Source organism: Pseudoalteromonas sp. Z1A2, from assembly GCF_011378755.1.
GTDB lineage: Bacteria > Pseudomonadota > Gammaproteobacteria > Enterobacterales > Alteromonadaceae > Pseudoalteromonas > Pseudoalteromonas distincta.
On sequence record NZ_WTKX01000009.1, the window covers coordinates 1 to 115,343 of the forward strand.

Consider the following 115,343-nt stretch of genomic DNA (forward strand, 5'->3'; position numbering starts at 1 on the left):
TTACCCGTGAGGCTTAACCATACAACGCCAAACGCGTTTTATGCGACAGTTTAGACAGAAGTTAATATAACTAAAGTAGATATTACTTAGAAAGACTTAAAAAATATTATCAGATATTTTCCAAATTCAGTTAATGCGTAGAGATACGAATTAACGCCCAAATTTGCTTGGTGACAATAGCGTTTTGGACCCACCTGATTCCATGCCGAACTCAGTAGTGAAACGAAACAGCGCCGATGATAGTGTAGCATTTGCTATGTGAAAGTAGGACATTACCAGGCTTCAAATTGTAGAGAGCCCGACTAGAAATAGTCGGGCTTTTTTACGTCTGAAGAAAAGTAAAATACGCGCAATTAACACACACTCACATCAACACCCATCACGTAGGTCGGTCGAGCGTAGCGACTCACGACGTTAAAATCACAGCAAAATCCCTCAATATCTCAGTGGGCCAATCCAGTAGCATTTGCTATGTGACTCTCCACCGCTGTGGGCACTACGACATCCTACTGCGTAGCGCACCGACTTCAAATTGTAGAGAGCCCGACTAGAAATAGTCGGGCTTTTTTACGTCTGCAGAAAAGTGATTCATGGATTCCTCTAGAGCGAAGGACTTCTTAGTAAATCATTTATATCAATCAGCAATAATATTTAATCCATTTGAGAGGTTAAATCTGACCCTAACTGCGTTAAAAACCTCAAATATGAAACAACTGAATAACGAATTTTTGCCCTTCTTTTATCGACTCTGCTTAGCTATTGCTCTAATCTCAATTTATGGTCTGTTCCATTATTTCGTTTATAAAATGTGACAGAGTTCGTTTAGGTAAAATTAGAATAATAAGGGCTTACTCATGAGTAAAGTTGAAAACCATCCGCATGGTATTTTTTGTTGGTCAGAGCTTTGTACACACAATTGGAAAGACGGTAAGGCGTTTTATACATCTTTATTTGATTGGGGGTATGACGATCAACCTATTGGAGAGAACATATACTACACCATGCTACAAAAACAAGGTGATGATATCGCTGCAATGTACGAAATGCCTAAAGAGCAAATTAGTGCAGGTATCCCAAGTCATTGGTTGGCTTACATTGCCGTCGATAATGTTAATGATTGTGCGCTAAAAGCAAAAGAACTGGGTGCTGAAGTTATTGCCGGCCCTCATGATGTTATGAATGCAGGTCGCATGCTTATGCTAAAAGATCCAGTAGGCGCAACTGTTGCACTATGGCAGGGGAATGAGCATACAGGTTGTAAGCACTTAGGTGAATTAAATACGCCTTATTGGCATGAGTTAGCAACAAGAGATAGTAAAGTAAGTCGAGACTTTTACTGTGCTTTACTAGGCTGGGAAAGCGAAATAAAGCCTATGGAAGGGGTGGACTACATTTTATTTTTAGTCGATGGACAACCAATTGCCGGTATGCTTGAAATGACAAGTGAATGGCCTGATGATACCCCTGCTCATTGGATGATTTATTTTGCAGTAGAGAGTTGCGATGTAATTGTTAGTAAAGCCGCTAGCTTAGGTGGACAAGTATGTGTTCCTGCAACAGATATCCCAGATGTTGGTCGTTTTAGTGTTATATGCGACCCTCAAGGTGCTGTATTTTCGGTGATCGAATCTGTTATGGATGACGTTTAAACACAGTTACATTAGCTTTAGCGTTAATTTGCTCGCTAGTTTGATATAATACTCGTCAATTAAATCGTCAGAAAGTGCAGAGAACGCAATGGAATTTGAACAAGATAGTAATTTAACCCTCCCTTTATTTCTATTAGATGAATCATTAAGTAATAGAGACTTAGAGCAGCCTGATTTTGAAATATCAATTGGACTTGATGATGAGTTACTTGCTCAAATTTGCCAGAACCCAAGTGAAGATAGCAGTGTCGCTATTACTGTTAGCGGTTATGAGTTGCTTATAACTAATCCTCTGTACTTAGCTATATTAGATCAAGAGCACGATGCGCAGATAACATTAACGCATGGCCCTCTTTTAAGTATTGTTTTGAATACTGAAGGTCAGAATACATTCGTTTCTCCTCAAATGGATATGATGCCCACCTTTGATTTAGGTGATGAGGACGACGAATGAGAAAAATACTAATAAGTACGATAGTACTCATTATTTTAAGTGGTTGTGCATATTTGGGAAATGCTCACTACGATGATCTTTTTGGACCTGAACAAACACAAGAGAGAATGGTGCCTCATACAACAGGTGCTGGTGCTGATTTTTTACAAAATGTAAAACCTGTACTCGATACCCGCTGCGTAGTTTGTCATGGTTGTTACGATGCACCATGTCAACTGAAGCTCTCATCCCCTGAAGGTATTGACCGGGGGTTGAGTAAAGAGCTTGTTTACGATGGAACTCGTTTATTGGCAACGACCCCAAGCCGTTTATTATTTGATGCAACTAATACTCAGCAATGGCGAGAAAAAAACTTTACGCCAGTGCTAAATGAGCGCATACAAAGTGAAGAAGCTAACTTAGCGGGCAGTGTGTTATTTAATAGCTTAGTGTTAAAGCAAAGCCATGAATTGCCAGTAAACGAAGTGTTAGGTGATGAGTTTGACTTTTCGTTAGCGCGTTCGCAAACCTGCGCAACAATGGGTGAGTTCGATCGATTGGCAAGTGATCAACCTCATGGCGGCATGCCTTATGGTTTACCTGGTGTTTCGCGTGAAGAGTTTAATCATTTACAGAACTGGCTTAAAGGTGGTGGTAAAATGTCACATATTCAGCCACCAAGTAAATATGATCAGAATAAAATAGCGGGCTGGGAAGCATTTTTAAATCAAGATAGCTTAAAGTATCAGTTATCAGCACGGTATATTTATGAGCATTGGTTTTTAGCACATATTTATTTTACTTCAGAAAACCCACAAAGCTTTTTCAAACTAGTTCGCTCAAGTACGCCTCCTGGAGAGGAAATAAAGTTAATTAACACGCGTCGCCCATACGATGACCCTAAAGTTAGCCGTGTTTATTATCGTTTTATGCAAGAGCGTACAACCATACTTTCTAAAACACATTTACCTCTTGAGCTTAATGAAGCTAAATTACTGCGTTTATATGAGCAGTTTATTGCGCCAGATTATACGGTTACGAAAATGCCTAGTTATGAGGCTAAGGCAGCATCTAACCCTTTTAAAACTTTCGAAGTTATTCCAATTAATTCTAAGTATCAATTTATGCTTGATGAGGCAGAGTTAATTATTATGGGCTTTATAAAAGGGCCTGTTTGTCGTGGTCAGATTGCTTTGAATGTTATAAACGATCACTTTTGGGTGGCGTTTGCTGATCCTGATAAGGTTGCGACCCCTGCTGTAGGGGAAATGCTAATGCAACATGAAGAAGCGCTAGAACTTCCTGCTGCAGAGGAAAGTAATGCGTTACCTATTTCTAGCTGGGTTAAATACTCAGTTCGTGAGAAAAAATATTTACAGGCAAAAGTTGAGCTTGCTAACGAAATGTTTAAAGGTGGTGAGCACCTCACAACTGACTTACTTTGGAAAGGTGATGGGCATAATAAAAATGCGGCACTAACTATTTTCCGCCATTTTGATAGTGCAACTGTAGTTAAAGGTTTTATTGGTCAAGAGCCTAAAACCACCTGGATATTAGATTATGCTTTGTTTGAGCGTATTCACTATTTGCTTGTAGCAGGCTTTGATGTGTACGGAAATATAGGCCATCAATTAGTGACACGCCTATATATGGATTTTTTACGTTTAGAGGGAGAGCAAAACTTTTTAGCATTGTTACCTGAGGCTAAACGTAATCAAATCAAAAAGCAGTGGTATCGTAACTCACCACCTGACTTATCTAAGTTCTTTAAAAATAACCGAGAATTTAGTCAGCCAAGTGGTATTAACTATAAAACTGATGATCCACAGCATGAGCTATATACTTTGATGAAAGAAGCCTTAGCGCCAGTTTTAAGTGAAAAATACAACTACACTGAAGTGCCAAAGCCGTTAAATGTTGTAAGTAACATGCCAGCAAAAGCGGTAAACTTGTTACCTCAGCTTTCTTTTGTACTTGTAAAGCAAGAAGATAATAGCCATAAGGGCTACACTATTATTCATCATAATGCGCACTACAATATATCTAGTTTATTAAACGAAGATGGCCAACGTGCTTATGATGAAGATACCGCGACTATTGTTCCTGGGTTTATCGGAGATTACCCAGCAGCTATTTGGTATTTAAATAACGAGCAGCAAGTAAATGCTTTTGCCGAGCAATTGCCTATGATGCAAATAGAAGCCGATTATGGTGCTTTGAAATCTAAGTTTGGTATTCGACGTACTCATCCACAGTTTTGGCAATACAGCGATATATTGCACGATACAGCTAAAAAGTATCGTGGGATAGAATATGGAATGTTCGATTATAATCGATTAGAGAATCGCTAATATAATTTTACTACTATGGCCCAGCTTGATGCTGGGCTTTTTTATTGGGTATTAATAATTCGCTTAATTATTTTGACTGATTCTTCGTTTTAAAAAATTAGTCTACACTTATATAAAAAAACTGGTTTATACATGTTCAATATTATTAAAAGCGTGAGAACACGTTATCGATGGGCACTAATTGCAATAGCGCTATTAATAAGTGGCTCTGCTTTATTAATGCAGCATAGTTTTTCTGTTCAAAAGTTTGATGCAAAAATTATTAACATCGCTGGTAGCCAGCGTATGCTCTCACAGAAAATTGCTTGGCACAGTAATGCTATACTTAACATCAGTAATTACTCGCCAGCTCATACTGAGTCACTTGAGAAGTCCCTCAATACATTTAAAGAGTCCCATCAAACATTATTAACTAAAAACTCTGATGACGAATACATTTACTTAAATCCAGCGTTAGTAGACTTATATTTTGGTGAAACGATAGGGTTAGATAAAGCGGTATTTGACTATATAGAACAAACAGAGCGGCTTTTGTATCAGCAAGGAGAGATAAACCACTCAGTATTTTCTATAAAGTATGTTGAAACGTTATTAACAAAGCTTGATAAGGCAGTGAGCTTATTTGAATCTCAAGCTGTTAAAAAAGTAAATTGGGTCGCCAACCTAGAGATACTATGCTGGTTATTGGCAATGACATTATTACTTATTGAGTTAAGATTTGTTTTTATACCAATGGAAAAAGAGGTTTCAGACACGCTTTTAGAGCTACAAAAACAAAAAGATTTTGTTTATCAAACAAGTCAAAATAAAGAACATTTTATTGCCAGAGCTAGTCACGAATTTAGAACACCTTTGCAGGGACTTATTACGTCTATTGAGGAGCTAGAGGTTTCTGATAAACAGCAAAGCGTTAAAACCCAAGCTAACTATTGCGCGCTTAGGTTAATAGCCATATTAGATGAATTACAAGACTTGCAGGCTTTAAGTGCAGGTAAATGGGTACCGCATTTAAATGACGAAAACCTTTTAGAGTCGTGTAATAAAGTAGTAATAGCGTACAAGCATGCGTGTAAGCAAAAAGGCCTAAAACTAGTTAGATCTTTAGATGAATCGTTAAATTGTGTATGTAAATTGGATCATCAACGTTTGCAGCACACACTTACAGAATTAATTAGTAATGCAATTAAGTTTACACAAAAAGGTGAAATTACTGTTTCAGCTAAGCTTTTAAATGATGAATTTCATTTAACAGTGAGTGACACTGGCAGTGGCTTTTCGAAGAAGATTACCAGTCTTGAATTTGACTCATTTAAACAAACCAATCACTTTCAAGGGTTGAGAACAGGCCTAACCCGGGTTCAATACGTTGTAAAAGCACTGCATGGTGAAATTACTTTTACAAATAATAAAACTCATGGTGCTTTGGTGTCTTTGTATTTACCAGTGACAATAAGTAAAGCCCTCCCAACACCTCTTAAAGTAAACAACAAGCTAACGTGCTTAGTCGTTGAAGATAACCCATTAAACACTATGTTATTAACCCGCATACTTAGCTTATTAGGTTTAAGCTATGATTGCGCAGAAAATGGTAAAGTCGCGTGTGAGATGGTGAGTGAAAATCAGTACGATATTGTTTTTATGGACTTAAACATGCCAGTAATGGATGGGTTTGAGGCTATTAAAAAAATACGTTCCGATCTTAATAAAGTAATGCCAATTATTGTTATAACAGCAAATACCTCACAAAATGATATAGAGCGAGTTTATGAATACGGAGCTAACCTCCATATTCATAAGCCAATAAGCCAGCAAGCAATTAAAGACGCATTAAATAGTATTAGCGTTGTTAGTGAAATAAATTAATTTTGCAGATTACAAGCTTGCTAAGCTCTTTTAATATGCGTTAACTTGCTGTTTTAAGGTTTATTAGGAAAAGTTAGTGCAGTCAATTACGCTTGAGCAATTTAATGGTTACTTACAAGGGCAAGGTAAAAGCCGTTACGATATATGCAACCTAGATTGGCAAGTAAACCTAGGAGAACATTGGTTACTTTTAGGTGCTAATGGAGCTGGTAAATCTGCACTGACAGCTGCGTTAATCGGTGAGGCTAAGTGCGAAAGTGGTAAGCGTATAAGTAGTAGTATTAATAAGCTTATGCTCGTGTCTTCAGATTCGCATAAACAGTTACTAGCTCAAGAATTAGAGCATGAAAAGCACTCCCTCGTTAAAGACCTTGTTTTTACAGGGCATAGTAATAATGATGAGTTATTAGCGCAGCTAATAGAGTTATTTAAATTTAGCTCATTACTAAATAGGCATTTTAGAGACCTTTCAACGGGTGAAACTCGTAAACTCCTACTTATAAAAGCACTCAGCTCCCATAGTGAGTTAGTCGTGCTTGATGAGCCATTTCATGGACTCGACGTACAATCTTGCCAGCAGCTCAATAAAATACTCATAGAACTTAGCCAAACTATTACTTTTGTTTTTGTACTAAACCGCCTAGACGAAATCCCTTCATTCATTACTCACTATGGCTATGTAAGCCAAGGTTGCTTGTTACATAGTTTAGCAAAGCCAGACAGAGAGCAATTGAGTGATTTACTAAAACTACTTCATTTAGAACATACCTCATTGGATGTGCCATCACCTGATACCGAACAAGAGAAAAAGGCATTCACCGGTAATACCTTAGTTAAATTGAGTAATGCTAAAGTTAGTTACAGTGATGTAAGCATATTCAAAAATCTCAATTGGACTATAGAAAAGCATCAGCATTGGCAGCTCAGTGGAGCGAACGGTTCAGGCAAAACATGCTTATTAAATTTAATAACAGGTGATAACCCACAGTGTTATAACAATGACATTGAAGTGTTCGGTTTTAAACGTGGGACAGGGGAGAGTATTTGGGATATAAAACAGCATATTGGTTTTATATCTAACGCGCTACATATGGATTACCGCGTAAGTATATCGGCTTTAAATACTGTTATTTCAGGATTTTACGATAGCATAGGTTTATATCAAAAACCGAGCGACGCACAAATTAATATTGCTAAGCAGTGGCTGGCATTTATTGGTTTAAGTGATAAGCAAAATACCTCATTCACCCAGCTATCGTACGGCGATCAGCGTATGTTGTTAATTGTGCGGGCTATGGTAAAACATCCAACGTTACTTATTTTAGATGAACCTTGCTTAGGCTTAGATGAAGCAAACAGGCAACGTGTACTGCTACTAATAGAGAAAATTTGTGCTGCCAATACAAGTACTGTGATTTATGTAAATCATCATGCGGCAGACAAAATTAAAGGAATAGAGAATTACTTAAAAATGGAAGACTTTCATTAAAAGCTCAGAGAAAGGTTGAGTGGGAATTCACTCAACCCATTTTTATTTTAAAGACGAGTAACGCTAAAGCCTTTATCTCGAAGTTGTTTAAGTAACCCGTGTTTTTCAGGTAAATGCAAAGCGCCTACAGCAATAAATAGCTGCTCGTTTGCTAAACGCGGTGTGAGTTGTTTAACCCAATTATTATTACGGTTAGTTAGCATTACTTGCTCGCTAATTTCACCGTAATTACTGTCATCAAAACTCATATTGTAGTAATCGGTTAGTGTGTCCATGTCACCGCTTTTCCACGCATTAACTAACTTGATAAAGTAAGTATTAATATCGGCTAGTTGCTCAAAGGTTTCTTCAATCATTTCATTGCTTAGTAGCGCCATACCATCAAACATTTGTAGTTGTTGCTCTAGGGTTTCAAGCTCGCCAATTTTAATATTATGCTCTTTAGCATAATTAAGCACTTGCTTGTCTATACCGGTTTTATCTGAATATCCTGCATTTTGAAATTCAATTTGCATCATAGTCACCATAACAGCCCAAGGCTTTAAGCCATTAAACATAGCAATATCAATCGACTTTTTAGCAAAGTAATCTTTTAGCTTGGTATAATTTTGCTTTGAAAGCTCAGTTTGCAGTGTTTTACCGTCACTTAGCATCATAAATGGCATTGAGCGCTGTTGCATTTCAAGTGGTGTAAGTTTGCTTATATCAACTTCAACAATCACTTCTTTGCTTGCGCTAATCGCATCGGTTACATTTTTAGGTAAGCCTTTCATGCTGGCATCACCAACGTGTACGGTGCCAAATAAGTAAGAGCTGACGCCATTTTTTTCTATTTTATATAAGGCAGGTGCTGCATAGCTGTTAAAGCTAAATGTTATAAGTAATGCCACAATAAAAAAGTGGCTAACACGGGTAAGAGCATTCATGGTTTGTCCTTAAAATCTCGAAGGTTAGTAGTGTAAATACTAACCTAAATTTACTTCAGAGGTAACGTTAATATAAACGTTAGCGTATTGTTTTCGGTATTACTGGCCGTAATAGTAAAGCCATTTAAGTTACATAAGCTCTGTACAATTGATAATCCTAAACCATGGCGCTGATTATTAGTTCTAGATGAATCTAGCTGATAGAGCGGGTCAAAAATAGCAATTAGCTGTTCATTACTTAGTGGTTTAGTTACTTTGTTACTAACAGAGATAGTCATGTTTGTGCTGTTATTTACGGCAGTTAATTTAATTGGCGCCTCAGGAAGTCCATAAAATAGTGCGTTATCGATTAAGTTACACAAAATGGTATTTAAACTAAATTCGTCAGCATTAAGCGTAAGTTCGCCACTTATTTCGTTATTTAAACGCGTTTTAATAGTTGGGTGCTTAAAGGTCAGCTCATCAATAATTTGATTTACTAAGTTATTTAGAATGATATTTTGTGCATTCAATTGCATAGCACTACTACTTGAGCGCTGCAATAATAAGAGGTTGCTAACAATTGTTTTCATACGCTGTGAAATATTAAGCACATCACTGGTATAGGTGTCGCTAATGCGTTTATCGTCAGGGTAGCGAATAGCCACCTCTGAGAGGCTTATTAGTTCAGCTATAGGGGTTTTAAGCTCGTGTGCAATGTCGCTTGTTAGGCGTTTTTCATTACTATAGAGTTGCTGATTAACGGTAATAAACTTATTTAGCTCGTTACGTATAGGTTCTATTTCTTCTACTTTAAAGTCGCTTTCTATTGTTTGCGCAACACCGGTAATATCGAGTAACTTAATTTGGTCGTTTAAGTTGTGTAGTGGGTGCAGGCCTTTATTTACAATACGTGTCACTAAATAGCGCACACCAAACACGCCAAGTACACAGGTTAAAATAAAGACCACATCAATAATAATCAGTACTTTATTAAGTTCGGCTGTCGGCGCTGCGATTGCAAGTGTCATGGTATTAAAAACAGCAGAGTGAGTGGGGTTTCTATCATCTTTTTGGGCTACAAAGTGACTTATAAGTGCGCGACCATCACGTCCGTTAGGAAGCTCGTAATCTATAATTTTAGATTCGTTAATCGGCATTTCTAAAAAAGGCAGGTTAGCATTTTCATAAAGCGCTAATGAGTCCGAGCGCTCAAACACATCACGGCCATGCCATAATTGGTAAAACTCCGTGGCATCGGCTGCTTCATACTCCGACATAAACTCACCAGCAAAATCAAATTCAACCACGTTGTTGTCATCTTCAACTAAGGTTTTTAAGTAGTTAGCTTTATTAGTTAAAGACTGATTAAACTGATCTTCCACCCAAGTATCAACACTTAAATCAACGGTTAAAAATATGGTGAATAAAATAACTGAGATCACGGCGCTAATATTATTAACGAGTTTACGTTTTATTGAGTGATTTTTATTTTGTTGTTGCGACATAACCAAATCCACGTTTATTTTTTATCGGGAGCTCGCCATCAAACTGTCTTACTTTTTTACGTATGGTTGAGATGTGTGCTTCAAGCGCATTTTTAGAGAGCATATCAAACTGACCTACCACCGCTTCACTTATAAGCTCAAGCCCCAATACTCGCTCTGGGGCGTTAAATAAGCATTCTATTATTTTATATTCATTACGCGTGAGCTCAATGGCATGTTGCTTGTAGTGAAGAGTTTTAAGCGAGAGATCTAATACGCAATCACCTACGGTAAGGGTATTTTGTTGATTTTGCAGTGAACCACGACGAAGTAATGCAAGGACACGAGCATGGAGTTCTTCAAACGAAAATGGCTTAGTTAAATAATCGTCAGCGCCTTTCATAAGGCCGTTAATTTTATCTTGAGGCTCACTTCGTGCCGATAAAATTAGCACACGGCTTTGGCTATTACTGCTGCGCAGTGCTTGTAAAATACTCATGCCATCAACGCTCGGTAGCATTAAATCAAGTACGAGGAGGTCGTAGTTTCCACTTAGTGCCATACTCAGCCCTTCTGAGCCATCACCAGTTTCATCTACGGTAAAACCAAGGTTGCTAAGGCCAACTTGCAAGCTGCGTCTTAATGCTTCTGAGTCTTCAATAACGAGGATTTTCATGTTTACTCGGTTTATAAAAATAGCCTTGTTACTTTAACAAGGCTTTATTATCAAGTCACTTGGTTAATGATACCAACCATTTGTGTAGGCTAAATTACCTAAGTTCGCATGGGCTAGGGCTTTTTTTACTAGTTGCTCATCGTTTTCACATGGCACAAGCTGGTTATTGCTATACGTATAGGTGGTTGCTGGTTTTTGTGGTTGTAACACCACCACTTTATTATCGTGCATGTAGGCAAAGTTTTTGTCGTATTGCATCATTGCGCGTTGTTTGTTGTCGCTAATTGGCTTTGATAAATCATGACCTATCATAGGGTGCTTACCACTTGCGCCAATTAAAGACAGTAGAGTAACAGGGATATCGAGCTGGCTGGCTAGTTGGTTATCTCGTTTATGGGTAATACCTTTTCCAAAAATAACGGCCGGAATTTTAAAGTGATCAACCGGTACTAAGTTTGAACCCGATACGCGCGAGTCGTGATCGGCAATAACTATAAATACAGTATCATCCCAGTAGCTCGATTTTTTAGCTTTTTCGATAAAGGTGCCTAGTGCGTAATCGGCATACTTGGCAGCATTATTACGGGTTTGTTTTTGTTTATCGTACAGCGTTATTTTATCGTCAGGAAAGTCATACGGGCTATGATTAGAGCTTGAAAATATAAGGCTAAAAAATGGTTTGTTTTGATTTTTAAGCTTAGTAAGTTCTATATCGGCTTGGTCGTACAAGTCTTCGTCTGATGCGCCCCACGAGCCATTAAAGTCTATTTTTTTAAAGTTATTTGTATCTACGATACTTTTAAAACCGTTGCCTAAAAAGAAGCTGCGCATGTTATCAAAATGGCTTTCGCCACCATAAATGAACTGCGTGTTGTAATTTTGCTTCGCTAAAAAATCAGCAATGGTAAAAAAGTCGCGTTGTGATTTATCAAGCTTAACAACTGCACGCGAAGGCGTTGGTGTAAACCCTGTAATTACTGCCTCAATTCCACGTACTGAACGTGTGCCCGTGGCGTATAAATTATCAAACCCCCAGCCTTGTTTATAAAGGGCGTCTATATTAGGTGTAAGCGGTAAACCGCCAAGCGTGCCTACATAACGAGCACCTAAACTTTCTTGTAAAATAATGACTAAATTTTTGGGTTTACCTGTATTACTTGCGCGATGAAACGTTTTTGTAGGGGCGGTTACATCACTAAATGTGCCTTGCGTATTTTGCATGTTACTACGCACAATACTAAGTAATTCATCGGTGGGCATTTTACCGTAATAGTCTTGGCTCGATTGCTCATTAGAAAGTTGCTTAACTGCAAACGCGACGCTATAAAGTGAGTTAAGGGTTAAGTCGTTAAGTAAGTGATCAGTAGAAAACGAGACCATGGCGGGGTTAAGTGGTCTGTGTCCTAATGAGTTGCGGGCGCCAAAAATAGTTAAGCATACTAAAATAAGCGCTAAAATTGATTGATTTAAACCTGTTAGTGATGACTTGCTTTGCCATTGATTGCTAAATATTTTACTTGCAAATTTACAGCTTAAAATAAGTGCTATAACAGCAATAAATACTTCTAACTTATAGCCTGAAAAAATCATTTTTGAGACTTCTTTAGGGTAAATTAAATATTCTATAAATAAGCGGTTTGGGCGTAAATCGTACTCGTTTATAAACGTAGGCGTAATCACTTCAAAAAAAACAAGTAAAGCAGACATCGTCACTAAATAAATTTTAATGAGGCCGCGTACTTTATTTTGCCAACCTACGCTTTGCATCAGTAAAGTAAGTAGTAATGCGGGCATAATAATGTAGCTTAGAGTGGCTATATCAACTCTTAAACCACCTATAAATATAGATAACCACGCATGCGATCCAAATACACGCTCCCCTTGCCATACACTTAATCCAAAGCGAGCAAGTGTTAAAAAGCTAAGTGCCAAAACAGCAAATACAACAAAAATCCATACAGGGCCAAGTGTATTTTGTATTTTAGGTATAAAAGTTAGCTTTATGCCCATAACACAGCCCACCAAATAAGAGCGGCAATTAGCATAGCTATAAACACGCTTGCAGAGGCTATATCTTTAGCTAGCCCCGAAAGCTCATGGTATTCACTGCCAATTCTATCAACTACAACTTCAACTGCCGTATTTACCAGCTCAGCAAACAATACAAAAAGCAGGCTAGCTATAAGCAGTAATTTATCCCTTAGTGCAATTTCTTGTAGCCACACAAACACACCGAGTAATGAAAACAGTGCTAGCTCTTGTTGAAACGCCGCTTCAAATCGACTCATCCATTTTAAGCCGTTAAAAGAATGGCTTAAGGTAAAAATAAGGCGCATTAAGCCTTGGCGTTTTATAACGGTTTTATTACTCATAGTTTTATTTCGCTTGGTGTTGTTTGGCAGTTAGCAAGTAAATCAAGTGATGCCTGATACGTTTTGCTTTTAATGCCAATTAAATTTAAAAGGGTGTGAAAAATATTGTTGTGTGAGCGTGCAGCGCGGGTGTCTAGATTAGCTAAACAGGTATTAGTAATGCGCTGATTATGCTCATCAGCCCATATATAAAGAGGAACGTGCGTTTGTGTGCTAGGTGCAAAGCTATACGGAAAACCATGTAAATAAGCACCGGCTTCGCCAAGTGATTCACCATGATCAGAGACATATAAAAACTGCTTATCTATGTTGTTTGGCAGCGCTTTTAATTGCTCAATTACCTGGGCGTTAACAAAGTCGCTGTACGCAATTGTGTTGTCGTAGGTATTAACTAATTCATCGAGTGAGCAGTTTTGAATGTCGCTTCTGTCGCACGTGGGCGTAAATTGCTTAAATTTTTCTGGGTAGCGTTTAAAGTAGGTTGGTCCGTGTGAGCCCATCATGTGTAGGACGATAACGGTATTAGCTTGGCTTAAATTAGCGAGTTTGCGCTTAAGTGGAGCAAGAAGTGCTTCATCAAAACAATATTTTCCATCGCAAAGCGCTGATGGGGTGGTTGGGATATCAATGTTAACAACACGGGTGCATACGTTTTTACAGCCGCTGTTGTTATCAACCCACAGTACGTCGCTGCCAGCTTGTTGTGCTAAGTCAACCAGGTTTTGTTGGTTGTCGGCTGCTAATCGATCAAAGTTATCTCGTGTTTGCAGTGAAAACATACACGGCACAGACACAGCAGTAGCGGTGCCACAAGACGCCACATTATTAAAATACGTCACATTATACTTTTGTGTATAAGGGTTGGTGTTGCGCTTATAACCTTGATAAGAAAAGTTTTCTGCTCGTGCGGTTTCGCCAACAACCATAACTGTTACGCTGGTGTTGTTAGGCGTAATGAGAGTGGGTGTTGCATCTATATTTTTAAATTCCATATTGGTATACAGCAGCTGATCGCGCATATATTTATAACCGCTAGAGAGATACTGAAATGGGATGAGTTCTTTTTTCAAAATGCGGTTATTGCGGCCAGTGGCTGCGTAATCGGCGTAAAAGTTTACGACCACTAAAGCAATTAGTGAGCAGCACGCTACAATAAGTTTTATACGACTAATTGCTTCTTGGTGAGGGCGGGTAAAGTGTATTTTTACTTTGCTTAATATAAAAACAGGTAGCGCACAAAACAGTAGTAGAAAGCCTATGAGCTGCGGATTTAAATAGCTCAGTGCTTCGCTTGAATCTGTTTCGAACGTGTTTTGAATCATTGAATAGTCAAACACGACGCCGTAATTTAATGAGCCGTAAAGTACGGCACTCGAAATTATCAGTAAAAGGTAGTTAATTGGTTTTAGTAACCACCTAACCGACACTATTGAAAAGAAAATAATTAAAAGGCATAACAACAGCAGTGGCACTGAAAGTAAAAATAGCCATGAAAAAGATGCAAGGGAGGTGATGGCGCTAAACGAACCTTGAATAAAAGGAATGTTTATAACTAAACAGTAATAACAGGCAATCATCACTACAAAGGCATTTGCACTACAGTGAATGTAAAACCGCTTACTACGATTTGGCTTTTTTTGTGCTGGTGTTTGGCTAGTTATGTTCATATTTAGGCTCGTTTAAAATAACAACGCCATGCTATGCAACAACACTTAAGAGTCGCTTAAGAGAACCTACGCATTACCTGAAGGTGATAAATAATTTTATTTATAAAAATATTCTCAAAAATTAATCAAACCTTAAATAAGGGATATAAGAATAGTGAATTTCTGAGATTAAAATTAGAGCATAAAAAAACCACTACTAGCTTGTATAATGAATTTTAAAACCTGATAAATTGCCTTTTAGTCTTTTTGTTAGATTAACTTTGGTGTTGACTTGAAGGGCCTAGCGCGGTACTAATATAAAAAGAGAGCGAAGGAATAACCTTCGCGATAATTGAACAAAATTTGGTATTAATTACATGCTTACAAACGCACTTAACCTAGTCCTGATTATTATCGTGGTGATTATTCCCGCGAGGGCTTCGTAGTGCTTTAAAAACTTAAGCATTAAAAAAGCCCTCCGCACTTAACCGTTCGGAGGGCTTTTTAGTTTTAAGGGTAAAATTTGTAATTGGGTTGTCACTGAGGAATGAGGGTTTATTAATGACAGGCGCAGAACTAACAATCGACTTATTGGCCAAACACGGCGTAAATGAAGTATTTGGCTACCCAGGCGGAGCTATTATGCCAATTTACGATGCGCTGTATGGCGCGCCAGTCAAACACTACCTAACTCGCCATGAGCAAGGTGCAGGGTTTGCAGCTGTTGGTTATGCTCGTAGCACACGTAAATTAGGCGTATGTTTTGCAACATCGGGCCCAGGTGCAACTAATTTAATAACCGCTCTTGCTGATGCGATGATGGACTCAGTACCATTATTGGCGATCACCGGCCAAGTGCCTACTGCAGCGATTGGTTCAGATGCGTTTCAAGAAATAGATGTACTAGGTATGTCGCTTTCGTGTACTAAGCACAGCTACATGGTAGAACGAGCTGAAGACTTAGCAGAGATATTACAAGAAGCAATTCATTTAGCGCAAAGCGGCCGCCCAGGTCCTGTACTTGTCGATATCCCAAAAGATATTCAAATGGCGCAAGTCCCTTTTAAACCTTGGCTAGCAGCTGATGAATACTTACCAGAGTTAGATTTAAAGCAAGTTGCTATTGCTAATCAATTGTTGAGTGAGGCTAAACAGCCTGTAGCGTATGTAGGTGGTGGTGTACAAGCCGCTGATGCGCAAGACGAACTAATGCAATTTTTAAATAAAACTCAGATGCCAGCTGTATCAACACTTAAAGCGCTAGGCAGTGTATTACCAGATTACGAACATTACTTAGGTATGTTGGGTATGCATGGTGGTCAAGCTGCTAATATCGCAGTGCAAGAATGTGATGTACTTGTATGTATAGGGGCACGCTTTGATGACCGCGTAACAGGCAACTTAGCTAAATTTGCAGCTAAAGCTAAAGTAATCCATTTAGATATAGATGCTGCTGAAGTTGGTAAGCGAAAACCTGCTAAGGCTTCATTAATTGCCGATTTAAAAACGTCGTTACCCGCACTTGAGTGCTTTGTAACACCTAAAGCTTGGTGTGACACAAATAAAGAAATGAATATTAAGCATGCGTGGCGTTACGACTACCCAGGTGAGAAGGTTTTTGCACCGTACTTATTAAACCAACTAAGCCAACGCATGCCAAAAACAGGGGTTGTGTGCTGCGATGTTGGTCAGCACCAAATGTGGGTAGCACAACACATGAAGTTTACTCATTCGAGTAATCATTTAAGCAGTGGTGGTGCAGGCACAATGGGCTTTGGTCTACCTGCGTCTATTGGCGCGCAAGTAGCACGCCCTGATGACTTTGTTATCACTGTATCGGGCGATGGTTCTATAATGATGAATATTCAAGAGCTGGCCACTATTCGTCGTAACAATTTACCTGTAAAAATATTAATTTTAGATAACCAGCGTTTAGGGATGGTTCGCCAATGGCAAGAACTATTTTTTGAAGGGCGTTATTCTGAAACTAATCTGTCGGATAACCCAGACTTTGTGCAATTAGCTGCTGTATTTGGTATCCCAGGGCAAACAATTACTCACGCTAACCAAGTTGATGATGCGATAACTGCATTAGTTAACAGTAAAGGTCCGTACATAGTACATGCCTGTATTGATGATAAAGAAAATGTTTGGCCGCTTGTACCACCTGGGGCTGCTAACGACGAAATGATGACGGAGAAAGCAAAATGAAACATAGCCTAACTATTGCATTAAAAAGTCAAAGTATAGCGGTAGAGCGCTTTTTACGAGTGGTGCGTCATCGTGGTTTTGACCTTACGCATTTTCAGCTCAATATGGACGATGGTTTTTATAATGTAGACATGACGGTAGATAGTGATAAACCAATTCACCTTTTAACCAGCCAGTTAAATAAGCTGGTGGATGTAAAAGAAGTCACTTTACAAAATTTACAGCAACAACAGGCTGTGTAATTACGAACTGGAAAACAATTTACGAGTAACTGAATCACTCGGTTACTCACCAATTTTAGAATGAGGAATGCCCGCTTATTCTGCGGCAAAAACTGAGGTAACTATGGCTAAATTAAGAAGTGCAACAACAACTGAAGGGCGTAAACGCGCAGGCGCTCGTGCATTATGGCGCGCAACAGGTATGACCGACACCGATTTTGGTAAGCCGATTATTGCCGTAGTTAACTCGTTTACACAATTTGTACCAGGGCATGTTCACCTTAATCAGTTAAGTGAACTTATGGCTGAAACCATTACACAAGCCGGTGGCGTCCCTAAAGAATTTAATACTATTGCGATTGATGATGGTATTGCAATGGGTCACGGCGGCATGCTTTATTCGCTGCCTTCGCGCGACTTAATTGCTGACTCGGTTGAGTATATGGTAAATGGTCATTGTGCTGATGCGATGATTTGTATTTCAAACTGCGACAAAATTACTCCAGGAATGATGCTTGCAGCACTACGCTTAAATATTCCGGTAATATTTGTATCAGGCGGTCCAATGGAAGCAGGTAAAACTAAGCTTGCTAACATCGATATTAAACTTGATTTAGTAGATGCCATGGTTAAAGGCGCTGATGAATCGGTAAGTGATGCAGATTCAGAGCAAGTAGAGCGCTCTGCGTGTCCAACATGTGGCTCGTGTTCAGGCATGTTTACTGCAAACTCAATGAACTGTTTGCTAGAAGCGATTGGTTTAGCATTGCCAGGTAACGGCACGACGCTTGCGACTCATAAAGACCGTAAACAACTTTATGTTGAAGCGGGGGCTCGTATTGTTGATTTATGTCGTGAGTATTATCAAAAAGACAATCAAGATGTATTGCCACGTGCTATTGCTAACAAAACAGCCTTTATGAATGCAATGGTTGTTGATATTGCAATGGGTGGCTCGTCAAATACGGTATTGCATTTACTTGCTGCAGCGCAAGAAGCGGGCGTTGATTTTGATATGTCGCACATTGATGCGCTCTCTCGTAAAACACCATTTTTATGTAAAGTTGCACCAGCGACACCTGAATATCACATTGAAGATGTGCACCGCGCAGGCGGCATGATGGCAATCGTACGTGAACTTGGCAAAGCAGGCTTAGTTGATATGTCAGTTAATCATGTTGCTGGGTCAACTATGGCTGAGCTCGTTAAAAAATGGGATGCAACAGATCCTACTAACGAAGCGGCGCGCAAATTTTACCGTGCTGGCCCTGCGGGCATTCGTACCACTAAAGCAATGAGCCAAGAGTGTCGTTGGGACGAGGGTGATAACGACCGTGTTAATGGGTGTATCCGAAGTGTCGAACACGCTTTTCGTCAAGATGGTGGCTTAGCTGTACTTTCGGGTAATTTAGCAGTTGATGGCTGTATTGTTAAAAGCGCTGGCGTTGTTGATGAAATGCTACATTTTGAAGGTACTGCAGTCGTGTACGAATCACAAGATGATTCTGTAGAAGGTATTTTAAACGATGAAGTAAAAGCCGGCGATATCGTGGTTATTCGTTACGAAGGCCCTAGAGGCGGCCCAGGTATGCAAGAAATGCTATACCCAACTAGCTACTTGAAATCAAAAGGCCTAGCTGAAAAATGTGCACTTATTACTGATGGTCGCTTTTCGGGTGGTACTTCAGGTTTATCAATTGGTCATGTGTCGCCAGAGGCGGCAAGTGGTGGTGCAATTGCTTATGTTGAAAATGGCGACAAAATCATTATTGATATCGCAACTCGTGAAATCACATTAGCGTTAAGTGATGAAGAGCTTGAAGCACGTAAACAAAAACAATTAGCACGCGGAAAACTGGCGTACAAACCAGTTGATCGTGAGCGCTATGTATCGTCTGCTTTAAAGGCTTATGCATTACTTGCAACAAGTGCTGATAAAGGCGCAGTGCGTGACTTAGCTAAATTGGAGGCGCTTAGTTAATTATGGTCTCTCAAGAGCTCGATTATTTTCGCGCTATTATTCAAGCAAACATGGAGCCTTTGGCTAAAGTTACCGAGGTCAGCGAAATGGCTGAGCTTGGTGCTAAATTAGGTAACCATGTTTGGTTAAAGCGTGAAGACCAACAGCCCGTGTATTCATTTAAATTACGCGGTGCGTATAACAAATTAAATAAATTACCTAAAGGCTCAGTGGTTATAACTGCTTCAGCGGGTAATCATGCTCAAGGCGTTGCACTAAGTGCTTCTCACTTAGGGCATCAAGCCACAATTGTAATGCCAGTAACAACGCCTGAAATAAAAGTAAGTGCGGTACGTGCGCTTGGCGGTGAAGTTGTGCTACATGGGCATCATTTTGATGCCGCAAAAGCACATGCGCTTGAGCTTACAGAGCAACGAAACGGTATATTTGTTCCACCATTTGATGACCCAGACGTCATTGTTGGTCAAGGTACTGTAGCACGTGAGCTTATGCAGCAATTAAACGAGCTTGATGCGGTGTTTATTCCTGTTGGCGGCGGCGGTTTACTTGCTGGGATGGCGGTTTATATTAAATCGCTGCGTCCAGATATAAAAGTAATTGGTGTAGAAGCCGACGAAAGTGCATGTTTACAAGCGGCACTTAAAGCAGGCAAACCGGTAGAGCTTGAACGCGTTGGTAGTTTTGCTGATGGCGTAGCGGTTAAAATTATTGGCACTGAAACATTTCGCTTAGCGCAAAAGTTTTGTGATGAAGTTATAACCGTTACCAGCGACGAAATATGTGCTGCTATGCAGGATATTTTTGTATCTACCCGTGCAATAGCAGAACCTTCAGGTGCACTTGCAACGGCAGGGCTTAAAAAGTGGAGCCAGCAGTCTGGTTTAAAAGGGTTACATTTAGCGGCTGTTTTATCCGGTGCTAATTTAAACTTTGATCGCCTGCGTTATGTTGCAGAGCGCACTGCGCTGGGTGAAAAAAACGAAGCGTTATTAGCGGTTACTATTAAAGAAGAAAAAGGCAGCTTTAAACAGTTTTGTGCTTCTTTAGGTGGTCGTGCTATTACTGAGTTTAACTACCGTTATGCAGGACCTGGTGAAGCACAAATATTTGTAGGTATTGCCCTGCGCCAAGGCGAGCAAGAGCTTAATGAGCTAAAGCAAGACTTAACAAATAATGACTACCAATTTTGCGATCTGTCGGATAACGAACTCGCTAAATTACATGTGCGCTATATGGTTGGCGGAAAAGCACCCGAGCAATTACATGAGCGCTTACTTCGCTTTGAATTTCCAGAGTATCCAGGTGCGCTTGCACGCTTTTTAGATACTTTAGGTAGTAATTGGAACATTACCTTATTTCATTATCGTAATCACGGTGGTTCAATGGGGAATGTACTGGCAGGTTTTGCTATTGAGCCGAGTCAGTATGAGGTGTTTAACGAGCACTTAAACCGTTTAGGTTATAGTGTACAAGATGAAACACAAAATCCGTGCTTTAGCCAATTCTTAACATCAAAGCCCCAAGCAGAAAAAGCCGAAAAACTCGCCTCAGTATAATCCTCCTTTAAAGGCAGGCATCTAACTAGAGTGCTTGCTTTATTACACGTTTTACATATAGTTACAGGTAATCGTCATACTTTTTGAGGACACCTAGTTGCTATTTAAAGGATTAATCATTGGATTGTGCTTTTTTTGTAGCCATATCGCGGCGCAAGAATCAGTCACATTACAGCTAAAATGGACACATCAGTTTCAGTTTGCTGGCTACTATATAGCAAAGCAAAAAGGCTTTTATAATGAAGCGGGCCTTGATGTAACCATTAAACAAGCTAATCCAATGAAACCTGATACCTTTGCTCCTGTCGCCAGTGGCGAAGCACAATTTGGTGTAGGGCACTCTGGTATTTTACAGCAACGTATAAATGGCCAGCCTCTTGTTGCTATGGCTGCCTTATTGCAATTTTCACCTTACTGCTGGATGGTTAAAGACACGTCTGATATTTTTCATCCACGTGACTTTGTTAATAAACGTATCACTGCGGTAAGCAAAAATGATGGCACTGAACTACTTATTATGCTTAAACGCAGTGGCGTTGATGTGGATAAACTCAAAGTTTACGATGGCGAAAATCCAGGCCAGGCTTGGATTGAAAACAAGCTAGATGCTATGCAAGTGTATGTTACTACAGAGCCTTATTATATGACTCAACAAGGCGTAGCTCATCGACTTGTTTGCCCACAGCGTTATGGTATGGACGTATATAGCGACATTTTATTTACCAGCGAAAACATGCTGAAGAAAAATCCTCAAACGGTCGAAAAATTCTACCAAGCGAGCCTAAAAGGGTGGCGTTATGCAATGATGAACATGGATGAAGCCATTGCAGTCACTCAGCAAAACTATGCACCGGGTAAAAGCTTTTATCAGCTCGCCTTTGAGGCTGAAGTACTAAAAAGTTATATAACCCCACCCACCACCAGTTTAGGGCATATGTCGATAGCAAAGTGGCGCTTAATTGCGGACTTATATGGCATACAGCAAAACGAATTTGACGAAGTAAAATCTCACTTTATTTATAAATACCAAGAACCTGAAAAGATGCAGTTATCGTGGATGCTCATGGCAGCTATTTTGGTAAGTATTATTTCAATACCTTTGTATTTACGGCTGATTTTTAGTAAAAATTAACTGCTTAGGTAATTCACGAAACTGATATAATTAATCGTCTTTTTTATTTTTTAAGCTGTTATGACTTTAGCTGAGCAATTTTTAGCACTTGATTCACTTTTAATGCGTCATCGTCAGTATTGGCAGTGCACTGCATTTGATTTTGACACTATACCTTGGCCAGAGCTACAAGGCATACTTAGCGAACTAACTGATGATCAGGTAAGCGTTCTTGATAACGATCAAAACCAGCTATACCAATTTTTTAGCCAACATATAAGCCAACTTGATGAACTTGCAAAGTTATGCGAGTTACCTAACTCAGCCTACTCTCAAGCTGATTATCCATTTTGGATAAGTAACGGCATTAAAGGTCGTAAGTTTGCACAGTTACAAGATTTTGTATCTGCACTACCTAATACCAAGCAACCTGTTTTAGAGTGGTGTGCGGGTAAAGGGCACTTAGGTCGAATGCTTGCGTTTAATGGCGCAAGTAATGTGCATAGTATTGAACTGCAACAAAGCTTATGTGAGCAAGGACAAAAAAGTGCACAGCAACAAGGCTTAGCAATGCACTTTAGCCAAGCCGATGTATTAAAAGACGATATCACTCAATTTTTTAATACAGATATGCATGCTGTAGCACTTCACGCATGCGGTGGCTTACACCAAGCATTTATGCGCCAAGCAAGTTTAGCGAAAGTACAGCAAATTAGCTTTTCACCTTGTTGCTACCATTTATTCACGGCTAATGAGTACCGTGCAATGAGTGAGGATGCAAATAAAAGTGAGCTTAATCTAACGCATCGTGATTTAAAGCTCGCATTACAAGAAACTGTGACAGCGCCTTCTCGTCTGGAAAAAGTACGTAAAACAGAGCTTGAGTGGCGACTTGGTTTTGATGCACTAAGAAAGTCGATCACTGGCGAGCAATATTACGTAAGCGTACCTTCGGTCAACAAAGCTATATTCTCAGATTCGTTTAAATCGTTTTGTGCATGGGCTGCAGATAAAAAGGCAATGAAACTACCTCAAGGTACTGATTATATTAAATATTTAGAAGTTGGGGGGGCTCGGAAAAAAATCACTGACCGAGTTGAACTGGTTCGACATGTGTTCAGAAGGGCAATTGAAGTTTGGCTTGTGCTCGATCGTGCTTTATATTTGCAACAGCAAGGTTATCAAGTAAGCGTTAAAACGTTTTGTGAAAAGCAGTTAACGCCTCGTAATATTTTGATTCTTGCTAATGTCCATTAAATTTCCGTCCTCGACTTAATAAGAGATGCAATGAGAAAGTTAAAAAATTTATTCGATAACAACAAACGTTGGGCTGCTCGTACAAGTGAAGCAGACCCTGAGTTTTTTAAAATTTTATCTATGCAACAAAATCCAGAGTATTTATGGATTGGTTGTTCAGACTCTCGTGTACCTGCAAATCAAATAGTTGATTTATTACCAGGCGAATTATTTGTACATCGTAACGTTGCTAACGTGGTTGTACACACTGACCATAACTGCTTATCGGTTATGCAGTACGCTGTAGAGGTTTTAAAAGTAAAACATATAATGGTAGTCGGTCACTATGGTTGTGGTGGCGTACAAGCCGTTTTAAACAATGCTAAATTTGGCTTTATTGATAATTGGCTACGCCATGTAGGAGATGTAAAAGAAAAGCATCTTGAACAACTTGACGCAATGCCAGAAAGCGAACGCTTAAGCCGCCTTATTGAGCTAAATGTAATTGAGCAAGTACGTAATGTGTGTCGTACTAACATTGTGCAAGATGCCTGGGAGCGCGGCCAAGAACTAAGCGTTCATGGTTGGGTTTATGGTTTAGAAAACGGCCATCTTCATGATTTAGAATCTGTAGTAACGTGCGCGAGTGAAGAAACGCAAAGCTACAAAAAAGCAGTGCAACACGTATTTAAAAAAGTGGGTGAAAATAAATAAATCCATGACTAAAACGGCGGTGTTGATAGGTGCTACAGGCTTGGTCGGTAATGAGTTGCTCCATAAGTTACTTAATAGCGATCGTTATACAAAAGTAGTTACGTTAAGCCGTCGAGTTCTGCCTGTCACACATGCAAAGCTAGTTAATCACGTTATTGATTTTGAAAAATTAACTCAATATGTTGAGCTTTTTAAAGGTGATGTATTGTTTTCGTGTTTGGGCACAACCCGTAAACGAGCGGGCTCGATACACGCTCAGCGTAAAGTAGATTTTGATTATCAGTTTATAGCGGCGCAGTTAGCGGCATGTAATGGCGTTACGCATTATTGCTTAGTGTCATCAAGCGGGGCGAATACGCACAGTAATAGTGCTTATTTGAAAATGAAGGGAGAGCTTGAGCAACATATTAAAGCACTCCCTTTTGATAAAATAAGTATTTTACAGCCATCTTTATTATTAGGTGATCGTGAGCAATTTAGAGTGGCAGAAAAGATAGGCAGTATTATTTTTCCTGTTATTACACGATTTGCGTTTTTAAAGCGTTATAAACCAATAACTGGCGAACAAGTTGCGCAAAAAATGCTGAGTGTGAGTTTAGCTCAGCAGGCTAAGTTGTCTTATTATGTACTTGATGAGCTATTTGAATAAACTGAGTAAAACGCAAAAGGCAGCCTAAGCTGCCTTTTTTGTACATTAAATTAATACCAATTTTATTAAAAAATGATCATTTTAGCGTATTAAATAACTCACTAACTACGTTAAAAATTATTTATATAGAACAACTATGTACGATAATTTTAGCCTTGTTATTGAGCTATTTTCTTATCGCTATAATAGAACACTAATTTAATGCAATTGGTATAATTATTCAGCGTCAGTTTTAGCGCTAAGTTGTTGCTCAAGCAATGAAACTTTAGCTTCAAGTTCGGTTAACTTTTCGCGAGTACGAATAAGTACTTGGCTTTGCACATCAAATTCTTCACGGCTCACAAAGTCCATCTCAGCAAGCTTGTTTTGTAGAACTTGCTTTGTTTTACCTTCGAGTGTGTCTGCTAGGTTTTTTACGCCTTGTGGCATATTGCTAGTAATTTGCTTAGCAATTTCTTCAAGTTTTGCTGGGTTGATCATATTTGTCCCTTCGGCATTGCCTAAATGATAATAACTAATATTACCTTATACCCGCGGTATTTAACACATGATCATCTTTACCTTAATTAATTAAGGCAATTGCTATGCTCGCTGTAATGGTTACGTTAAAATTGCGAGTCTTTTAAATTTCTTTGGTCGTTATGAAACTCAATCCTAAACAAGATGAAGCCGTAAAATATATTAGTGGTCCCTGCTTAGTACTCGCGGGCGCAGGCTCTGGTAAAACCCGTGTTATTACGAATAAAATCGCTTATTTAGTGAAAAAATGTGAGTACAAAGCGCGAAATATAGCCGCTGTTACTTTTACCAATAAAGCAGCCAAAGAAATGCGTGAGCGAGTACTGCAAACACTCGGTAAGCAAGACGCTAAAGGTTTATGGGTATCAACGTTTCACACACTCGGTTTAGAAATAATAAAAAAAGAATTGAGTACATTAGGGTTTAAACCCGGCTTTTCGTTATTTGATGATCAAGATACCAATCAGCTTCTTAGTGAACTCACCGAAGATGAGCTCAAAAAAGACAAGGACTTACTCAAACTACTTAAAATGGAAATTGGTAGTTGGAAAAACGAATTAGTACTGCCAGAGCAAGCAATACGCGAAGCGCGTGATCCGCAAAAAGCATTGTTCGCGCAGTTATATGGGCGCTATCAAAACCAGCTGCGTGCTTATAATGCACTGGATTTTGATGATTTAATTATGATCCCTACTTTGTTACTTACTAATAACGCCACATCTCGTGAGCGCTGGCAGCAACGCTTTAAATACTTGCTGGTGGATGAGTATCAAGATACCAACACAAGCCAATATCAACTTGTTAAATTGCTAGTAGGCGAGCGTGCCCGTTTTACTGTGGTAGGTGATGACGATCAATCAATTTACTCATGGCGTGGTGCTCGCCCGCAAAACTTAGTGTTATTAGGTAAAGACTACCCAGGGCTTAGACTTATAAAGCTTGAACAAAACTATCGAAGTGCAGGGCGAATACTAAAAGCGGCTAACATTTTAATTGCCAATAACCCACATGATATAGAGAAAAAGTTATTTAGTGAACTAGGTTACGGTGAGCCGATTAAAGTAATAGGGTGCCGCGATGAAGAGCATGAATCTGAGCGTGTGGTTGCTGAAATAATTTCACATAAGTTTATGAAGCGAACCAGCTATAAAGATTACGCGATTTTATATCGTGGTAATCATCAAGCACGTGGCTTTGAAAAATCACTAATGAGTAACCGTATCCCTTATAAAATTAGTGGCGGTATGTCGTTTTTCGCTCGCTCAGAAATTAAAGATATTATGGCGTATTTACGTTTGCTAGTTAATCAAGATGATGACAATGCATTTTTACGTATCGTAAATACACCGCGACGCGAAATAGGCACGGTTACCCTTGAAAAGCTTGGTACGCTTGCTAATGAAAAGCACGCGAGCTTGTTTGCTACCTGTTTTGATAACGATTTAGGCTACAGACTAAAAGGGCGTGGCTTTAATGCGCTTGCTGGGTTTGCACGCTGGGTTGTTGAGCTATCTGATAACGCAGTACGCGGTGATACGCTCGAAGCTGTTAAAGACTTAGTGCGTAATATTAATTACGAGGCATATTTGTACGAGTCGTCACCGAGTGCAAAAGCGGCTGAAATGCGTATGAAAAACGTATCAGAGCTGTATCGTTGGATAACAGATATGTTGACCGGTGATGCCGACAACGAACCAATGACATTAGCCGAGGTTGTTAGCAAGCTAACCCTTCGCGATATGCTTGAGCGTAACGAAGAAGAAGATGAAACCGATGCAGTGCACTTATCAACACTACATGCATCAAAGGGCTTAGAGTACCCGTACGTATTTATGGTGGGTATGGAAGAGGGTTTACTTCCGCATCAGGTAAGTATTGATGAGGACAACGTAGATGAAGAACGTCGCTTAGCTTATGTTGGTATTACTCGCGCACAGCAGGAGTTAACACTTACTTATGCAAAGATACGTCGTCAATTTGGTGAAACCTCGCAAACTGAATTAAGCCGATTTGTACAAGAGTTACCGCAGGACGATCTTGCGTTCGAAAACAAAAAGGCGCCAAATACCCAAGCAGAGCGCATGGAAAAAGGCCAAGCAAGAGTCGCTAACTTACGAGCGATGTTTAAAAAGCCTGAGTAATACCTCAGGCTAACTTTATAAAGACTGGGTTGCTTGCACTTCAGGTAACTCAGAGCATACTAAAGCGTGTTGTTTACCTACAAAAAATGCCAAACCGTGTTTATCTAATAAAGCTCTAAAATTAAGTATTGATGGGCCTTTAGCAATGACCTTCATTGCTTTGAGCTTTGTAATTGCAAGCACGCCCTGTAGCTGAAAATCGTAACTTTCTTGTTGTAAAACACGTTTACTAAAGGTCGAGCTAAGTAGTAAATAATCAAAATTAATATCGGTTAGTAAATTAAGTTCGCACCTGTCTTTAGCAAAATTGTTTAAACCAATTGAATAACCAAGTTGTGATAGCGTTTTGAGGTTTTTTATTTGCGTTGCACATGCGTGGCGAATTTCTTGTTCATCAAATAATAAACAGAGTTGGCTTTGTCCTTGTTGTTTATTTAGCGTATCTGTAAATAAAACAAATTCGTGTTCCTCAAGTAGCAAACCAGAGCAAGGAATCAATGCCATAGCTACATTTGCAGTAATTGCTTGTGCATAGGCGCGTTGTAATAGTTGTAACTCTACTTGCAGATGCTGCTCTTTATCTGATGCAAACTTTTTCAAAATATCAAAGCTAGTAAAGCCAAGTATTGGGTGTTCACCAAATGCTTCAAATAAAGATTCAGACTGTTGTTGCTCATCAAGCGTAATTATTTCTGAGCTTCTAAAACTCATAGGTAATATATCAAGGTGATGTTGTGCTTTTAGGGTCTGCGCAGGTATTGATTGCGTTAATAGCGGATGAAATAACTCGTAACGATTTTTTCCTGAGTTTTTGGCGTGATACATGGCGGCATCGGCATCACGAATAATTTCATCTGTATGCGTATAGCTTTTCTTTGAGTAGGTTATCCCTATACTTGCGCCACTTTGTAAAGACTCACCTTTGAGATAAAAGGGTTTTTTCATTAAATCTATAATACGATTTGCAACATCTTCTGCTTGTTGAGGCTCAGTTAAATGGGTTAATAAAATAACAAATTCATCCCCGCCTAAGCGTGCTAGTAAATCATGCTCGCGTATACATTGGGAAAATAACTCACTTACGTTAATTAAAAATTGATCGCCGGCATGGTGGCCAAGCTGATCGTTAATATCTTTAAATTTATCTAAATCAATAAACAAAACAGCAAAGTGATGTTCAGGAAAACGTTGATAATGTTGTAGCGTTTTTTCGAGCTGAGTTAAAAATAGACTGCGATTAGGTAAGCTCGTAAGCGAATCGTGATGTGCATCATGATAAAGCTGCTGCTCTATTTTTTTTCGCTCATCTATTTGCATCTGTAAGTGCAGATTAGTTTGACGCAATTCTTTGGTTTTTTCGTTTACTCTAAATTCGAGTTCTTGATGGCTTTTTGCAATAGCTTGATTGACCAGCTTTGTTTGTAAAACAGCTGCAATTTGATGTGATACAAAGGTAATTAACTCGCAATCATCTCGGCTGAAAATATGTTTGTTATCGTAGGCTTGGCAAACAATAAGGCCGATAACACCTTGAGCTGTTTTAAGTGGAGCGCCTAACCAGCTAGTGGCCATTTGCTCTTTTGGTACAGGTGCTGAACGTTGTACCACACCGCTTTCTATTAATTCTTTTGCTCTACATGGGTGTATTAGTTGTGTTTCTTCGGTGCTTATTACCAGTTCGCTATAACCTTTAGCAAAGCGTCTTGGCTGTGTATTTTCTTTAAATTCATCTACACAATATGGAAAACTAATCCACCCTGTTTCTTTATCATAAAGTGCAATATATAAGTTTTCTGCGTAGGTAATTGTTTTTATTATTTCGTGTATTTTAAAATAAGCGTCATCAAGGTTTTTAGCTTGTGTTGCTATCTCAGATATTTTAAATAGAATTTGCTGGCGTTGAAGTGCGTGTTTACGCTGCTCTATTTCAAGGTTTAGTGCCTCGTTACTTTGAGTGAGTGCGCGGGTGCGAATTTTAACTTCTGACTCAAGGAGTTCTCGTTTTTTTACACGCTCTATTGCTGTTGCCAAATAAAGCGACATAAACTCGAGTAATTGTATTTGCTGTGAGCTATAGCCTTGTTTTGTATCGTAACTTTGAGCTGCTAATACACCGATAATATTGTGTTCTTGGTAAACAGGTACGCCTACCCAGTGTTCGGCAGGAGTGCCTAATGCTTTAAATAAACCTTCTGCTGCAGCATCTTGCATTTGCTGCTTGGTAAAACATGTGGTTTTACCCTGTTTAAATACATAACCCGTGGCGCCTTCATCAAAGCTATTTGATTGGTTAAGGGCGACGGCAATACCATCTTTTTCATCTGAAAAGTAAGAAAGTTCTAGTGATTGACTGTATTGATTTAGCAGCACCACATAAAAACTTTTACTCGGTACGTACTTTTGTAAAATGTCATGGATGGCGGGGTATAGCAGGGTTAGCTCGGCCACAGTACTTGCCTGCTCTGATAATTGGATCAGGGCATTTTGTAAGTGATGTGATTGTTTGTATTTTTCGAGAAGCGCTCTAAGGCGTTTATTTTGATACGCCAATTTACTCGATACTGATAGTTTATCTTCCAATGATCTAACCGGCTATCTTTATTGTATAGTTATTAGCCTTATACTTTCACTTTTAGTGCTTATCGTCAAGTTGATATTCCTACTAAAGCAGTAGCTAGATACACTATTTTAGGCATTAAAAAAGGCTTACAGAAGTAAACCTTTTTTGTATATTTCAATCGAGCTTATTTCGATGTCATAAAGTCGATAGCAGCACTAATCTCATCATCAGAACAATCCATACACGTGCCTTTTGGAGGCATAGCATTAAAGCCATTTAGCGCATGCTCAAGTAAAGTATCTTTACCTTTAGCAATACGTGGAGCCCAATCGTCAGCCGATTTAGGCGCGCCTAGTGCACCAGTGCCGTGACATGCAAAACATGCACCTTGATATACTTGCTCACCAGAACGTGGACCTGTAGGCGCCGCTGCAACTGCAGCTTTATCGCCTTCAAGGTATACAGCACCAACCGGCGCGAGACGTGCTTTAATTGCATCTTCAGTCATAGAGTTATCATATGGCTGTGCGTATGCAGTGGTTGCTAGCAATAATAATGCTGCAGCTGTTAATTTTTTCATTTTGCCTTGCTCACTTCGATTTGAACGTGATCAATCACGATTAAAGATGACGGAAATTAAACCGATTATAACTCTCTGAGCCAATTTATAAAATGCTAAGAGCCGTTTTTATTAATAAAACTGACTACTTTTTGCGTTAACGCAATAAAATTTAATTATTTACTGTTTTTTGTTAAGCAATTTAATAAGCGCAATCAGTCATTCAATTAACTTTTTAGATCCTAAGATCAAAATCAATTTATTGATAATACGCTACTAACTAGTTTTGCGATCCCTGCGTCGGCTTCAAGAATCGATTCTGCCAACATGTAAGCAGGGGTGGTAACTAGCTTATTTGGTTCATCGATAACTACACCGTCAACCACACAATCTATATGTTTAGCGCCTAATGTGCTTAGCGCTTGTGCTGTCTCTACATCGTTACCAATAGTAAGTGCGGCGTTATCATAAATAAATGGGATCAATGCGGGTGCAATACACATATAACCTGCAGGCTTATTTGCTTTTGCAAATGATTTACAAGCATTAAGGACGTCCTGATTGATATTTGCTTTTGCGCCTTTAATTGCAAAATCGCATAAGTTTTTTGCAGCACCGAAACCGCCAGGTACAATTAATGCGTCAAACTGAGTCACGTCTAGTTCAATCAGCGATTTAATGTCACCTCGTGCAATGCGAGCAGCTTCTGTTAATACATTGCGTTTATCAGGCATTACTTCACCTGTTAAATGGTTAATGGTATGAAGTTGCTCAATATCTGGTGCAAAACACTGATACGTTGCGCCATTTTTGGCTATATGTAATAAAGTTAAAATTGCTTCATTAATTTCACTACCATCGTACACACCAGACCCTGCTAATATTACTGCTACGTTTTTCATGCTTTTGTGCCCCTAAAGTCTTTTTTATAAGTCGATCGGATGAAGTTTAACATGCTCAAAATTTCTCGCGAAAATAAATTTTTAGTACAAAAATCATTCGCAGTGCAAGTCGTTTTGCGGTTTATGCCATTTGCGATCACTTTGCCTTTAAAAAAATTATAAAGGATCGCTATGATCTTCGATCCATTGTGCTAGAATACTCCTCCGGTTATTTAAATGGACGCGAATAATCAAAGTGAATAACAACAGAAGCAGTCGTTAGAAAACCTTTTTCCACATTGGTTTAAAATAATAAAAAAAGAACCTCGTATTATCTTTTTTAAATTAAAACATACAGTTAAAGTATTTTCTAGGCATTTTATAATGCTTTGGAAGAATAGCTCGTGGCTGTTATCTACACACTTATCCACAGCTTGCTCTAGTTTTAATAACACGATAAACAGCAATTCACAGTCGTTTTATTTACTACCTTATGGCATGCTTATAATTACCTTAATTTTTTGCATTTAGGATCCAAATTCACCATGGCTCAGATCCCCGAAAACCCACTTATTTTAGTTGATGGCTCGTCATATTTATTTCGTGCTTATCATTCTCCGCCGCATTTAACTAATTCTAAAGGTGAGGCTACGGGCGCTATTTATGGCGTGATCAACATGCTTAAAAGCTTGATCAGACAATATGATCCCTCACACATGGTGGTTATATTTGACGCTAAAGGCAAAACGTTCCGTAACGATATGTATAGCGAATATAAGGCAAATCGCCCGCCGATGCCGGATGACTTACGTACGCAAATAGCACCAATACATAGCATTATTAAAGCGATGGGTTTTCCGCTAATTAGTATCGAAGGCGTTGAAGCTGATGATGTTATTGGCACATTTGCACGCATTGCAACTGAGCAAAAACGGCATGTCCTTGTCTCCACTGGCGATAAAGATATGGCGCAACTTGTAAATGAACACGTTACATTAATAAACACGATGACCGACAGTATTTCAGACCCTGTTACCGTAGTTGAAAAGTTTGGTGTAGGCCCCGAACTTATTATCGATTACTTGGCACTAATGGGCGATAAGGTCGATAATATCCCAGGTGTTGAAGGTTGTGGTCCAAAAACGGCCGTTAAGTGGTTAGAGAAATATGGCTCGTTGCAAGGTGTAATGGATCACGCAAGTGAGATTAAGGGTAAAATAGGTGAAAAGTTAGCTGCAGCTCTCGATCATCTGCCTTTAAGCTACGAGCTTGCAACAATTAAGTGCGATGTTGAAGTTGAATCTGATCTTGATACGTTCAAATTACAAGAGCCAAATAAAGACGAATTAATTGCACTATATGGTGAGTGCGAATTTCGTCGTTGGTTAGCTGAGTTACTAGATAACCCCAAAGATGCAGAAACACATTTAGCTGTACCTACCGAAGCCACTGAATTACCAAAAGTAGAAGATGCTCATTACGAAACTATTTTAACGCAAGCGCAATTTGATACGTTAATAGAGCAATTAAATAGTGCCGAGTTATTTGCATTTGATACAGAAACTACCAGCCTTGATTATATGAAAGCGCAATTAGTGGGTATGAGTTTTGCCGTAAAAGCGGGTGAAGCTGTGTATTTACCTCTAGCGCATGACTACCCGGGTGCGCCTGAGCAATTAAGTCTGGAATTTGTAATGCAAAAGCTAGGTCCAATTTTGGCCGATGAAAACAAAGCTAAAGTAGGGCAAAACCTTAAATACGACAAAAGTGTATTAGCGAATGCAGGTTTTGCGCTAAACGGTATTAAGTTTGACACCATGCTTGAGTCATACGTATTTAATAGTGTGGGTACACGCCACGATATGGACTCGCTAGCACTTAAATATCTAGGTCATAAAAATATTAGCTTTGAAGATATTGCTGGCAAAGGTAAAAAGCAACTTACCTTCAACCAAATTGAACTTGAAAAAGCTGCGCCTTACGCTGCAGAAGATGCCGATATTACTTTGCGCCTACATGAAGTGCTTTGGCCAAAAATAGCGGCTGATGAAAAGCTAAAATCTGTATTCGAAGATATAGAAATGCCACTTGTTAGTGTGATTTCTGATATTGAACGAACCGGCGTTGCAATAGATAGCAATATGCTTGCAGCACACAGTATGCGTTTAGGCGAGCGTTTAATTGAGCTTGAAAAAGAAGCATTTGAAATAGCAGGCGAACCATTTAATTTAAGCTCTCCTAAGCAACTACAAGTACTGTTGTTTGAAAAGCTTGGGCTGCCTATTATCAAAAAAACACCTAAAGGTGCACCTTCTACCGCAGAAGAAGTATTGCAAGAGCTTGCTCATGATTATCCACTACCTAAAGTAATTATAGAGCATCGTGGTTTATCAAAGCTTAAATCAACTTATACCGATAAATTACCATTAATGGTGAATGAGAAAACCCAGCGTGTACATACGTCTTATCATCAGGCAATTACAGCAACGGGGCGCTTGAGTTCAACCGATCCTAATTTACAAAATATTCCTATTCGTTCAGAAGAAGGGCGTCGAATTCGTGAAGCGTTTATAGCTGCAGATGGTTATAAAATTGTCGCTGCCGATTACAGCCAAATTGAGCTGCGTATTATGGCGCACCTTTCACAAGACAAAGGTCTATTAAATGCATTTGCTAACGGCTTAGATGTACACAGTGCAACTGCCGCTGAAGTATTTGGTGTCGAGCTTGATGATGTAACTACCGATATGCGCCGCAAGGCGAAAGCAGTAAACTTTGGCTTAATTTACGGTATGTCTGCATTTGGTTTAGCACGTCAACTAGATGTGCCGCGCCACGAAGCGCAGCATTACATAGATAAGTACTTTGAGCGTTTTCCAGGTGTATTAGAGTACATGGAAACAACACGTGAAAAAGCGGCTGAAAATGGCTATGTTGAAACAATATTTGGTCGCCGCCTACATTTGCCAGAAATAAACGCACGTAATGGGGCGCGCAGAAAAGGAGCCGAACGTGCTGCTATTAATGCGCCAATGCAAGGTACTGCTGCTGATATTATTAAAAAGGCAATGCTGAGCGTTAACCGCTGGGTACACGAACAAGCGCCAAATACGATTAAGTTACTTATGCAAGTACACGATGAATTGGTATTTGAAATTAAAACAGACTGCGCACCTGAATATACAAAACATATTTGTGAGCTGATGTCGCAAGCTGCAGCGCTTGATGTGCCGCTTATTGTTGAAGCCGACGAAGGTGACAACTGGGAACAAGCCCATTAATGCAATTTGAGCATTTTAATTAAAGCGCTTTTGGCGCTTTTTTTATGCTTAATAAAAATGGCGAATAACAGCTATTTAATTAGCTATATGCAAGCTTTAGTTAAAATAAGGTTAATTTAAGCAACTATTTGTATTAAATAGTTATATGTTCGTCAATTCGAGCTATTTTACAGGAATATGATTGTATTTTAATGCGTGCTTTTGTTAAAGTCCCGCCTGTCCTATCCTGTAGGACATCCTGTTGATGATGCATCTGAAAGGGTGCAACAAATTGATAGCTTCTCCCCAGTTTGCTATACCGGCCTACCAACTTGTTTGGTGGGCCGTTTTTTGTTTTATGCCTAAAAATCCTATCTAATTAATTCTTTTTTGCGCTATACCAATTGTATTGTTCATTCGTCACTTCGAGGTGGTTTGGGTACATCGCAGGTGATACCATCGAAGTGCTATCATTTTTATTCTTTTCATTTTATTACTAAGGAGTGCGTTATGTTTAAAGCATTAGCTATTGCAGGTTTTTCTTTATCAAGTTTAGTTATTTCTAATGTTGCTCAGGCCAATTGGCAGCTAGTGAATGATAAAAGCCAACTAAGCTTTGTTTCAATTAAAAAAGATTCGATTGCTGAAGCTCACCATTTTACTAACCTTGAAGGTATGCTTTCTGATAAAGGTGAGTTTAGCGTTAATGTTGATTTAACATCAGCCGAAACTCTAATCCCTATTCGTAATGAGCGTTTAGCTACATTTTTATTCGAAGCGGCTAAATTCCCTAATGCTGTTTTAACTGCAAATTTAGCTAAAGAGCTAAGTAATATCAAAAAGCCTGGTCAATATGTATTGAAGGGTATTAAAGCTGAGCTTGATTTTCATGGTAATAAAAAACCATTGGCAATTGATGTACTCGTTAACAGCACGCAAAGTGGTGATTTAACGGTATCATCATTAACACCTATTATTATTAATAGTGATGATTTTGGTGTAACCGAAGGCGTTAAAAAGCTGCAAGAGCTAGCGGGTTTACCTTCAATTGCAACAGCAGTACCTGTTACATTTGCAATAACACTTAAAAAACAGTGATTTCTTTAAGTGAGCTTAGCAAGCGATTAAGCGAGCCAAGCAAACCTTTTGATAGTTGGCAGCCTAACCATTGTGGGGAGCTGCCAATTGTTATTAATAATGAAGGGAAATGGTTTTACGATGGCAGCGAAATAACACGCCCAGCCATGGTGAAGCTGTTTGCTTCTGTATTGTGTAAAGAAGACGAGCAATTTTATTTAAAAACCCCTGTCGAAAAAATAACAATAACGGTTGAAGATGCGCCGTTTATTATTGTTGATTGGCGTTTTGAAAATACAGCGCAAGGGCAAGTGTTGTGTTGTATTGATAATTTAGCTAGGCAGTGGCTAGTGAGCGCTCAGCAGCCTTTGTATATAAAAGACTACAATGGTTCAAAGGTGCCTTATTTAAAGCTACCGTATGGTTGTAGTGCGCGAGTTTCACGCAGTGTATTTTATCAGTGGGCTGAAAAAGCCGAGTCTGATAAGCTCGGCTATTTTATTAAATCTGCAGGAAAGCAGTTTTATTTATCGTAACGCCAGCGTTTAAGCCTCTGGGTTGGTTTCGTCTGTGATTGTTTCATCGGTAGGTGGTACAGCAATAATAGGACCTAAAAACCATTCATCTAGCTTTTTAGCTACTTCTGGTAAACCGGTGCCCTTTAATGATGAAAACGCATGAACTGTAATATCCCCATCAAGCGTGCTTAATTCACGGCGAACTTGCAGTACTTGTGATTTACGAGGGCCTTGCTTTAGTTTGTCGGCTTTAGTTAATAGTGCCAATACTGGTATTTCACTTCCAATTGCCCAGTTAATTAAATCACGGTCTAAATCTTTTAATGGATGACGAATATCCATTAAAATAACAATACCTTTTAAGCTTTGACGCTTTTGCAGATATTCACCTAACGACTTTTGCCATTTCTTTTTCATTTCGATTGGTACTTTAGCAAAGCCATAGCCCGGTAAATCGATAAGGCGCATATCGTCAACATCCGCTAAATCGAATGTGTTGATTAGCTGAGTACGCCCAGGTGTTTTACTTGTACGTGCTAGCTTCTGATCTGTTAATGCATTTAATGCACTCGACTTGCCTGCATTGGAGCGACCGGCAAACGCAACTTCAATTCCCGTATCAGCAGGTAATTTAGTAATGTCGGGAGCGCTTGTTACGAAAGACGCAGTATTATATTTGATACGAGATTTGAGCACAGGCTCTCCTAAAACTTAAATAAATAACATTGAGTAAACCAAATTCACTCAGGGCGCGTATTTTATACTATAAAGGATGTATTAAAAAGCGTATTTAACCACCTAAAAACAGCACCTATGGTACATTTAAAACATGTTAAAGCTTAATCTAAGTCAAAACCCTGTAAATTATAAGCTTAATATGTGTAGAAAACGTGCCAGAGAATTTATTATCGTGTAGAATATATGTATTACAACATCACGATTGTAGATGATACAGGGTCGGAAACAGAGAATTCACCATGAAAAAAATAGCACTATCTTTAACAATATTGCTTGGTGCGTTGTCAGCAAGCAACGCAACAGCATTTGATGGCGATGTAAACGCAGGTAAAGAAAAATCAGCAACGTGTGCGGCTTGTCACGGCCCAGACGGTAATGCGCCGGTTAATATTTACCCTAAAATTGCAGGTCAACATCCAGATTATATCCTTAAGCAACTTCAGGATTTAAAATTAGGTATGACGTCAGGCGGCAAAGAAGGGCGTATGGATCCAGTAATGAGCGCTATGGCTATGCCACTTAGCGAGCAAGACATGAAGGATCTAGCTGCTTATTTTTCTTCAATGAACATGACTGAAGGTGCTACACCTAAAGATGTTGTTGAAGTTGGCGAAATGCTCTTTAAAGCAGGCGATGCGGAGCGTGGAATTCCATCATGTGCAGCATGTCATGGTCCACGTGGTAATGGCTCGTCACTTGCTAAGTTTCCAAAAATTTCTTTTCAGCATCCTGGATATATCAAGTCTCAACTTGAAAAATTCCGTGATGGAACTCGTCACAATGACTTAAATGGCATGATGGGCGATATAGCGAAGAAATTAACAGATAAAGATATTGAAGTACTTTCTCAGTACTTAGGTGGTTTACACTAAAGTCGTATTTATTTAGCAATTAATAATAAATATACTACAATGTTTTACAAAAAGCAGCCTTGGCTGCTTTTTTTGTGCGTAAAATTAACGATATCACCCGTTTAAATGTAAGACATTGACCATGCTAGAGTGTGAGAAAAGTCTTCTTTTTATTTTTTATGCATCATTAACCTATTGTATTTTATTGTTTATTTGATTTTGAAATGTAATAAGTATAATAAAAGTTATATAAACCAGTTGTAACAAAATCATTAACGAGTAAATTAACCACTGTCGCAAAAGAACAATAACAAAATGGAAACAGCTATAAGGAAAGTGGCGCGGCATGACTACATAGCACAAGATTGGTGCTACTAAAGGAAATAATAAAAAAGTGTCAGGATGACCGAAAATAATAAAAAACTCATGGAAGTTTAATAATAAAAACAAAATGGAATGTAACAAGGAACGTAAAATAATAACAATACGGACTGATAATAATAAAAATAATAAAGACTAAAAAAAGTCGAAGGGAGAAGTGTCCAGATAATGGCGCTCAGATTAGCAGGCGGTAGAGATGTTTTCTCTACCGCCTTTTTATTTGTCCTGTTACAATACCCACCGTTTAAAATTAGCGATTAATTAGCTAAGGCGCTTTTAAATGAGAAACCCAACCTCTATAGCGCAAACTGAATTCTTCTGGCTAGGCCAGCACTGCGATGCCCATTAATTTGCGCTTCGCTCAAAACCTCTTAAGTGAGATGATCAAGATATGAGTAGAACTAAAAAGTCACGCAAAAGCCCAGCAAACGGACCTGTTCGTTTAAGCCAAGATAAGCTTAAAGAAATGCGCGCATTAAAAGAGCAGCGAGTTAAAAAAACCAAAGGCGCAAAGCCCGGTTCTCGTAATGCGCCAGATTTACTAGATAGCGAAAGCCAAAATAGTAATCAGGCGCCTAAAGATAAGCGTGTAGGCAGTAAAAAGCCTGTGCCGTTAATCGCAACCGCGCCAGAGCCTAAAGTTGAAATGAAACGCAACTTAAAGCCAACTATTGAGCTGAAAAAAGTAATCGAGCCTGAATTTACACCTGAACAAGAGCTAGAAGCACTTGAGAATGATGAACGTTTACTTAAATTAGTAGAGCGTCATGAAAAAGGTGAAATGCTAACAGGTAAAGATGCTAAGTACTTTAATAGTCGCATTGCCCGTCATCAGGCGTTATGTGAAATTCTTGGTATTGAAGATGAGGACGAAGACGAGTTTGAAGATGACCTTGAAAGCCAAGGCAATTCTGATTTCGATCAATACTTATCTGATGATTTAGCCAACGAATGGTTAGATGAAGACGACAAATAGTAAGGAAAAATAATGAGTACCTCGGTAATTTTAGCCTTACTTTTAGGCGCTGCTATTATAGCTGGTTTGGCATTTTATGCGGGTCAGTTGCTGTATAAGTTAAATGCGCAAAAAAAGTTAATTGCTAAAACGCAGGCTGAACAAAAGCAAAAGCTTGAAAAGTCGCGTTTAAAGCGAAACGCAAAACTAGCCGATAGTATTCATTTAATCGCACGTGCAATGAATGAAGAGCAGTGTGAGTTTTCTGAAGGCTGTTTACGCATCTGGGTACTTATGTCTCAGTATGCCTTTGAAAGCGAGCGTGATTTAACGACGCAGTATCCTGGTATTTATAAAATGTATCAGGTAGTTAAAGAAATGCCGACGCACGATGCACGCAAAAAATACTCTAAAAAAGAGATTTTTAAGCTAGATAAGGCTCGCTGGCAAGCTGAAAAAACACTTAAAGATGAAGTTAAAGCGGATTGCGCTAAAATTATCATCGAGTTTAAAGCCGCTCCAGGTAGCGATAAAGTCGTTTTTAATTAAAGCTACAACTTAAATACAAAAAGCAGACCTAGGTCTGCTTTTTTTGTGCCGATGTATTTATTACCCAGAGTTCAGGCTAAATCACCCTTGAAAAGCGCGTTGCGTTAATTTGTTTTTGTAAGTGAGCATCGAAGCACATACAAATAATACGAATGAATAAGTTCCCGCGTGGTGTTACGCTAATTTTATTATCAATTATAGTGACTAGTTCATCTTTTATAAGTGGCGCCAGCGCTACTAATGCATCCTCAAAGTAGTCATTAAATATAAGCGCGTGTTTTTCACTAAAGCCTTGTATATCTAATTCAAATTGGCAAATGAGCTGTTTAATTGCATCAGCACGAGTTACATCATCATGTGTTAAGTGCATTCCTTTATTAAGAGCACTGCCGCTTTGTGTTTCTACGCTGTGGTAATAATGTTTTAATTCTTTTTGATTTTGTAAAATGGCGGTGCCAATTTGTGAAATTGATGACACGCCTAAACCTAATAAATCACAATTTCCATGGGTTGTATAACCTTGAAAGTTACGATGTAACTTGCCTTCATTTTGCGCAACAGCTAGTTCATTATCAGTTTTTGCAAAATGGTCCATACCAATAAATTGATAGCCTGCTTGCGTCATCTGCTCCAGCGTATTTTTAAACATGGTGAGCTTATTATGAGTACTGGGTAAATCTGCATCTTTAATCTTACGCTGTGCAGCAAAGCGCTCTGGTAAATGCGCGTAGTTAAACACTGATACTCTGTCAGGGCTTAGCTCAATGAGTTGCTCTATAGTTTGTTTAAAGCTTTGTGGTGTTTGCAGAGGAAGCCCGTAAATCATATCTGCATTAATAGATTGAAATCCCAGCTCGCGAGCTTGTGTAATTAATTGCTTAACGGTATCTGCATTTTGCGGGCGATTAACAGCAAGTTGCACGTCATCGTTAAAGTCTTGAATCCCAAACGAGACGCGGTTAAAGCCAAGCATCCTTAAATCAACAAGCATATTATCGGCAAGTGAGCGTGGGTCTATTTCAATGCCGCGCTCTGTCGTGCGTGTAAAATTAAAGTGTTGTTCTAAAAGCTTAATTAAACGGGTCATTTGTTTTGCGGTTAAAAAGGTGGGAGTACCGCCACCTAAATGTAATTGCTCAACCGTGTAGCTTTTAAATAAAGGCGCTTGGGCAGTAATTTCTTTTGCTAAAAAGTCGAGATACGTATCTGCCTTAGATTGATGACGGGTAATTATTTTATTACAGCCACAGTAGTAGCAAAGCTGACTACAAAACGGGATGTGAATATATAAAGAAAGAGAGCGACTTGTTGACGATTCTATAGCGCTTAGTAGGTCTTGTTGCTGATATCCGTCACGCAGTGATAAAGCCGTGGGATAAGAGGTATAACGCGGACCAGACACATTATATTTGTTTATTAGGGTTTCATCCCATTGTGGAAGTTTAATCATCACGCGCACCTAAGTATTTATTTAGGAGGGATTATAAAAAAGTACTCAGGAAGGCGGTTTGATCTATAACAAAAAAGGTGCCGAAGCACCTTTTTTAATAAAATATAACTTAAGACAACCTAATTAATACGTAATAGTATGAGCATCTTTAAGGTATTGAAATAATTCTTTATAACCTTTACCTGGCTTTTCAGCTTTCGCTTCTTTTGCCGCATTTCGAACTAATTGGCGCATTTGTTGACGATCAAGAGACGGAAACTGCTCAATAGTCTCATTGATAAGGTCATCACCTTGCTCAATTAAATCTGAACGTAATTGCTCAATTTTTTTTACCAATACTTCAGCTTGGTTATTTTTATTAAGCATCACATCGATAATCGCTTTAATATCATCAATGTTTTCTACAGTACGCAGTGTTTTAGCGATGTAATTTAAGTGGCGGCGGTACGCGTCGCTTTTGTTACTTATTTTATCAGCAACAACCATCGCTTCTTTTAAATCGTCATTTAATGGCAGGCGTTCGCGCTGTTTTTTACCCATTTTGGCAATTTCAGTACCTAACTGATGAAACTCTTGCGCTTCGCGTTTAAGCTCCGTTCTTGATACATATTCAATTTCTTCTTCAATTTCAGCAGGCTTGCCTTTTTTCTTTGCCATGGGGTGCTCTTAAATAAAAATAACTTTTGCCATTATACATGAATATGATACTTAGGAATATTAGCTGATGTGATGCATTGAGTGTGTTAGCATTTAAATATAAGAAATGCGTGCATTATGCCTCTAAGGCTCAGGACTTAATTTATGAAAAGCCAACAAAACGATCCAATTTATTCTCAAATATCGCAAGTTAAAGATGCGGTAGCAGAAGTACTCGAACATGCTAAAAAATTAGGCGCTACAGCTGCAGAAGCTGCGATGTCTAGCACGTCTGGTTTATCGGTTAGTACACGAATGGGTGAAGTAGAAACCATTGAGTTCAACCAAGACGGCGGCTTAGGCATTAGTGTATATGTTGGTAATAATAAAGGCTCGGCGTCAACGGCTGATTTAAATCCAAAAACATTGCGCACGGTAGTCGAAAAAGCGATTGATATAGCCAAATTTACATCTGATGATCCATTTAACGGCGTTGCTGATAAAGAGTTACTTGAATTTAATCCTAAAGATTTAGATTTATATCATCCTTGGGATGTAAGTCCTGAGGAAGGCATTGAGCTTTGTCATGCTGCTGAGCAAGCTGCATTAAATGCGGACGAGCGTATTGTTAACTCTGATGGTGCGAGTTTTTCATCGCATCAGGGATTACGTGTTTATGGTAACAGCCACGGTTTAATTGCAGGTTTTCCGCGCACTCGTCATAGTATTAGTACTATGGTAATAGGTAAAGATGGCGAACACATGCAGCGCGACTCTGCTTATACAGTTGCTCGCGATCAGGCTGGTTTAAATGATGCTGCGGCAGTGGGTCTTGAAGCGGCAGCTGAAACCTTAGCTAAATTAAACAGCCAAAAGTTAGGCACAATGAAAGTGCCTGTTATTTTTAGAGCAGATATTGCAAATTCATTGTTTGGTCACTTGGTGTCGGCAATTGGTGGTGGCGCGCTTTATCGTAAATCAAGTTTTTTACTTGATAGCTTAGGCACTCAGGTATTTAGTAATTGTGTGAATATTGCTGAGCGCCCACATATTTTAAAAGGGTTGGCATCGTCACCGTTTGATAGCGAAGGTGTTAAAACATTCGATAGAGAAATAATTCAAGGCGGCGAGTTACAAACTTATTTATTAGCAAGTTATGCTGCGCGTAAAATGAACATGATGCCAACAGGACATGCTGGCGGTATACATAACTGGCTCGTTGAGCAAACTCATAACGATTTAACTGCACTATTAAAAACCATGGGTACTGGCTTATTAGTTACAGAGCTAATGGGGCAGGGTGTAAATACCGTAACGGGTGACTACTCTCGTGGTGCTGCAGGTTTTTGGGTTGAGAATGGTGAAATTCAATATCCGGTAAGTGAAATTACTATTGCTGGTAATTTAAAAGACATGTTTAAAGGTATTTCCGCCATTGGTGGTGATATAGAACGCCGTGGTGGTATTCAAACTGGCTCAGTACTAATAGAGCAAATGCAAATAGCCGGCGCGTAGTATTAATATGCAGTGTATACTTAGACCCAGAGTATTATCTCTGGGTCTAAGTGAGTTTTTACGAGGTGTAAAATGGCTAAAGATAGATATGCACCAAAACCGCTAACCGATATTATGGCGGGGTTAAATAATCGTTTATCGGCTTATGCAGGCAAAAGCCAAGCACTTGATACACAGCAAACCTTATTAAAAGATTTTTTAGGCCCTAAATTGGGTGATAAATGCCGAGTTAGTAATTACCGAGACGGCACGCTAATGATAGAGGCGGTATCTGCGCCTATCGCGCTTAGGCTTAATTATTTAAAAATGGATATGCTTTCACACTTTAGAGCTGCTGGAATGGCAGAGCTTGGACAAATAAAAATAACTGCAAATCCTCAAGCAACTCAGCGATTAAGTACCGCGAATAAATCGGGCAGCCCTACAGTTACCAACTCTCGGAAAATGAGTGAGCAAACCGCTAATTACTTAAATGCGATAGCGGCTTCTGCCCCCCCTTCATTAAAAGAAAAACTAGAGCGTTTAGCGCTCCACGGGAAGAATAAAAGTTAGCCTTAGCCACCCACTATATTGTTATTGGTAGGGCTATTTTTGCAGCTCACCGCATTCAAAATACTTTGTTACATATTCCATTTTATTGTTGGTCTAATGAGGTTTATGATACTGCGTGGTGTGCTTTATTATTTAAAGCTCCCTTGATACCCATTCCATTAAGTAAAAGCGTACAGGCAGTGCTATTTTTACTCCTGCTATATTCAAGAATTTAATGGAGTTGGTATGTGATACCAACCTGCATAAATCTTTGATCAATTTAACGAATTAAATTGCACTATAACGTCGTTAAAAATTTTTTATTTAGAACAACTAGATACAAAAACTTTTGCCTAGTTCTAGCGTAATTTTCTTAACGTTAATTAGACCCCATACATAAGCAGATTGGTATGATTTAATTCTAACTAACAAACGGAATCATTATGAATAAAGTAACAATGGCCGCTGCGAGCATAGCGCTTGCACTTGGTCTAGTAGGTTGTGGTGAAAAACAACAAGAAGCTAAAGTAACCGATACTCCTGTAGTAACAGCACCCGCTGAAAAGCCACTAGAGCTTGGTATTGAACTAGCGAATATGGATAGTTCAGTACGCGCACAAGACGATTTTTATTATCATGTAAATGGACAGTGGTTAGCAAAAACTGAAATACCAGGTGATAAGTCTAACTACGGTTCTTTTTCGCAGTTATATGATGAGTCGCAAAAAGCGATGAAAATAGCCCTTGAAAGTGCAGCCGCAAACAAAGCCGCTAAAAAAGGCAGTGATGAGTACAAAATTGGTGCATTTTATAAAAGCTATATGAATAAAGATGCGCGTAATGAGCTAGGTATTACGCCATTACAACCGTCATTAGATACAATTGATAGCGTTAAATCTAAAGCTGATTTAGTGGGTTTAATGGCTAAAATTCAAAAACAAGGTGGTACTTTACCGTTTGGTTGGTTTGTAAATAACGATGCTAAAAATTCAAGCGAGTATGCATTGTATTTATCTCAGTCGGGTCTTGGTTTACCAGATCGTGATTATTACTCAAACGATGACGAAAAATCCACTAAAATTCGCGCTTCTTACGAGCAATACATCACAGATGTTTTAGCTAAGTCAGGCGTTAAGAATGCAGCAGAAGCTGCTAAGAGCGTACTTGCATTTGAAAAAACACTAGCTGATGCACAGTGGAGCCGCGTGCAAAGCCGTGACGCAACTAAATCTTATAACAAGATGACAGTAGCAGACGCAAGCAAGTTGATGGGCGACCTTGATTTAGCTGCATTCTTTAAAGATGCAGGTGTGAGTGCAAGTGACATTATTGTACGTCAACCAAGCTACTTAGAAGCACTAGCTACTATTTACAAAGACACTGATTTAGCGACGTGGAAAAACTACTTAAAATTTCATTTTGTAAGTGGTTATGCAGAGCTACTTAGTGAAGATTTAGTTAACCTTAACTTTGACTTTTACAGCACAACACTTCGTGGCGTAGAAGAACAAGCACCTCTTTGGAAGCAAGCGGTTGATGCATCTAACAGTGTACTTGGTGAAATTTTAGGTAAGGTATACGTTAAAGATAACTTCCCGCCAGAAGCTAAAGCACGCATGGAAGAGTTAGTTGATAACGTAATTAAAGGTTATGGCGTTGCTATCGAAAATCTTGAGTGGATGAGCCCTGAAACAAAGCTTGCAGCGAAAGAAAAACTAGACAAATTTACGCCTAAAATTGGTTACCCAGATACGTGGAAAGATTACTCTGAGCTAGAGATTAACTCAGACGAGCTAGTAGGCAATTACATTCGTTATAGCGAATGGGCATACGCAGACATGATTGCTAAATTGGGTAAACCAGTTGATCGCTCTGAGTGGCACATGACTCCGCAAACAGTAAATGCGTATTACAACCCAGTAAACAATGAAATTGTATTCCCTGCTGCTATTTTACAACCGCCATTCTTTAATTTAGAAGCGGATGATGCTGTAAACTACGGCGCAATTGGCGCAGTAATTGGGCATGAGCTTGGTCATGGTTTTGACGACCAAGGTGCTAAATATGACGGTGACGGTAACTTACGTAACTGGTGGAGTGAGACTGACCTTAAGCAATTTGAAGAGCGTACAGCGGCTTTAGTTGCACAGTATAACGAATATAAACCATTTGAAGATGCAAGTGTTAATGGCGAGCTAACGCTTGGCGAAAACATTGGTGACTTAGGTGGCTTAACGGTTGCGCATAAAGCGTATATGCTATCTTTAGGTGATAAAAAAGCACCTGTGGTTGATGGTTACACAGGCGATCAACGTTTCTTTATGGGTTGGTCACAAATTTGGCGTCGTAACTATCGCGATGAAGAGTTACGTAATCGTTTATTAACAGACCCTCATTCACCAAGTCACTACCGTGTAATCGGTATCCTGTCGAATATGCCTGAGTTTTACGAAGCGTTTGACGTAAAAGAAGGTGATAAAATGTATATCAAACCAGAAGACCGCGTAAAAATCTGGTAATTACATTGTATGTAAATAATAAAAACCAGTAAGTTTTTAGCTTACTGGTTTTTTTGTATCTTGAATTTGTTCATCGACTAAGCATGCGTGCATCCATTCTTCGTTACTCAGTATGTTTTTATAAAGCGCGAGTTGGTTTTGTACGCGCTCTAAATTGTGCTCTGCATGAGCCACTTTAAAGTACACATCGTTATTTAAGTAATCAGTTAAAAAGCGCACACTTAACATGAGCGGCATTATTTTAGCGCCTAGCAGCAGGCTTTCTTGTTCTTGTTTACTCATGCTACTTTTTAATGGCGTTACATAGCCTTTAACAATGGCTGAAAATATATCTTTTCGAATAACAACGTTGCGTAAGTTTGTTGAATCCTCGGCTTCGGGGGAGCAGAAAGTGCGTACCATGTCACCAAAATCATAAAGCCGAAATCCCGCCATGCAGGTATCTAAATCAATCACTGCTTTTGCTTTGTGAGTTGCACTACAAAACAGCATATTATTTATTTTTGTATCGTTATGACACACTCTTAGTGGTATCTGCTTAGCTATACTACTAAGCTCAGTAATTAAATGCTGCTGCGATAAGCAATATTCTATTTCGTCAGCGCAGTGCTTTACTCTATTTACAGAGTTATTTGTGATTGCGGTATTTAATTGCTCAAAGCGCATCGCTAAGTTATGAAAATCAGGAATTACAGTATGTAGTTGTTGTGCATCAAAGTCTTGCAAGGCATGCGTAAATACACCAAAAGCGTAAGCCGCTTGCTCGCTCTGTTGCGTGTTTTTAACAACGTCTTCGCTGTAGCTGTCACTAATGTAATTAAGTACACGATAGTGTTCGTTATCTATTTCTATTAAGTATTCATTGTTCTGCGTAGCTATATGCTTAACTGTTTCAAGGGGGTAGTTGCTTTGTAGTTGTTTGGTATTTAAATGCTGCTCAATTAGTTTTGCATTACTTACTAACTGAGCAGGGTATTTAAATACCTCAGTATTAAGTTTTTGCACAATAAACTGTTTATCAATACATCTAAGTAGCCATGTACTATTTATATGGCCGCTACCAATCACACTAACTTGAGTTAACTCAGGATTTAATGCTAATTGTTCGCTTAGCTTATTTTGTATTGAGATGTTCATTGCGCTCACTTGTACCTAGTTTGTTATGCGTATCGGGCTACTATTTTCTGGATAATTTCAGCATTAGCTTCAGGGAAATCATAATTTTCTAATTCACTAATTGCTACCCATTCACTAGGTTGTCCTTCAGCGCCATGTGCTTCACCGCTAAAGTTACTCACTACGTGTACATCTAATTTAACGCACTTATCGCCGTAGTCATGTTCAATCACCATAAGTTGACTAGAGCTGTGAATTGTTAATCCAACTTCTTCAATAAGCTCGCGTTTAAGTGCAACAAAAACACTTTCACCTGCTTCTACTTTGCCACCAGGAAATTCCCATAAACCGCCTTGATGTTGTTCATCTGCGCGTTTACAAATGAATATAGCGTTATTCTTCTTAATAACACCAACAGCTACATGTACAATTTCTATAGTCATTACTTTAAAACTCCATAAAAAAAGCGACGCTAGCGCCGCTTTTTAATAAGCTAATAACAATATTGGGCTATTTTAATTTACCGCAACATTGTTTGAATTTTTGGCCTGATTTACAAGGACAAGGGTCATTACGACCTACTTTTGGTTCTGTACGAGCCATTACAGTCGCTGTTTCTGGTGCTGGCGCTTCGCCACCTACTTGCTCAGCTTCTTCATGTTGGTATTCGCGAGGAGCATTTTCACTTTTACGGTGTTGCTCTTCTACTTTTTCAACATCTTCTTCTGCGCGTACTTGTACTTTACTTAGGATGCTTACAACATCTACTTTCAAGTTTTCAAGCATTTCAGAAAACAACTCAAACGATTCACGCTTGTACTCTTGCTTAGGATTCTTTTGCGCGTAACCACGTAAATGAATACCTTGGCGTAAGTGATCCATTGCAGCAAGGTGATCTTTCCAATGCTGATCAAGGCTTTGTAGCATAATCGCTTTTTCGAATTGACGTAAAACAGAATCGCCAACTTGCTCTTCTTTTTGCTTGTATGACTGCTCAACCGCTTCTTCGATACGCTCACGAAGTTTTTCTTCGTATAGCTTATTGTCATCAGCTAACCACTGAGTGATTGGTAGTTCAATTAAGAAGTCTTGTTTTAAACGCTCTTCAAGTCCAGGAATATCCCACATTTCAGCAAGGCTTTGCGGTGCAATGTACTGGTCAATAACACTAGCAAGAACATCACCACGGATTGCAGTAATAGTTTCTGAAATATCGCCTTCTTCAAGTAGCTCGTTGCGTTGAGAGTAAACAACACGACGTTGATCGTTTGCTACATCATCGTACTCAAGCAATTGCTTACGAACATCAAAGTTACGTGCTTCTACTTTACGCTGTGCATTTTCAATCGCACGGTTTACCCATGGATGTTCAATTGCTTCACCGCGTTGCATACCTAGTTTACGCATCATGTTAGTCATGCGTTCACCAGCGAAGATACGCATTAATGCATCGTCCATCGATAAGTAAAAACGGCTAGAACCAGCGTCACCTTGACGACCAGAACGACCACGTAATTGGTTATCTATACGACGAGATTCATGGCGTTCAGTGCCAATGATATGTAAACCGCCGGCATCAATTACTGCATCGTGGCGAATTTTCCAAGCCGCTTTAATTTCAGCTATTTGTTCATCAGTTGGGTTTTCAAGTTTTTCAACTTCACTGTTCCAGTTACCACCTAGCACGATATCGGTACCACGACCGGCCATGTTAGTTGCAATTGTTACAGTACCTGGTAGGCCAGCGTCTGAAACGATATCAGCTTCTTGCGCATGAAACTTAGCATTAAGTACGTTGTGCTTAATTTTTTCTTTGCGTAAAAACTGCGATAAATACTCAGAGCTTTCAATTGAAATAGTACCTACAAGTACCGGTTGTCCGCGGTCTTGACAGTCTTTAATATCAATTAAAATAGCTTCGTATTTTTCTTCTTGCGTTAGGTAAACTAAGTCGGCGCGATCATCACGAACCATCGGCTTGTTAGTTGGCATAACAACCGTATCTAGGCCGTAGATAGATTGAAACTCAAAAGCTTCAGTATCGGCAGTACCTGTCATACCAGCTAACGTTTCGTATAAACGGAAGTAGTTTTGGAACGTAATAGACGCTAATGTTTGGTTTTCGTTTTGAATTTTCACACCTTCTTTAGCCTCAACAGCTTGGTGTAAACCTTCTGACCAACGACGACCTTCCATTGAACGACCCGTGTGCTCATCGATAATGATTACTTCGTTTTCTTTTACAACGTAATCGACATCTTTTTGGTATAGTTTATGAGCACGAAGTGCTGCATAAACGTGGCTTAAAAGCGTAATACTGGCTGCTGAATAAAGCGAATCGCCTTCTTCAATTAAGCCACGCTCAGAAAGTAGTTCTTCTACTTTAATTTGGCCGCGTTCTGTTAAATGAACTTGCTTAGACTTTTCATCGATTGTGTAATCGCCGTCGCCTTCAACACCTTCTTCGTCTTCTTTTTCTTGAAGCTCAAGTAAAGGAACGATGGTGTTTATTTCAGTATATAGCTCAGAGCTGTCCTCAGCCGGGCCTGAAATAATAAGTGGCGTACGTGCTTCATCAATTAAGATTGAATCCACTTCATCGACTACAGCATAAAATAATGGACGCTGAACACGTTCATCAATGCTAAAAGCCATATTATCGCGAAGGTAGTCAAAACCAAATTCGTTATTTGTACCGTACGTGATGTCCGCAGTATAAGCTAGCTTCTTCTGCTGCGGCATCATGCCCGGTACGTTACAGCCTACAGTAAGGCCTAAAAATTCAAATAACGCACGATTGGTTTCAGCATCACGTTTAGCAAGGTAGTCATTCACAGTAATTACGTGAACACCTTTACCTGTTAAGCCGTTTAAATAAGCGGGTAGAGTAGCTGTTAGTGTTTTACCTTCACCGGTACGCATTTCTGCGATGCGACCTTGATGTAAAACCATACCACCTAATAGCTGCACGTCGAAATGACGCATGCCATTTACACGCTTTGACGCTTCACGTACCACAGCAAAAGCTTCAGGTAGAATGTCGTCAAGGCCTTGTCCGTTATCGTAACGTTCTCTAAACTCAGCTGTTTTAGCTTTTAAATCTTCATCAGAAAACGCTTCAAGCTGCGTTTCTAGTGCGTTTACTAGTGCGACCGTCTTTCTTAAATTTTTAATAGTGCGGTCATTGCGACTACCAAAAAGCTTGGTAAATAAATTAGATATCATGATAAAACCGTTACAATGTATTCTTTGTCAGCCGAGTATCGGCTAACCCATTTTTAACAATTGGTAATTAATATGTGCTTTTAAGTAACGCTTAGAACATATTAATTAGCAATTTTGTATTAAACCGTTCAAAAAGAACTGTTTATTACGTGCGCTACTATACCAGACTCTGCCAAACAACAAACTATCTCAATAAAAAGATCGGTGTATAAAATCGAAAAATTTGATCTGGTTCGTAAAAATAACTTTGTATTATTCAATTACAGTAAAAATAGCAGCGAACTGTAAAGATATGGTGCTAAATAAATTAAAAACAAGGGTTATAGTTGTGCTTAAGTTTTGCACTTAAACACAGCTATAAAATGAGTGTTTTTTATAATTTAAATTGATTAACCGTTTTGTTAAGCGCCGCCGCTAAATCACTTAAATCGCGAGCTTCGTCAGCGAGCGTATGCGCATGGTCAGCGGTGCTGTTCACTAGGTTATTAATTGCCGAAAGGCTCGTATTAATATCCTCAGCAACGACTGTTTGCTCCTCAGTTGAGGTGGCTATTTGATGACTTTGGTCTTGTACTTTAGTAACCGATTGCGCAATGTTGTGCAAAGAGCTAAGCACTTCTTTAGTTTGAAGCACTGAACCCTCGGTTTGGTCTTGCCCTTGTTGCATCATAACCGAGGCTTGCTGTGCTATTTGCTGCAAGCGCGAAATCATGTTGCGAATATCGTCGGTTGATTCTTGTGTGCGACTTGCTAGCGAGCGTACTTCATCAGCAACCACGGCAAAGCCTCGACCGTGTTCGCCAGCTCGTGCTGCTTCAATAGCGGCATTAAGTGCAAGTAAATTGGTTTGATCGGCAATTGAGTTAATTACATCGACTAATGCCCCAATGTTATTACTTTCCTGTTCAAGACCCGCAACTACTTTGGATGCTTCACCAATATGTAGCGCAAGTTCAGTCATTACTTTTTGTGCTTGCGTAGAGCGGCTAGCACCTTCTGCAGTGATTGCTTGTACTTCTTCAGCTGCGTTATTTGTATGTTGTGCATTACGTGATATTTCAAGCACGGTAGTCGCCATTTCAGTCACTGCGGCACTTACACTATCAACTTGCTGCTTTTCTTGCTGAATTTCAGAATTAGTTTGCTCAGAAACGCTTCTTAATTGAGCTGCTGCGTTGCTTAGTTGCTCTGCTTGGGCTGCGGTTTCGAGCATCATGGCGCGTAACTTATCAATAAACGTATTCATGTGATTGGCCAGTTGGCCGACTTCATCTTGGCTATCAATATCAATTTTTTGAGTAAGATCGCCTTCGCCCGATGCTATATCACGCATAATGTGTGTAAGCGTTATGATTGGCTTTGAAATCATCTGGGTAGCCCACAAAATCATGGCTAATATAATAATTAAGATAATAATTACCGCCGTTGTTGTTGCGGTTACTGCGGCATTTACGGGCGCTTCAATCATACTAGTTGGAATAAGTAGGCCAACATACCAATTTATATAAGGCTGCTCTAACTGCAGACGATGGTAAACTACATAAAACTGCTCGCCTTTAAAAGTAACCATTCGGCTGCCTTTAAGGTTATTTCGCATTTGTGTGTTTAACTCTTTAAAGCCTGCGGTATCTGTAAATTGTTGTTCAAGCGCATCGAGCCCTTCTTTACCGTTTGCACCTTCATCTGTAATTGAAAGCTTATGGCCAGTGGCTTCTGAAAAGTGTACCACTTTTTGATTACCATCTAGTAAAAAACCATAACCTTGGCCATTAAAACGAATATTTTCGACCATGTCGTTAATTTTGTTTAATTGTAAATCAACACCACCCATACCAATGAGTTTACGCTGGGCGTTATAAACAGGTTGTTGTACAACTGCGGATGCTACGCCTGTGGTTAAATCAACAGAGATTGGACCTACGTAAAGCTTATTAACTTGCATGGCTTCTTGCCACCAACTACGCTTGTAGGCGTAATAAGGCTGGCCGTTGTAGTGACTTGTACGTTCATTTTCTTTAAAGTATTCACCGGTGGTTGCTGAGGCAAAAAAGGCCGATAAAATATTTTCGTCGTTTGAGCTTAAACGCACAAAGTCTTGGTTTACTTCGTTGTAACCTGGCGCGCTTTCAAGTGCTTGATCGCGTGTATCCCAATTTTCAAAAAAGTTGATTAAATGTGGGTTATTAACAAAGGTTGATACCATTTTACCGTACATCGCGAAGTAACTTTGCATTGAAAGTTGCTCGGTCTGTAGATAACTTTGTGCTTCGTTTTCTATGTTTTCTCTAGAGAGATTGGCAATGTGTTTAACAAAAAATGTTGAGGCGATAATTAGTAAAACGGTAATTGTTCCACCAATCAATAATAATATTTTCTTCCGTAATGATAAATTATTTAGCATGAGTACACATATTTTTATTATTTATGAAATTATATCTAATCATATCTTACTTAAAATCTCTATAAAGTTAGATAGAAAGAACTAATTATGCGTTTAAAATAAAGGCTTATACAAAAATGACAAAGAAAAGTAATAAATTAGTAGTATTAGGTGCAGGCTGGTTAGGACATGTTTTATGCGTAAGTGCACAAAAAGCTGACTGGCAAGTACAAGGAACGCATAGAACAGATATACACGAGTTTGACTTTGAGCGTCAGTTTACACTTGAAGATGGACAATTAAGGCATCAAGTTGATTTACAAGGTGCTTATTGGGTATGTGCTATTCCACCACGTAGCAGGCACAGTGAAAGTAATTATCCTGAAACACTCACCGCAGCGCTTAAGCTTTCAAAGGAGCTAAACGCAAAAGGCTTTTTATTGTGCTCATCAACCGGGGTGTACGATCAAGAGCCTGGTGTATATAGTGAAAGTAGCGATATTTCATGCACAAACGAGCGCCAAATAAAGCTTTACGAAGCTGAAGAGCAAGTGCTTGAACAAGATGGCAAAATACTTCGTTTAGCTGGCTTACTAGGGCCTAATAGAGAACCGGGGCGTTTTGTGGCAGGTAAAGAGCTCAATACATCAAGTGAGCAAGTGGTAAATATGGTGCATCAACAAGATGTAATTAATGCTATTTTTGCGGTGATAGAGCACTGGCAAGTAGGGCAAAATATTTATAATGTGGTTAATCCTGCGCACCCCACAAAAGCTGAATACTACGCTATGAAGTGTCAGCAACATGGTGGTGAAATGCCAACGTTTACAGGAACTGATTCGGCTGAGCGAAAAATATTAGGCTCAGCCATTGAAGCCTTAGGGTTTAGCTATCAGCACGGTATTTAATATGCTGAAGGCAGGGGACTGCTCTCTATAAAGTCGCATAGCTTACCTTCACTTAGTAATGTATTAGCAGCTTCGATATCGGGAGCAAAGTAGCGGTCTTTATCATAATAACTTACATGCTCGCGTAACAATGCTTTAGCGTTTTGCACTTTATCTGATGGTTCAAGCGGCTTTCTAAATTCTAGCCCTTGAACCGATGCTAACCATTCTATTGCCAAAACACCTTGGGTATTATTGGCCATTTCATCTAAGCGCCTTGCTGCAAAGGTTGCCATAGAAACATGATCTTCTTGATTTGCAGATGTAGGCAAGCTATCAACCGAAGCCGGATGCGCTAATGATTTGTTTTCTGATGCAAGCGCTGCTGCGGTAACTTGGGCAATCATAAATCCAGAATTTACCCCGCCGTTTTCAACTAAAAATGGCGGTAATTTGGATAGGTTTGAATCGATAAGTAATGCAATTCGCCTTTCTGCTAATGCGCCAATTTCTGCAATTGCGATTGCTAAGTTGTCAGCGGCCATTGCAACGGGCTCTGCATGAAAGTTTCCTCCCGATATAATGTCGCCTACATCGGCAAAAACTAGGGGATTGTCGGTTACACCGTTTGACTCGCATAGTAACACTTCTGCAGCTTGGCGTATCTGAGTTAGGCAAGCACCTAGCACTTGAGGCTGGCAGCGAAGGCAGTATGGATCTTGTACTTTTTCACAATTGATGTGGGAGTTACTAATCTGAGAGTGCGTATCGAGTAGCTCTCTAAATACTTGAGCGGTGTCTATTTGTCCGCGCTGTCCGCGAATTTCATGAATACGTGCATCAAATGGCGCGCGACTGCCCATTGCGGCTTCTATACTTATCGAGCCGATAACGCAGCTTTGTGCATATAGGTTCTCGCTTCTAAATAGGCCTTGTAGTGCAAACGCAGTCGACGCTTGTGTGCCATTTAATAATGCTAAGCCTTCTTTGGCTGCAAGGGTAAGGGGTTCAAGTCCCGCTATTTTTAACCCTTGTGCTGCGCTAATTATTTCTCCTTTATGTCGCATTTGACCTTCAGCTAATAAAGGTAGACACATATGCGCAAGAGGGGCTAAATCTCCCGATGCCCCCACGGAGCCTTTTTTAGGCACGCATGGATATACTTCGCTACTAAGCAGCTGCATAAAAAATTGGATAACTTGCAGGCGAATGCCCGAATAGCCACGTGAAAGCGAGTTTACTTTTAAGGTGATCATTAACCTTACTGTGCTGTCATCCATGTATTCGCCAATACCCGCAGCGTGTGAAAGCACAATGGAGCGCTGTAATAATTCAAGTTGGTCGTCGGCAATTTTAGTATTGGCTAATAATCCAAAGCCGGTGTTAATTCCATATACAGTGCGGTGTTCATTAATAACATTTTGAACGGTTTGCGCGCTGGCTGCTATTTGCGACTCGGCATGCTTTGCAAGGCTCAGCTTTACCGGTGAATTATTAATTTTTCTTAGTGTGTTTAAATCAAGTGATCCGGGTGTGAGAGTAAGTTCGAACATGATCATTCCTCGTTTAACATAGGTAGGTCTAAATTTTGTTCTTTAGCGCAGTTTTTTGCTATGCCGTATCCGGCATCAGCATGGCGCATTACACCTGTTGCAGGGTCGTTCCACAGTACGCGAGCAATACGCTCTTTAGCTTCATCAGTACCATCGGCAACAATAACTACACCAGAGTGCTGACTAAATCCCATTCCTACACCGCCACCATGATGAAGCGACACCCAAGTAGCGCCACTTGCGGTATTAAGCAGTGCGTTGAGTAATGGCCAATCTGATACTGCATCTGAGCCATCTTTCATGCTCTCTGTTTCGCGGTTAGGGCTGGCAACTGAGCCAGAGTCGAGGTGATCGCGACCAATAACGATAGGGGCTTTAAGTTCGCCATTTTTAACCATTTCATTAAAGGCCAGTGCAAGGCGTGCTCTATCTTTTAGGCCAACCCAGCAAATGCGTGCAGGTAAACCTTGGAATTGTATGCGTTCCCGCGCCATATCAAGCCAGTTATGTAAATGTGCATCATCAGGAATAAGCTCTTTTACTTTAGCGTCGGTTTTATATATATCTTCAGGGTCGCCTGATAATGCTACCCATCTAAATGGTCCAATCCCTTCACAAAATAAAGGGCGAATATATGCAGGCACAAATCCAGGAAAATCAAACGCGTTGGTAACACCTTCATCAAACGCCATTTGACGAATATTATTTCCGTAATCAGTAGTGGCGGCACCCGCTTTTTGCAGCGCCAGCATGGCTCTAACTTGGACTGCCATTGATTGTTTAGCCGCTTTTACTACCGCTTTTGGATCTTGCTCACGCATTTTTGCTGCGTGCTCCATTGTCCAGTTTTGTGGTAAGTAACCATTTAATGGATCGTGAGCTGATGTTTGGTCTGTAACTACATCAGGTGTAATACCTGTTTTAACCAGTGTACTAAATACATCGGCAGCGTTACCAAGTAGGCCAACTGATAGGGCTTCACCTTTTATGCACGCGTCGGTTATTAATTGCAGTGCGTGTTCAAGGTTCGTTGCTTTTACATCAACGTAGCCTGTTTTTATACGAAAATCGATACGGCTTTCATCACATTCAACAACCAGTGCACTAAACCCAGCCATTGTAGCTGCAAGTGGTTGCGCACCGCCCATACCACCAAGACCACCTGTTAATACCCATTTACCACTAGCGCTACCTGCAAAATGTTGCTTTGCCATAGCTACAAAGGTTTCGTAAGTTCCTTGTACTATGCCTTGCGAGCCAATATAGATCCAAGAACCCGCCGTCATTTGCCCGTACATCATCAAGCCTTTTTTATCGAGCTCGTTAAAGTGCTCCCAATTTGCCCAGTGTGGAACAAGATTTGAGTTAGCAATAAGCACGCGAGGAGCATTACTGTGGGTTTTAAATACACCAACGGGTTTTCCTGATTGTACAAGCAGGGTTTCGTCGCTTTCGAGCCTATCGAGGGTTTCTATAATTTTGTCATAACTTGGCCAATCACGAGCTGCTCGGCCAATACCACCATATACAACAAGTGCATGAGGATGCTCTGCAACTTCAGGGTCTAAATTATTCATTAGCATGCGCTTAGCAGCTTCTGTTTGCCAGCTTTTAGCACTTATTTTATCTCCATGAGGTGCACGTATTACGCGACTTGTGTCGAGTCGGTTGTTCATGTTTTGCTCCTGTTGTATATACAAGATGATTTGTTATAAAAAAAGCGCAGTAAGCGCTATTGTTTGTTATTTTTTAAATGTTAAGTGGCCACCTAAGCGATATTTACTGCCTGGTGATACAAGGCGCGCAAAGCTTACAATGCCTTTAACAGACCAGGTGCGTCGGATTACTTGTAAGCATGGCTCTTCATTATATAAATTTAACCATTGGCACATTTCGCTGTTTGGCATAATGGCCTCTACTGTATGCCTTGCTTGGGTAAGTGGGGCAACACTAGATAGATATTCATGAGGTGTAAGCATGCTAAAGTCTTGTTGTAAGTAGCCAGTCGCAAGGGCAGGGTTTACAAAACGCTCTTCTAGCTGCAAAGGGCTGTCGTTTTCGTTATGCACAAGTACACTTCGATATACAACACTGTCAACCTCAACACCAAGTGCAATGGCAATAGGTGCGACTGCATTTATTGATTCGAGTATGAGTACGCTACAGGTGTAGTTGCCGTTACGCTCTTTTACTTCATCAGCAATATTTTTTATTTCAAGTAACGATGACTGCGATTTAAATGTAGCTACAAATGTACCTAACCCTTGGCTGCGGGTTAAAATGCCTGCCTCGGTTAATTCGCTTAGTGCTCTGCGGGCTGTCATCCTGCTTACACTAAATTGACTACTTAGTTCGTTTTCAGAGGGAACACGTTGGTTTTCTTGCCACGTACCGCTGCGTATTTTATCAACAATGAATTGTTTTATTTGCGCAAATTTAGGTGTCGTCATTAAATTTATGGTTACATTAAAAATAAACTATATAAATAAGATGACACAATTACCTTGTATATACAAGATGGGTTGTTAGACTATATTTTCATCACTCTGGGCGTAAAAAGGGCTAAAAAATGCAAAGCACAACACAAAATTATGAGTTAGAAGAAATCGACTTACTTTTAACTGATGCCAATATTGCCACTATGGATAGCAATATAAATGCCCCTTATGGCGCAATCGAAAATGCTGCTATAGCCATTAAAAATGGTAAAATTGCGTGGATTGGAGAGCAATCAACATTGCCTAGTTTTGATGTGTTTGCAACGCCGACATTGAGTGTAAAAGGACAGTGGTTAACGCCGGGCTTAGTAGATTGCCATACTCACTTAGTATTTGCAGGTTCAAGATCGCAAGAGTTTGAACAGCGTTTGCAAGGCGTAAGCTATGAGCAAATCGCAGCACAAGGCGGTGGCATAGCAAGCACGGTTAAAGCCACAAGAGCAGCCGACCGTGAACAATTGTTTGTTGATGCAAAAGATCGCTTAAATACGTTATTAAAAGAAGGTGTAACCACCGTTGAAATAAAGTCTGGCTATGGGCTAGATACTGAAAACGAGATAAAAATATTAGAAGTCGCTCGTTTATTAGGTCAACATCACCCTATTGATATTAAAACTACTTTTTTAGGGGCGCATGCTCTACCGGCTGAATACAAAGGCCGTGCTGATGAATATATTGATTTAGTGTGTACTGACATGCTTGATCAGGTAGTGGCTAATAATCTTGCTGATGCAGTCGATGTATTTTGTGAAAATGTTGGGTTTAGTTATTCGCAAACCAAACGTGTTTTCCAGGCGGCTAAAAAGCATAACCTCCCAGTAAAATGCCATGCTGAGCAGCTATCTAATCAACAGGGTGCTAAGCTGGTGGCGCAGTTTAATGGCCTTTCGGCGGATCATATTGAGCATCTAGATGAAGAGGGTGTAAAAGCCATGGCAGACGCTGGGACGGTAGCGGTGTTATTGCCAGGTGCATTTTATTTTTTAAGAGAAACTAAATTCCCACCTATTGAAATACTTAATCAATATAAAGTACCGATAGCTATTGCGAGTGATTTTAACCCAGGTACTTCACCGCTATGCTCAGTGCACTTGATGATGAACATGGCATGCACATTGTTTAGATTAACACCTGAGCAAGCATTAGCTGGTGTTACTCGAAATGCAGCTAAAGCACTAGGGTTAGACGACCGTGGTATTTTAAAGGTTGGCGCAAGAGCTGATATTGCGCATTGGCAAATAAGTCATCCATCACAATTAAGTTACCAATTTGGCGTAAATAAACTGTTAAATTTATGGATTTTGGGTAGAATTAATTAGTTTGTATTATTTTTACCCACATATAACTTGGTTTAAACTTTTTTAGCGAATACGGATGCCGTTAATTTGAACATACTAACCGACAGTAATTTCCCAATATTTTTTAGTGGTGCACTATTAATGGCGATGATCGCCACTTTATTTGCTGTTAAAAATACCAGTATTAAATTTAGTTATTTATGCACAGCTGCTGTTGGTTTAGCTATTTTAAGCAGCGGTGCGGCTTGGCTTGCTATTTTACTAGCCTTTGGGTTTTGCTTTCACTTATGGCAAGCATTTGAGCGAAATAATTGGAGCATGATAATTACCAGCTCAATGGCTGGTCTTTTATTTGTTGTTCTATTTTCAGCTCATTTATTATTGGAAGTTCCGCTATTTTGGGTTGTGTTAGCAATATTATTATTAGCTATTGTTGGCTTTTTAAATGATGAAAGTGCTGAAATAGAAGTCGTTATAGAGCCAGAACCTGAAGGTGATGCATTTATTGAAGAGTCTCCGCTTTCAGTTTTTGCAGATAGAAAACAGTTACGCCAAGGTTACTATACATGGTGCGACAACAAACAAATAAGCGCAGCGTTAATCGTTATTCGCCTTGAAGGCTTTGAGCAAGTTAACCAGCATATTGGACGCGACTTTGGCGATATACTGTTAGCGCAATCGGCTAATCGAATAAAAGAGCTACTTTCAAGTGACGAAATAGTGACTTTAACTGGACAAGAAAAGCTAGCCCACTTAGGGGGTCTTAACTTTGCATTTATTTGTAGTTTCGCGAATCAAAAACACTTACATGAATTAGTTATTGACCAAATACTGGGTGCAACGCTTAAGCCATTTAATGTTGCTAACTGCACTGTAGAAGTAAAAGCGAGAGCGAGTTATGTTGATTGTAATGAGCAAGATAACAACTTTGATAATTTAATATCGTACGCATACCTAGCACTCGATAGCCACCCAGATCGCAAGGTTGTGCCTTATCATCAACAAATGATGATTGAATTGCGAGAGCAACAAGCGCGACTAAAGGAATTAGCAAATATTGATTTTTCGAGCGAGTTAGAGCTTTATTTTCAGCCTATTATTTGTAACGAAAACGGTCAAATTGAGTTTTTAGAATTACTACTGCGTTGGCAGCACCCTAAGCAAGGGATTTTATCCGCTAACAGGTTTATCGACGACATTAGAATTGCAGGGCTTGGTTATCCACTCGCTAAATTTGTAATAGAGAGAGCTGCTGAGCTTGCAATGGCGCTTAGAATAGAAGGTATTTCTATACCGCTTAGCATTAACGTATTTGGTCCTGAAATGCTTAACGAAGAGTTTATTGAATTTGTTGATGTTGTTTTAAGTGAGCATCACTTGGAAGCTGGCGATTTAATTGTTGAATGCCCTTTGCATATTTTTGCGGGACTAGATGATAAAGGCAGAGGCATGATCGCAAGGCTTAATAACATAGGCTTAAAAGTATGTGTTGATGGACTTGGTGATAACCCGGTACTGCTTTCTAAGTTACCAAGCTTAGCGGTAGAGTATATTAAGGTTTCACCTTCACTCACTGCTGACTTTAGTAATCAAAATAATATACGCAGTTTAGTTAGCGGAATGGTTGAAATGCATAACCAACAAAAAACAAAAGTGATTTTTGAAGGGGTAGAAACACTTGAGCAACTTAAGTTTGTAAAAAGCTTAAAAGGTTATGCTGCCCAAGGTTATTACTTTGGTCACCCGCTAAGTAGTATTGGTTTAATGAGCTGGCTAAAAGAGTGGCGATTAGTTCAACAGCGCTAAGTGTTTTCTTTGGCTTGTAGATAGCTATTCACAAGTGCACTGATCACTTGTCCTACATGGGCAGCACCGGCCTCAACTCCGTTAGGGTGCTGGCTAGGCGCTGCTTCACATAAATGTAAGTACTTAGAGTCGCGATGGTTTGCTGCTAAATGCACAAAGTGCTCAGTGTCATTCACACTAAATCCGCAACATGTGTACGCACTCACCGGCATGTAAGTAATACTATCTAAATCAACTTCAATACCCAGTGGTAAATCGTTAAAATTACTTAATGCGTTTTCAATTGCCTGCGTGAGTGTAGTTTTTCGCTTAACTTGTATTGATTGATAGCTATCAAACGTAAAGTTAGCTTCACTCATTGCATCTATAATTGCTTGATTGTTTTTTATCTCATGTAAGCCAATAACGTGGTAATTACTTAGATGTTGCTCGTTATAAGCGTAGCGAAAGCCATTGCCGCTATGGCGACCTTCACATTCTCTAAAGTCGGCATGAGGGTCAAAGTTGATAGCATTAATAGGTGTATTTTTTGACTTACTCAGGGCACGGATAATTCCCAAGCAATTGTTATGACCTCCGCCAATAACGATTGGCTCAAGCCCTGCTTTAAAAATAAGGCTCAATACCGACTCTACGCGTTCATCAAGCTGTTGGCATAAATCTCGTAATTGAGTTAACTGCTGGCCTTGCTGATTATTAAGCTGGTTGCTTTGCGCCATTAAATCATCAGTATTAACTTCACCCAATAAAAGCACTTTTTGAGTGGCAATAAATTGATTGTGAGGTTGGTTTAAAAAGCGTTTTAAAAAAGCCGGCCATGCTTCGTTTGCACCGCCATTTCCTAAGTTTGCTTTTGGGCCGATATCTTCGCAAATACCCAGAAGTACATAGCGGATACCAAATTGAGCAGCGTCAACAAGTGCTTGTTGCAGGTTTACTTGGGTGTCGAGCAAGGCCATTGATTGCCATGCTTTTTTCTCATTTGCGCGGGTAGAGCAAAGTGTTCTAACCGCGCTTTCATCATATACTTTTAAATGGGAAGTCACGTTATACTTCTACAACTTCCAACTCTAATTCTTCTGCAGATAAAACAATGCCTGTGCTATCAGCATAAATAAAGTCGTCATCAAAAAATGATACCCCAGCAAAGTTAACGCCTATAGCATCTTCACCAGCACCTTCGCTGTCGGCTGCAACAGGGATTGAAGCAATTGCTTGAATGCCTAAATCAAGCTCTTCAAGCTCATCAACGTGGCGTACTGCGCCGTAAACAACAATACCATTCCAGTTGTTTTCAAGTGCTAGCTCAGCCAGTTCAATGTCGATTAGTGCGCGACGAGTTGAGCCGCCACCATCAATAAGAAGTACTAGGTCTGTACCATCTTGAGAAAGTAATTCGCGGATGAGTTCATTATTTTCAAAACATTTAACCGTTTTAATGCGGCCACCAAAGCTGTGTCGACCACCAAAGTTGATGAACATAGGCTCTAGCACGTCAACCACGTCAGCAAAGTGGTCGCATAAATCAGAAGTGCTGTAATCCATTATTTTATCCTCAAAAGGTACATTAATTTATATCTCAGTATACCCTCCTTATAAGCAATAACAACGACTTAATCGCAGTAAATTTAGGCAAAACAAGCGCTAAATCATTAATCGCAATAATAGTGTATTAAAAGCGTCACTCAATTGTTATTTACAACACATAAGCTAAATCGGTGTTCATATGTTATGCGATGAGGGATGGTGATGAATAATAATATGCTTAAAAAGGTAACTCAGATAGATGAGCAATTATTTTTAACTTTGTTTAATTGCAATTCACCGAGGTGGTTTAAAACAATGGCCTTTGGTTTGTCTAAAAGCGGTGATGGTGGGCTTTATATATTAATATGCTTAGCAGTGTGGTGGCTTAGTAATAATGAACAGCACCAATTATTGCCTGTCACTATATTAATTGGTTTTGCTATAGAAAGACCTATTTACCTACTAGCTAAAAATAGATTTGCTCGGATCCGTCCATGCGACTGCTTAGTAACAAATGCCTATATAGTACCAAGCGATAAATTTAGTTTACCATCGGGTCACAGTGCTGCAGCTTTTTTAGTGGCAATTATATTAAGCCATTTTTTCCCAGAATATGCATTACTACTATTTAGTTGGGCTACCGGCGTTGCTATGTCTCGTGTGGTATTGGGTGTGCACTTTCCTGCTGATATTATAATAGGCGCAACGATTGGTAGTTTTTGTGGTTTATTTGCGTTAGCACTCGTGGTGCCTGCATGAAAATATTGTATGGAGTACAAGGTACCGGTAATGGTCATATAACGCGCGCTCGGGTTATGGCAAGCTGCTTTAATAAGCTCGGTATTGATGTTGATTATGTGTTTTCAGGGCGCGCAAATAAAGATTACTTTGATATGCACGAATTCTCAGATTATAAAGCGTATCGTGGTTTGTCGTTTAACACTGAAAATGGGCAAGTTAAAAATTTAAAAACACTTAAAAACATGCGAATTTGTAAGTTGGTGAGTGATATAAAATCGCTTGAGATAAAACAGTACGATTTTGTACTTAACGACTTTGAGCCTGTTACAGCATGGGCTGCAAAACGGGCAGGTATACCCGTTATTGGCATTAGTCACCAAGCAGCATTTTTGTCAGATAACGTACCTATGTTTGGTCGTGGCGTCCTGAGAAAATCACTTATCAAGCATTATGCACCAGCGACTACCTACTTAGGCGTGCACTGGCAACCATTTGCAAATAATATAATACCGCCTTTTATTGCTCATCATAATCACGACAACCCTGTAGCAGTAATGAACAAGGTATTGGTATATTTACCTTTCGAAAACTTAGATAGCGTTGTTGATTATTTAAAAGACTTTCCCGAAAAAGAATTTTATTGCTATCACCCAAATGCCAGCAATCAGTCTTTTGGACATATACATTTACGAGCCCCTTCACGTTCTGGCTTTTTAAACGACTTAGCAAACACAAGTGGTGTTGTTGGTAACGCGGGATTTGAGCTTGCCAGTGAAGCGCTTAAGTTAGGTAAAAAGTTACTATTAAAGCCTTTAGATGGTCAGTTTGAGCAAGCAGCAAATGCACAAACTTTATTTGCCATGGGCATGGCGCATGTTATGAACTATTTAAACCCACAAGCCCTTGATGATTGGAATAGCGCGCCGCAAAACAAGCAAATAAATTACCCCAGCGATCCCGCGCCTTTAATTGATTGGTTGGTTAAACAACAATGGAATAACACACAATCGTTACATAAAGGTTTGTGGGATAGTGTCGCCTTATAGCCATCACATTTAAACTGTTTAGAATTACCAATAATAAAAAGTTAAATTAATTAGTCGCTGTTGATCTATTAGCTATAATACAAATGCATATTTAAAAAAGGCGTTAGCGATGAATTTTTTACAAAACTTAACAATTAAACGACGTTTACAACTAAACGCAGTCGTTGTTGGTTTAGCAATGGTGGTCCTTTTATGCGTGATTATTTTTGAATCACGTACAACCTTGAGCTTAAACAAGACTATTCAATTAGCAGAAGAGCTCAACGTACATGCATTAGCATTGCGTAAACATGAAAAAAACTTTTTGTTTTATAAACAAGAAGACGCGTTAACTGCATTTGAAACGGATTTTGAGCAGTTAAGTGATAAAGTAAAAAAGTTACAACAGTTAATGGCTAACCAAAGTATCGCACAGGAGCAGGTCCAGCGCTTTGAGCAACTAATAAATAGCTATAATAATGATTTTGAAACTGTTGTTAAGCTTCAAAAAGAGATTGGTTTAACCCCGACCGACGGGTTATATGGCAAGCTTAGAAGCTCGGTTCATGAAGTTGAGCAACTATTAAAAGAGCAGCAAAATTACCAACTGCTGTCGTCAATGCTGCAACTAAGACGCTCAGAAAAAGATTTCATGCTGAGATTTGATATTAAGTACCTAGGGCGTTTTAATGAGGGAATTAATACATTTAAGCAGCAGGTAGCTGCAGCACAGCTGCCAAGCGACTATAAAGCACAAATTAATCCTTTGATTGATATATACCAAAGCGAATTTCAAACACTTGTGCAGGCGCAAACTAAGCTAGGGCTAGATCTTGAGTCAGGCGCACTTGGAGTAATGCGTGACAGTGTAGATAAAAGCGACGCCATTGTTTCTAAAATCGTTAAAGACACTAAGTTACAAGTAGAGCAAAGTGTAGAGCAGGCTCAATTTTTAGCTATTTTGGTATTTGTGATTGCAGGTGTGATTGTATTAGCACTCGTTTATTTTACAAGCCACTCCATTATTGTACCTATTGAGCGGGTTTATCACACCATTAACGATATTCGTCGTAATAATGATTTGAGCGTGATGATAGAGCAAACTGGTAAAGACGAAATTACCACCATGACGGTCGACTTTAATAGCTTAATAGGCGATTTTAAGAACTTAATTAACGAAGTTAATGGTGCTTTAAACACGCTTAATGTAGCAACAGAGCATTTATCACAAAGTACCGCAGCAACAAGCTCTGGTATGCAAGAGCAACTACATGAAGCCGACATGGTTGCAACGGCAGCCACCGAAATGCAGGCGACGATTCAGGATATTTCACATAATACTGAGGCGGCTGCGAAAAAAGCAGAGTCAACAAATTTAAGTGCACAACAAGGGCGTAGTGAAGTAGATTCTACCGTTAAGCACATTAGGGCCCTATCTGATTCGCTGGGGAATGCATCAAATGTAGTGTCGCAACTTGAAAAAGATGGTGAAACAATTGGTTCAGTGCTTGATGTAATTCGAGGAATTGCAGATCAAACAAATTTACTTGCACTTAATGCGGCAATAGAAGCGGCCCGTGCTGGTGAGTATGGTCGTGGTTTTGCTGTTGTTGCAGATGAGGTTCGTTCATTAGCAAAGCGTACTCAAGAGTCTACAAGTGAGATTGAAGGTATTATAAGTACCTTACAGCAGCGTACTCAAGAAGTGGTGAGTATTATGCACAAATGTCGCTCTCAAGGTGATGAAAGTGCCTCGCAAGCAATTAAAGCAGGTGAGCTATTAGGCGCAATTACTGAAGATGTACAAACAATAATGGAAATGAGCTCTCAAATAGCAGTTGCTATTGATGAGCAAAGCCAAGTGGCATCAGAGGTTAATAAAAATGTAGTAAGAATTCGCGATATTGCACAAGACGCAACTGAACACGCTGCTAACAATGCGCAAACAAGTGAAGAGGTCTCTGAGCAGGCTCGCGTTCTGTTCACTGCAATTGATAAATTTAAGGTTTAATAACGCTTAATAGAACGGGCCTATAAAGTTTAAGGAACAAATTTTATAGGCACGCTATCTTTACTTTTTTCGTGTTCAGTTACCCGCGCTAAATATTCACTCCACAATGTATCTTGTTGCTGTTGTAGTTTTTCAAAGTAGCGCCAGCTAAATAGTCCGCTGTTATGGCCATCGTCAAAATCTAAACGAAGTGCGTAATGCCCAACAGGTACAATACTTTTTATTCCTACAGCTTGCTTATTAAGTACTAGCTTCATTGGGCCAGAGCCATGGCCCTGCACTTCAGCTGAAGGGGAGTGTACACGTAAAAACTCACAGCCAAATACAGCTTTACTGTCATCATCAAAGTAAACATCTAGATTTTTACTTACACTGTGGTAATGCACTTTTGTTACGTGTTTCATTTAATATATCCCATTAAAAAGCCCCCAATCTGGAGGCTTTTAGTATAACGTTTATATTCGTTTTATAGAATAAAGCGGCTTAAGTCTTCATCTTCAACAAGTGCACCTAAGTGTTTTTCAACGTAAGCGGCGTCGATTACTAATGACGAGCCTGCTTTTTCAGAAGCATCGTATGAAATTTCTTCCATCAATCTTTCCATTACAGTGTGTAAACGACGAGCACCGATGTTTTCGGTTTTCTCGTTAACTTGCCAAGCTGCTTTGGCAATACGTTCAATTGCATCGTCGCTAAACTCAATCGATACCTGCTCAGTTTTAAGCAGCTCTCGTTGTTGCTCGGTAAGCGATGCATGAGGCTCTGTAAGGATGCGTTTAAAGTCATCTGCAGTAAGTGCTTCAAGTTCTACTCGAATCGGTAAGCGGCCCTGTAGCTCTGGGATCATATCTGATGGCTTTGCCATCTGAAACGCACCAGAGGCAATAAACAGCATATGGTCAGTTTTAACCATTCCGTGCTTAGTATTTACAGTTGAACCTTCAATTAGCGGTAGTAAGTCGCGCTGAACACCTTCTCGGCTCACATCTGGACCTGAAGAATCGCCGCGCTTACAAATTTTGTCTATTTCATCAATAAACACAATACCGTTTTGCTCTACTGCAAAAATAGCTTGCTCTTTTAGCTCTTCAGGATTTACTAATTTAGCGGCTTCTTCTTCCGTTAATAGTTTGAAGGCTTCTTTGATTTTTAGTTTACGCTTAGTGCGCTTATCGCCGCCCATGTTTTGAAACATGCTTTGTAGCTGGTTGGTCATATCTTCCATACCAGGAGGCGCCATAATTTCTACGTTTGGTTGTGCTTGAGCTAAATCGATTTCAATTTCTTTATCATCTAGCTGACCTTCACGTAGCTTTTTACGGAACGTTTGGCGAGTTGATGAGTTATCATCACGCTGCGTTTCGCCGTATTGATCTTTCGCTGGTGGTAAAAGGGCATCTAAAATGCGCTCTTCTGCTGCTTCTTCGGCGCGATGTTTAAATTTCTTAGTCTGCTGTTCGCGAGTCATTTTAATTGATACATCGACTAAATCGCGGATGATAGTCTCAACTTCTTTACCAACATAGCCAACTTCAGTGAACTTAGTCGCTTCTACTTTAATAAAGGGTGCGTTAGCAAGTTTTGCTAATCGGCGGGCAATTTCTGTTTTACCTACACCGGTTGGACCAATCATTAAAATGTTTTTTGGTGTTACTTCGCTGCGTAAATCTTCTTTGAGTTGCATGCGGCGCCAGCGGTTACGAAGTGCGATAGCCACTGCTTTTTTTGCTTTAGCCTGACCTATAATGTGCTGATCTAGCTCGTGAACAATTTCTCTTGGGGTCATATCAGACATGATAGTTCCTATTATAATTCTTCGATTGTTTGGAAGTTATTAGTAAATACGCAGATGTTGCCTGCAATAGTTAAGCTTTTCTCTACTATTTCACGAGCGCTTAAATCTGTATTTTCTAAAAGGGCGGTTGCAGCTGATTGTGCAAAGTTACCACCACTGCCAATTGCAATTAGGTCGTTTTCAGGTTGAACCACATCGCCATTACCGGTAATAATTAAAGAGGCTGTTTCGTCTGCTACAGCGAGCAGCGCTTCGAGTTTTCGAAGTGCACGATCGCTGCGCCAATCTTTAGCCATTTCTACTGCAGCTTTAGTTAGGTTGCCTTGGTGCATTTCTAATTTGCTTTCAAAGCGTTCGAAAAGAGTGAAGGCATCAGCAGTACCGCCGGCAAAACCAGCGATTACTTTGCCATTATAAAGACGTCGAACTTTGCGGGCGTTGCCCTTCATTACGGTGTTACCAAGTGAAACTTGGCCATCGCCGCCAATTACAACTTTGTCGCCGCGGCGAACACTTACGATAGTAGTCATGTTATTCCTCATCATCGAGCTGCAGAGGCAACTCGTAAAAAACGATTATGATGAGGTTATATGGGTGAATGGTTTATTTTCAAGTCCAGCCCCAAATTCCGCAGCCGACTATTTTTACACGTTTAAGTTTGTTTTTATCGCTTTCGGCTTGGCGTTTGGTTTTATAAGGACCTAAACGTACTTTATACCAAGTACCATTGCTGCCTTCAGCCTGTTTTATCTCAGAAATGAGCCCTGCAAATGCGATTTTAGCTTTTAACGATTCAGCTTGTGCATGAGTTCTGAAAGAACCGCACTGCATAACATAAGGACCTTTTTGCTCAAGTTCTTTTACTTCAACTTGAATCTCGTGGTTTCTAATTTCTTTAATAAATTCAGGTGTGCGTGGAATAACAACTTCCACTTTTGCGGGCGCAGATGGGTGTGCTTGTTTTTCGACAAGTTTTGGATCGGCATTACTTTTAATAAACCATAGTGTGTAGGCAAAACCACCTACAAGTAAGATGGCTATAACGGCTAAAAGAATAGGAAATGGTTTTTTAGCGGGTGCATTTTTTTTACTGTTTCTGCCTGCAGGCTTTTTATTAATATAATCGTGCTGTGCCATGGTGTTATTTTGGCCTTAACCTAAATCATGTCTATAGGGTCTACGTCTAAGCTCCAGCGTACTTTTTGTGCAAGTTTACTGGTACTTAAATAATCAACCATTTGCGCAAGGTACTGATGTAATATGCGGCGATCTTGCGCTTGAATATGTAATTGAAAACGATACATACCTGCGACTTTTTCAAGTGGAGCAGGGATCGGACCGAGCAATTGTATACCAGATACCCCATTCACAGGAACCAAATCCGTCAAAAAATCGACGACTAGCTTAATGCTATGTCCTTGTGCACGCACAATGGCCATATTTGTAATGGGCGGTAAGTCAGCATCATCGCGCTCACTAAGAGCAAAGCGGGCAAAGTCTTGGTAGCCATTATTAACTAAGTCTTGTAAAAGAGGGTGTTCTGGAAAGTGTGTTTGTAATAACACTTGACCAGGCTCTCCTGAACGCCCAGCACGCCCCGCTACTTGGGTGACTAATTGCGCTAAGTGTTCTGTCGCCCTAAAGTCGCATGAGTATAAGCCGCTATCTACATCTAAAATTATAACAAGGCTTACATCTGCAAAGTGATGGCCTTTGGCAAGCATTTGTGTTCCCACTAAAATGCGTGCGCCTCCTAGGTTGATTTCATCAAGTGCTTTTTCAAGGCTACCTTTACGACGAGTTGAATCGCGATCTATACGAGTAACAGGTGTATCAGGAAATTCGGTAGATAAAAACTCTTCAATTTGCTCTGTGCCTTTACCGTTAGGGAATATTTGTGTGCTCCCGCAATCAGGACATTGGTGAGGGACAGGGTACTGGTCGCCACAGTGATGACAGATCATTTGTCCAATCGCTTTATGAAATGTAGCGCTGGTACTACAGCGTTTACATTCGCTCAACCAACCGCACTCATGACAAATTAGGGTTGGCGAGAAACCTCGGCGATTTAAAAATACCATAACCTGTTTACCGCGATTTAAATGCTGGCGCATAGTAGCAAGGCTTGCGTGGGCAATACCCGCTTGGTCGGGTTGGCCTTTCATATCGAGTAACTTAAATTGGTTGTCGGTCGCTGTTTGTGCACGCTCAGTTAAGCTTAATAGCTGGTATTTGTTATTAATTGCCTTGTGAAGTGTTTCAAGAGCGGGTGTAGCGCTGCCTAATATAAGCGGGATTTTATGCTGAAAAGCTCTGTAAGCGGCTAAATCACGGGCATGGTAACGAAGGGTATCTTGTTGTTTAAATGACGAGTCGTGCTCTTCATCAACAACAATCATGCCTAGTTTTAAAAATGGCAGAAAAATACTCGAACGCGTCCCAATAACTATCGCACAACTGCCTTTTTCGCAAAAGCGCCATGTTTGTAAGCGTTCGTTATCGGTAAGTGCTGAGTGCCAAAGCATAATGGGTGTATCAGGAAAGCGGCGACGAAAACGGTTTACAGTTTGTGGCGTTAAACCTATTTCTGGCACTAATACTAATGCTTGCTCACCACGTTTTAATACTTCTTCTAGGCACTGTAAATACACTTCTGTTTTACCACTGCCAGTGACGCCTTCTAATAAAAAGCTGCTAAATCCAGTACTTTGATTTATTGCTGTACAGGCAACCGCTTGTTCTTTATTAAGTATAGGTTTGCTACCGACAGTTGGTACAACGCTTTGCCATTGGTTATCGTGTTCAATAGTTTGCGTCATAAGCTCTTTATCTATTAGGCTATCTATTGTTTTTTTACTAAAGCCCAGTGCCTTTAACTCAGTTAACGATGACTTACCTGATTGCGATAACTGTTTTAATAAGTTGAGCTGTGTTTTAGCTTTTAATGACGGTACTTTCGCGCCTTTTTCAGTTAAAGCAACCATATTAATACTGGTTTTATCAGGTGATTCACCTTGGCGAAGTACAGCGGGTAGCGCTATATGAATAGTTTCGCCTAAAGGATAGCAATAATAGCGCGCGGTAAAGCTAAGGAGATCTAGGTGCTGAGTACTTAAAATAGGGGCGTCGTCTATTACCTCTATAATATTCTTAATTTTATCTAAAGGGACGTCGGTACTGCTTTTAATACCCAGAACAACAGCCACTTTTTTTTGGTTACCAAAAGGTACCAAAACGCGCATACCGGGTAGTAAAGGCGTTGAGAGGCCGCTGAGCTGTTCTTCTATTTTATAATCAAAGGTGCGTGGGAGCGGGACTTTAATAGCAACTTCAACAAAACTCATAACAACTCAACCCGTAAAATTAATGCTGTAATGTACTAAAATTACCGTAAAAAACCTACTAGCAATAGTGCTTGAGGCAGAGATTGTTCACTTTTTTGGCTAAAACATAAATAAATACTTGTGTAGGGGAACGTTGTTGGATAAAATCCGCCACCAACAAATTTGTTTTAACGACGTATGGTGCCAGACTTCGGGTTTGGAGAGCGATGCGGCCTTAACTAGAGGTTCCTATGAAAGAAGGTATTCACCCTAAGTACGAAGTAATTTCTGCAACATGTTCATGCGGAAACAAATTCGAAACTAGCTCAACTCTTTGTAAAGACATTCACTTAGACGTATGTTCTGCGTGTCACCCGTTTTACACTGGTAAGCAAAAGATTTTAGACACTGGCGGCCGTGTTGATCGCTTCAACAAGCGCTTCGGTGCACTTAGCAGCAAGAAGTAATTATTGCTGTTTAGTTAAAAAAAGCACCTTAGGGTGCTTTTTTTGTGCCTAAAATTTGCCATTTATTACCTCATTTAGCTAACTTTGGATATATCCCTCTTTGCATAACTATTTCCTATTCTTATTCTGAGTATGCATAAACCTTTACAGACAAATCGATAGATATTCTCTATATTTTAAATAGTACAATTTTTAACTAGGTTGATAAAAGTAGCTAACGTGGGCTTATCTGTTTTTAAAGTAGAGTAGTAGGCTGTTATTTAAGTTTATGGTGATACTTTATACATACATTTTTTTAATATTTCACTAGGCATAAAAGCACCTTAAAACTTACTTTTTAGGTGAATTTTTATTTATTAAATGTTTATATAATCCTGCAAAGTTACTGAAAAACCTCTTAAAATTAAAGGATATAGCATATAACAGGATAGACCTGATATTGCTTGGAATTTAAAAATAATAAGGGTATCGTACCCCAAGACTCCACCTCTCACTTTAACTTAAATTGCAGGATACCATCGCGTTATGTCTGACTTTCGTGAACAAGCACTACATTATCACTCACACCCCGTACCTGGTAAAATTAGCATTGAGCTAACAAAGCCTGCTGAAACAGTTCAAGACTTAGCCCTAGCTTATAGCCCTGGCGTTGCCGAACCTGTACGTGAAATTGCCGCAGATCCTGCAAATGCATATAAATATACCGGTAAAGGTAATATGGTTGCGGTTATCACTAATGGTACTGCAATTCTCGGACTTGGTAATTTAGGCCCGTTAGCGTCTAAACCTGTAATGGAAGGTAAAGCGTTATTGTTCAAACGTTTCGCTGGCCTTGATTCAATTGATATTGAAGTTAAGCACCGTACGACAGAAGACTTTATTAATACGGTTGCCAATATTGCCGATACATTCGGTGGTATTAACCTTGAAGATATTAAAGCACCAGAGTGTTTTGAAATTGAAAAAGCATTAATAGAGCGTTGTAGCATTCCTGTTTTTCATGATGATCAACACGGAACTGCGATTGTAACGGCTGCGGGCATGTTAAATGCGTTAGAAGTACAAGGTAAGTCAATTGAAGATGCAATTATTGTATGTTTAGGTGCAGGCGCTGCCGCTGTTGCGTGTATGGAGCTGTTGATTAAGTGCGGAGCACTGCGCGAACACATTTATATGCTTGACCGCAAAGGTGTTATTCATACCCGCCGCGATGATTTAAATGAATATAAACAGCTTTTTGCTAACAATACCGATAAGCGTACATTGCAAGATGTAATTGCAGATGCTGATGTGTTTGTAGGTGTTTCTGGCCCTAACTTATTAGCGGCTGAAGATTTAAAGCTAATGGCTGAAAAACCAGTTGTGTTTGCATGTTCAAACCCAGATCCTGAGATTGATCCTGCACTTGCGCACGGCGCACGTAACGATTTAATTATGGCAACAGGGCGCTCTGATTACCCTAATCAGGTTAACAATGTTTTATGTTTCCCGTTTATTTTCCGTGGTGCGCTTGATGTGCGTGCAAGCGCTATTAACGATGAAATGAAAATTGCTGCAGTTGAGGCTATCCGTAGTATTGCTAAAGAGCCTGTACCTGCAGAAGTTTTAAAAGCAGCAGGCGTAGATAAATTAGAGTTTGGTGCACAGTATATTATACCAAAACCAATGGACCCTCGTTTACTGCCGCGTATAGCAAGAGCTGTTGCCCTAGCTGCTGTTGAGTCAGGTGTTGCGCAAATTGATTTGCCAGAAAATTATATGCAGTAAATCTATACAGTAGAGCTATGCAATAAAATTTAGACATAAAAAAACCTCAGTAATTACTGAGGTTTTTTTGTCTTTGTAATATTTATTCTTCGTTTAAAACGGGTACTTCTAGACCCATTTCTTGCATTATTTTTTTAACTTCTTCTGGCACTTTTTCGGCGTTATCTTTACGTAAGTCATCGTCATTTGGTAAAGGTTGGCCAGTAAAAGCATGCAAAAATGCCTCACATAGCAATTCACTATTTGTAGCATGGCGAAGGTTATTGATTTGACGACGTGTACGTTCGTCAGTTAATACCTTTAATACATTTAGCGGGATCGAAACGGTGATCTTTTTAACTTGCTCTGATTTTTTACCGTGTTCTGCGTATGGGTGAATATACTCACCATTCCATTTAGCCATAAGATGTATCGTTGCCTCAGATTATTAATTTCTCACACGGTATAAAAAGCGTGTAAATATGCGTGAAATTCTATCGATTTAAAAAAGATAGTCAAATAATAGATACCGATCTATCTTAATAAGCCTATTGTGAGTGTAAAGATAAGCACACTTTTGTGAGCTAAAATGTGTTATTCGCAGAGGCTCCTTCTACTTATAGCCATCTAGAGCTTTAAAATACTTTGACTTATCAAAACGGATAACTTACTCTTTTGGACGTCTAAACATCCAAATTAATCAGGTGACGAATATGAGCGAAAAAAACAAAGCAACCATTGCTGTACGTAACGGCGTTGATGCTGATAAACATCATGGTGCGGTGGTACCGCCAATTTATTTATCGACTACTTATTCGTTTGCCGACTTTGATACTAAGCGTGAGTATGATTATGGTCGTAGCGGTAATCCTAATCGTGATATTTTAGCTGAGACGCTTGCTAAGCTTGAAGGTGGCGCTCGTGGCATAATTACGGCCACTGGTATGGCTGCCGTGCATTTAGCTACTCAGCTACTTAACAGTGACGACACGTTAGTAATTCCACATGATTGTTATGGTGGAAGCTATCGTTTATTTACATCGTTACAAAAACGCGGACTATTGAAGCTTGAAGTATTAGATTTAACAAAAGAAGAAAGCCTTCAACAAATTTTAGCAATTAAACCTAAGCTTATTTGGATAGAGACTCCAAGTAACCCAGTACTTCGTTTAACCGATATTAAAGCGGTTACCGATGTTGCTAAGCAATGCGGTGCATTGGTTGCCGCAGATAACACGTTTTTGTCTCCTGCCTTACAAAACCCTATTAAGTTTGGTGTAGATATTGTGGTGCATTCAACTACTAAATATATTAACGGGCACTCAGATGTAGTGGGCGGCGCTGTTATTGCTGCAACACAAGAGCTTGGTGATGAGCTTGCTTGGTGGGCAAATAATATCGGTATTACGGGCGCCCCTTTTGATAGTTATTTAACGCTTCGTGGTCTACGTACTTTAAATGTGCGCTTAAGGCAGCACCAAGAAAATGCGCTAGCAATAGCTAAGTACCTTGAAAGCTCCAATTTTGTAAGCCAAGTTTACTATCCAGGACTTGAGTTACATCCTCAACATGAGCTTGCTAAAGCACAACAACTTGGCTTTGGTGGCATGGTTAGTTTTGATATTAAAGGCGATATAAACGACGCTGCAGCATTTTTAACTAGTCTTAAAACGTTTAGTTTAGCTGAGTCACTAGGTGGCGTAGAGAGTTTAATTTGTCACCCCGCAACTATGACGCACGCAGGCATGGAGGCAAAGGCACGTTTAGAGGCGGGTGTGGGCGATACGCTTATTCGTATTTCGGTTGGGATTGAAGATATACACGATTTAATAGCTGACTTTGAACGAGTATTTGAACTTGTAAAACCAGGGCAAAATAAAAATGTTGGCCGTGTAGGCAAAGGTGCAGGCACTTCTGGTGGAAACGTTAAATTAAGTGTAGCCCGTCCAGCGCTTTGGTAAGTAATACCAATCCGCAATAATACCTAATCAATTTGAGGGATTAAACCGCACGATAACATCGTTAAAAATTCCTAATATAGAACAACTAAATAACGAAATTTTTGCCTTGTTATCGATACGGTTTTCTTACCTCAAAATAGACAACTTAATTAAGCGAATTGGTATAAATATGGTCAATTGTGTACATAAATTTGGTGGTTCAAGCTTAAGCTCTAGTGAGCGCTATCAAAGCGTAGCTAAAATAATTATTGGGCATACTCAGCCGGGCGACTGTGTTGTGGTATCTGCTGCAGGTAAGACTACAGATACACTTGTGTCGTTGTGGCAAAGTTATCAGCTGCAAGACACGCAAGCTGTCGCTGATATTTTACTGCAGTTAAATAACCATCAAAGCGATTTAATTGAGCAGTTATTACAAGCTGATTTAAAGCGCTGCGCACTTAGAACACTAAATACCGAGCTTAGTAATATTGCAGAACTTGCTCAAGCTGAGCAGTTGAAAGAGGCTGCGTTACTTGCGCATGGGGAACTGTGGTCAGCACGTTTACTCGCTACTTATTTACAGCAGTTAAATATTGAGGCGTGTGCTCAAGATGCCCGTAGTCTTTTTACCTTGAACGATGGTGAATTAATGCATGCGCAAAATGCGCAGCAATGTCGACAGTCAATTTTGCCTAATAAGATAAATGTTGTTACTGGGTTTATTGCCGCTGATACGAAAGGTGAGACCGTAACACTTGGACGCAACGGTAGCGATTATAGTGCAACACTACTTGCAAATTACTGTAATGCTAAGCAAGTATGTATTTGGACCGATACACAGGGAGTGTTTAGCACTGATCCTCGTAAGGTAAAAAAAGCGATTAAGTACGGCAAAATTTGTCGCGGACAAGCTAATATATTAGCTCGTTTGGGTAACCCTGTATTACATGCAAAAACACTATCGCCACTTAAAAACAGCGATATTAAGCTAGCTGTTCGTAGTAGTTTTGATGTGCAAGCAAGCCCAACAGATATAGTAAAAGAAGGTTCAGCAAAGAAAAAGCGTTTTATAACCACGCTGCAAAATGTTGATTTGTTAATGGTTGAAGGATTAAGTGAAGGTGAGGTCGCAAGCGTTAGTCAGCTTATTCAGCATAGCCTTCATCATTTTAACCATAATGGTGAAGTGTATTTAGTAGTACCGGCTGCACAAACATATCAAGTTATTAATTACTTTGCTGGTAGAGCTAATATTAGTGAGTCAAATTTAAATGGCTGTGCAATTATTGCCCCTGAGCAAGACGTTAGCGTATTAAAACTGCAAGCTTTAGAAGTATTAGCTGAGCAGACTATAAAACCGCGTTTTGTGCATCAAGATAATGGTTATGTTTTATTACTAACAGACCAATTTATAGATAGCGATATACAAAGCGCCTTACACGATAAGCTAATCAATAAAGGCCAAGAAATAGCCGTTATAGTTGCGGGCCTTGGCAATGTAGGCGATGCTTTTATTGAGCAGTTATCGGCACAATTTGAGCGTTTATCAGACGACTTTAGTATTAAATTGGTAGCGCTGGTTCGCTCTAAACATATGTTATTTAATGCAAGTGGCATAAATATATCGCAATGGAAAACTCAATGGCAGCATGAGGCGAATAGCTATGAAGCTGCGGAATTACTTAATGCGATAAGCGAGCTTGACTACGAACATAAAGTTTTAATTGATATTACTGCAAGTGAGCAGTTTAGCTTTTTATATACAGATTTTGTAGACCGAGATTGTCATTTAATTAGTGCTAACAAATATGCAGGTACAGCACCTACTTCTTGGTATAAAGCACTTCGTAGTAACCTTGGCGAACGTAATTTACATTGGCGATATAATACAAGTGTAGGTGCAGGCTTACCTATCAATTTTGCTTTGGCTGATTTGCAAAATAGTGGTGATAAAATTACGCGTATTGAAGGCGTGTTCTCGGGTACACTTTCGTGGTTATGTAGTAAGTATGATGGTACCACTGCTTTTTCTGAGTTGGTATTAGAAGCACAGAAAATGGGGTTCACAGAGCCTGACCCTCGCGAGGATTTATCTGGACGAGATATGCAGCGTAAGTTACTTATTTTAGCCCGAGAGTTAGGTATAGAGCTTGAGCTTGATGATATTAGCTTATCGGCATTAATGCCCGGTGAGCTTGCGCTAGGAAGTTGGGAAGACTTTCTAAACAATAAAGCCCAGCTAGATGCGTTCATTGAAGAGCATGCTGATACAGCAAAAGCTAATAACTCAGTACTGAGATACACAGGCCTATTAGATATAACAAAAACTGAAGTTATCGCTAAAGTAGGAGTTACGTATGTGCCCAATGGGAATGCGTTAGCAAACCTTACACCTGGCGATAATATTTTTGTAATTAATAGCAAATGGTATAGTGATAACGCGCTTGTGATTCAGGGGCCTGGGGCTGGGAAAGAAGTAACCGCTGCGGGTGTACACTCTGACTTATATTGGCTTGTTCAAAACTTAAAATAAGCGATTATTTAAATTAAAACGGCAGCTTAAATAAGCTGCCGTTTTTGTATTACAGAGATATTATTAAAATAGCTCTTCTTCGGTTTTTGTGTCTTCTTCAAATATATCGTTTGGCTGAGATAGCACATACTTTGTCGGTGCAGTGCCTTTTTCGAAGTATTCAAAGCGGCTGGTGTAGTCATTTTTGTGGCTTAGCAAACCAGTGGCTAAATCAATACGAATCGAAACAAGCCCCTCAGGTGGCTCAATTGGCGCTTCAGGTGTTCCCTCAAGTGCGGCTTTCATAAATTCAATCCATGCAGGCTGCGCTGTTTTAGCCCCCGATTCAGCACCAGATATTTGGCTGCTATCTAAGTTGTTATTGTACGTAGAACGACCAAGAGCGTTACCTGGGTTATCAAAGCCCACCCACACAGAAGTCATTACTTTACTGTTAAAACCACTAAACCAGGTGTCTACAGAATCGTTAGTTGTGCCTGTTTTACCCGAAAGATCACGACGTTCTAAAGCTTGTGCGCGCCAACCTGTACCACTCCAACCCGTTTTATGGGCCCAACTACCGCCGCCCCAAATACCACTGTGCATTGCATCAGCAATTAAAAAAGCATTCTGCTTAGAAATAATTCTCGGTGCACATTTTTTTGTTGGCTCCACTTCATCACTACTATTATGAAGTGAGAATTCATTATGTGTTGGTAAAGACTCTTCGTCACAGGCAAGGGCAGGGTTTACTTTGAACAATACATTACCGTAAGCATCTTGAATTTCTGAAATAAAGTAAGGTTCAATTAAGTGGCCACCATTGGCAAATGCACTCATGCCACGGGCAAGTTCAAGTGGAGTAATGGAAGCACTACCCAGTGCTAGTGATTCACTGCGATTAATGTCTGAATCTTTAAAGCCAAACTTTAATAAATGATCAGCTGTACGTTGTAATCCAACGCCGCGTAGTAAGCGCACCGAAATAACGTTTTTAGACTGTGCTAAGGCACGGCGAATTCTTATCGGACCATTATATACAGCAGGGCTGTTTTTAGGACGCCATGCTACGCCTTGGCTTTTATCCCATTGGTTTATAGGAGCATCGTTTAATATAGACGCAAGCGTGTAACCTTTTTCAAGTGCTGCTGAATATATAAAAGGTTTTATATTAGAACCTACTTGACGCTTTGCTTGTACCGCTCGGTTATATTGACTTTGCTCAAAGCTGTAACCACCTACAATAGCTTTAATTCTGCCATCTTGTGGGTCGAGTGACACAATAGCACTTGATGCTTCTGGTATTTGGCTTAGTAAGTAGCTGTCATCTTCATTTTTACGCACCCATATTTGCATTCCTGACGTTAAAATATCTGTAGCTGCTTTTGGAGCAAAACTTTGGCGGTAACGAGTAATATATTTACGCGCCCATTTTAAGTTATCCCAAGTAAGAGTTGTGCGCTCGCCACTTTTAAGTAATACCGACGCTGTTTTATCATTAACACTAAGCACGGCTGCTGCTTTCAAAGTACCCAACTCATTTACGCTTTGTAATTTACTGAGTATTTGTTGCTCAGTTAAAGCAGGTTGTGTTTCAGGGTCCCATAAAGCATCTGTTGGTCCTCTAAAACCATGGCGCATATCGTAATTATGTAAGTTATTTACAAGTGCGTTTTGCGCTGCTTTTTGAACTTTAGACTCTACCGAGGTGAAAATTTTAAAACCTGAGTTGTAAGCTTTATCTATTCCATAACGCGAGACCATTTCAGCGCGCACCATTTCAGAAATATACGGGGCGTATAAATTTATTTCAGCACCATGAAAATAAGCGGTGATAGGTTGGCTCGTTGCTTCGTTATATTCTTCTTGAGTAATATAATTTTCAGTTAATAAACGCCCTAAAACAACATTTCGGCGTGCTTTTGCACGCGTTGGGTTACGAATTGGGTTTAAAGCTGAAGGGGCCTTCGGTAAACCTGCAATCATCGCCATTTGTGCAAGTGTTAAATCTTTTAACTCCTTACCGTAATAAACTTGTGCTGCAGCACCAATACCGAAAGCGCGATTACCTAATTCTATTTTATTAAGGTAAAGCTCTAAAATTTCGTCTTTTGTTAATACACCTTCAATATGTAGCGCTATAAATATTTCTTTAACTTTACGAATATATGCTTTTTCGCGAGTTAAAAAGAAATTACGAGCAAGCTGCATAGTAATAGTACTTGCGCCTTGTTTTTTCTCGCCGGTAGATATAAGAACAATAGCCGAACGCACAATACCTATAGGATCTATGCCTATATGATCGTAAAATCGATTATCTTCTGTCGCTAAAAATGCATTAATGAGTGTTTGAGGAATTTCATCAATAGTCACTGGAATACGACGCTTTTCACCAAATTGATTGATTAAAAGCCCATCTTTTGTGAATACTTGCATAGGAGTTTGTAATTGCACGTCTTTTAAAACTTGCACACTGGGGATATCAGGTTTAACGTAGTAATAAAGACTGACCAAAGTGATCAGACCAATTAACACACAAATGATAAAAAATTGTAAAGTTCGTTTTAATAAAATCACTTATATTTCCCTAAATGGACTCCCAATTGCGAGTTTTGACTGCTAGTATATATTGATTAAAAAATGAATAATATTTTTTCAGATAAAAATTATAACTTGTTTATTATTAAAACAAAGGCCAAGTTGAAACATGCTAAGTCAACTATTTCAAAAACCGTCCCCGATGATGGTAGGAATTGATATTGGATCGCACTCTATCAAAGCGGTGCTTTTACGTGAAATTGAAACTGGATTTCGACTAGAAGCACTTGCAATTGAGCCGATGCCAAAAGGTGCGATGAGCGAGCGCACAATCCAAGATATTGAAGCGATTGGTAACGTTATTACAAAATTAAGAAAAAAATTACCGAAGTCGTTAAAATCTGCTGCAGTGGCTGTTTCTGGCCAAACAGTTATTACAAAAGTGATCTTCATGGATGTATCGTTAACAGATGCTGAACTTGAATCGCAAATTGAAATTGAAGCTGATAGTTTAATCCCTTACCCACTTGATGAAGTGAGCCTCGATTTTGAGAAGCTTTCGACGAATGAGGCCGATCCTAGCAAAATGAATGTTTTGCTTTCGGCTGCTCGTACTGAGAGTGTTGAAGCACGGGTGGGCGCTTTAGAAGCCGCAAATTTAGAGGCCAAAATAGTAGATGTAGAAAGCTACGCATTGAGCCGTGCTATGGACGTTTACTATCAACAATTACCTAGCGATGCATTTAATAAGTGTGTGGCTGTGGTCGATATTGGCGCAGTTTTAATGCTTGTGAGTGTTGTGCAAGCTGGGGAAACCATTTATACCCGTGACCAAGTTTTTGGTGGCGATCAATATACAAATAGTATTGTTGCTTATTATAATAAAGGCTTTGATGAAGCCGAAATAGGCAAAACATCAGGTGATTTACCGCCAAACTATACCTTTGAAGTATTAGCCCCTTTTCAAACTTCGTTACTTCAACAAGTTCGCAGAGCTGTGCAAATGTTTTTAACAACCAGCGGTAAAGAGCAAATAGATTATATTGTATTAACGGGCGGTACATCGATGATAAAAGGTATCGACCGATTGCTTATTGAAGAACTCGGTATCCACTCAGTTGTTGCAGAGCCTTTTGTAAATATGGAAATTTCCCCAAAGGTAGACCGTAATATAATGCAGCGTCACAAAACGCAGTTTGCAATTGCAACAGGGTTGGCATTAAGGAGTTTTTCAACATGCCACATATAAATCTACTGCCTTGGCGTGAATCACAACGCGAAGAATCGAAAAAGAAATTTGTAACTATACTTGTTGGTGTCGTTATACTTTGTTTTGCAAGTATGTATTTATTAAGCTCTTTTTATAGTGCCTTAAAAGACGGTCAAAACTTAAAGAATAATTATTTAAGCTCAGAAATTAGCATGCTAGATAAAAAAATAAGTGAAATACGAAGCTTAGATAAAAGAAAGGAAAATTTACAACAGCGTATGAGGCTCATTGAAGAATTGCAAAGCAGCCGTAACTTGGGTACGCAAATAATGGATGAAGTTGCCAAAATAGTGCCAGGTGGTGTTTATTTAACAAAACTGGAGCGCAAAGGCAGCCAAATACATGTTTTAGGACGTAGTGAATCTAATAATCGTCTATCAACAATGCTCCGCCAAGTACAAAGCTCATATTTACTAGAGAATCCTTCAATGCAGGGCATTGTTGCAGGCGATCAATCTTCGCGTTTACTTAGTGATTTTAATATGGAATTTTATGTAAAACCATTTGATAAAATTGGTGAGGTTAGCGATGAACCTTGATTTTAAAGCACTGAGTGAAATTGATTGGAATGAAATAGAGCTTGATAACATTGGTGATTGGCCAATTGCTGTTAAAGCAATTTGCTGCACATTTGTTGCGGGCCTTGTATTGTTTTTTAGTTATAGCCTATTAGTTTCTGATGAAATTGACAGCTACCATAGTGCCGTGGCAAAAGAAGTTGAACTACGAACAACTTATCGAACTAAGTATGCAGTAGCGAGCAAGCTTGAAATATATCGTCAACAAATGATTGAAATGGAAGATAAGTTTTCACAGCTATTAAAGCGTCTACCCACTTCGAATGAAACTCCTGGTTTACTTGATGATTTATCATATGTTGGGACAACGAGTGGTCTGACTTTTTTAAAAATAGGTTGGCTGCCAGAAGTTGAAAAAGAATTTTATACCGAGCTGCCTATTAAAATCGAAGTAATAGGTAGCTACCATGAGTTTGGTGAGTTTGTAGGTAAAGTGGCCCAGTTACCCCGAATTGTAAGCTTACATGACTTTTCTATTTTATCATCGGGCGATAAACAGTTAACATTCAGTGTTGTTGCAAAAACATATCGTTATGAAGAAGGGGTTAAAAAATGAAGCTCCTTCGCGTAGTACCTTTAGCTATAGCGTTTGTTTTAGCTGGTTGTAATGATGACACTTCTGAGCAAAAAGAATTTATTGATCAGGTAAAAGCAAGCACCACACCAAAGGTTGAGACGATTCCTGAACTGACAAAGTTTGAAATATTTGAGTACAGTGCTGGTCAGCTACGTAGCCCGTTTGTAGCGCCTCAGCCTGAGATTATTCAAAATAAACTAACGCAAGTAAAAAACTGTTTGCACCCAGATCAAGAGCGTCGCCGCGAACCTTTAGAGAAATACCCGCTAGATAATTTAGCAATGAAAGGCACAATTGGCTCTAGTGGACAAATATGGGCATTAATTACAGCAACAGATGACACTTTGCACCGCGTAACGGTAGGGAATTATCTTGGAAGTTATGATGGCAAAGTAAAAAGAGTAAGCAACGACTATATAGAATTAGTGGAATTAATCCCTGATGGGTCTGGCTGTTGGAAAGAGCGCCTGACGAAATTAGAAATGTTAGAGGCGGCAACAGATGGCGCAAATTAATAATAAAAAAGGTAAAAATAGGATGCATAAGGATGTACTTTGGCTTCATCGTATTTCACGGACATTACTGGCTGCTGTTGCTTTAGTCACTGTAAACTCAGCCATAGCTGGGCCATTGCTTTATGATGTTCGTTATAATCCATTACTTAAAGGCGAAACTGAATTACAGCTTGTTTTTGATGAAGAGTTAACCTTTGAACCAAAAGTTCAAGTGTTTAATAGCCCAGCCCGAATCGAAATGTTTTTTGATTCTGCAGAGTTAGAAGTTGGTTTAAATGATGTTGAAGTTAATCAAGCTGGAATTAGCAGTGTTACTAATGTTTTAACTAACAGTGGTTTAAAGGTAACGGTAAACTTAGATAGATTAAAAATTTATGAGACTGAAGTTCATAACAATTTAGTATCGATACGGGTCTCTGATAACCCTCTTACAGAACCTGAAAATGAAGATGTAGTGATGGACTCAGGTGATGAAAGTGGAAATTACATTAACCGTATCCAGTCAATTGATTTTAGACGTGGTGAGAAGGGTGAAGCAAAAGTACTTGTATTTTTACAAGACACTCAAGCTGCAATTGAAGTCCATGAAAGTGGCGGGAAAATTTACGCTGACTTTCATCACACCGATATTTTAGACGATCTACTTTATGAATTAGATGTATTAGATTTTGGAACTGTTGTAAGTAATATCGAGACTTTTAAAGAAGATGGTTTAAGTCGTGTTGTTATCGAACCTAATGCTCAGTTCACGTTTACGTATCAGCAAATAGATAATATTTTAACGTTGACAGTAGAAAAAGATGAAACGCAAAATGCGTACTTAGATGGTGGTGTTGAGTATCAAGGTCGCCCTATGACCTTAAATTTTCAAGATATCTCTGTGCGTGCAGCACTGCAAATTATCGCGGGTTACAACGACTTTAACTTAGTAACCAGTGATTCAGTAACGGGCAATATAACGCTGCGCCTAGATGGTGTACCGTGGGATCAAGCGCTTGACGTAGTACTACGTATTAAAGGGCTAGATAAGCGCATGGATGGCTCTATATTAATGGTAGCGCCTGCAGAAGAACTTGCAGCACGTGAAGCCAAAGATTTAAAAGCTAAACAGCAAGTTGAAGACTTAGAGCCTCTATATAGTGAATACATCCGATTAAACTATGCTAAAGCCGAAAATTTTGCTGATCTATTAAAAACAGATACAAACAGTATTATAACTGCCCGTGGTAGTGTATCTGTTGATCAACGTACAAATACTTTGTTAGTAAAAGATACTGTTAAGAGTATAGAAAACATTCGCCGCATGATTGAAACGCTTGATATTCCAGTGCAGCAGGTTGTAATAGAATCTCGAATGGTAACTGTGCGCGATAACGTTACTGAAGACTTAGGCGTACGTTGGGGCTTTAGTGACCAAGGCAGTAGTGTTGGTATTTCAGGCTCTCTTGAAGGCGCAGAAGGTATTTATAATGCGACATCTACTTCAGATGCACCAAGTATTTCAGACCGATTAAATGTAAATTTACCTATCACTAACCCTGCGGCTAGCATTGGCTTACACATAGCAAAACTGGCTAACGGCACGCTGATTGATTTAGAGCTAAGTGCGCTTGAGGAAGAGAATAAAGGCGAGATTATTGCTAGTCCACGTATAATAGCGGCTAATCAGCAAAAAGCCCGAATAGAGCAAGGTACTGAAATTCCTTATACTGAGTCAGCTTCAAGCGGTGCTACTACCGTAAGCTTTAAAAAAGCGGTACTGAGCTTAGAAGTTACACCTCATATCACACCTGATAATAAAGTAATTCTAGATTTAATTATTACTCAAGATACACGTGGTGATACTGTACAAACAGGTACTGGTGAAGCGGTGTCTATTGATACTCAAGAAATTCAAACACAAGTGTTAGTCGAGAATGGCCAAACCGTAGTACTCGGTGGTATTTTCCAACAGCAAATCATTAATACTACGAGTAAAGTGCCAATTTTAGGTGACATTCCTTACGTAGGAAGACTATTTAAAACCACAAGTGAGTTTAATGAAAAGCGTGAATTACTTATTTTCGTGACACCGAAAATACAAATTGATTAAAATACAGTGGTTTTATGTTAACCAACGGGTGATTATTTAGATTAATTGCTCGTTATATGGCTTTTTATTCTAATTGACTTGAAATACCCCTGCAATTACTGAGATAATCCCCTCCTTAATTTTGGGGCCAGGTCGTTAGGCGGGGTTTTATTTCAAATTTTAGAGTTTGTTTGTACTAAAAGATATGGCTGAGAAACGTAATATATTTCTAGTTGGCCCCATGGGGGCTGGCAAAAGCACGATTGGTCGTCACATCGCTGACCAATTACACCTTGAATTTGTTGATTCTGATCAAGAAATCGAACGCCGCACAGGTGCAGATATTGCATGGGTATTCGATCTTGAAGGTGAAGAAGGCTTTAGACTTCGAGAAGAGTCTGTTATTGGCGATTTAACCGAGATGCAAGGTATTGTACTTGCTACCGGTGGTGGTTCAGTAATGAGCAAAGAAGTTCGAAACAAGCTTTCGGCTCGAGGTATAGTTGTATACCTAGAGACACCTATAGAAAAGCAAGTTGCACGCACGCAACGCGACAAGCGTCGCCCATTACTGCAAACTGAAGAAGCACCTCGTAACGTACTAGAGCGCTTAGCAGAAGAACGCGAGCCCCTATACAAAGAAGTTGCCGATTTTGTTGTACGTACCGATGAGCAAAGCGCTAAAGTTGTTGCTAACCAAATCATCGAGAAATTAGATTTTTAAAAACCAATAATAAGGAAATAACTAAGCATGCTTAAATTAACAGTTAATTTGGACGAGCGAAGTTATCCTATTTATATTGGGCAATCTGCACTTCAAGATAATGGCCGCCTGGTTCACCACATTGGTGATTGTCGGCCTATCATCATTACTAATGACACAATAGCGCCTTTATATTTACAAGCGTTACTTGACTCATTAGCAGATCAAAATCCGCTATCTTTTATTATTCCTGACGGTGAACAATATAAATCACTTGAATGGTTTGAAAAAATATCAGCATTTTTACTACAAAATAACTGTGGCCGAGATACGTGTTTAATCGCGTTAGGTGGCGGTGTTATAGGTGATCTAACTGGTTTTGTAGCAGCGTGTTATCAGCGCGGCGTACCGTTTATTCAAATACCAACGACAGTGCTTTCACAGGTTGATTCATCGGTAGGTGGTAAAACGGCAGTAAATCATCCTTTAGGTAAAAATATGATAGGGGCATTTTATCAGCCTCAAGCGGTTTTTATTGATACACAAACATTACACACCCTACCAGCAAGAGAGTTTGCAGCAGGTATGGCTGAAGTAATTAAGTATGGTCTGATTTACGATACCGAATTATTTGCATACTTAGAGCGAAACGTAGCTAATTTGCAGCAACTAGATGAAACGTGCTTACAGCATATTATTTTTAGATGTTGTGAAATAAAAGCGCTTATAGTTGCGCAAGATGAAAAAGAGCATGGTTTACGTGCTTTATTAAACTTAGGTCATACATTTGCCCATGCAATTGAGGCAGAAATGGGCTACGGTGTTTGGTTACATGGCGAAGCTGTTGCAACAGGCATGGTATTAGCAGCTAAACTTGCCAAGACACGCCAAGATTTAAGCGCAAGTGAAGTTGATCGAATTATTAAGCTGCTTGAGCTATATAATTTACCAACAGAAATTCCAAAGCAAATGACTAGTGAGCAGTTCCTAACGCATATGCGTAAAGACAAAAAGAATAAAAGAGGCACTATACGCTTTATTCTACCTACCCAATTTGGCCAGTGTGCATTAGTTGATGATGTTTCTGATGACCAAGTTAGAGACTTAATCGAGCAGTAAATGCAGTCACAAATTTTACCAAGCCGTGCGGCTTTGGTGGATAGAATCGCACTGCAATTTGAGTACGGACAAAATTTAATAGTTTTACTTGGCACATCGGGGCTAGGTAAAAGTTATATGCTCGAAACCTTCATTACAGATAAATACAATGACTTTAATAAAGCGTTTGTGCAAGTAAGTGCACAAATGACTGACGCTCAGCTAATGAGCGATTTATTAGAGCAAAGCTTTAATTCCCCTTTAGTTGATCATAATTTAAGTTTACCTGAAAACTATTACCAGCTGCTTGAGCAACAGCAGTGCGGACCTTGTTTATGGGTGCTTGATGGCGGTAGGCAATTATCTGAAGAGATACTAATTGAGCTTGAGCTGCTTTCTAAAAATAGCCCTAATACGTTGTATATCATAATTGCATCACAGTCTAAACTTGCTTTAAATGATGCTGTCGAAATTTACTTGGAGCCACTGACGCTTCGAGAAAGCAAGATGTTATTGCAGTGGTACTTTACTGATTTACCTTATGATGAAGACCCTGTTTTTAGTACTTTTTTAGCCGAGGCTCATGGTAATCCCAGCTTATTGCTTGCTTGGCAACCTAGTGAGCACATAGCCGATATTATCGTTAAAGATAAAGTATCTTGGCGATTGCACTTATTGATTTTGATGTTGTTAATTATGCTTTTAATTATTGGTCTGCTTTATAAGTCTGATATGACGCAGTGGTGGCAACAATATTATCAGCAGGAAGAAGCGCAAGTCCTAAATACAGCAATATCTGTAGAGCAAGTAAGTGAGCCGGTTATAAAGCAAAATGAGTCAGTAGTTACCTTAAATGACCCTGAAGTAGTTGAGCCAGATATTGAGCCAGAGAGCGTACACATTAATGATGTGCCTGCTATCATGCAAAGTCTTACCGAACCTGCAAATACCGTCAAGGTATTAGACAATGCTATTGATAATAGCGTTAAAAACAAAAGCAGTGAAGCAGGTGAAGTTGTATCTAAAGCTCTAAAAGTAGAGAAAGTAAATACAGCAGAGCAAACTCAGATAAGCCAAGATAATATTTGGTACATGCAGCAAGCAGATACAAATAGTGTTATTCAATTATTAGCGGTAACTCAGCAGGAAGTTCGCGATAATTTCATTGCTCAATTCAATCTACAGCAGCAAGCACATTCTTACCAAACGAAGCGAAATAATCAAATATGGTGGGTTGTTACATTTGGCAGCTTTGAGAGTATAAACGAGGCAAAATCAGCAATGGATACTTTACCCCCTGGGGTTAGAAAAAATAAACCTTTCTATAAAAAAATTAGTAAAATAAAGCAAGAAATAGCAGTCGTTGATCAGTAAAACACACTGCTTTAGTGTAAAATCGCGCAACACCAGATTGAAGTAAAGAGCCAATGCAGCAAAAAAGTAGAGCCTTCCTTAAATGGGCCGGCGGAAAATACAGCCTAGTTGAAAACATTAATGCGCGATTAAACCAAGCTAGCAAGCATGCTGATACTTTGGTTGAACCTTTTGTTGGTGCAGGCTCTGTGTTTTTAAATAGTGACTTTAAGCACTATATCCTCAATGATATCAATGCAGACTTAATTAACTTATATAAAGAGCTTAAAAGCTCTCCAGATGAGCTTATTAGTGACGCTAAAAAGCTATTTGTTGATTTGAATAATCACGCAGATGCGTATTACGAATATCGTGTGCAGTTTAATCAAAGCCGTGATGTATACGAACGTTCAATCTTGTTTTTATACATGAACCGCCATGGTTACAACGGACTGTGTAGGTATAATTTAAAAGGCATTTTTAATGTGCCTTTTGGTAAGTATAAAAAGCCTTACTTTCCTGAAAAAGAAATGTATTTTTTTGCTGAAAAAGCACAAAAAGCAACGTTCACTTGTTTAGATTACGATGACGTTTTTAAGTTAGTGCCTAACAATGCTGTTATTTATTGCGACCCACCTTATGTACCATTAAGTAAAACGGCTTCTTTTACGTCATACGCTAAAGGGGGTTTTAATTTAGATGATCAGGCTAACTTAGCTAATTTGGCAGAACAAGCCGCATTTGAAAATAACACACCTGTGCTTATTTCAAACCACGATACCGTGTGGACGCGTAAAATTTATAGCCAAGCATCGCTTGAACAAATTCAAGTAAAGCGCACTATTAGCCCCAAAGGTGGCTCTAGAAATAAAGTTGACGAGTTGATGGCTATGTATTTAGCACCCAAGCAACCACTGCGTAAATTGCGATAACAAAAGCAACAAATAGTACAATCGCAATTAAAATGATGGATAAAGGGGAATGTTGTTTAAAATCGACTTGGCGTTTATTTTCAGACTGAACACCAAAAAATGCAGCTAGCACACTTTGCAACGCGCTAAAAAGTTGTAGCATTATTTAAAATAAAGGTTTTAAAGAAGGAGTGTTTTTAGAATCTTCAGAACTAGTAAGTAGTTCCAGTAAATCAAGGTAATGAAACTGAGCACTACGGCTATCGCCAGTTAACCACGAAAACCATGATGACTCTTCTTCAGCTTTAATACACGCAGTTAAAGTGTTTTGAGCACTTACCACTTGTGTATTATGACAATTACTCACTGAGCTTAATTCTTGCTCAGAGCTTGAACCAAAGCTAAACGCCCCGATAAGCAGTAATGCCGACGCAATTAATATCCCAATTTTAAAAGCACGCATGATGAAATCCAATAATTTGTTACTTTTTTAATCATAGCAAATACTGGTTAAATATCAAACTTAAAGTTACCTAAAATGGGGGCTATTACGCCATATTACTTGGGTAACATCTTCAATTAAGTTACATTAACGCAATACACTATTTATTGATGGATTTAATCATGTTTAACCCAGAGCAAAAATATTTAATAGCCCCTTCTATTTTGTCTGCTGATTTTGCAAAGCTAGGCGAAGATGTTGATAAAGTTCTCGAAGCGGGTGCTGATGTGGTTCACTTTGATGTAATGGATAATCACTATGTACCTAATCTCACAATTGGTCCTATGGTGTGTAAAGCACTAAGAGATTACGGTATTACAGCTCCTATCGACGTACATTTAATGGTTAAGCCTGTAGATAGCATAATACCTTTATTTGCTGAGGCTGGTGCTTCTATTATTACTTTTCATCCTGAAGCCAGTGAGCACGTCGATCGTACAATACAGTTAATTAAAGATCACGGCTGTAAAGCAGGCTTAGTGTTTAACCCAGCAACAAGCCTAAGTTATTTAGATCATGTTATTGATAAGCTAGATACCATTTTACTAATGTCGGTAAATCCTGGGTTTGGCGGGCAAAGCTTTATCCCTCATACGCTTGAAAAATTACGCCAAGCCAAACAGCGTATTATTGAATCAGGCCGAGATATTCGCTTAGAGGTTGATGGTGGTATTAAGGTCGATAATATTGCAGCAGCGGCTCGAGCGGGTGCTGATATGTTTGTTGCAGGCTCAGCTATTTTTAATCAACCTGATTACAAAGTGGTGATTGATCAAATGCGTGAGCAGCTTGGAAGTGTTAAGTAATGAAGTACGATGTCGCCTTATTTGATTTAGATGGTACTTTGGTTGATAGCGTTTACGACTTGTATATCGCTATTAATTTAACCTTGAGCGATTTTGCTTTTCCTATTGTTAGTCAACGCTTGGTTGAAAGTTGGGTTGGTAATGGTGTTGAAGTCCTTGTAAAACGCGCTTTGAGTGGCGATATGCAAGTGAGTGAAAATTTAGATGAGTCACTTAGTGGCAAAGCAATATTACAGTTCTATAAGTATTATGAACAACAAGTTGGTGAGTATAGTGTTTTGTACCAACATGTAGAAACAGGGCTTGCAGCACTTCGCGGTATGCCTAAAGCATTAATCACTAATAAGTCTCGAATTTTTACAGAGAAATTACTCGATAAACTGGCACTAACGAGTCATTTTGATGTGGTTGTATGCGGTGACGATATGGCAAAAAAACCATCGCCAGAACCATTGCTATTTGCCTGCAAAAAACTAAATGCGGAACCTAATAAAGCAATAATGATAGGTGATTCTAAAAGCGATATACTTGCAGCTAAAGCCGCTAATATAGACGTAATTGCACTTAGTTATGGCTATAACCAAGGTGAAAGTCTTGAGGATTATAATCCGCAGTACCTATGCGATAACTTCTTAGATATAATACCTGTTCTAACGCAGCGTTAAATATTATTCATTAAGCAAAATAAAGGAAAATCATGAGTAAACCAGTAGTTTTAAGCGGCATTCAGCCAACCGGTGGTATGACAATAGGCAACTATGTTGGCGCTATTAACCAGTGGCTAAAGTTACAGGAAGACCACGAAAGTTTCTTTATGTTAGTAGACTTACACGCTATTACGGTTCGCCAAGAGCCTGAATTACTGCGCTCTCGAGTGTTAGATGGTATTGCTCTTTACGCGGCATGTGGCATTGATCCTGAAAAATCTGCGTTATTTGTACAATCGCAAGTACCTGAGCACGCACAATTAGCGTGGGTATTAAATTGTTACGCGCAAATGGGTGAGCTTAATCGAATGACTCAGTTTAAAGACAAGTCATCTAAGCACGCAAATAACGTAAACGTGGGCTTATTTTCATATCCGGTATTGCAAGCTGCAGATATTTTATTATACCAAGCTGATCAAGTACCAGTAGGGGATGATCAAAAGCAACACTTAGAGCTGACTCGCGATATAGCCACACGCTTTAATAATTTATATGGCGACGTATTTAAATTACCAGAGCCGTACATCCCTGAGTTTGGTGCACGCGTAATGAGCTTGCAAGATCCACTTAAAAAAATGTCTAAGTCTGACGAAAACCCAAATGGTTACATCATGTTATTAGATGAGCCTAAGCAAATTGTGAAAAAGCTTAAAAAAGCAGTAACTGATTCAGATGAACAAGCACGTATTTATTTTGATCGCACAGAAAAGCCTGGCGTATCAAACTTGCTTACTTTATTGAGTGTTGCAACTAAGCGCTCAATTGAAGACCTAGTTCCTGAGTATGAAGATAAAATGTATGGCCATTTAAAGAAAGATACAGCAGATGCAGTTGTAAATATGATTGAGCCAATTCAAGCACGCTTTAAAGAGATCAGAGAAGATCAAAACCTACTTGATGGCATAATGAAGTCAGGTGCTGAAAAAGCAAGTGTTCGTGCTGAGAAAACATTGAAATCGGTATACGATGCGCTTGGTTTTATTCCTCGCGGGTAAGTTTATTAAAATAAAAAAATGCCGCTTGTTAGCGGCATTTTTTATATAGCACATATCAACATGATGGACCCAAATAGAAACAGTAGCGATATAGCTAGTTTGTCTGTTTTATCCATTATTCAGCCCCTCTTACTGTTATATCTGCCGTGCTATCAATATCAACTAAAGAAACTTTATAGCCCTTGTTTTCAAGTAAGGTAAGTAAACTATCTTGTCCTGCAAGATGGGCAACTCCAACAAGTACAAACTCATTTTTGTCGTTGTTAAACATGGCTTCTACTTTTGGTAACCAATCATTATTTCTATCTGTAATGATTTGTTTGTAGCTATTCGGATCATTTTGCTGCATATCTTCAAGTGCTACTTTATTTAGGGTGTCTGTATCACCTTTGCGCCAGGCAGCTAAAAGTCCTTTAAACATATCGCCATAGTTGTGAAGCTCGGCTAAGTTACGTTTAATGAAATCGTTTTCGTTGCCTTGACCCATTGTTTTAAAAAGCTCTAACTGAAATTCGATTGTTTCTAAGTAATTTTTTGTTTTGTTATCTTCAGTCGCTTTTTTAGTAAAGTAAGCATCAACCCCTTCACCCATTAAATTTTGCTTTTGAAGCTCCATCGACATTAAGACAATACTAACCATAGCAGGGCGAAAACCATCTAACTTAGCGAGATTAGCGCCAAACTCGTTAAGCTTATTTTCAAGTGATGCCTTAATCTCGGGTTCTAGTTTTTGACTTAACGTTTCGTTATTTGTATACGATAGTGCGCCTAACATTTGCATTTGTGCATTGGTGTCGGCTGGGTCAGTTATCGGTGCTTCTAAAATAATTGTATCCGCTTGTTCATAAGCATGGTTAAACTCAGCGGGTAGTGGCATTTCAGCTTTAGGTAGTATGTGAACTGTACCGCCAATAAATAGTGAGTCATTACCATTGCTTACTTGCCATACAGAGCTTTGGGCCTGTGCTGTATTTGCTAAAAGACTACAGCTAAGTAATACGCTGGCAGATACTAATTTTTTCATGATAATTCCTTTATGTAACTTTTAATTTTATTGTTTTTAGTTCGATAACACAGTGCTGAAATATGCAGTGATTGAGGATGTTAACTTTGAAAGGTTTTTATCAATTTGCGAGTTTATTTTGCTCATTGATGAGTCAAGCTCAGCTGATATTTTTTCATCTATCGAAGAAAGTAACGTTTGTGTATCAACATTACTTTTTAAAGACTCAGTGGCGTCTATGTTGTTTGTTTCTTGCTGCTTTTTATTAGCTGGGTTAATCGCCTCTATACTTTCACCAATTATGCATTGATTAAAATTACTTTGAACGGTGTGTTGTTTAACGTCAGCTGCAATAACTGAAGTTGTATTAAAAGCAGTTGCTAGTAGTAAAGCCGGTAGTACTTTTTTCATTGTGCTATTCATAATTAAACCTTTTATATTTTTAATTGCAGCCAATTTAGAATCACAAATGATTTTTTACTAAGCTGCTTGTTGATGACGGTTTAAAGAATATCGCTGAATTTATTGAGAGTCGCTTATCTAGTTATGAGCAATTAATAGATAAGGTTTTTAAATTAAATAATTGTTTTAATTTAGAGGGTTAGCCTTAAACCTTATAATGCTAATATAAGGTTTAAAATGCTTTTTCTATAAAAGAAAGTGTAGATGTGATACGGTTTATAAAAATAAAAATACGTAAAAACTATGAATTATCAAATCGGACCTTGGCAATTTATTAGTAATCGCTGTGTGATTACTTCAAACCATTTAGAAAGGGAATTAGATCCACTCTTAGTAAAGCTATTACTTCACTTTATAGACAAGCCTCAACAAATTGTTTCCGCCAAGAGCTTATTGAGAGTGTGTGGCAACAGAGCTTTGTTGATGATAATGCGATTAACCGTGCAATCTCAGAGTTAAGAAAGCAGCTTGCCCATCCAATTGAAAAAGCGCCGCTTTTAAAAACGCATTACCGTAAAGGATATAGCCTAACAGTAATACCTGAGCGTTTAACGCAAGCAAACATTTTGAAAGAGCCTGCAAACATTTTGCCTGACTCACCAGGTATTTCTGCCAAAAATGAAGAGATAGCTACTGCAACTACTTCTCAACCAGTTCAAAAAAAGAACAGTAAAAAGTTTTTGATTTATTCTTTACTCGTCATTATTTGCCTGTGCTCTTTAGTATGGTTTGGGTTGTTTTTTATTAATGCACCTTCTAGTGAAAAGATTAAACAGATCACGGTTAATAAGGTAGCAAGCACGTGGAATATAGGTAGTGAGGTTCACCCTGAGATGTCCTCAGATAAACAATATTTAGCTTATACAAATGTTGAACCTGAAAATGACGTAATGCATGCATTTGTAAAGCGACTATCTGATCAAAGGGAAGTTGAAATTACCTATCCTGGCTTTCAAGTATCTATTTTATCGTGGCAGTTAAATCAGCACGCAGTGCTTATACAAGCTACAAACTTAAAACAACAGCAGTGCGAAATGGTACTGGTTGATTTAAGCCAGTTTCCTATTGTTGGTGAGGCTACATTAATTAAAAAGTGTGACCTTAGATACACCGGCTACGCACAAGTAGACGAAAATAGTGAATATATTTATTACACTGAATATAAACATGAGCAAGATGGCTCAGGTTTATATAAATTTGATTTAGAGTTACAAAAAGAGTCCATTGTTATTCCACCACCAGGTGTAATGTATGGCGTAATAATGCCGCGCTTATCTTCTTCAGGTAATAAAATAGCATATATACTTAGTCAAAAGGGTAAGCCTTTTTCTGTATTTAGCTATAACTTTGAGACCCATGAAACCAAGCGATTATTTAAAGCAAAGAAAAGCATAATTAGCTTCGCGTTTGACTGGCTTGCAGACGATAAAGGCGTGATTGTTTTTGAAGACTCTGACCTTTCAACCATTGTGTTTGATGAAAATAATATTATTAAACGCACACTAACGGTTACCCCAGCAATTTCACCTTATTATATTGCAGTTCAATCTGCTAATAGCCTCTTTTACTCAGCAAATAAAACACAAACCTTTTCGTTAATTAAAGCGACTAGTCTTTTTAACGATGTTCCTGAGTATGAAGCACTCTACAAAAGTGATGAAGACGACTACCATATTGTAGAAGTCATTAATGAGAAAGGGCTAGCGCATATTTTTGTATTCGAGCGCTCTGGCAGCAGTCAGTTGTGGTTATCTCAAAATGGACTTACAAAGCAACTTAGTAACTTTACTTATGAAGGGAAATCTACCTTTGCTATTGGCGGGCTAAGAGTATCGAGTAAGCAAGATCGTGTTTTATTAAGAGTTAATAGCGATATTGCATTTTTTGACGTTATGTCGAACAAACTCTATACCATAGCTGAGTTTAAAGGGCGAAAAATACTAAACTATGTATGGTCTAAAGATAATGAAAGTATAATTTATTTAGAGCGAAGTGGTTCAGAAAACCTATTTGCTCAGTTTAATTTATTAACGCGAGACACAACTATATTAGAGGATATTAAAGCCAACAAATTAATTTCAGGCGCTGACGGTACTAATTATGCAATTACTAATAATCAGTTAATTAAACTATCAAATAAACAGAGTTGGGAATTACCCAAAGACGCGCGACAAGCACAACTTTTTGCTATTAATGGTAATTACCTTTACTACTCTGATACGATTTCAAGAGTTGCTCGGCTTAATTTAGAAGATAAAACAGTCAAAGATGTGCACGTGGATTTTAAACCCATCGCATTTTTTATTAGTGATAACAATCAAATTTTCTTTACAGAATCAAAATATAAAGACATGCAAATAATACAGATAAGTTGGAATAACTAGGGTCTGTTGATCTTTCAAGGTTAAATTTGCAGCAGTGTGTTGCTTTTCTTTAATAACATTTTCGATTGTTATGTTGATAAAAGAAAAATTAGAGCCAAAAAATAGCGAGAAGTGAATCTTCTCGCCATTTTTAATTAAGTGTAATCTCGACAGTTAAATAACCTCAAAGCCGATTAATTTGTCACAACTGAACCTCTATTTATTTAATAGAGGTTTTAAGTAATGCCCAGTATGTGAACGCTCACATTCGGCCACTTCTTCTGGTGTACCTGCAATGAGTATTTCACCGCCGCCAGCTCCGCCTTCAGGTCCTAAATCAATAACCCAATCTGCTGTTTTAATAACATCGAGGTTGTGCTCAATAACCACAATGGTGTTACCGTGATCGCGCAGGCGATGTAATACAACAAGCAGCTGTTCAATATCAGCAAAGTGTAAGCCTGTTGTAGGCTCATCTAATATGTAGAGTGTTTTACCAGTATCACGCTTTGATAGCTCGCGTGCTAGTTTTACACGTTGCGCCTCACCACCTGAAAGCGTGGTAGCGGCTTGACCTAAGCGGACATACGATAAACCAACGTCCATTAAGGTTTTAAGCTTGCGGGCAATAGCCGGTATTTTGTCAAAATACTCATGCGCGTCTTCAACAGTCATCTCAAGTACTTGGTGTATGTTTTTACCTTTGTATTGGACTTCGAGCGTTTCGCGGTTATAGCGTTTGCTCTTACATACATCACACGGTACATACACATCAGGTAAAAAGTGCATTTCAACTTTAATTAAGCCGTCACCTTGGCACGCTTCACAGCGTCCACCTTTAACGTTAAAGCTAAAGCGACCTACTTTGTAGCCACGTGAGCGCGCTTCTTGTGTGCCTGCAAATAACTCACGAATACCGGTAAATATACCTGTGTAGGTTGCCGGATTTGAACGAGGAGTACGACCAATTGGGCTTTGATCAATATCGATCACTTTATCAAAATGATCTAAACCGCTAATTGATTTATACGGTGCCGCTTCGGCAGTGGTTGCGCCATTTAGCTCTGTATGAGCAAGTTTAAATAAAGTATCGTTTATTAGCGTTGATTTACCTGAGCCCGATACACCTGTCACACAGGTCATTAAACCAAATGGGATTTTTAAATCCACATTTTTAAGGTTATTACCCGTTGCGCCAAATAGCTCTAGCCATTTGTCGTTCGTTGGGTGACGCTCTTTTGGTATTTCTATTTTACGTACGCCTGATAAAAATTGGCCCGTAACAGACTCTTTGCTTGCTAAAATATCGTCGCGCGTACCTTGAGCAATAATATGCCCACCATGAACACCCGCACCTGGGCCAATATCAATAATATGATCTGCAGCACGAATAGCATCTTCATCGTGCTCTACCACAATAACGGTGTTACCTAAGTCGCGCAAATGGACCAATGTTTGTAATAAACGGTCGTTATCGCGTTGATGTAATCCAATAGATGGCTCATCTAGTACGTACATTACACCTACAAGACCGGCACCAATTTGACTGGCTAAGCGGATACGTTGAGCCTCACCACCTGATAATGTATCGGCGCTACGTTCAAGTGATAAATAATTTAGGCCAACGTTAATTAAAAACGATAAGCGGTCGCGAATTTCTTTTAATATTTTTTCAGCTATTTGGCCTTTTTGTCCGGTTAACTCTAAACCTTCAAAAAATTCCATGGCTTCACCAATACTCATGCATGTGATTGCAGGTAAGTTGGTTTGTCCAATAAATACATTTCGAGATTCTTCGCGTAAGCGCGAGCCATGACAGCTAGGACACGCTTGGCTTGTTTGATATTTAGCAAGTTCTTCGCGTACAGAGTTTGACTCGGTCTCGCGGTAGCGGCGATTCATGTTGTTTAAAACGCCTTCAAACTCATGGTTACGCGTAATTAAATCGCCACGGTCGTTACGGTAATTAAACGCAATCTTAGTGCTACCAGAGCCATCTAAAATAATTTTTTTCGAGTCGCTGTCTAAATCTTGATAAGGCACGTCTAAATCAAAATTGTAATGATCTGCAACCGCTTGCAGCATTTGATAGTAATAAAAGCTGCGTTTATCCCAGCCTTTAATTGCACCGCCAGCAAGGCTTAACTCTGGGTTATGCACTACGCGATTAGGATCAAAATATTGGCGTATACCTAAGCCATCACAGGTTTGACAAGCACCAGCTGGGTTATTAAACGAAAACAAACGCGGCTCAAGTTCAGTCATTGCATAGCCACAAGTAGGGCAGGCAAAATTTGCTGAAAATAGAATCTCTTCAGCGCTGCTATCGTCCATGTATGCTACATGTGCAACGCCATTAGACATTTCAAGTGCAGTTTCGAACGATTCTGCTAAGCGTTGTTGTAAGCCATCTTTTACTTTAAATCTGTCTATAACAACTTCTATTGTATGTTTTTTATGAAGCTCAAGCGTTGGAGGATCAGACAAGTCACATACTTCACCGTCTATACGGGCGCGAATATAACCTTGGCTAGATAGCTGTTCTAATAACTTAACATGCTCACCTTTACGCTCTTTTACTATTGGCGCAAGCAGCATTAATTTACTGCCCTCAGGTAGAGCCAAAACAGTATCTACCATTTGGCTAACGGTTTGCGCAGCAAGTGGTAAATCATGTGTAGGACATCGTGGTTCGCCAACGCGGGCAAACATAAGTCGTAAATAATCGTAAATTTCGGTAATAGTACCTACGGTTGAACGCGGGTTATGAGACGTTGACTTTTGCTCAATAGAAATGGCAGGAGAGAGGCCTTCGATGTGATCCACATCAGGCTTTTCCATGAGCGATAAAAATTGTCTTGCGTACGCAGAGAGTGATTCAACATATCGGCGTTGTCCTTCTGCATAAAGCGTATCAAATGCAAGTGATGACTTCCCCGAACCAGATAGACCCGTAATAACTATTAATTTATCACGTGGGATGGTTAGGCTGATGTCTTTTAAATTGTGCGTTCGGGCGCCTCGGACTTCAATGTTTTCCATGCTATCTCGTTTATTACCAAAATTATTTACTCAGTATCGCATAATACGAAGCAATATTAATCCTTGATCAATGAAAAATCCTTACTTATAGGCGATTAATTATTGCCAAGCTTATGGTAGAATCCCAACCTCAATTTTTCATAGAGTAAGATCACGCAGATAATGACCGCATCTTCACTTAATTCACGAGAAAAACGCGCCGCTGTATCACTGGCGAGTGTGTTTGCATTTAGAATGCTCGGCTTGTTTATGCTGATGCCTGTATTGGCTATTTATGGACAATCGCTTGAAGGTTTTTCGCCTATTTGGATTGGTTTTGCCATTGGTGCGTATGGTTTAACGCAAGCTGTACTACAAATACCTATGGGTCGATTATCCGATAAGATTGGTCGTAAAAAGGTTATTGTTGGTGGCTTAGTTGTATTTGCTATTGGCTCTGTCGTTGCTGCATTAGCTGACTCTATCCAAATGGTTACCGTAGGCCGTGCTTTACAAGGTATGGGCGCAATAGCCAGTGCGCTACTCGCGTTTGCTTCAGATTTAAGCCGCGATGAGCAACGACCAAAAGTAATGGCCGTTATTGGTATGAGCATAGGAATGAGCTTTGCCTTTGCTATGTTACTTGGGCCAATTGTTGCAGCTTCGTGGGGTATTGCTGGTGTATTTTGGTTGACTGCTATTTTAGCTGTCTTTGGTATATTTATAGTGACCATGCTAGTGCCAAAGGCGGTAAATAAAGCGCCCAAAGGCGATACATTAGCAAGCTTCAGCGACATTAAAAAATTAATTAAACATCCTCAGTTAGCACGATTAAATGCAGGTGTATTGTTATTGCATTTAACGCTAACCACAATTTTTGTGGTACTGCCGAGCCAATTAATTAAAGATGGCTTGGTTGCCGACCATCACTGGTATTTGTATATTCCAGTGCTATTTTTAGCATTTTTATTAATGGTACCAATAATGATTGTGGCCATTAAAAAAGAGAAAGAAAAACAAGCATTTATTGGCTCAGTAGCCTTGTTAACTATTAGTATGTTAGCAATGTCGGTATGGGTTAATAGTGTAGTAGGCATTGCTGTGTGTATGCTGCTTTATTTTGTGGCGTTTAACTTTTTAGAAGCCACTATGCCTGCGCTTGTATCGCGAATAGCACCAGCAAGCCAAAAAGGCTCAGCGATGGGTGGCTACTCATCGAGTCAGTTTTTAGGCGCCTTTTTGGGCGGTATGTTAGGTGGCTATGTAGCACAAACTACAACGGCGCAAGCTGTGTTTGCGGCAGCGGCACTTGTTGGGTTAATATGGCTTATTATTGCGTGGAAAATGCAAGTCCCACCCAAAAGTAAAGTTATTAGTTTAATGACCAAATTAGATTCTGAAGAGCATGCTCAAGTACTTGCTTCTCAGTTAGTTGCTTTACCAGGTGTAATAGAAGCAACTGTAGTTCGCGATGAAAGTCGCAGCTATTTAAAGATTAATGATAAAGAATTTGACCTAGACCAAGCGCGTAAAGTCGCTGGTTTAATCTAACATTTATAGGAGATGGTTCCATGGCACGCGGTGTGAACAAAGTAATTTTGGTTGGTAATTTAGGGCAAGATCCTGAAGTTCGTTATATGCCTAACGGCAACGGTGTAGCAAATATTACCCTAGCAACTTCGGATAGCTATAAAGATAAGAACACTGGCCAAATGGTTGATAAAACTGAGTGGCACCGTGTTGTATTTTTTGGCAAGTTAGCTGAAATTGTTGGTGAATATTGTCGTAAAGGTTCACAAATTTATGTTGAAGGTAAACTTCAAACACGTAAGTGGACCGATCAACAAGGCCAAGAAAAGTACACTACAGAAATAGTTGTAGATGGCTTTACTGGTCAAATGCAAATGTTGGGCGCACGTGGTGGCGATCAACAAAGTGGTGGTTACCAAGGTAATCAATCACAAGGTGGGCAACAAGGTGGTTACCAAGGTAATCAAGCGCAAAGTGCTCAACAAAGTGGTGGTTACGGCCAAAATAATCAAGGCCAAAATAACCAGCAACAAGGTGGTTATGCTCCACAACAGCAAGCAGCACCTGCAGCGCAACCTCAGTCAGCGCCAGCACCACAACAAAATAATCAATACCAACAACCGCAAGGCGGCTTTGCACCACAACAAAATAGTGCACCGCAGCAGCAAGGTGGTTTCGCTCCTAAACCACAAAGTGCTCCGCAAGGTGGTGCATCAAACCCAATGGAACCAACCATTGATTTTGATGACGATATCCCGTTCTGACGATATAAAGTTATCAGTGTAAAGGTAATTAGATTCTTTACACTTTTTACTCTAAACCCAGTATTCGTACTGGGTTTTTTATGCGTATTGCGCTGTGATGATAATCAAAAAACTATCAATATAAGACCTCATTAGGCTGTAAAGTGAAATAGTATTGTTGGTAATGTTAAATTACAGTAAATTTTATCTTGTATTTAATTGATATATATCGTTAACACTTACCATTAAACTACTTTCCCCTGATTACACAATGAGAAACATGAAAACTAATATCTTATTTTTATTTCTTGTTTTGCAATTCTTGAGCCCTAGTTCACACGCTCAACCTACTTCAGACGTTACTCATATTTTATTTATAAATTCAACAAATCAAGATATGCCTTGGTATAAAAGTGTTGAGCTTGGACTGCGTACAGAGCTTACAAAACGTTCTTTTAGTTATGAACTATTTGTCGAAAATATGGATGTAAATCGCTTTGATGAAGTTAATCAAAAACAGTTAATGAAAGACTACCTCAAACAAAAATATAAAAATAAGCACATCGATATCATCGTTACTCAGTCGCCTTCTGCAGCGACGTTACTATCTCAATTAGATGATTTTTTTATAAATGCTCCACGAATATACTTAGAGCCAGGCGCCCAGTTTAATCTACCAAAAAAGACCAGCGGAGCTGTGATCCAAGCTAAATTAGATTATGCGCAAGCAACAGCAAATGCTGTTAATTTAATGAAGCCTAAAAAATTGATCGTGATTTTAGATACAAAAAACGATATTGGTATGAGCTTTCATCGAGGACTATTTTCGGTTATTAACCGTGATTTTTCGTATTTAAGTGTAGAAAAGTGGTTTGATCTTCCATTACCAGAATTACTCACCAAAGTAAGAAATGCCCCAGCAGATTCAATTATTTTATTTACCCCCATTTTTAGGCGTTACGATAATAAATCACTTAGTCCTTATCAGCTAGTAGAGCGATTAACTGAAGAAAGTCCGGCGCCAGTGTTTAGCTATTGGGAAGTACTATTAGGCTCAGGTGTTGTTGGTGGGTATGTATTGTCGGGTGAAAAAATAGGTAAACGTATTGCCGATTCAATAGTTTTTTATAATGAAAATAAAGCGTTAAATGAAATTAGTGGTGAAGGGCTTAGTACATACTCATATGATTGGCGACAATTAAGTAAGTTTAATATTGCTCCGCAGAGCTTGCCAGAAGAGTCAATTATCTCTTATTACGAGCCAACTTACTTTGAGAAAAATAAAATATTAATTTACAGCGCTACTGTAATTATTTTTATTCTTAGCAGTTTTTTAGTTTTTGTTTTGTTTTTAAACCAACGCCGCATTCAACTTTTAAAAGAGCTTGATGAAGAAAAGCAAAGATTAGAGTCGCGCGTTGAAGAGCGCACTGAAGAGCTTTTGCACGCCAAGGAAGAAGCAGAGCATCTGACATCCGCTAAGTCTGAGTTTTTAGCAAATATGAGTCATGAAATTAGAACCCCTATGAGTGGGATTATTGGTTTGACTAATATTTTGCTCGAAAAAGGTTTACCTGGTGAGTATGAGTATTATTTAGATAAAATTAAATACTCCTCAGATCAACTCCTGGTGGTTATTAACGATATTTTAGACTTTTCAAAAATTGAGTCTGGAAACATTAACCTTGAGGAATTTCCTTTTTCTGTAAATTCGATTGTTGATTATATCAAAGCAACCTTCAATGAATTGGCCCAAAGTAAAGGGGTCACATTTGATATTGTCATTGATGAGGCAGTTAAACTGGACTTAATCGGCGATGTAGTGCGAATAAATCAGGTGCTGTTAAATTTATGCTCTAACGCAATTAAATTCACCCCTCACGGCACTGTATCGGTTTTAATTGAGTCAAGAAAGTTATTAGACGATCCGCAAAGTGTTTGCTTATATTTTACAGTTAAAGACTCAGGTATTGGCATCGCTGAGGATAATCTTAGTAATTTATTTGAATCATTTACTCAGGCAGATAGTTCTACAACTAGGAAGTTTGGTGGTACAGGGTTAGGTTTAACAATTAGTAAGAGTTTATGCCAATTGATGGGTGGTGATATAACAGTACACAGCACTCAAGGTGTGGGTAGTGAGTTTGTAGCTTCGGTGGAAGTTAAATTGAACAACCAAGCGTTGATTGATGATACGCCTAACCTAATCTTTACTGATCCGTTTGATGTATTAATTATAGATGATAATGAAGAGGACCTTAAAGTAATTGAAAATCAGTTTACAGCTATGGGTTTAGCATGTACTGCGTGCTCGTCTGCTAAGCAAGCTATTGATATTATTGAACAGAATAAAGAAAAATTTAAAGTCATTATTGTCGATTGGATAATGCCAGCGATGAGTAGTGAAACATTTTTAACGCGTATTTATAATATTAATCCCCAGCTTTGCAGTAATATAATTGTACTTACAAGGGATCATGAGGTTTTACTTAATGATGTGGCTAACAAAATAAATATAAACACAATTTTGCAAAAACCTGTTTATTCGAGTGTCTTGTATAAGGAGGTGAGCAGTAGAGTGTTAGGTTTTTTTAATGAAGTGCCTAAAGTAAATACTGTGAGTGAACAGTCGCTGGCGGGTATTAAAGTATTAGTTGTGGAAGATAATTCAATCAATCGACTCATAGTTACCAACATACTAGAAAATAGCGGCGCTCAGGTTTACTTAGTTGATAATGGATTAGAGTGCATCCAAACAGTAAAGTTAGAGCCGTTTGATATAATTTTAATGGATATTCATATGCCTATCATGGACGGTGTTGAGGCGACTCAAATTATTCGTAATGATAGTGATGAAACTATCGCAAATATTCCAATAATTGCCTTAACAGCTAATGTTATGAAAGATGATATTACACGATACTTATCTATTGGCATGAATGCTCATGTTGCAAAACCCATTAAAACACAAAAACTACGTGAAACTATAATTCGCTGTTTAAATAAATAGTTGCGCTATATAAATAACTTAATATTTTTATCAAATACCTTCCGCAATCCCTTCCATTGGCTTGAGCCGATTTTTTAATAACTTAAAAAAATTTATAAAATAGAATTTGACTCACGCGTGTTTGTATGTGAAATTCCATATATTCGATTTTTCGTATATTCACTTGGTAAAGGTTGAGTTATAAATGTCAGAAGTTAATGGGTTACCAAATACAAATAAAATACACAGCGTTGTTCCACATACTAAAAATTTTAATGTTAGTTTTTCTGAGCACAAACCTAAAATTTTATTGTTATATGGATCATTAAGAGCGCGTTCTTATAGTAAGTTGGTAATAGAGGAGAGTGCACGTTTATTAACGTATTTTGGTGCTGAGGTTAAAATTTTTAATCCTGAAGGTTTACCTCAAACCGATAGTGAAGATGAATCACACCCTAAAGTACAAGAGTTACGAGATTTAATGCTTTGGTCAGAAGGGCAAGTATGGTGCTCTCCAGAACGTCATGGCTCAATGACGAGCATATTCAAAAACCAAATTGATTGGATACCACTCAATTTAGGTGGTGTAAGGCCAACGCAAGGTAAAACACTCGCAGTGCTGCAAGTTTGTGGTGGATCGCAATCATTTAATGTAGTGAATCAACTACGAGTATTAGGGCGTTGGATGCGTATGGTAACAATACCAAATCAGTCCTCAGTGCCACAAGCTCATTTAGAATTTGAAGAAAATGGGCGCATGAAACCCTCTCCACTTTATAATCGGATTGTTGATGTTATGGAGGAGTTGATAAAATTTACTTTGTTATTACGAGATCAAAAAGATTACTTTGTAGATCTTTATTCTGAACGTGTGGAATCTGCAGAAGAACTTAGCCAACGCGTTAATCAAAGCTCTATTTAGGACAGAACAATGGGATTATTTGAACGTTATCTTTCTGTGTGGGTAGCCTTAGCTATTACTTTTGGTATTGTAGCTGGTTCTATAATGCCAAGTGCATTTAGCTTAATTGCTGGTTTTGAATATGCCCATGTAAATATTGTAATCGCAGTACTTATTTGGTTGATGATTTACCCAATGATGGTGCAAATTGATTTTTCATCAATTAAAGATGTAGGTAAAAAACCAAAAGGGTTAGTGCTCACTATCGTTATTAATTGGCTTATAAAGCCCTTTACTATGGCGCTACTAGGCTGGTTATTTTTTAAGGGTATTTTTGCCGATTTTGTTGACCCACAAACAGCTACAGAATATATAGCTGGTATGATTTTGTTGGGTGTTGCGCCTTGTACCGCTATGGTGTTTGTGTGGAGTCAATTGACAAAAGGCGATGCTAATTACACCTTAGTGCAGGTATCAATAAATGACATAATTATGATTTTTGCCTTCGCACCTATTGCAGGGCTATTACTTGGTGTGACTGATATTACTGTACCTTGGGATACACTGCTATTATCGGTGGTATTGTATGTACTTATCCCGCTGGTGGCCGGTGCTGTTACCCGTAAAAAGCTTGATAAAGAAGATGACCATACGTGTTTAAATAACTTTTTAAAGGTAATGAAACCTTATTCTATTATTGGCTTACTCGCGACAGTAGCGCTATTGTTTGGTTTCCAATCGCAGATATTAATAGAAAAACCAGAGGCAATAGTTCTTATTGCAATCCCGCTTTTAATTCAAACTTACGGTATTTTTGCGATTGCTTATATTGCAGCTAAAAAAATGGGGCTTGCACATAACATAGCGGCGCCTGCATGTATGATTGCCACTTCAAACTTTTTTGAGCTAGCTGTTGCGGTTGCTATTTCATTATTTGGTTTACATTCTGGGGCTGCACTTGCCACTGTGGTGGGAGTGTTGGTAGAAGTCCCCGTAATGCTAAGCTTGGTATACTTTGCAAATAAAACCCGCCATTGGTTTAATTAAGGCGGTATGCAGCATAATCTCTGCTGGCATACTTTTTAAAATGATCTGTCGATGGCTTTCATCTATTTACAGAATAAAGGGCATAGCTGTTTATTTTTGTAAGTTCTCGTTTATCTGAGTGTTTTTTGTTTAGTACTATTAATAAACGTTTAAACTTAGTTTGCAGCCTTGTGCTTCTATAGATATTGAACAACACTTTAGTTATCAATATAACGAGTGGCAGGCTATGCAAAAGAGTAAACTCTGGCTTTTAAAGTACTTCAAAGGTATCTCTTTTGTTTTGTTTTTGATGATACTTATTAGTTTTAATTTCATTTTAAATGATGCATTACATCAAAAAGCACATGTTTCTGGGCAGCAGTTTGTTAAACGCGTTTATGAATTAAATTTATCTCCCTCTATAAATAATGAAGTGTTGGTCGCATTAGCTAAAAATGAAGGCTTTAAGTTAGAGCTGCAAAATTCTTCTGATCACTTTAGGAACTTAGTAAATTTAGAACGCGAAGTTTTTACTTTTAAAACGTTAAGTTTGAGCCTTTATCACTATCCAGTGTGGGTAACACAAAGCTACTTATTTATATTTTTGAATCTGATTATATTAGGCGCTGCTAATTGGTCTTATCGCTGGTGGAGCCTGTTAAAAGTAAACCGTAAAGTAATGCCTAAAAATACAGTTATACAGCCGACTAAAATTATTCAACAAAGGCATAAAAATACTCAACTAATCGAACAGGCAAAAAAATGTGATTTAAGTTCTTTGTATGGAGTTAATACTGCATCACATAACTTATTTTTACTTATTGAGTGTGATTGTAGCTTTGATAAAAAAACGGATATAGAAGCCAATTTTAAAGTCTTAATTACTAAAAAATTAGCCGAGCTTAAAGATGTGTCGGTAAAAATACTAAACTCTAATTACTTAGCGGTTACCTTACCAAACATTTCTATTAGCGAGTTGAATAGCTACGTTGAAAAGCTTCATAAAAATGTGTTTTTAATATGTCAAAATCATCAAAAAAATATTACTCATAAAAATATTAAAATAGGTGCGTGTGATTATCAATTAGGCGCTGATCAAGTGGCGGTTTATAAGCTAGCAAAATCAGCACTCGCGCTATCACAAAGCAGCCTATTGCAGCATTGCCACCGTTTAACGTTAAATCACTGCCAAGAAAAACACCTCTCTAGCAAACAGGTTATAGAAAACATTAAAAAGAATAAATTTATATTATTCTTTCAGCCTGTATTTGAACTCTCTAGTGGAGATATCCTGCAGCATGAAGCTCTTATTCGGGTTAGGCATAGCCAACTTGGTTTACTGGCCGCTCGTTATTTTATTAAGCAGGTTTATAGTGATCAAGACGCTTTAATATTAGATAAAGCTGTAATAACACAAGTCAAAAAGCTAATGCTCAGTGAGTCTTCGGCTTTAACAGTTAGTGTAAATCTACACCCTAAAAATTGGTTTAATACTGTATTTTGGGAGTGGTTAGCCAATCAAATGGCAGAGCTTAAGTTAAATACTAAATTACAATTTGAAATAAGTGAGGCAGAATTTTTTACTCATAGAGAGTCGATAACTAATGCACTCAATGTTATTAAAAAAGGGCATTCACATATTGTGATTGATAATGTAAAAAGCAGTGAGAAAGTAGCCATGCTAGTTGATTATAACCAAGTATGTGGGCTTAAGTTATCTTACGAACTGGTTCATTTGTTAGATGAAAAAACTCAAAGTCAAAAGAAAATAAAAAGGATAGTCGAAGCCGCTAGTCTTTTAAATCTACCCGTATACGCGGTGGGCGTAGAGACTCAAAAAGAGCTACTTACGCTTACCAAATTGGGAGTGGTAGGAGCTCAAGGTTTTTACTTTTCAGAGCCACTTCAAGAGTTTACGCAAGCGGTATTTAATTAAGGTCTAGATTAACCCTCTATATTTAAGCCCATTTAAGCCTTGAAGCCCGCCAGTATGAACAGCAATAATTTTACTCCCAGATGGGAAATAATCTTGCTCAATAAGCTGCCACAATGCATACATCATTTTTCCGCTATAAATAGGCTCAAGCGGTAGGTTGTGTGTGCGGCCTATATCTTGGCAAAACTGCCATAACTCAGGTGAAAACTTACCATAGCCACCATCATGAAACTCTGTGAGTAACTGCCAGTTAGTTTGATTATTAGCTTTAGCGCTCAGCTTTTTTATTTCTTCATTTAAATAATCAGCTTGTTTTAATACCGCTATACCAATAACTTGTGTTGTTGAAGCACTGCCTTCTATTAGTCCAGCAAGTGTGCCACCACTACCTGTAGGACAAACTAAGTAGCTATGTTCGGGTAAGCTTTGTACTAATTCTTTACACCCTAATAAAGCATGTTCATTTGTACCACCTTCAGGGATGATATAAGCGTTTGGAAAGCGCTCTTGCAAAGCATTAAGGTAATCGCTGTCTTGGCGTTTTCGATACTCTATACGATTAACAACATGTAGGTTCATACCACAATGTTTTGCAAATTGGATTGTTGGGTTGTTGTTATCCAGTTCTGGTCCGCGAATAATCGCGCGAGTTTTTATATTAAATTCTTTTCCTGCCGCTGCGCAGGCATGAATATGGTTTGAAAACGCACCACCAAAAGTCAGAAGCTCTGTTTTATTTATCTTTTGCATATACGCTAAATTGTATTTTAATTTACGCCATTTATTGCCACTTATTAGCGGATGGAGTAAATCATCACGTTTTATACCTAAACAAATATTTCTCTTTTTTAGAAACGAGCTATCTAATTGTTGAATATAGTTATTTTCATCTATTTTGAATTTTTCACGCATTTTATTGGTTTTCAATTTGGCAAAGTAGTTAAAATGTACGACACTTATTTCATACATAATTAACAATAGTAGCTATATGAAAGAAAAGCTGTTTTCATGGTTAAATCGTAGTTTAGATCCAAATACAGCTATTGGTGTTGCAACTTACGCAGATACTGTTAACGCGGTATGTTTAAAAAAACAACGCGACCAATGGATGGTTCACAGTTCTCACAGTGTTAATGTGTCTGAGCAAACTGATTATACCGCTGCAATTGTTGCTTGTACAAATGAGGTGTCTACTGATATTTGTGCAGTTAATTTAGTCATACCGCACTACTTTTATCAAATAGTGCAAATGGATAAACCAAATCTCAGCGATGAAGAAATAATTCAGTCGCTGCCTTGGACTACAAAAGATTTAGTTGATATAGCTTCTGAAAACATTGTAGCTGACTTTATCGATTATCCAATAACGTTACCAATGCAAAGCAGCAAAATGAATGTATTTATTACCAATAAGCTGCAGCTACTTCCGTTTATAGACAGTTTTGAACAAACTAAACCAGTTTTGCGTGCAATGACCTCTGAAGAAATGGTTTTAGTAACTTTATTTGGCTCATACAAAGAGGCGCATATGCTGATTGTGCAGCATGCTAATCATGAACCTCGAATCTTAATTATTCGTGATGGACAATTAGTATTAGCTAGGCGATTAAATGGTTTTTTAGGTATTTCAGACAAGGATCAAAACCAAGAACTAGTAGAGGCGTTAGGGTTAGAAATTCAGCGTTCGATGGACTTTTTTGAAAGCCAGCTCAAGCAACCGCCAATTCGCAGCATACAGTTACAGTGCGATGATTTATCTTCATTAACTCTTAGAGCCGGTCTTGCAGAGTTTTTACAAGTAAAAGTTGTAGATTTTGCGCCTAACTTAGAATTAGCGCAGCAATTAGAGGCAAACTTTTATTATGCGCTCGGAGCAGCCTATCAATTAACAGATCCGGAGTCTGTGCTATGAAAACCCGGATTAATTTTTATCAAAAAACCTTACGAGTACGCCGAGACCCAGTCCCTTTATCGGGAATGATTACGTTGTGGTTAGGTGCGCTATTAATTATTGCAATCACGTGGGCTTTTTACAGTTATAAAACTTATTCAAGTGAGCTTGATTTAGAACAAAAAAAGAAATATCTCAAACAAGGAAAAGCTCAGTTAGAAGTTGTAAAACAGCAGCTAGCAGAGAAGCAAAATAAAACAATTTTTATTAATGAGCTAAAAACACTTCAGCAAGAGGTTTTGCATAAGCAGCAAATATTTAGTTATTTAGAGCAAAGCTCAGATCAATCCGCAACCGACTATGCGCAGGTTATGCAAGATTTAGCCAAGTATCACGAGCCTAATATCTGGCTTACCCATATTAAATTTGTAGGGCAAAGTGTCACGTTTCAAGGGCAAGTATCGCAGTCAAAATTTTTACCTATGTGGTTTAATAATTTAAAGCAGTCACCTTTTTTTATTGATAAAGAATTTTCAGTTTTAGAACTGTCAACAAAAGATGGTCTGAGTGAATTTAATGTGGCGACCGACCTTGCTGATAAAGGCGCTAAACCATGAACAACAAGAAAGACAAAGGTTGGCCTATTTGGGCAAAGTATCGAGCTCAATTTGCATCGCTGCAAAAGCGTGAGAAGTATTCCACTGTATTTGTAGGCTTATTCATGGTGATTTACCTCGGCCTGTGGTTTGTTATTTTTCCACAGCAAGATGAAGTTGCTCATATTCGCTCTGAACAAAATGCAGCATTGCAGGAGTTACAGCAGATAAATGCGCAACTCTCCATGTTAAATCAAGCACTAAACTACGACTACACTAAGGTTTTACGCAGTCAAATTGCACAAACCAGAGATGAGTTAGCAGAAATAAATAATCAACTTAATAGTTTTAGCCAAGGCTTTGTAGCGGCTAAAAATGTACCTGCCGTTTTAAAAGATTTGCTCGTAGATAGTAGCGACGTAAAAGTGAGTAGCTTTAATGTCAAACCAGCACAGGCTATCGATGTAGAAAAACTAGGTGAACATGATACGCAAACATTATTTTTTGAGCATCAGATGGTCGTTACTTTAGAAGGTAGCTACTTTAGCTTACAAAAATATTTAGCCGCATTAAAAAATAATCAAGATAAGTTATTAATACAGGAGTTTAGTTATCAGGTACTAGAGTACCCTCAAGCTGAATTAACTTTACAAATTGCTACAGTGAGCGCTAATGAAAAATTTATCGCATTATAATTTATGTTTTTTATTACTTTTGTTCACTTTCGCACCCAGTGCATTAGCGCAATTACGCGATCCTACTCAACCAAATATGTATGTAAATAACAACAAGAGTGTAACTCAAAACACAGAACTTAAATTGCAATCTATTATTAAAAACAGTACAGCATTTAAGGCCATTATTTCAGGCCATATTTATCGAGTCGGTGATGCTGTAGACGATTTTCGGGTGCTAAGCATTAACTCAAAACAGGTTGTGTTAGCAAATGATGATAAACAAATAAAATTAGAATTATATGACTATGAAATTAAAAAATAATTTATCTCATCCGTGGCTTGTTCTTCTATTGTTACCTACATTTTTAACTGCGTGCCATAGCTTTAAACCAGGTAAAGAGGTTAAAACTCATATAGAACAAGAGCTGGCTGAAAAGCCTGTAGATACTAAAGCGATTGCGCCTTTACAGATGCCGAGTGAGCTTACCCAAAGCCTACTATCATCAATAAATAATGAGCAAACTATAAGTGATGATTTATCTATAAAGCGTTTTGATGTAGCCGCTAATGACGTTGAAATAGGCGCCTTTTTTGCAGGCTTAACAGACGATACGCCTTTTAGTGTTGCTGTGCATCCTGAGGTAAATGGCACAATTAGTTTAAATCTTAAAAGCGTTACTTTTAATGAAGTCATTGCTGTTATTAAGCGTATGTATCCTTTAGATATTGTTAATGAAGGACGAATAGTACAAGTACTGCCAGCCAAAATGCGCACAGAAACAATACCTGTAAATTATTTAATGATGCAGCGCCATGGTCAGTCTACAGTGAGTGTGGTTGCTGGTGGGGTTAGTCAATTTGCACAAAGTGGCAGTAGTTCGAATGGTTCAAGTTCAGGTAGTAGTAACCAGCAAAATAATGAGTTTGGCGGCGATAATCAAAGCTTAGATTTAAACGGTTCTCGAATCCAAACAATTAATAAAAATGACTTTTGGAAAGAATTAGAAGTCGCCCTTAAGTCTTTAATTGGCGCAAGCGGTGGGCGCTATGTTGTTGCAAGCCCACAAGCTAGTTTGGTAACCGTAAATGCATTACCAAGCGAAATTAGTCAGCTAAAAGAGTTTTTGCGTCAAAGCCAAGAAAACCTGCAACGCCAAGTTATTCTAGAAGCAAAAATAATAGAAGTAACTTTAAAAGATGAGTACCAACAGGGAGTTAACTGGGAGCGTATAGCGAGTGGTTTAGAAGGCGGTATTTCGTTTGCTACAACAGCGGGTTCTACTATTAGTAATAGTATTTCAGCCGCAATTGGTGGAGCGTCATCGCTAACCATTCAAAAAGGAGACTTTAACGGGGTTATTAATTTGCTTGAAACGCAAGGTGATGTGCAAATGCTATCTAACCCTCGAGTTACCGCTACAAACAATCAAAAAGCAGTTATAAAAGTAGGGCAAGACGAATATTTTGTTACTAATGTATCAAGTACGACGGTAACGGGTACTGCTACAACGACCTCGCCTGAAATTGATTTAACGCCGTTCTTTTCTGGTATTGCCCTTGATGTAACGCCGCAAATTGACAAGTATGGCTCAGTTATTTTGCATGTTCACCCTTCAGTAACTGAAACAGAAGAGCAGCTAAAAGTAATTACATTAGACGATCAACGTTTTGAGTTGCCTCTAGCACAAAGTAACATTCGAGAATCAGATACTGTTATTCGCGCTCAAAGTGGCGAAATAGTGGTTATTGGTGGTTTGATGCAAACATCAACACAGGATGAAGAATCAAAAACCCCCGTGTTGGGTGATATCCCACTATTTGGCAATTTATTTAAAAGTATTCGTAAACGCCAAGAGAAAAAAGAACTGATTATTCTAATCAAACCAACGGTTGTTATGCCAGATACTTGGAAAAAACAACAAGGTGAAAGCCGTCAGCTTTTAAAAACATGGTATGAAAACTAACTATGTATTTAAGCTTTTTTAATTTAAGTGAAATGCCTTTCACGTTAACCCCTAACACAGATTTTTTTTGTGCACTTGAACCGCACCATGAAGCGATGCAAGTGTTAACAACAGCTATTGAAATGGGTGAAGGGTTTATTAAAGTCACTGGTGAAGTTGGGACTGGTAAAACGCTACTTTGTAGAAAGCTATTAAACCAACTTGAGCCAGATTACATTGTGGCTTATTTACCTAACTCTTATTTAAGCCCAGAAGAGCTTAGATGGGCGATTGCCATTGAGCTGGGTATGGATGTAGATAAAGCATTAGATCAGCAAGCACTAGGGCAGCTTATAAATCATCACTTACTCGACTTACAAGAAGATAATGAGCGTGTAGTGCTCTTGATAGATGAGGCGCAATGCTTGGGTTGGGAGACTCTAGAGGCGCTGAGATTATTTACAAACTTAGAAACAGAAAGTGAAAAACTAATTCAAGTTGTGTTATTTGGGCAACCTGAACTTGATGAAAAGCTGGCAAACAACAAAGTAAGGCAATTACGCCAACGTATCAGTTTTTCGTATAAATTACGGGCGATGACTGGCGCTGAGGTTGTTTATTATATTAATCACCGCTTACAAGTTGCAGGGTTTAATAGGCCTCCTTTATTTAATAATAGTATGGGGCTCAAAATTGCTAGAGCTAGCCGTGGAATTCCTAGGTTAGTTAATATTTTATGCCACAAAGCACTATTACAAGCTTACGGTGAAGGGTTAAATATAATAACAAATCGCCATATTCAACTTGCCATAAAAGATACCGAAGACTGCGCAAAGTATCGAACCGGACAATATTGGAGCTACAGTGCTTTAATGTTTAGTGTTTTAGCTATTGCTGCCATATGGGTATGGAGGCAGTTGTTATGAGCGTTATAAATAATATGCTTAAAAATATTGAGCAACGTGAAGCTAAGCAAGTAAGTATTCAAGAAGGTATAAGTTTAAAGCCGATATATGATGTAAAAAATATTGCATTTAAAGCCGTAATTTTACTTATTATGTTAAGTGTCATTTTTTTAGCATACCTATATTTACCGACCGCCGACAAAAAAGAGACTCAACGTGAGTCTGTGTTACCACAGCAAAAAATGGTCGCGGTTCTAAGCTCTAATTTATCTGATTATCAAGATGAAAAAAGCAATGTAGAACCTTTAGTTGAGCAAGATGTTGTGAAAACGGTTGTGCAAGTTGAGCAAATAAAACCAGAAGTGAATGATTTAGCTGAATCCAAGTTGAGTGAAGCAACATTACTGGTTTCTCAACCAACGGCTGAGCCAGTTGTAATTGCCGAGGTTAAACAAGGCCCTGCACTAGCTAAAGATAATGTACTGGTAACTAGCGAAGCTATTGTCAGCAAACCAAAAATTACTCCAATGATTAAAACTAAGTCTCAAAATACTATGACTAAAAGCGTGGCAGAAGCTAAGTCGCCACAGGCTTTATTGATTGAGCAATTAGCCGCAGCTAAACAAGCAATACAGTTTGGCTTATACAATGAAGCCATTAGTGATTTAAATATTATTTTAGCGCAATTGC

93 protein-coding genes, 1 rRNA gene and 1 pseudogene (1 of these 95 running past the window's edge) are annotated in these 115,343 nt (G+C 39.0%); 60 read left to right on the forward strand and 35 right to left on the reverse strand.

Annotation, left to right across the window (positions count from 1 at the left end; all coding sequences use genetic code 11):
* Positions 1-166 precede the first annotated feature (166 nt).
* From rrf to GQR47_RS08195, 6 genes are all read left to right on the forward strand, one after another.
* Positions 167-281 (forward strand): 5S ribosomal RNA (gene rrf / locus GQR47_RS08170).
* Positions 282-854: 573 nt separating this feature from the next.
* Positions 855-1,649 (forward strand): VOC family protein, encoded by a 795-nt coding sequence (locus GQR47_RS08175; RefSeq protein WP_024596425.1) that lies wholly within the window; start codon positions 855-857, stop codon positions 1,647-1,649.
* 88 nt (positions 1,650-1,737) lie between these two features.
* Complete coding sequence (locus tag GQR47_RS08180; RefSeq protein WP_002959878.1) at positions 1,738-2,103, forward strand: hypothetical protein; 366 nt, start codon at positions 1,738-1,740, stop codon at positions 2,101-2,103.
* Positions 2,100-4,433, forward strand: coding sequence for a fatty acid cis/trans isomerase (locus tag GQR47_RS08185; protein ID WP_024596426.1), 2,334 nt, complete (start codon positions 2,100-2,102; stop codon positions 4,431-4,433). Before GQR47_RS08180 ends, GQR47_RS08185 begins: the two co-directional genes overlap by 4 nt.
* Before the next feature lie 132 nt (positions 4,434-4,565).
* Entirely contained in the window at positions 4,566-6,296 is a 1,731-nt protein-coding gene (locus tag GQR47_RS08190) for a response regulator (RefSeq protein ID WP_024596427.1), read from the forward strand.
* A 76-nt stretch (positions 6,297-6,372) separates the two neighbouring features.
* A complete protein-coding gene (locus GQR47_RS08195) occupies positions 6,373-7,785 on the forward strand; it encodes an ATP-binding cassette domain-containing protein (protein WP_024596428.1) in 1,413 nt (470 codons plus the stop codon).
* A gap of 47 nt (positions 7,786-7,832) precedes the next feature.
* On the opposite strand, the gene GQR47_RS08200 is transcribed toward GQR47_RS08195, so the two are convergent.
* The 6 genes from GQR47_RS08200 to GQR47_RS08225 form a co-directional block, all read right to left on the reverse strand.
* A complete protein-coding gene (locus tag GQR47_RS08200) occupies positions 7,833-8,711 on the reverse strand; it encodes a TraB/GumN family protein (protein ID WP_024596429.1) in 879 nt (292 codons plus the stop codon).
* Positions 8,712-8,761: 50 nt separating this feature from the next.
* Positions 8,762-10,198 (reverse strand): HAMP domain-containing sensor histidine kinase, encoded by a 1,437-nt coding sequence (locus GQR47_RS08205; RefSeq protein WP_024596430.1) that lies wholly within the window; start codon positions 10,196-10,198, stop codon positions 8,762-8,764.
* A complete protein-coding gene (locus GQR47_RS08210; protein WP_007377292.1) occupies positions 10,179-10,853 on the reverse strand; it encodes a response regulator transcription factor in 675 nt (224 codons plus the stop codon). The genes GQR47_RS08205 and GQR47_RS08210 overlap by 20 nt, the downstream gene beginning before the upstream one ends.
* 63 nt (positions 10,854-10,916) lie before the next feature.
* Positions 10,917-12,863 (reverse strand): LTA synthase family protein, encoded by a 1,947-nt coding sequence (locus GQR47_RS08215; protein WP_165723706.1) that lies wholly within the window; start codon positions 12,861-12,863, stop codon positions 10,917-10,919.
* Positions 12,854-13,225 carry a diacylglycerol kinase gene (locus GQR47_RS08220; RefSeq protein WP_007582120.1) on the reverse strand — a complete coding sequence of 124 codons (372 nt, stop codon included), beginning with the start codon at positions 13,223-13,225 and terminating at the stop codon, positions 12,854-12,856. Before GQR47_RS08220 ends, GQR47_RS08215 begins: the two co-directional genes overlap by 10 nt.
* Complete coding sequence (locus tag GQR47_RS08225) at positions 13,222-14,892, reverse strand: phosphoethanolamine--lipid A transferase (protein ID WP_024596943.1); 1,671 nt, start codon at positions 14,890-14,892, stop codon at positions 13,222-13,224. The genes GQR47_RS08220 and GQR47_RS08225 overlap by 4 nt, the downstream gene beginning before the upstream one ends.
* A gap of 540 nt (positions 14,893-15,432) precedes the next feature.
* Between GQR47_RS08225 and ilvG the strand changes: the two genes are divergently transcribed.
* From ilvG to GQR47_RS08265, 8 genes are all read left to right on the forward strand, one after another.
* The gene (ilvG, locus tag GQR47_RS08230) at positions 15,433-17,082 is read left to right on the forward strand and encodes an acetolactate synthase 2 catalytic subunit (RefSeq protein WP_024596944.1); all 1,650 of its coding nucleotides are present in this window, start codon (positions 15,433-15,435) and stop codon (positions 17,080-17,082) included.
* Positions 17,079-17,324: an acetolactate synthase 2 small subunit gene (ilvM, locus tag GQR47_RS08235; RefSeq protein WP_002959893.1), complete on the forward strand. Its 246-nt coding sequence runs from the start codon at positions 17,079-17,081 to the stop codon at positions 17,322-17,324. The genes ilvG and ilvM overlap by 4 nt, the downstream gene beginning before the upstream one ends.
* Positions 17,325-17,427: 103 nt before the next feature.
* Positions 17,428-19,284, forward strand: coding sequence for a dihydroxy-acid dehydratase (gene ilvD, locus GQR47_RS08240; protein ID WP_024596945.1), 1,857 nt, complete (start codon positions 17,428-17,430; stop codon positions 19,282-19,284).
* Between the two features lie 2 nt (positions 19,285-19,286).
* Entirely contained in the window at positions 19,287-20,840 is a 1,554-nt protein-coding gene (gene ilvA / locus GQR47_RS08245; protein ID WP_024596946.1) for a threonine ammonia-lyase, biosynthetic, read from the forward strand.
* A gap of 97 nt (positions 20,841-20,937) precedes the next feature.
* The gene (locus GQR47_RS08250) at positions 20,938-21,972 is read left to right on the forward strand and encodes an ABC transporter substrate-binding protein (RefSeq protein ID WP_024596947.1); all 1,035 of its coding nucleotides are present in this window, start codon (positions 20,938-20,940) and stop codon (positions 21,970-21,972) included.
* A 60-nt stretch (positions 21,973-22,032) separates the two neighbouring features.
* Positions 22,033-23,208, forward strand: coding sequence for a methyltransferase (locus GQR47_RS08255; protein WP_165723707.1), 1,176 nt, complete (start codon positions 22,033-22,035; stop codon positions 23,206-23,208).
* Between the two features lie 30 nt (positions 23,209-23,238).
* Positions 23,239-23,901 (forward strand): carbonate dehydratase, encoded by a 663-nt coding sequence (can, locus tag GQR47_RS08260; protein WP_002959903.1) that lies wholly within the window; start codon positions 23,239-23,241, stop codon positions 23,899-23,901.
* A gap of 4 nt (positions 23,902-23,905) precedes the next feature.
* Positions 23,906-24,550, forward strand: coding sequence for an NAD(P)H-binding protein (locus tag GQR47_RS08265; protein ID WP_024596948.1), 645 nt, complete (start codon positions 23,906-23,908; stop codon positions 24,548-24,550).
* A 216-nt stretch (positions 24,551-24,766) separates the two neighbouring features.
* On the opposite strand, the gene GQR47_RS08270 is transcribed toward GQR47_RS08265, so the two are convergent.
* Positions 24,767-25,030: an accessory factor UbiK family protein gene (locus tag GQR47_RS08270; RefSeq protein WP_002959905.1), complete on the reverse strand. Its 264-nt coding sequence runs from the start codon at positions 25,028-25,030 to the stop codon at positions 24,767-24,769.
* Positions 25,031-25,191: 161 nt separating this feature from the next.
* Here GQR47_RS08270 and rep point away from each other — a divergent pair, with 161 nt between their 5' ends.
* Positions 25,192-27,210, forward strand: a complete 2,019-nt coding sequence (gene rep, locus GQR47_RS08275) for a DNA helicase Rep (protein WP_024596949.1) — start codon at positions 25,192-25,194, stop codon at positions 27,208-27,210.
* A gap of 15 nt (positions 27,211-27,225) precedes the next feature.
* Here rep and GQR47_RS08280 read toward each other — a convergent pair whose 3' ends face one another.
* The 3 genes from GQR47_RS08280 to elbB form a co-directional block, all read right to left on the reverse strand.
* A complete protein-coding gene (locus GQR47_RS08280; RefSeq protein ID WP_024596950.1) occupies positions 27,226-29,790 on the reverse strand; it encodes a diguanylate cyclase in 2,565 nt (854 codons plus the stop codon).
* Between the two features lie 164 nt (positions 29,791-29,954).
* Positions 29,955-30,350: a cytochrome c5 family protein gene (locus GQR47_RS08285; RefSeq protein ID WP_002959908.1), complete on the reverse strand. Its 396-nt coding sequence runs from the start codon at positions 30,348-30,350 to the stop codon at positions 29,955-29,957.
* A 233-nt stretch (positions 30,351-30,583) separates the two neighbouring features.
* Positions 30,584-31,231 (reverse strand): isoprenoid biosynthesis glyoxalase ElbB, encoded by a 648-nt coding sequence (gene elbB, locus GQR47_RS08290; RefSeq protein ID WP_024596951.1) that lies wholly within the window; start codon positions 31,229-31,231, stop codon positions 30,584-30,586.
* A gap of 524 nt (positions 31,232-31,755) precedes the next feature.
* Here elbB and polA point away from each other — a divergent pair.
* From polA to GQR47_RS08305, 3 genes are all read left to right on the forward strand, one after another.
* Positions 31,756-34,491, forward strand: coding sequence for a DNA polymerase I (polA, locus tag GQR47_RS08295; protein ID WP_002959914.1), 2,736 nt, complete (start codon positions 31,756-31,758; stop codon positions 34,489-34,491).
* 489 nt (positions 34,492-34,980) lie between these two features.
* Positions 34,981-35,568, forward strand: coding sequence for a YceI family protein (locus GQR47_RS08300; protein WP_024596952.1), 588 nt, complete (start codon positions 34,981-34,983; stop codon positions 35,566-35,568).
* Positions 35,565-36,083 carry a DUF1285 domain-containing protein gene (locus GQR47_RS08305; protein WP_024596953.1) on the forward strand — a complete coding sequence of 173 codons (519 nt, stop codon included), beginning with the start codon at positions 35,565-35,567 and terminating at the stop codon, positions 36,081-36,083. The genes GQR47_RS08300 and GQR47_RS08305 overlap by 4 nt, the downstream gene beginning before the upstream one ends.
* Before the next feature lie 9 nt (positions 36,084-36,092).
* Here GQR47_RS08305 and yihA read toward each other — a convergent pair whose 3' ends face one another.
* A complete protein-coding gene (gene yihA / locus GQR47_RS08310; protein ID WP_024596954.1) occupies positions 36,093-36,761 on the reverse strand; it encodes a ribosome biogenesis GTP-binding protein YihA/YsxC in 669 nt (222 codons plus the stop codon).
* Between the two features lie 281 nt (positions 36,762-37,042).
* Between yihA and GQR47_RS08315 the strand changes: the two genes are divergently transcribed.
* The 3 genes from GQR47_RS08315 (at position 37,043) to GQR47_RS08325 (ending at position 39,539) form a co-directional block, all read left to right on the forward strand.
* Complete coding sequence (locus GQR47_RS08315; RefSeq protein WP_024596955.1) at positions 37,043-37,675, forward strand: c-type cytochrome; 633 nt, start codon at positions 37,043-37,045, stop codon at positions 37,673-37,675.
* A gap of 751 nt (positions 37,676-38,426) precedes the next feature.
* Positions 38,427-39,011: a Der GTPase-activating protein YihI gene (gene yihI / locus GQR47_RS08320; protein WP_024596956.1), complete on the forward strand. Its 585-nt coding sequence runs from the start codon at positions 38,427-38,429 to the stop codon at positions 39,009-39,011.
* Positions 39,012-39,023: 12 nt separating this feature from the next.
* Entirely contained in the window at positions 39,024-39,539 is a 516-nt protein-coding gene (locus tag GQR47_RS08325) for a DUF2489 domain-containing protein (RefSeq protein WP_002959926.1), read from the forward strand.
* Between the two features lie 76 nt (positions 39,540-39,615).
* Here GQR47_RS08325 and hemN read toward each other — a convergent pair whose 3' ends face one another.
* Both hemN and yjgA read right to left on the reverse strand, forming a co-directional pair.
* Positions 39,616-40,989, reverse strand: coding sequence for an oxygen-independent coproporphyrinogen III oxidase (gene hemN / locus GQR47_RS08330; protein ID WP_024596957.1), 1,374 nt, complete (start codon positions 40,987-40,989; stop codon positions 39,616-39,618).
* A gap of 123 nt (positions 40,990-41,112) precedes the next feature.
* Positions 41,113-41,646, reverse strand: a complete 534-nt coding sequence (yjgA, locus tag GQR47_RS08335) for a ribosome biogenesis factor YjgA (RefSeq protein ID WP_002959930.1) — start codon at positions 41,644-41,646, stop codon at positions 41,113-41,115.
* 144 nt (positions 41,647-41,790) lie between these two features.
* Between yjgA and pmbA the strand changes: the two genes are divergently transcribed.
* The 3 genes from pmbA to GQR47_RS08350 all read left to right on the forward strand — a co-directional run bounded on the left by pmbA (position 41,791) and on the right by GQR47_RS08350 (position 46,190).
* Complete coding sequence (pmbA, locus tag GQR47_RS08340; protein ID WP_165723708.1) at positions 41,791-43,140, forward strand: metalloprotease PmbA; 1,350 nt, start codon at positions 41,791-41,793, stop codon at positions 43,138-43,140.
* A 72-nt stretch (positions 43,141-43,212) separates the two neighbouring features.
* A complete protein-coding gene (locus GQR47_RS08345; RefSeq protein ID WP_002959934.1) occupies positions 43,213-43,692 on the forward strand; it encodes a DUF721 domain-containing protein in 480 nt (159 codons plus the stop codon).
* 422 nt (positions 43,693-44,114) lie between these two features.
* Positions 44,115-46,190, forward strand: a complete 2,076-nt coding sequence (locus tag GQR47_RS08350; RefSeq protein ID WP_165723709.1) for a M13 family metallopeptidase — start codon at positions 44,115-44,117, stop codon at positions 46,188-46,190.
* 36 nt (positions 46,191-46,226) lie between these two features.
* Here GQR47_RS08350 and GQR47_RS08355 read toward each other — a convergent pair whose 3' ends face one another.
* The 4 genes from GQR47_RS08355 to GQR47_RS08370 all read right to left on the reverse strand — a co-directional run bounded on the left by GQR47_RS08355 (position 46,227) and on the right by GQR47_RS08370 (position 52,932).
* Positions 46,227-47,327 carry a phosphotransferase gene (locus GQR47_RS08355; RefSeq protein ID WP_024605295.1) on the reverse strand — a complete coding sequence of 367 codons (1,101 nt, stop codon included), beginning with the start codon at positions 47,325-47,327 and terminating at the stop codon, positions 46,227-46,229.
* A 23-nt stretch (positions 47,328-47,350) separates the two neighbouring features.
* Positions 47,351-47,749, reverse strand: coding sequence for an 8-oxo-dGTP diphosphatase MutT (gene mutT, locus GQR47_RS08360; RefSeq protein ID WP_024600414.1), 399 nt, complete (start codon positions 47,747-47,749; stop codon positions 47,351-47,353).
* 67 nt (positions 47,750-47,816) lie between these two features.
* Positions 47,817-50,531: a preprotein translocase subunit SecA gene (gene secA, locus GQR47_RS08365; protein ID WP_165723710.1), complete on the reverse strand. Its 2,715-nt coding sequence runs from the start codon at positions 50,529-50,531 to the stop codon at positions 47,817-47,819.
* A gap of 373 nt (positions 50,532-50,904) precedes the next feature.
* Entirely contained in the window at positions 50,905-52,932 is a 2,028-nt protein-coding gene (locus tag GQR47_RS08370; protein WP_165723711.1) for a methyl-accepting chemotaxis protein, read from the reverse strand.
* Between the two features lie 116 nt (positions 52,933-53,048).
* On the opposite strand from GQR47_RS08370, the gene GQR47_RS08375 reads away from it, so the two are divergent.
* A complete protein-coding gene (locus GQR47_RS08375; RefSeq protein WP_165723712.1) occupies positions 53,049-53,819 on the forward strand; it encodes an NADP-binding protein in 771 nt (256 codons plus the stop codon).
* Here the strand turns inward: GQR47_RS08375 and hutH are convergent.
* The 3 genes from hutH to hutC all read right to left on the reverse strand — a co-directional run bounded on the left by hutH (position 53,816) and on the right by hutC (position 57,801).
* Complete coding sequence (gene hutH / locus GQR47_RS08380; RefSeq protein WP_165723713.1) at positions 53,816-55,351, reverse strand: histidine ammonia-lyase; 1,536 nt, start codon at positions 55,349-55,351, stop codon at positions 53,816-53,818. The genes GQR47_RS08375 and hutH overlap by 4 nt on opposite strands.
* Before the next feature lie 2 nt (positions 55,352-55,353).
* Positions 55,354-57,027 carry a urocanate hydratase gene (hutU, locus tag GQR47_RS08385; protein ID WP_165723714.1) on the reverse strand — a complete coding sequence of 558 codons (1,674 nt, stop codon included), beginning with the start codon at positions 57,025-57,027 and terminating at the stop codon, positions 55,354-55,356.
* A gap of 66 nt (positions 57,028-57,093) precedes the next feature.
* Positions 57,094-57,801, reverse strand: a complete 708-nt coding sequence (gene hutC, locus GQR47_RS08390; RefSeq protein ID WP_002959947.1) for a histidine utilization repressor — start codon at positions 57,799-57,801, stop codon at positions 57,094-57,096.
* Between the two features lie 119 nt (positions 57,802-57,920).
* Here hutC and hutI point away from each other — a divergent pair, with 119 nt between their 5' ends.
* Together hutI and GQR47_RS08400 are read left to right on the forward strand one after the other, a co-directional pair.
* Positions 57,921-59,168, forward strand: coding sequence for an imidazolonepropionase (gene hutI / locus GQR47_RS08395; protein WP_165723715.1), 1,248 nt, complete (start codon positions 57,921-57,923; stop codon positions 59,166-59,168).
* A gap of 120 nt (positions 59,169-59,288) precedes the next feature.
* Positions 59,289-60,953, forward strand: a complete 1,665-nt coding sequence (locus GQR47_RS08400; protein WP_165723729.1) for a GGDEF domain-containing phosphodiesterase — start codon at positions 59,289-59,291, stop codon at positions 60,951-60,953.
* Here GQR47_RS08400 and GQR47_RS08405 read toward each other — a convergent pair.
* Both GQR47_RS08405 and rraA read right to left on the reverse strand, forming a co-directional pair.
* A complete protein-coding gene (locus tag GQR47_RS08405; protein WP_165723716.1) occupies positions 60,950-61,999 on the reverse strand; it encodes a formimidoylglutamase in 1,050 nt (349 codons plus the stop codon). The genes GQR47_RS08400 and GQR47_RS08405 overlap by 4 nt on opposite strands.
* A gap of 1 nt (position 62,000) precedes the next feature.
* Positions 62,001-62,498, reverse strand: coding sequence for a ribonuclease E activity regulator RraA (gene rraA, locus GQR47_RS08410; RefSeq protein WP_002959955.1), 498 nt, complete (start codon positions 62,496-62,498; stop codon positions 62,001-62,003).
* A gap of 201 nt (positions 62,499-62,699) precedes the next feature.
* Here rraA and GQR47_RS08415 point away from each other — a divergent pair, with 201 nt between their 5' ends.
* The 3 genes from GQR47_RS08415 to GQR47_RS08425 all read left to right on the forward strand — a co-directional run bounded on the left by GQR47_RS08415 (position 62,700) and on the right by GQR47_RS08425 (position 66,257).
* Positions 62,700-63,239, forward strand: a complete 540-nt coding sequence (locus GQR47_RS08415) for a phosphatase PAP2 family protein (RefSeq protein ID WP_024596307.1) — start codon at positions 62,700-62,702, stop codon at positions 63,237-63,239.
* The gene (locus GQR47_RS08420; protein ID WP_165723717.1) at positions 63,236-64,267 is read left to right on the forward strand and encodes an MJ1255/VC2487 family glycosyltransferase; all 1,032 of its coding nucleotides are present in this window, start codon (positions 63,236-63,238) and stop codon (positions 64,265-64,267) included. The genes GQR47_RS08415 and GQR47_RS08420 overlap by 4 nt, the downstream gene beginning before the upstream one ends.
* Positions 64,268-64,376: 109 nt before the next feature.
* Complete coding sequence (locus GQR47_RS08425) at positions 64,377-66,257, forward strand: methyl-accepting chemotaxis protein (protein ID WP_165723718.1); 1,881 nt, start codon at positions 64,377-64,379, stop codon at positions 66,255-66,257.
* Positions 66,258-66,286: 29 nt separating this feature from the next.
* On the opposite strand, the gene GQR47_RS08430 is transcribed toward GQR47_RS08425, so the two are convergent.
* The 5 genes from GQR47_RS08430 to priA all read right to left on the reverse strand — a co-directional run bounded on the left by GQR47_RS08430 (position 66,287) and on the right by priA (position 71,396).
* Entirely contained in the window at positions 66,287-66,661 is a 375-nt protein-coding gene (locus GQR47_RS08430; RefSeq protein WP_165723719.1) for a gamma-butyrobetaine hydroxylase-like domain-containing protein, read from the reverse strand.
* A gap of 62 nt (positions 66,662-66,723) precedes the next feature.
* Complete coding sequence (gene hslU / locus GQR47_RS08435; protein WP_024596310.1) at positions 66,724-68,052, reverse strand: HslU--HslV peptidase ATPase subunit; 1,329 nt, start codon at positions 68,050-68,052, stop codon at positions 66,724-66,726.
* 11 nt (positions 68,053-68,063) lie between these two features.
* On the reverse strand, positions 68,064-68,582 hold the full coding sequence (gene hslV / locus GQR47_RS08440; RefSeq protein WP_002958366.1) for an ATP-dependent protease subunit HslV: 519 nt from the start codon (positions 68,580-68,582) through the stop codon (positions 68,064-68,066).
* Positions 68,583-68,661: 79 nt separating this feature from the next.
* Positions 68,662-69,189 carry an SPOR domain-containing protein gene (locus tag GQR47_RS08445; protein WP_024605285.1) on the reverse strand — a complete coding sequence of 176 codons (528 nt, stop codon included), beginning with the start codon at positions 69,187-69,189 and terminating at the stop codon, positions 68,662-68,664.
* 20 nt (positions 69,190-69,209) lie between these two features.
* Positions 69,210-71,396, reverse strand: coding sequence for a primosomal protein N' (gene priA / locus GQR47_RS08450; protein WP_024605284.1), 2,187 nt, complete (start codon positions 71,394-71,396; stop codon positions 69,210-69,212).
* A 230-nt stretch (positions 71,397-71,626) separates the two neighbouring features.
* Between priA and rpmE the strand changes: the two genes are divergently transcribed.
* Positions 71,627-71,842: a 50S ribosomal protein L31 gene (gene rpmE / locus GQR47_RS08455; RefSeq protein ID WP_002958369.1), complete on the forward strand. Its 216-nt coding sequence runs from the start codon at positions 71,627-71,629 to the stop codon at positions 71,840-71,842.
* A gap of 525 nt (positions 71,843-72,367) precedes the next feature.
* On the forward strand, positions 72,368-73,609 hold the full coding sequence (locus GQR47_RS08460) for a malic enzyme-like NAD(P)-binding protein (RefSeq protein ID WP_076925368.1): 1,242 nt from the start codon (positions 72,368-72,370) through the stop codon (positions 73,607-73,609).
* A gap of 82 nt (positions 73,610-73,691) precedes the next feature.
* Here the strand turns inward: GQR47_RS08460 and metJ are convergent, their stop codons facing one another.
* A complete protein-coding gene (gene metJ / locus GQR47_RS08465; protein ID WP_007586263.1) occupies positions 73,692-74,012 on the reverse strand; it encodes a met regulon transcriptional regulator MetJ in 321 nt (106 codons plus the stop codon).
* A 289-nt stretch (positions 74,013-74,301) separates the two neighbouring features.
* Here metJ and metB point away from each other — a divergent pair, with 289 nt between their 5' ends.
* Positions 74,302-75,549 (forward strand): cystathionine gamma-synthase, encoded by a 1,248-nt coding sequence (gene metB / locus GQR47_RS08470; protein ID WP_165723720.1) that lies wholly within the window; start codon positions 74,302-74,304, stop codon positions 75,547-75,549.
* 169 nt (positions 75,550-75,718) lie between these two features.
* A complete protein-coding gene (metL, locus tag GQR47_RS08475) occupies positions 75,719-78,064 on the forward strand; it encodes a bifunctional aspartate kinase/homoserine dehydrogenase II (protein WP_165723721.1) in 2,346 nt (781 codons plus the stop codon).
* Positions 78,065-78,127: 63 nt separating this feature from the next.
* Here metL and GQR47_RS08480 read toward each other — a convergent pair whose 3' ends face one another.
* Positions 78,128-80,620: a PBP1A family penicillin-binding protein gene (locus tag GQR47_RS08480; RefSeq protein ID WP_165723722.1), complete on the reverse strand. Its 2,493-nt coding sequence runs from the start codon at positions 80,618-80,620 to the stop codon at positions 78,128-78,130.
* A gap of 130 nt (positions 80,621-80,750) precedes the next feature.
* Between GQR47_RS08480 and GQR47_RS08485 the strand changes: the two genes are divergently transcribed.
* The 9 genes from GQR47_RS08485 to GQR47_RS08525 all read left to right on the forward strand — a co-directional run bounded on the left by GQR47_RS08485 (position 80,751) and on the right by GQR47_RS08525 (position 89,678).
* On the forward strand, positions 80,751-81,830 hold the full coding sequence (locus tag GQR47_RS08485; protein ID WP_024596029.1) for a pilus assembly protein PilM: 1,080 nt from the start codon (positions 80,751-80,753) through the stop codon (positions 81,828-81,830).
* Positions 81,818-82,390 carry a PilN domain-containing protein gene (locus tag GQR47_RS08490; protein WP_002958376.1) on the forward strand — a complete coding sequence of 191 codons (573 nt, stop codon included), beginning with the start codon at positions 81,818-81,820 and terminating at the stop codon, positions 82,388-82,390. The genes GQR47_RS08485 and GQR47_RS08490 overlap by 13 nt, the downstream gene beginning before the upstream one ends.
* Entirely contained in the window at positions 82,380-82,985 is a 606-nt protein-coding gene (locus tag GQR47_RS08495; protein ID WP_024596028.1) for a type 4a pilus biogenesis protein PilO, read from the forward strand. The genes GQR47_RS08490 and GQR47_RS08495 overlap by 11 nt, the downstream gene beginning before the upstream one ends.
* A complete protein-coding gene (locus GQR47_RS08500; protein WP_002958378.1) occupies positions 82,982-83,521 on the forward strand; it encodes a pilus assembly protein PilP in 540 nt (179 codons plus the stop codon). The genes GQR47_RS08495 and GQR47_RS08500 overlap by 4 nt, the downstream gene beginning before the upstream one ends.
* Positions 83,508-85,613 carry a type IV pilus secretin PilQ family protein gene (locus GQR47_RS08505; RefSeq protein ID WP_024596027.1) on the forward strand — a complete coding sequence of 702 codons (2,106 nt, stop codon included), beginning with the start codon at positions 83,508-83,510 and terminating at the stop codon, positions 85,611-85,613. Before GQR47_RS08500 ends, GQR47_RS08505 begins: the two co-directional genes overlap by 14 nt.
* A gap of 184 nt (positions 85,614-85,797) precedes the next feature.
* Entirely contained in the window at positions 85,798-86,316 is a 519-nt protein-coding gene (aroK, locus tag GQR47_RS08510; protein ID WP_004589350.1) for a shikimate kinase AroK, read from the forward strand.
* A gap of 27 nt (positions 86,317-86,343) precedes the next feature.
* Entirely contained in the window at positions 86,344-87,414 is a 1,071-nt protein-coding gene (gene aroB / locus GQR47_RS08515) for a 3-dehydroquinate synthase (RefSeq protein WP_024596026.1), read from the forward strand.
* On the forward strand, positions 87,415-88,767 hold the full coding sequence (locus GQR47_RS08520; RefSeq protein ID WP_024596025.1) for an AAA family ATPase: 1,353 nt from the start codon (positions 87,415-87,417) through the stop codon (positions 88,765-88,767). It abuts the gene before it with no gap.
* A 53-nt stretch (positions 88,768-88,820) separates the two neighbouring features.
* Positions 88,821-89,678, forward strand: coding sequence for a Dam family site-specific DNA-(adenine-N6)-methyltransferase (locus GQR47_RS08525; RefSeq protein WP_002958383.1), 858 nt, complete (start codon positions 88,821-88,823; stop codon positions 89,676-89,678).
* On the opposite strand, the gene GQR47_RS08530 is transcribed toward GQR47_RS08525, so the two are convergent.
* Both GQR47_RS08530 and GQR47_RS08535 read right to left on the reverse strand, forming a co-directional pair.
* The gene (locus GQR47_RS08530; protein ID WP_076914912.1) at positions 89,635-89,820 is read right to left on the reverse strand and encodes a DUF2970 domain-containing protein; all 186 of its coding nucleotides are present in this window, start codon (positions 89,818-89,820) and stop codon (positions 89,635-89,637) included. The genes GQR47_RS08525 and GQR47_RS08530 overlap by 44 nt on opposite strands.
* 3 nt (positions 89,821-89,823) lie before the next feature.
* Positions 89,824-90,120, reverse strand: coding sequence for a hypothetical protein (locus tag GQR47_RS08535; RefSeq protein WP_024596024.1), 297 nt, complete (start codon positions 90,118-90,120; stop codon positions 89,824-89,826).
* 161 nt (positions 90,121-90,281) lie between these two features.
* Between GQR47_RS08535 and rpe the strand changes: the two genes are divergently transcribed.
* The 3 genes from rpe to trpS are packed head-to-tail and all read left to right on the forward strand — an operon-like array spanning position 90,282 to position 92,667.
* The gene (gene rpe / locus GQR47_RS08540) at positions 90,282-90,965 is read left to right on the forward strand and encodes a ribulose-phosphate 3-epimerase (RefSeq protein ID WP_002958386.1); all 684 of its coding nucleotides are present in this window, start codon (positions 90,282-90,284) and stop codon (positions 90,963-90,965) included.
* Positions 90,965-91,630, forward strand: a complete 666-nt coding sequence (locus GQR47_RS08545) for a phosphoglycolate phosphatase (protein ID WP_024595274.1) — start codon at positions 90,965-90,967, stop codon at positions 91,628-91,630. The genes rpe and GQR47_RS08545 overlap by 1 nt, the downstream gene beginning before the upstream one ends.
* 32 nt (positions 91,631-91,662) lie before the next feature.
* Positions 91,663-92,667, forward strand: a complete 1,005-nt coding sequence (gene trpS, locus GQR47_RS08550; RefSeq protein ID WP_002958388.1) for a tryptophan--tRNA ligase — start codon at positions 91,663-91,665, stop codon at positions 92,665-92,667.
* A gap of 115 nt (positions 92,668-92,782) precedes the next feature.
* Here trpS and GQR47_RS08555 read toward each other — a convergent pair whose 3' ends face one another.
* Positions 92,783-93,691, reverse strand: coding sequence for a TraB/GumN family protein (locus tag GQR47_RS08555; RefSeq protein ID WP_029753155.1), 909 nt, complete (start codon positions 93,689-93,691; stop codon positions 92,783-92,785).
* A gap of 36 nt (positions 93,692-93,727) precedes the next feature.
* Positions 93,728-94,093, reverse strand: coding sequence for a hypothetical protein (locus tag GQR47_RS08560; protein WP_024595272.1), 366 nt, complete (start codon positions 94,091-94,093; stop codon positions 93,728-93,730).
* 282 nt (positions 94,094-94,375) lie between these two features.
* On the opposite strand from GQR47_RS08560, the pseudogene GQR47_RS08565 reads away from it, so the two are divergent.
* A pseudogene (locus GQR47_RS08565) lies at positions 94,376-96,516 on the forward strand (winged helix-turn-helix domain-containing protein).
* A 195-nt stretch (positions 96,517-96,711) separates the two neighbouring features.
* Here GQR47_RS08565 and uvrA read toward each other — a convergent pair.
* Positions 96,712-99,537 carry an excinuclease ABC subunit UvrA gene (gene uvrA / locus GQR47_RS08570; RefSeq protein WP_165723723.1) on the reverse strand — a complete coding sequence of 942 codons (2,826 nt, stop codon included), beginning with the start codon at positions 99,535-99,537 and terminating at the stop codon, positions 96,712-96,714.
* 162 nt (positions 99,538-99,699) lie between these two features.
* Between uvrA and GQR47_RS08575 the strand changes: the two genes are divergently transcribed.
* From GQR47_RS08575 to GQR47_RS08600, 6 genes are all read left to right on the forward strand, one after another.
* Positions 99,700-101,067 (forward strand): MFS transporter, encoded by a 1,368-nt coding sequence (locus tag GQR47_RS08575; RefSeq protein WP_024595276.1) that lies wholly within the window; start codon positions 99,700-99,702, stop codon positions 101,065-101,067.
* A 20-nt stretch (positions 101,068-101,087) separates the two neighbouring features.
* Entirely contained in the window at positions 101,088-101,810 is a 723-nt protein-coding gene (gene ssb / locus GQR47_RS08580) for a single-stranded DNA-binding protein (protein WP_002958391.1), read from the forward strand.
* A 259-nt stretch (positions 101,811-102,069) separates the two neighbouring features.
* A complete protein-coding gene (locus tag GQR47_RS08585; protein WP_024595275.1) occupies positions 102,070-104,799 on the forward strand; it encodes a response regulator in 2,730 nt (909 codons plus the stop codon).
* 184 nt (positions 104,800-104,983) lie between these two features.
* The gene (gene arsH / locus GQR47_RS08590; RefSeq protein WP_024595323.1) at positions 104,984-105,700 is read left to right on the forward strand and encodes an arsenical resistance protein ArsH; all 717 of its coding nucleotides are present in this window, start codon (positions 104,984-104,986) and stop codon (positions 105,698-105,700) included.
* A gap of 9 nt (positions 105,701-105,709) precedes the next feature.
* Positions 105,710-106,726, forward strand: a complete 1,017-nt coding sequence (gene arsB / locus GQR47_RS08595) for an ACR3 family arsenite efflux transporter (protein WP_024595324.1) — start codon at positions 105,710-105,712, stop codon at positions 106,724-106,726.
* 226 nt (positions 106,727-106,952) lie between these two features.
* Entirely contained in the window at positions 106,953-108,641 is a 1,689-nt protein-coding gene (locus GQR47_RS08600) for an EAL domain-containing protein (protein WP_024595325.1), read from the forward strand.
* Positions 108,642-108,644: 3 nt separating this feature from the next.
* Here GQR47_RS08600 and GQR47_RS08605 read toward each other — a convergent pair whose 3' ends face one another.
* Positions 108,645-109,553 (reverse strand): pyridoxal-phosphate dependent enzyme, encoded by a 909-nt coding sequence (locus GQR47_RS08605; protein WP_024603376.1) that lies wholly within the window; start codon positions 109,551-109,553, stop codon positions 108,645-108,647.
* A gap of 76 nt (positions 109,554-109,629) precedes the next feature.
* Between GQR47_RS08605 and GQR47_RS08610 the strand changes: the two genes are divergently transcribed.
* The 7 genes in view from GQR47_RS08610 to GQR47_RS08640 are tightly spaced (at most 2 nt apart) and all read left to right on the forward strand, a layout consistent with a single transcriptional unit that may run on beyond the window.
* Entirely contained in the window at positions 109,630-110,553 is a 924-nt protein-coding gene (locus GQR47_RS08610; protein ID WP_165723724.1) for an MSHA biogenesis protein MshI, read from the forward strand.
* Complete coding sequence (locus tag GQR47_RS08615) at positions 110,550-111,149, forward strand: PilN domain-containing protein (RefSeq protein ID WP_024594795.1); 600 nt, start codon at positions 110,550-110,552, stop codon at positions 111,147-111,149. The genes GQR47_RS08610 and GQR47_RS08615 overlap by 4 nt, the downstream gene beginning before the upstream one ends.
* Complete coding sequence (locus GQR47_RS08620) at positions 111,146-111,823, forward strand: hypothetical protein (protein ID WP_024598056.1); 678 nt, start codon at positions 111,146-111,148, stop codon at positions 111,821-111,823. The genes GQR47_RS08615 and GQR47_RS08620 overlap by 4 nt, the downstream gene beginning before the upstream one ends.
* Complete coding sequence (locus GQR47_RS08625; protein WP_024594540.1) at positions 111,801-112,127, forward strand: agglutinin biogenesis protein MshK; 327 nt, start codon at positions 111,801-111,803, stop codon at positions 112,125-112,127. Before GQR47_RS08620 ends, GQR47_RS08625 begins: the two co-directional genes overlap by 23 nt.
* Positions 112,111-113,769, forward strand: coding sequence for a pilus (MSHA type) biogenesis protein MshL (gene mshL, locus GQR47_RS08630; RefSeq protein WP_024594539.1), 1,659 nt, complete (start codon positions 112,111-112,113; stop codon positions 113,767-113,769). The genes GQR47_RS08625 and mshL overlap by 17 nt, the downstream gene beginning before the upstream one ends.
* 2 nt (positions 113,770-113,771) lie before the next feature.
* On the forward strand, positions 113,772-114,674 hold the full coding sequence (locus GQR47_RS08635) for an AAA family ATPase (RefSeq protein WP_024594538.1): 903 nt from the start codon (positions 113,772-113,774) through the stop codon (positions 114,672-114,674).
* Positions 114,671-115,343, forward strand: the 5' portion of a protein-coding gene (locus tag GQR47_RS08640) for a tetratricopeptide repeat protein (protein ID WP_024594537.1). 470 nt of this gene lie beyond the right edge of the window; 673 of the gene's 1,143 nt are visible here — the first part of the coding sequence; it begins with the start codon at positions 114,671-114,673; the stop codon falls past the right edge of the window. The genes GQR47_RS08635 and GQR47_RS08640 overlap by 4 nt, the downstream gene beginning before the upstream one ends.

Coding starts and splice junctions, on each gene's coding strand:
- GQR47_RS08520 (WP_024596025.1), top strand. CDS start 87,415: ATGCAGTCACAAATTTTACCAAGCCGTGCGGCTTTGGTGGATAGAATC.
- GQR47_RS08180 (WP_002959878.1), top strand. CDS start 1,738: ATGGAATTTGAACAAGATAGTAATTTAACCCTCCCTTTATTTCTATTA.
- GQR47_RS08560 (WP_024595272.1), bottom strand. CDS start 94,093: ATGAATAGCACAATGAAAAAAGTACTACCGGCTTTACTACTAGCAACT.
- GQR47_RS08355 (WP_024605295.1), bottom strand. CDS start 47,327: ATGAACATCTCAATACAAAATAAGCTAAGCGAACAATTAGCATTAAAT.
- hutH (WP_165723713.1), bottom strand. CDS start 55,351: ATGTTCGAACTTACTCTCACACCCGGATCACTTGATTTAAACACACTA.
- GQR47_RS08315 (WP_024596955.1), top strand. CDS start 37,043: ATGAAAAAAATAGCACTATCTTTAACAATATTGCTTGGTGCGTTGTCA.
- hutU (WP_165723714.1), bottom strand. CDS start 57,027: ATGAACAACCGACTCGACACAAGTCGCGTAATACGTGCACCTCATGGA.
- metL (WP_165723721.1), top strand. CDS start 75,719: ATGGTCAATTGTGTACATAAATTTGGTGGTTCAAGCTTAAGCTCTAGT.
- polA (WP_002959914.1), top strand. CDS start 31,756: ATGGCTCAGATCCCCGAAAACCCACTTATTTTAGTTGATGGCTCGTCA.
- GQR47_RS08555 (WP_029753155.1), bottom strand. CDS start 93,691: ATGAAAAAATTAGTATCTGCCAGCGTATTACTTAGCTGTAGTCTTTTA.
- priA (WP_024605284.1), bottom strand. CDS start 71,396: ATGAGTTTTGTTGAAGTTGCTATTAAAGTCCCGCTCCCACGCACCTTT.
- GQR47_RS08220 (WP_007582120.1), bottom strand. CDS start 13,225: ATGAGTAATAAAACCGTTATAAAACGCCAAGGCTTAATGCGCCTTATT.
- GQR47_RS08495 (WP_024596028.1), top strand. CDS start 82,380: ATGAACCTTGATTTTAAAGCACTGAGTGAAATTGATTGGAATGAAATA.
- ssb (WP_002958391.1), top strand. CDS start 101,088: ATGGCACGCGGTGTGAACAAAGTAATTTTGGTTGGTAATTTAGGGCAA.
- ilvG (WP_024596944.1), top strand. CDS start 15,433: ATGACAGGCGCAGAACTAACAATCGACTTATTGGCCAAACACGGCGTA.
- GQR47_RS08370 (WP_165723711.1), bottom strand. CDS start 52,932: ATGCTAAATAATTTATCATTACGGAAGAAAATATTATTATTGATTGGT.
- GQR47_RS08610 (WP_165723724.1), top strand. CDS start 109,630: ATGAAAGAAAAGCTGTTTTCATGGTTAAATCGTAGTTTAGATCCAAAT.
- elbB (WP_024596951.1), bottom strand. CDS start 31,231: ATGAAAAACGTAGCAGTAATATTAGCAGGGTCTGGTGTGTACGATGGT.
- GQR47_RS08530 (WP_076914912.1), bottom strand. CDS start 89,820: ATGCTACAACTTTTTAGCGCGTTGCAAAGTGTGCTAGCTGCATTTTTT.
- uvrA (WP_165723723.1), bottom strand. CDS start 99,537: ATGGAAAACATTGAAGTCCGAGGCGCCCGAACGCACAATTTAAAAGAC.
- yihI (WP_024596956.1), top strand. CDS start 38,427: ATGAGTAGAACTAAAAAGTCACGCAAAAGCCCAGCAAACGGACCTGTT.
- GQR47_RS08190 (WP_024596427.1), top strand. CDS start 4,566: ATGTTCAATATTATTAAAAGCGTGAGAACACGTTATCGATGGGCACTA.
- GQR47_RS08460 (WP_076925368.1), top strand. CDS start 72,368: ATGTCTGACTTTCGTGAACAAGCACTACATTATCACTCACACCCCGTA.
- GQR47_RS08400 (WP_165723729.1), top strand. CDS start 59,289: ATGGCGATGATCGCCACTTTATTTGCTGTTAAAAATACCAGTATTAAA.
- GQR47_RS08185 (WP_024596426.1), top strand. CDS start 2,100: ATGAGAAAAATACTAATAAGTACGATAGTACTCATTATTTTAAGTGGT.
- GQR47_RS08600 (WP_024595325.1), top strand. CDS start 106,953: ATGCAAAAGAGTAAACTCTGGCTTTTAAAGTACTTCAAAGGTATCTCT.
- GQR47_RS08425 (WP_165723718.1), top strand. CDS start 64,377: ATGAATTTTTTACAAAACTTAACAATTAAACGACGTTTACAACTAAAC.
- GQR47_RS08420 (WP_165723717.1), top strand. CDS start 63,236: ATGAAAATATTGTATGGAGTACAAGGTACCGGTAATGGTCATATAACG.
- ilvM (WP_002959893.1), top strand. CDS start 17,079: ATGAAACATAGCCTAACTATTGCATTAAAAAGTCAAAGTATAGCGGTA.
- hslU (WP_024596310.1), bottom strand. CDS start 68,052: ATGTCTGATATGACCCCAAGAGAAATTGTTCACGAGCTAGATCAGCAC.
- GQR47_RS08215 (WP_165723706.1), bottom strand. CDS start 12,863: ATGGGCATAAAGCTAACTTTTATACCTAAAATACAAAATACACTTGGC.
- GQR47_RS08200 (WP_024596429.1), bottom strand. CDS start 8,711: ATGAATGCTCTTACCCGTGTTAGCCACTTTTTTATTGTGGCATTACTT.
- GQR47_RS08545 (WP_024595274.1), top strand. CDS start 90,965: ATGAAGTACGATGTCGCCTTATTTGATTTAGATGGTACTTTGGTTGAT.
- can (WP_002959903.1), top strand. CDS start 23,239: ATGAGAAAGTTAAAAAATTTATTCGATAACAACAAACGTTGGGCTGCT.
- secA (WP_165723710.1), bottom strand. CDS start 50,531: ATGATATCTAATTTATTTACCAAGCTTTTTGGTAGTCGCAATGACCGC.
- GQR47_RS08255 (WP_165723707.1), top strand. CDS start 22,033: ATGACTTTAGCTGAGCAATTTTTAGCACTTGATTCACTTTTAATGCGT.
- trpS (WP_002958388.1), top strand. CDS start 91,663: ATGAGTAAACCAGTAGTTTTAAGCGGCATTCAGCCAACCGGTGGTATG.
- GQR47_RS08575 (WP_024595276.1), top strand. CDS start 99,700: ATGACCGCATCTTCACTTAATTCACGAGAAAAACGCGCCGCTGTATCA.
- GQR47_RS08270 (WP_002959905.1), bottom strand. CDS start 25,030: ATGATCAACCCAGCAAAACTTGAAGAAATTGCTAAGCAAATTACTAGC.
- metJ (WP_007586263.1), bottom strand. CDS start 74,012: ATGGCTAAATGGAATGGTGAGTATATTCACCCATACGCAGAACACGGT.
- mshL (WP_024594539.1), top strand. CDS start 112,111: ATGAAATTAAAAAATAATTTATCTCATCCGTGGCTTGTTCTTCTATTG.
- rraA (WP_002959955.1), bottom strand. CDS start 62,498: ATGGATTACAGCACTTCTGATTTATGCGACCACTTTGCTGACGTGGTT.
- GQR47_RS08625 (WP_024594540.1), top strand. CDS start 111,801: ATGAAAAATTTATCGCATTATAATTTATGTTTTTTATTACTTTTGTTC.
- rpmE (WP_002958369.1), top strand. CDS start 71,627: ATGAAAGAAGGTATTCACCCTAAGTACGAAGTAATTTCTGCAACATGT.
- pmbA (WP_165723708.1), top strand. CDS start 41,791: ATGAAAAGCCAACAAAACGATCCAATTTATTCTCAAATATCGCAAGTT.
- mutT (WP_024600414.1), bottom strand. CDS start 47,749: ATGACTATAGAAATTGTACATGTAGCTGTTGGTGTTATTAAGAAGAAT.
- aroK (WP_004589350.1), top strand. CDS start 85,798: ATGGCTGAGAAACGTAATATATTTCTAGTTGGCCCCATGGGGGCTGGC.
- rpe (WP_002958386.1), top strand. CDS start 90,282: ATGTTTAACCCAGAGCAAAAATATTTAATAGCCCCTTCTATTTTGTCT.
- GQR47_RS08605 (WP_024603376.1), bottom strand. CDS start 109,553: ATGCGTGAAAAATTCAAAATAGATGAAAATAACTATATTCAACAATTA.
- GQR47_RS08500 (WP_002958378.1), top strand. CDS start 82,982: ATGAAGCTCCTTCGCGTAGTACCTTTAGCTATAGCGTTTGTTTTAGCT.
- ilvA (WP_024596946.1), top strand. CDS start 19,287: ATGGTCTCTCAAGAGCTCGATTATTTTCGCGCTATTATTCAAGCAAAC.
- yjgA (WP_002959930.1), bottom strand. CDS start 41,646: ATGGCAAAGAAAAAAGGCAAGCCTGCTGAAATTGAAGAAGAAATTGAA.
- GQR47_RS08375 (WP_165723712.1), top strand. CDS start 53,049: ATGACAAAGAAAAGTAATAAATTAGTAGTATTAGGTGCAGGCTGGTTA.
- arsH (WP_024595323.1), top strand. CDS start 104,984: ATGTCAGAAGTTAATGGGTTACCAAATACAAATAAAATACACAGCGTT.
- GQR47_RS08325 (WP_002959926.1), top strand. CDS start 39,024: ATGAGTACCTCGGTAATTTTAGCCTTACTTTTAGGCGCTGCTATTATA.
- GQR47_RS08205 (WP_024596430.1), bottom strand. CDS start 10,198: ATGTCGCAACAACAAAATAAAAATCACTCAATAAAACGTAAACTCGTT.
- GQR47_RS08490 (WP_002958376.1), top strand. CDS start 81,818: ATGCCACATATAAATCTACTGCCTTGGCGTGAATCACAACGCGAAGAA.
- GQR47_RS08620 (WP_024598056.1), top strand. CDS start 111,146: ATGAACAACAAGAAAGACAAAGGTTGGCCTATTTGGGCAAAGTATCGA.
- GQR47_RS08430 (WP_165723719.1), bottom strand. CDS start 66,661: ATGAAACACGTAACAAAAGTGCATTACCACAGTGTAAGTAAAAATCTA.
- metB (WP_165723720.1), top strand. CDS start 74,302: ATGAGCGAAAAAAACAAAGCAACCATTGCTGTACGTAACGGCGTTGAT.
- GQR47_RS08210 (WP_007377292.1), bottom strand. CDS start 10,853: ATGAAAATCCTCGTTATTGAAGACTCAGAAGCATTAAGACGCAGCTTG.
- arsB (WP_024595324.1), top strand. CDS start 105,710: ATGGGATTATTTGAACGTTATCTTTCTGTGTGGGTAGCCTTAGCTATT.
- GQR47_RS08285 (WP_002959908.1), bottom strand. CDS start 30,350: ATGAAAAAATTAACAGCTGCAGCATTATTATTGCTAGCAACCACTGCA.
- GQR47_RS08350 (WP_165723709.1), top strand. CDS start 44,115: ATGAATAAAGTAACAATGGCCGCTGCGAGCATAGCGCTTGCACTTGGT.
- rep (WP_024596949.1), top strand. CDS start 25,192: ATGAAACTCAATCCTAAACAAGATGAAGCCGTAAAATATATTAGTGGT.
- GQR47_RS08585 (WP_024595275.1), top strand. CDS start 102,070: ATGAAAACTAATATCTTATTTTTATTTCTTGTTTTGCAATTCTTGAGC.
- GQR47_RS08505 (WP_024596027.1), top strand. CDS start 83,508: ATGGCGCAAATTAATAATAAAAAAGGTAAAAATAGGATGCATAAGGAT.
- GQR47_RS08445 (WP_024605285.1), bottom strand. CDS start 69,189: ATGGCACAGCACGATTATATTAATAAAAAGCCTGCAGGCAGAAACAGT.
- GQR47_RS08175 (WP_024596425.1), top strand. CDS start 855: ATGAGTAAAGTTGAAAACCATCCGCATGGTATTTTTTGTTGGTCAGAG.
- GQR47_RS08345 (WP_002959934.1), top strand. CDS start 43,213: ATGGCTAAAGATAGATATGCACCAAAACCGCTAACCGATATTATGGCG.
- GQR47_RS08265 (WP_024596948.1), top strand. CDS start 23,906: ATGACTAAAACGGCGGTGTTGATAGGTGCTACAGGCTTGGTCGGTAAT.
- aroB (WP_024596026.1), top strand. CDS start 86,344: ATGCTTAAATTAACAGTTAATTTGGACGAGCGAAGTTATCCTATTTAT.
- hutI (WP_165723715.1), top strand. CDS start 57,921: ATGCAAAGCACAACACAAAATTATGAGTTAGAAGAAATCGACTTACTT.
- GQR47_RS08635 (WP_024594538.1), top strand. CDS start 113,772: ATGTATTTAAGCTTTTTTAATTTAAGTGAAATGCCTTTCACGTTAACC.
- GQR47_RS08535 (WP_024596024.1), bottom strand. CDS start 90,120: ATGCGTGCTTTTAAAATTGGGATATTAATTGCGTCGGCATTACTGCTT.
- GQR47_RS08485 (WP_024596029.1), top strand. CDS start 80,751: ATGCTAAGTCAACTATTTCAAAAACCGTCCCCGATGATGGTAGGAATT.
- GQR47_RS08525 (WP_002958383.1), top strand. CDS start 88,821: ATGCAGCAAAAAAGTAGAGCCTTCCTTAAATGGGCCGGCGGAAAATAC.
- hutC (WP_002959947.1), bottom strand. CDS start 57,801: ATGACGACACCTAAATTTGCGCAAATAAAACAATTCATTGTTGATAAA.
- ilvD (WP_024596945.1), top strand. CDS start 17,428: ATGGCTAAATTAAGAAGTGCAACAACAACTGAAGGGCGTAAACGCGCA.
- GQR47_RS08615 (WP_024594795.1), top strand. CDS start 110,550: ATGAAAACCCGGATTAATTTTTATCAAAAAACCTTACGAGTACGCCGA.
- GQR47_RS08300 (WP_024596952.1), top strand. CDS start 34,981: ATGTTTAAAGCATTAGCTATTGCAGGTTTTTCTTTATCAAGTTTAGTT.
- hemN (WP_024596957.1), bottom strand. CDS start 40,989: ATGATTAAACTTCCACAATGGGATGAAACCCTAATAAACAAATATAAT.
- GQR47_RS08225 (WP_024596943.1), bottom strand. CDS start 14,892: ATGAACATAACTAGCCAAACACCAGCACAAAAAAAGCCAAATCGTAGT.
- hslV (WP_002958366.1), bottom strand. CDS start 68,582: ATGACTACTATCGTAAGTGTTCGCCGCGGCGACAAAGTTGTAATTGGC.